Annotated in this window: 101 protein-coding genes, 1 pseudogene and 2 riboswitches (2 of these 104 running past the window's edge); of the genes and pseudogenes, 59 read left to right on the forward strand and 43 right to left on the reverse strand. The window is 65.7% G+C overall.

What is annotated here, in order from left to right:
* From ASC92_RS08080 to ASC92_RS08095, 4 genes are all read right to left on the reverse strand, one after another.
* Nucleotides 1-291 carry the beginning of a phospholipase A gene (locus ASC92_RS08080; protein WP_056513025.1) on the reverse strand. 888 nt of this gene lie to the left of the window's left edge, so only the first 291 of its 1,179 coding nucleotides appear in the window; its start codon is at nt 289-291; its stop codon lies beyond the left edge, outside the window.
* Nucleotides 288-752, reverse strand: coding sequence for a hypothetical protein (locus tag ASC92_RS08085; protein ID WP_056513029.1), 465 nt, complete (start codon nt 750-752; stop codon nt 288-290). Before ASC92_RS08085 ends, ASC92_RS08080 begins: the two co-directional genes overlap by 4 nt.
* Nucleotides 749-2,845: an ATP-dependent helicase gene (locus tag ASC92_RS08090; RefSeq protein ID WP_056513033.1), complete on the reverse strand. Its 2,097-nt coding sequence runs from the start codon at nt 2,843-2,845 to the stop codon at nt 749-751. Before ASC92_RS08090 ends, ASC92_RS08085 begins: the two co-directional genes overlap by 4 nt.
* A gap of 265 nt (nt 2,846-3,110) precedes the next feature.
* The gene (locus tag ASC92_RS08095) at nt 3,111-3,794 is read right to left on the reverse strand and encodes a hypothetical protein (protein WP_082519523.1); all 684 of its coding nucleotides are present in this window, start codon (nt 3,792-3,794) and stop codon (nt 3,111-3,113) included.
* A gap of 236 nt (nt 3,795-4,030) precedes the next feature.
* Between ASC92_RS08095 and ASC92_RS08105 the strand changes: the two genes are divergently transcribed.
* The gene (locus ASC92_RS08105; RefSeq protein WP_056513042.1) at nt 4,031-4,240 is read left to right on the forward strand and encodes a hypothetical protein; all 210 of its coding nucleotides are present in this window, start codon (nt 4,031-4,033) and stop codon (nt 4,238-4,240) included.
* Between the two features lie 33 nt (nt 4,241-4,273).
* Here ASC92_RS08105 and priA read toward each other — a convergent pair whose 3' ends face one another.
* Together priA and hemE are read right to left on the reverse strand one after the other, a co-directional pair.
* Complete coding sequence (gene priA, locus ASC92_RS08110) at nt 4,274-6,385, reverse strand: primosomal protein N' (RefSeq protein ID WP_200935958.1); 2,112 nt, start codon at nt 6,383-6,385, stop codon at nt 4,274-4,276.
* Between the two features lie 452 nt (nt 6,386-6,837).
* Entirely contained in the window at nt 6,838-7,947 is a 1,110-nt protein-coding gene (gene hemE / locus ASC92_RS08115; protein WP_056513045.1) for a uroporphyrinogen decarboxylase, read from the reverse strand.
* A 125-nt stretch (nt 7,948-8,072) separates the two neighbouring features.
* Between hemE and ASC92_RS08120 the strand changes: the two genes are divergently transcribed.
* From ASC92_RS08120 to ASC92_RS08165, 10 genes are all read left to right on the forward strand, one after another.
* A complete protein-coding gene (locus ASC92_RS08120) occupies nt 8,073-9,683 on the forward strand; it encodes a GMC family oxidoreductase N-terminal domain-containing protein (protein WP_082519524.1) in 1,611 nt (536 codons plus the stop codon).
* Between the two features lie 76 nt (nt 9,684-9,759).
* Nucleotides 9,760-10,566, forward strand: coding sequence for an SDR family NAD(P)-dependent oxidoreductase (locus tag ASC92_RS08125; RefSeq protein ID WP_235505729.1), 807 nt, complete (start codon nt 9,760-9,762; stop codon nt 10,564-10,566).
* A 14-nt stretch (nt 10,567-10,580) separates the two neighbouring features.
* Complete coding sequence (locus tag ASC92_RS08130) at nt 10,581-11,381, forward strand: MoaF C-terminal domain-containing protein (RefSeq protein ID WP_056513050.1); 801 nt, start codon at nt 10,581-10,583, stop codon at nt 11,379-11,381.
* A gap of 40 nt (nt 11,382-11,421) precedes the next feature.
* Nucleotides 11,422-11,811 carry a nuclear transport factor 2 family protein gene (locus ASC92_RS08135; RefSeq protein WP_056513054.1) on the forward strand — a complete coding sequence of 130 codons (390 nt, stop codon included), beginning with the start codon at nt 11,422-11,424 and terminating at the stop codon, nt 11,809-11,811.
* Nucleotides 11,812-11,851: 40 nt separating this feature from the next.
* Entirely contained in the window at nt 11,852-13,354 is a 1,503-nt protein-coding gene (locus tag ASC92_RS08140; protein ID WP_056513058.1) for an aldehyde dehydrogenase family protein, read from the forward strand.
* A gap of 38 nt (nt 13,355-13,392) precedes the next feature.
* On the forward strand, nt 13,393-14,658 hold the full coding sequence (locus ASC92_RS08145; RefSeq protein WP_056513060.1) for an ABC transporter substrate-binding protein: 1,266 nt from the start codon (nt 13,393-13,395) through the stop codon (nt 14,656-14,658).
* Between the two features lie 12 nt (nt 14,659-14,670).
* Nucleotides 14,671-15,540: a branched-chain amino acid ABC transporter permease gene (locus tag ASC92_RS08150; protein ID WP_056513062.1), complete on the forward strand. Its 870-nt coding sequence runs from the start codon at nt 14,671-14,673 to the stop codon at nt 15,538-15,540.
* Nucleotides 15,537-16,613: a branched-chain amino acid ABC transporter permease gene (locus ASC92_RS08155; RefSeq protein WP_056513065.1), complete on the forward strand. Its 1,077-nt coding sequence runs from the start codon at nt 15,537-15,539 to the stop codon at nt 16,611-16,613. Before ASC92_RS08150 ends, ASC92_RS08155 begins: the two co-directional genes overlap by 4 nt.
* Nucleotides 16,610-17,317, forward strand: coding sequence for an ABC transporter ATP-binding protein (locus ASC92_RS08160; RefSeq protein ID WP_056513069.1), 708 nt, complete (start codon nt 16,610-16,612; stop codon nt 17,315-17,317). The genes ASC92_RS08155 and ASC92_RS08160 overlap by 4 nt, the downstream gene beginning before the upstream one ends.
* Before the next feature lie 4 nt (nt 17,318-17,321).
* Nucleotides 17,322-18,029, forward strand: a complete 708-nt coding sequence (locus tag ASC92_RS08165; protein ID WP_056513071.1) for an ABC transporter ATP-binding protein — start codon at nt 17,322-17,324, stop codon at nt 18,027-18,029.
* Nucleotides 18,030-18,034: 5 nt separating this feature from the next.
* Here ASC92_RS08165 and ASC92_RS08170 read toward each other — a convergent pair whose 3' ends face one another.
* From ASC92_RS08170 to ASC92_RS08190, 5 genes are all read right to left on the reverse strand, one after another.
* Nucleotides 18,035-19,018 carry a helix-turn-helix domain-containing protein gene (locus ASC92_RS08170; protein ID WP_056513074.1) on the reverse strand — a complete coding sequence of 328 codons (984 nt, stop codon included), beginning with the start codon at nt 19,016-19,018 and terminating at the stop codon, nt 18,035-18,037.
* Nucleotides 19,019-19,175: 157 nt separating this feature from the next.
* A complete protein-coding gene (locus tag ASC92_RS08175; RefSeq protein ID WP_056513316.1) occupies nt 19,176-20,516 on the reverse strand; it encodes an MFS transporter in 1,341 nt (446 codons plus the stop codon).
* A 110-nt stretch (nt 20,517-20,626) separates the two neighbouring features.
* Nucleotides 20,627-21,319, reverse strand: a complete 693-nt coding sequence (locus ASC92_RS08180; protein ID WP_200935955.1) for a thioredoxin family protein — start codon at nt 21,317-21,319, stop codon at nt 20,627-20,629.
* Between the two features lie 94 nt (nt 21,320-21,413).
* Nucleotides 21,414-23,633 (reverse strand): thioredoxin family protein, encoded by a 2,220-nt coding sequence (locus ASC92_RS08185; protein WP_200935956.1) that lies wholly within the window; start codon nt 23,631-23,633, stop codon nt 21,414-21,416.
* A gap of 44 nt (nt 23,634-23,677) precedes the next feature.
* Nucleotides 23,678-24,430 carry an alanyl-tRNA editing protein gene (locus ASC92_RS08190; protein ID WP_056513325.1) on the reverse strand — a complete coding sequence of 251 codons (753 nt, stop codon included), beginning with the start codon at nt 24,428-24,430 and terminating at the stop codon, nt 23,678-23,680.
* Between the two features lie 130 nt (nt 24,431-24,560).
* On the opposite strand from ASC92_RS08190, the gene ASC92_RS08195 reads away from it, so the two are divergent.
* Nucleotides 24,561-25,904, forward strand: a complete 1,344-nt coding sequence (locus ASC92_RS08195; RefSeq protein WP_056513076.1) for a PQQ-dependent sugar dehydrogenase — start codon at nt 24,561-24,563, stop codon at nt 25,902-25,904.
* 6 nt (nt 25,905-25,910) lie between these two features.
* On the opposite strand, the gene ASC92_RS08200 is transcribed toward ASC92_RS08195, so the two are convergent.
* Entirely contained in the window at nt 25,911-26,462 is a 552-nt protein-coding gene (locus tag ASC92_RS08200) for a GNAT family N-acetyltransferase (protein ID WP_056513080.1), read from the reverse strand.
* A gap of 74 nt (nt 26,463-26,536) precedes the next feature.
* Between ASC92_RS08200 and ASC92_RS08205 the strand changes: the two genes are divergently transcribed.
* Nucleotides 26,537-26,962, forward strand: coding sequence for a MarR family winged helix-turn-helix transcriptional regulator (locus ASC92_RS08205; RefSeq protein WP_056513082.1), 426 nt, complete (start codon nt 26,537-26,539; stop codon nt 26,960-26,962).
* Nucleotides 26,959-28,725, forward strand: coding sequence for a chloride channel protein (locus ASC92_RS08210; RefSeq protein WP_056513085.1), 1,767 nt, complete (start codon nt 26,959-26,961; stop codon nt 28,723-28,725). The genes ASC92_RS08205 and ASC92_RS08210 overlap by 4 nt, the downstream gene beginning before the upstream one ends.
* A 1-nt stretch (nt 28,726) precedes the next feature.
* Here the strand turns inward: ASC92_RS08210 and ASC92_RS08215 are convergent, their stop codons facing one another.
* Nucleotides 28,727-29,737 (reverse strand): zinc-binding alcohol dehydrogenase family protein, encoded by a 1,011-nt coding sequence (locus tag ASC92_RS08215; RefSeq protein WP_056513090.1) that lies wholly within the window; start codon nt 29,735-29,737, stop codon nt 28,727-28,729.
* An 86-nt stretch (nt 29,738-29,823) separates the two neighbouring features.
* On the opposite strand from ASC92_RS08215, the gene ASC92_RS08220 reads away from it, so the two are divergent.
* A complete protein-coding gene (locus tag ASC92_RS08220) occupies nt 29,824-30,729 on the forward strand; it encodes a LysR family transcriptional regulator (protein WP_056513093.1) in 906 nt (301 codons plus the stop codon).
* On the opposite strand, the gene ASC92_RS08225 is transcribed toward ASC92_RS08220, so the two are convergent.
* On the reverse strand, nt 30,726-31,523 hold the full coding sequence (locus ASC92_RS08225; RefSeq protein WP_056513096.1) for an SDR family oxidoreductase: 798 nt from the start codon (nt 31,521-31,523) through the stop codon (nt 30,726-30,728). The two genes, ASC92_RS08220 and ASC92_RS08225, sit on opposite strands and share 4 nt — an antisense overlap.
* A gap of 98 nt (nt 31,524-31,621) precedes the next feature.
* On the opposite strand from ASC92_RS08225, the gene ASC92_RS08230 reads away from it, so the two are divergent.
* Nucleotides 31,622-32,458 carry a creatininase family protein gene (locus ASC92_RS08230; RefSeq protein WP_056513099.1) on the forward strand — a complete coding sequence of 279 codons (837 nt, stop codon included), beginning with the start codon at nt 31,622-31,624 and terminating at the stop codon, nt 32,456-32,458.
* Between the two features lie 9 nt (nt 32,459-32,467).
* Here the strand turns inward: ASC92_RS08230 and ASC92_RS08235 are convergent, their stop codons facing one another.
* Genes ASC92_RS08235 through ASC92_RS08275 form a run of 9 tightly spaced genes read right to left on the reverse strand, consistent with a single transcriptional unit; the run spans nt 32,468 to nt 39,927 of the window.
* Entirely contained in the window at nt 32,468-33,439 is a 972-nt protein-coding gene (locus ASC92_RS08235; protein ID WP_056513329.1) for a threonine dehydratase, read from the reverse strand.
* 12 nt (nt 33,440-33,451) lie between these two features.
* A complete protein-coding gene (locus ASC92_RS08240) occupies nt 33,452-34,084 on the reverse strand; it encodes a LysE family translocator (RefSeq protein WP_056513104.1) in 633 nt (210 codons plus the stop codon).
* A gap of 2 nt (nt 34,085-34,086) precedes the next feature.
* Nucleotides 34,087-34,779, reverse strand: coding sequence for a VOC family protein (locus ASC92_RS08245; protein ID WP_056513107.1), 693 nt, complete (start codon nt 34,777-34,779; stop codon nt 34,087-34,089).
* Nucleotides 34,780-34,805: 26 nt separating this feature from the next.
* Nucleotides 34,806-35,729 (reverse strand): PhzF family phenazine biosynthesis protein, encoded by a 924-nt coding sequence (locus tag ASC92_RS08250; protein WP_200935957.1) that lies wholly within the window; start codon nt 35,727-35,729, stop codon nt 34,806-34,808.
* 5 nt (nt 35,730-35,734) lie between these two features.
* Entirely contained in the window at nt 35,735-36,376 is a 642-nt protein-coding gene (locus tag ASC92_RS08255) for a glutathione S-transferase family protein (RefSeq protein ID WP_056513113.1), read from the reverse strand.
* A gap of 14 nt (nt 36,377-36,390) precedes the next feature.
* Nucleotides 36,391-37,038, reverse strand: a complete 648-nt coding sequence (locus ASC92_RS08260; protein ID WP_056513116.1) for a LysE family translocator — start codon at nt 37,036-37,038, stop codon at nt 36,391-36,393.
* 14 nt (nt 37,039-37,052) lie between these two features.
* Nucleotides 37,053-38,255: a PLP-dependent aminotransferase family protein gene (locus tag ASC92_RS08265; protein ID WP_056513117.1), complete on the reverse strand. Its 1,203-nt coding sequence runs from the start codon at nt 38,253-38,255 to the stop codon at nt 37,053-37,055.
* Nucleotides 38,252-39,331, reverse strand: coding sequence for a DMT family transporter (locus ASC92_RS08270; protein WP_235505731.1), 1,080 nt, complete (start codon nt 39,329-39,331; stop codon nt 38,252-38,254). The genes ASC92_RS08265 and ASC92_RS08270 overlap by 4 nt, the downstream gene beginning before the upstream one ends.
* Complete coding sequence (locus tag ASC92_RS08275) at nt 39,328-39,927, reverse strand: LysE family translocator (RefSeq protein WP_056513120.1); 600 nt, start codon at nt 39,925-39,927, stop codon at nt 39,328-39,330. The genes ASC92_RS08270 and ASC92_RS08275 overlap by 4 nt, the downstream gene beginning before the upstream one ends.
* Nucleotides 39,928-40,040: 113 nt before the next feature.
* On the opposite strand from ASC92_RS08275, the gene ASC92_RS08280 reads away from it, so the two are divergent.
* From ASC92_RS08280 to ASC92_RS08290, 3 genes are all read left to right on the forward strand, one after another.
* The gene (locus tag ASC92_RS08280; RefSeq protein WP_056513123.1) at nt 40,041-41,483 is read left to right on the forward strand and encodes a PLP-dependent aminotransferase family protein; all 1,443 of its coding nucleotides are present in this window, start codon (nt 40,041-40,043) and stop codon (nt 41,481-41,483) included.
* 80 nt (nt 41,484-41,563) lie between these two features.
* Nucleotides 41,564-42,328, forward strand: a complete 765-nt coding sequence (locus ASC92_RS08285; protein WP_056513125.1) for a PhaM family polyhydroxyalkanoate granule multifunctional regulatory protein — start codon at nt 41,564-41,566, stop codon at nt 42,326-42,328.
* A gap of 45 nt (nt 42,329-42,373) precedes the next feature.
* Nucleotides 42,374-43,654, forward strand: coding sequence for an FIST C-terminal domain-containing protein (locus ASC92_RS08290; RefSeq protein WP_007838952.1), 1,281 nt, complete (start codon nt 42,374-42,376; stop codon nt 43,652-43,654).
* Between the two features lie 6 nt (nt 43,655-43,660).
* On the opposite strand, the gene ASC92_RS08295 is transcribed toward ASC92_RS08290, so the two are convergent.
* Nucleotides 43,661-44,962 (reverse strand): D-amino acid dehydrogenase, encoded by a 1,302-nt coding sequence (locus tag ASC92_RS08295; protein ID WP_056513128.1) that lies wholly within the window; start codon nt 44,960-44,962, stop codon nt 43,661-43,663.
* A gap of 91 nt (nt 44,963-45,053) precedes the next feature.
* Nucleotides 45,054-45,159: riboswitch (glycine riboswitch) on the reverse strand.
* A gap of 32 nt (nt 45,160-45,191) precedes the next feature.
* Nucleotides 45,192-45,282, reverse strand: a riboswitch (glycine riboswitch).
* Between the two features lie 113 nt (nt 45,283-45,395).
* On the opposite strand from ASC92_RS08295, the gene rfbB reads away from it, so the two are divergent.
* The 7 genes from rfbB (at nt 45,396) to ASC92_RS08340 (ending at nt 54,609) form a co-directional block, all read left to right on the forward strand.
* On the forward strand, nt 45,396-46,466 hold the full coding sequence (gene rfbB / locus ASC92_RS08300) for a dTDP-glucose 4,6-dehydratase (RefSeq protein ID WP_056513131.1): 1,071 nt from the start codon (nt 45,396-45,398) through the stop codon (nt 46,464-46,466).
* Nucleotides 46,463-47,353 (forward strand): dTDP-4-dehydrorhamnose reductase, encoded by an 891-nt coding sequence (rfbD, locus tag ASC92_RS08305; RefSeq protein ID WP_056513134.1) that lies wholly within the window; start codon nt 46,463-46,465, stop codon nt 47,351-47,353. The genes rfbB and rfbD overlap by 4 nt, the downstream gene beginning before the upstream one ends.
* 20 nt (nt 47,354-47,373) lie before the next feature.
* Nucleotides 47,374-48,270: a glucose-1-phosphate thymidylyltransferase RfbA gene (rfbA, locus tag ASC92_RS08310; protein ID WP_056513137.1), complete on the forward strand. Its 897-nt coding sequence runs from the start codon at nt 47,374-47,376 to the stop codon at nt 48,268-48,270.
* Entirely contained in the window at nt 48,267-48,815 is a 549-nt protein-coding gene (rfbC, locus tag ASC92_RS08315; protein ID WP_056513140.1) for a dTDP-4-dehydrorhamnose 3,5-epimerase, read from the forward strand. The genes rfbA and rfbC overlap by 4 nt, the downstream gene beginning before the upstream one ends.
* 130 nt (nt 48,816-48,945) lie before the next feature.
* A complete protein-coding gene (locus ASC92_RS27945; RefSeq protein WP_082519525.1) occupies nt 48,946-51,762 on the forward strand; it encodes a glycosyltransferase in 2,817 nt (938 codons plus the stop codon).
* The gene (locus tag ASC92_RS08335) at nt 51,752-53,725 is read left to right on the forward strand and encodes a glycosyltransferase (protein WP_235505735.1); all 1,974 of its coding nucleotides are present in this window, start codon (nt 51,752-51,754) and stop codon (nt 53,723-53,725) included. Before ASC92_RS27945 ends, ASC92_RS08335 begins: the two co-directional genes overlap by 11 nt.
* Entirely contained in the window at nt 53,722-54,609 is an 888-nt protein-coding gene (locus ASC92_RS08340; protein ID WP_056513157.1) for a hypothetical protein, read from the forward strand. Before ASC92_RS08335 ends, ASC92_RS08340 begins: the two co-directional genes overlap by 4 nt.
* Before the next feature lie 183 nt (nt 54,610-54,792).
* Here ASC92_RS08340 and ASC92_RS27950 read toward each other — a convergent pair whose 3' ends face one another.
* The 7 genes from ASC92_RS27950 to ASC92_RS08370 all read right to left on the reverse strand — a co-directional run bounded on the left by ASC92_RS27950 (nt 54,793) and on the right by ASC92_RS08370 (nt 64,924).
* Complete coding sequence (locus tag ASC92_RS27950) at nt 54,793-58,770, reverse strand: rhamnan synthesis F family protein (RefSeq protein ID WP_082519527.1); 3,978 nt, start codon at nt 58,768-58,770, stop codon at nt 54,793-54,795.
* 367 nt (nt 58,771-59,137) lie between these two features.
* A complete protein-coding gene (locus ASC92_RS28520) occupies nt 59,138-59,341 on the reverse strand; it encodes a hypothetical protein (RefSeq protein WP_157609005.1) in 204 nt (67 codons plus the stop codon).
* A gap of 643 nt (nt 59,342-59,984) precedes the next feature.
* Nucleotides 59,985-60,869, reverse strand: coding sequence for an NAD-dependent epimerase/dehydratase family protein (locus tag ASC92_RS08350; protein WP_056513163.1), 885 nt, complete (start codon nt 60,867-60,869; stop codon nt 59,985-59,987).
* Nucleotides 60,866-61,906 (reverse strand): GDP-mannose 4,6-dehydratase, encoded by a 1,041-nt coding sequence (gene gmd, locus ASC92_RS08355; RefSeq protein WP_056513166.1) that lies wholly within the window; start codon nt 61,904-61,906, stop codon nt 60,866-60,868. Before gmd ends, ASC92_RS08350 begins: the two co-directional genes overlap by 4 nt.
* Before the next feature lie 91 nt (nt 61,907-61,997).
* Nucleotides 61,998-62,702 carry an ABC transporter ATP-binding protein gene (locus ASC92_RS08360; RefSeq protein WP_056513171.1) on the reverse strand — a complete coding sequence of 235 codons (705 nt, stop codon included), beginning with the start codon at nt 62,700-62,702 and terminating at the stop codon, nt 61,998-62,000.
* A 3-nt stretch (nt 62,703-62,705) separates the two neighbouring features.
* On the reverse strand, nt 62,706-63,509 hold the full coding sequence (locus ASC92_RS08365) for an ABC transporter permease (RefSeq protein WP_056513174.1): 804 nt from the start codon (nt 63,507-63,509) through the stop codon (nt 62,706-62,708).
* Entirely contained in the window at nt 63,506-64,924 is a 1,419-nt protein-coding gene (locus tag ASC92_RS08370) for a mannose-1-phosphate guanylyltransferase/mannose-6-phosphate isomerase (protein WP_056513178.1), read from the reverse strand. The genes ASC92_RS08365 and ASC92_RS08370 overlap by 4 nt, the downstream gene beginning before the upstream one ends.
* A 266-nt stretch (nt 64,925-65,190) precedes the next feature.
* Here ASC92_RS08370 and ASC92_RS08375 point away from each other — a divergent pair, with 266 nt between their 5' ends.
* A complete protein-coding gene (locus ASC92_RS08375) occupies nt 65,191-66,993 on the forward strand; it encodes a glycosyltransferase family 2 protein (RefSeq protein ID WP_235505738.1) in 1,803 nt (600 codons plus the stop codon).
* Entirely contained in the window at nt 66,993-67,976 is a 984-nt protein-coding gene (locus tag ASC92_RS08380; RefSeq protein ID WP_056513183.1) for a glycosyltransferase family 2 protein, read from the forward strand. The genes ASC92_RS08375 and ASC92_RS08380 overlap by 1 nt, the downstream gene beginning before the upstream one ends.
* A gap of 1 nt (nt 67,977) precedes the next feature.
* Here ASC92_RS08380 and ASC92_RS08385 read toward each other — a convergent pair whose 3' ends face one another.
* Entirely contained in the window at nt 67,978-68,724 is a 747-nt protein-coding gene (locus ASC92_RS08385; protein ID WP_056513186.1) for a glycosyltransferase family 2 protein, read from the reverse strand.
* 45 nt (nt 68,725-68,769) lie between these two features.
* On the opposite strand from ASC92_RS08385, the gene ASC92_RS08390 reads away from it, so the two are divergent.
* Entirely contained in the window at nt 68,770-69,867 is a 1,098-nt protein-coding gene (locus tag ASC92_RS08390) for a glycosyltransferase family 4 protein (protein ID WP_056513190.1), read from the forward strand.
* 186 nt (nt 69,868-70,053) lie between these two features.
* Complete coding sequence (gene argB / locus ASC92_RS08395) at nt 70,054-70,947, forward strand: acetylglutamate kinase (protein ID WP_056513193.1); 894 nt, start codon at nt 70,054-70,056, stop codon at nt 70,945-70,947.
* Nucleotides 70,948-70,966: 19 nt separating this feature from the next.
* On the opposite strand, the gene galE is transcribed toward argB, so the two are convergent.
* Nucleotides 70,967-71,983, reverse strand: coding sequence for a UDP-glucose 4-epimerase GalE (gene galE / locus ASC92_RS08400; protein WP_056513196.1), 1,017 nt, complete (start codon nt 71,981-71,983; stop codon nt 70,967-70,969).
* Nucleotides 71,984-72,117: 134 nt separating this feature from the next.
* On the opposite strand from galE, the gene slmA reads away from it, so the two are divergent.
* The 4 genes from slmA to ASC92_RS08420 all read left to right on the forward strand — a co-directional run bounded on the left by slmA (nt 72,118) and on the right by ASC92_RS08420 (nt 75,386).
* Complete coding sequence (slmA, locus tag ASC92_RS08405) at nt 72,118-72,768, forward strand: nucleoid occlusion factor SlmA (protein ID WP_056513200.1); 651 nt, start codon at nt 72,118-72,120, stop codon at nt 72,766-72,768.
* 193 nt (nt 72,769-72,961) lie between these two features.
* Nucleotides 72,962-73,564 (forward strand): DUF1326 domain-containing protein, encoded by a 603-nt coding sequence (locus tag ASC92_RS08410; RefSeq protein ID WP_056513203.1) that lies wholly within the window; start codon nt 72,962-72,964, stop codon nt 73,562-73,564.
* Between the two features lie 126 nt (nt 73,565-73,690).
* Nucleotides 73,691-74,506, forward strand: coding sequence for a DUF2182 domain-containing protein (locus ASC92_RS08415; protein WP_056513205.1), 816 nt, complete (start codon nt 73,691-73,693; stop codon nt 74,504-74,506).
* A 4-nt stretch (nt 74,507-74,510) separates the two neighbouring features.
* Nucleotides 74,511-75,386: a DMT family transporter gene (locus tag ASC92_RS08420; protein WP_414820401.1), complete on the forward strand. Its 876-nt coding sequence runs from the start codon at nt 74,511-74,513 to the stop codon at nt 75,384-75,386.
* A 14-nt stretch (nt 75,387-75,400) separates the two neighbouring features.
* Here the strand turns inward: ASC92_RS08420 and ASC92_RS08425 are convergent, their stop codons facing one another.
* From ASC92_RS08425 to ASC92_RS08440, 4 genes are read right to left on the reverse strand one after another with little or no spacing between them, the layout of a single operon-like run.
* A complete protein-coding gene (locus ASC92_RS08425) occupies nt 75,401-76,459 on the reverse strand; it encodes a malate/lactate/ureidoglycolate dehydrogenase (RefSeq protein ID WP_056513213.1) in 1,059 nt (352 codons plus the stop codon).
* A gap of 3 nt (nt 76,460-76,462) precedes the next feature.
* Nucleotides 76,463-77,395 (reverse strand): SMP-30/gluconolactonase/LRE family protein, encoded by a 933-nt coding sequence (locus ASC92_RS08430; RefSeq protein WP_056513215.1) that lies wholly within the window; start codon nt 77,393-77,395, stop codon nt 76,463-76,465.
* A 20-nt stretch (nt 77,396-77,415) separates the two neighbouring features.
* On the reverse strand, nt 77,416-78,942 hold the full coding sequence (locus ASC92_RS08435; protein WP_056513218.1) for a UxaA family hydrolase: 1,527 nt from the start codon (nt 78,940-78,942) through the stop codon (nt 77,416-77,418).
* A gap of 30 nt (nt 78,943-78,972) precedes the next feature.
* Nucleotides 78,973-79,689: a FadR/GntR family transcriptional regulator gene (locus tag ASC92_RS08440; protein ID WP_056513219.1), complete on the reverse strand. Its 717-nt coding sequence runs from the start codon at nt 79,687-79,689 to the stop codon at nt 78,973-78,975.
* Between the two features lie 132 nt (nt 79,690-79,821).
* Here ASC92_RS08440 and ASC92_RS08445 point away from each other — a divergent pair, with 132 nt between their 5' ends.
* The 3 genes from ASC92_RS08445 to ASC92_RS08455 all read left to right on the forward strand — a co-directional run bounded on the left by ASC92_RS08445 (nt 79,822) and on the right by ASC92_RS08455 (nt 82,355).
* Nucleotides 79,822-80,556, forward strand: a complete 735-nt coding sequence (locus tag ASC92_RS08445) for an SDR family oxidoreductase (RefSeq protein ID WP_056513222.1) — start codon at nt 79,822-79,824, stop codon at nt 80,554-80,556.
* 88 nt (nt 80,557-80,644) lie between these two features.
* Nucleotides 80,645-81,493 (forward strand): fumarylacetoacetate hydrolase family protein, encoded by an 849-nt coding sequence (locus ASC92_RS08450; RefSeq protein ID WP_056513225.1) that lies wholly within the window; start codon nt 80,645-80,647, stop codon nt 81,491-81,493.
* A gap of 25 nt (nt 81,494-81,518) precedes the next feature.
* On the forward strand, nt 81,519-82,355 hold the full coding sequence (locus ASC92_RS08455; protein ID WP_056513226.1) for an AraC family transcriptional regulator: 837 nt from the start codon (nt 81,519-81,521) through the stop codon (nt 82,353-82,355).
* 3 nt (nt 82,356-82,358) lie between these two features.
* Here the strand turns inward: ASC92_RS08455 and ASC92_RS08460 are convergent, their stop codons facing one another.
* Nucleotides 82,359-83,246 (reverse strand): LysR family transcriptional regulator, encoded by an 888-nt coding sequence (locus ASC92_RS08460; RefSeq protein WP_056513229.1) that lies wholly within the window; start codon nt 83,244-83,246, stop codon nt 82,359-82,361.
* Between the two features lie 108 nt (nt 83,247-83,354).
* On the opposite strand from ASC92_RS08460, the gene ASC92_RS08465 reads away from it, so the two are divergent.
* From ASC92_RS08465 to ASC92_RS08515, 11 genes are all read left to right on the forward strand, one after another.
* Nucleotides 83,355-84,113, forward strand: a complete 759-nt coding sequence (locus tag ASC92_RS08465) for an SDR family oxidoreductase (RefSeq protein ID WP_056513232.1) — start codon at nt 83,355-83,357, stop codon at nt 84,111-84,113.
* Between the two features lie 136 nt (nt 84,114-84,249).
* On the forward strand, nt 84,250-84,936 hold the full coding sequence (locus ASC92_RS08470) for a TetR/AcrR family transcriptional regulator (RefSeq protein WP_056513235.1): 687 nt from the start codon (nt 84,250-84,252) through the stop codon (nt 84,934-84,936).
* Between the two features lie 74 nt (nt 84,937-85,010).
* Nucleotides 85,011-86,807 (forward strand): acyl-CoA dehydrogenase C-terminal domain-containing protein, encoded by a 1,797-nt coding sequence (locus ASC92_RS08475; RefSeq protein WP_056513238.1) that lies wholly within the window; start codon nt 85,011-85,013, stop codon nt 86,805-86,807.
* A gap of 41 nt (nt 86,808-86,848) precedes the next feature.
* Nucleotides 86,849-87,295 carry a DUF2147 domain-containing protein gene (locus ASC92_RS08480; protein WP_056513240.1) on the forward strand — a complete coding sequence of 149 codons (447 nt, stop codon included), beginning with the start codon at nt 86,849-86,851 and terminating at the stop codon, nt 87,293-87,295.
* Nucleotides 87,296-87,335: 40 nt separating this feature from the next.
* Nucleotides 87,336-89,735, forward strand: a complete 2,400-nt coding sequence (locus ASC92_RS08485; RefSeq protein WP_056513243.1) for a 3-hydroxyacyl-CoA dehydrogenase/enoyl-CoA hydratase family protein — start codon at nt 87,336-87,338, stop codon at nt 89,733-89,735.
* Between the two features lie 14 nt (nt 89,736-89,749).
* Entirely contained in the window at nt 89,750-90,202 is a 453-nt protein-coding gene (locus tag ASC92_RS08490; protein WP_157609006.1) for an endonuclease domain-containing protein, read from the forward strand.
* Nucleotides 90,203-90,231: 29 nt separating this feature from the next.
* Nucleotides 90,232-91,428 (forward strand): acetyl-CoA C-acyltransferase, encoded by a 1,197-nt coding sequence (locus ASC92_RS08495; protein WP_056513247.1) that lies wholly within the window; start codon nt 90,232-90,234, stop codon nt 91,426-91,428.
* A 56-nt stretch (nt 91,429-91,484) separates the two neighbouring features.
* Nucleotides 91,485-92,384: an alpha/beta fold hydrolase gene (locus ASC92_RS08500; RefSeq protein ID WP_056513250.1), complete on the forward strand. Its 900-nt coding sequence runs from the start codon at nt 91,485-91,487 to the stop codon at nt 92,382-92,384.
* Between the two features lie 29 nt (nt 92,385-92,413).
* A complete protein-coding gene (locus tag ASC92_RS08505) occupies nt 92,414-93,250 on the forward strand; it encodes an acyl-CoA thioesterase (protein WP_056513252.1) in 837 nt (278 codons plus the stop codon).
* 270 nt (nt 93,251-93,520) lie between these two features.
* Nucleotides 93,521-94,114: a 2-hydroxychromene-2-carboxylate isomerase gene (locus tag ASC92_RS08510; RefSeq protein WP_056513255.1), complete on the forward strand. Its 594-nt coding sequence runs from the start codon at nt 93,521-93,523 to the stop codon at nt 94,112-94,114.
* A 37-nt stretch (nt 94,115-94,151) separates the two neighbouring features.
* On the forward strand, nt 94,152-94,916 hold the full coding sequence (locus tag ASC92_RS08515; protein WP_056513258.1) for an enoyl-CoA hydratase: 765 nt from the start codon (nt 94,152-94,154) through the stop codon (nt 94,914-94,916).
* Between the two features lie 55 nt (nt 94,917-94,971).
* On the opposite strand, the gene ASC92_RS08520 is transcribed toward ASC92_RS08515, so the two are convergent.
* Nucleotides 94,972-95,391, reverse strand: a complete 420-nt coding sequence (locus tag ASC92_RS08520) for an acyl-CoA thioesterase (protein WP_056513335.1) — start codon at nt 95,389-95,391, stop codon at nt 94,972-94,974.
* Between the two features lie 41 nt (nt 95,392-95,432).
* Between ASC92_RS08520 and ASC92_RS08525 the strand changes: the two genes are divergently transcribed.
* Both ASC92_RS08525 and ASC92_RS08530 read left to right on the forward strand, forming a co-directional pair.
* Nucleotides 95,433-97,316 (forward strand): ABCB family ABC transporter ATP-binding protein/permease, encoded by a 1,884-nt coding sequence (locus ASC92_RS08525; RefSeq protein WP_056513261.1) that lies wholly within the window; start codon nt 95,433-95,435, stop codon nt 97,314-97,316.
* A gap of 44 nt (nt 97,317-97,360) precedes the next feature.
* The gene (locus ASC92_RS08530) at nt 97,361-98,299 is read left to right on the forward strand and encodes a 2-hydroxyacid dehydrogenase (protein ID WP_056513264.1); all 939 of its coding nucleotides are present in this window, start codon (nt 97,361-97,363) and stop codon (nt 98,297-98,299) included.
* Nucleotides 98,300-98,407: 108 nt separating this feature from the next.
* On the opposite strand, the pseudogene ASC92_RS08535 reads toward ASC92_RS08530, so the two are convergent.
* Nucleotides 98,408-99,852: pseudogene (locus tag ASC92_RS08535) on the reverse strand (amidase).
* 60 nt (nt 99,853-99,912) lie between these two features.
* Here ASC92_RS08535 and ASC92_RS08540 point away from each other — a divergent pair.
* The 6 genes from ASC92_RS08540 (at nt 99,913) to ASC92_RS08565 (ending at nt 105,895) form a co-directional block, all read left to right on the forward strand.
* Nucleotides 99,913-100,902 (forward strand): LysR substrate-binding domain-containing protein, encoded by a 990-nt coding sequence (locus ASC92_RS08540; protein ID WP_056513268.1) that lies wholly within the window; start codon nt 99,913-99,915, stop codon nt 100,900-100,902.
* 172 nt (nt 100,903-101,074) lie between these two features.
* Nucleotides 101,075-102,529 (forward strand): aspartate ammonia-lyase, encoded by a 1,455-nt coding sequence (locus ASC92_RS08545; RefSeq protein ID WP_056513271.1) that lies wholly within the window; start codon nt 101,075-101,077, stop codon nt 102,527-102,529.
* 168 nt (nt 102,530-102,697) lie between these two features.
* Nucleotides 102,698-103,597, forward strand: a complete 900-nt coding sequence (locus ASC92_RS08550) for an amino acid ABC transporter substrate-binding protein (RefSeq protein WP_056513273.1) — start codon at nt 102,698-102,700, stop codon at nt 103,595-103,597.
* A gap of 98 nt (nt 103,598-103,695) precedes the next feature.
* Nucleotides 103,696-104,427, forward strand: coding sequence for an amino acid ABC transporter permease (locus ASC92_RS08555; RefSeq protein WP_056513276.1), 732 nt, complete (start codon nt 103,696-103,698; stop codon nt 104,425-104,427).
* 1 nt (nt 104,428) lies between these two features.
* Entirely contained in the window at nt 104,429-105,118 is a 690-nt protein-coding gene (locus ASC92_RS08560; protein WP_007838246.1) for an amino acid ABC transporter permease, read from the forward strand.
* A 39-nt stretch (nt 105,119-105,157) separates the two neighbouring features.
* Entirely contained in the window at nt 105,158-105,895 is a 738-nt protein-coding gene (locus ASC92_RS08565; protein WP_056513337.1) for an amino acid ABC transporter ATP-binding protein, read from the forward strand.
* An 86-nt stretch (nt 105,896-105,981) separates the two neighbouring features.
* Here the strand turns inward: ASC92_RS08565 and ASC92_RS08570 are convergent, their stop codons facing one another.
* The 3 genes from ASC92_RS08570 to ASC92_RS08580 form a co-directional block, all read right to left on the reverse strand.
* Entirely contained in the window at nt 105,982-107,031 is a 1,050-nt protein-coding gene (locus tag ASC92_RS08570; protein ID WP_056513279.1) for an alpha/beta hydrolase family protein, read from the reverse strand.
* A 116-nt stretch (nt 107,032-107,147) separates the two neighbouring features.
* Nucleotides 107,148-108,119 carry a nucleoside hydrolase gene (locus ASC92_RS08575; protein WP_056513281.1) on the reverse strand — a complete coding sequence of 324 codons (972 nt, stop codon included), beginning with the start codon at nt 108,117-108,119 and terminating at the stop codon, nt 107,148-107,150.
* Nucleotides 108,120-108,187: 68 nt separating this feature from the next.
* The gene (locus ASC92_RS08580; RefSeq protein WP_056513285.1) at nt 108,188-109,018 is read right to left on the reverse strand and encodes a dienelactone hydrolase family protein; all 831 of its coding nucleotides are present in this window, start codon (nt 109,016-109,018) and stop codon (nt 108,188-108,190) included.
* A gap of 105 nt (nt 109,019-109,123) precedes the next feature.
* On the opposite strand from ASC92_RS08580, the gene ASC92_RS08585 reads away from it, so the two are divergent.
* The 3 genes from ASC92_RS08585 to ASC92_RS08595 form a co-directional block, all read left to right on the forward strand.
* On the forward strand, nt 109,124-110,089 hold the full coding sequence (locus tag ASC92_RS08585) for a GlxA family transcriptional regulator (protein ID WP_056513287.1): 966 nt from the start codon (nt 109,124-109,126) through the stop codon (nt 110,087-110,089).
* 722 nt (nt 110,090-110,811) lie between these two features.
* Nucleotides 110,812-111,879 (forward strand): PIN domain-containing protein, encoded by a 1,068-nt coding sequence (locus tag ASC92_RS08590; RefSeq protein WP_162245710.1) that lies wholly within the window; start codon nt 110,812-110,814, stop codon nt 111,877-111,879.
* Nucleotides 111,880-111,883: 4 nt separating this feature from the next.
* Nucleotides 111,884-113,907: the 5' portion of a hypothetical protein gene (locus ASC92_RS08595; protein WP_157609007.1), read on the forward strand. 406 nt of this gene lie beyond the right edge of the window; the window shows 2,024 of its 2,430 coding nt (coding positions 1-2,024); the start codon lies at nt 111,884-111,886; its stop codon lies beyond the right edge, outside the window.

Genomic DNA, 113,907 nt, shown 5'->3' on the forward strand with positions numbered 1-113,907 from the left:
CGGGATCGAAGCGTCCACCGGCGGCTGGGTGTTCGCCAGCACGGGCGGCGCGGCGGGCACCGACGCCGAGGGCAGCGTCTGCTGCTGCGACCAGCGGTCGAAGCAGGCCAGGCGTGCCTCGTTGCTGGCGCCGAGTGCGGCGCACTGCTGCCAGGTGAGCTGGGCGTCGGCCAGCGGACTCGCGGGCTTGTCCACGGCCTGGGCGTGCGCCGTGGCGCCGCCGCCGAGGCAGGCGGCCATGGCCGCGAGCGCGGCCAGGTTGAAGTGAGGTTGTCGTCGTGTCGTCGTCATTGCTTTCCTTCCTGCGCGACTGTCTTGCTGAGCACGAACGGGTGCGTGCTCTCGTCCGCGGCGTTGCGCCACGTGCCCCTGAATTCGCGCCCGCACGAGCCGGCCTGCAGCTTGCCCGACCAGACGGCGCTGATGGCGCGGCCGTCCTGCGATTCGTCGATGGAGAGCGCGCCTTCGTCGTCCACGTCGCCCGCGAGCTGCGCGACCGCGGCCTTCGCAGGGTTGGCACCGTTGCGTGTGATGGTTCCGCGCACGCCGTCGTAGTCGGGGTGCTTGCCGAGCTGCACGGCGGCCACGGCCGGCAGGCCGTCGAAGTGCGCATCCCAGCGGCCGTAGAGCGATTGCAGCGGCAGGTCGCGCGCGTCGGCGGGGCAGTCGGCGCTGCCCTGCACGGAGGCGCAGCCCGACAGCACGAGAAGAACGGCGCCGGCCAGCAGCGCGCAAGAAATGTTTGCCTTCATGACGCTGCCGCCGCCTTCGCCGCGCTGTCCTGCGCCTTGCGCGCGAACTCGGCGCGCAACGCCTTGAGCTTTTCGCGCGGGTCTTCCTTGATGGTCGTCTTGTCGAGGCCCATCTCGGCGATGAAACGGCTCGGCACGCAGGGCACCATCTCGCGGCCCTGCTTGCGTTTCTTGGTCCAGCTCACGGCCAGGCTGCGCTGCGCGCGCGTGATGCCCACGTACATCAGGCGGCGCTCTTCCTGCAGGCGCTGCAGCGTGTCCTCGCTCACCACCTTCTGGCGGCCGTTGTCGTCTTCGAGCTTGAAGGGCAGCAGGCCTTCGGTCACGCCGATCAGCATCACGTGCGGCCACTCGAGGCCCTTGGAGGCGTGCAGCGTCGAGAGCGTCACCACATCCTGGTCCTGCTCGCGCTCGCTGATGGTCGACAGCAGCGAGATGGTCTGCGCCACTTCGAGCAGGCTCTTGCGCTCTGTCTCGACGTTGTCGTTGGCGCCCGAGGCATCGTCGAGCGTGCCGCCGGCGCGCTGCGACATCCAGTCGACGAACTCCAGCACGTTGGTCCAGCGCGAAGCGGCCGCGGCTTCGCTGTCCTCACCGTCGTAGAGGTGCTTCTCGTAGTCGATCTCCTTCAGCCAGTCGAGCATGAAGGTGCGCGAGTCCTCGGCGCCCATGGTGCGGCGCGCGCGGTATTCCAGGTCGTTGATGTAGCGGCCGAACTCATGGATGCCTTCGAGCGTGCGCTTGGGCATCACGCTCGGCAGCGAGGGGCTGAACAGCGCCTCGAACAGGCTCAGCTTGTACTGGCTCGCGAAGGTGCCCAGGCTCGCCAGCGTGGTGTGGCCGATGCCGCGCTTGGGCGTGGTGATGGCGCGCAGGAACGCCGGGTCGTCGTCGTTGTTGACCCAGAGGCGGAACCAGCCGCACAGGTCCTTGATCTCGGCGCGGTCGAAGAAGCTCTGGCCGCCCGACACCTTGTACGGGATCTGCGCCTTGCGCAGCGCCTGCTCGAACACGCGCGCCTGGTGGTTGGCGCGGTAGAGGATCGCGAAGTCGCGGAACTCCTTGTACTGCTTGCCCTGCGGGATGACGTCGCCCGCGCGGATGCTGACGATGCGCGCCACCGCGCGCTCGGCCTCGTGAAGCTCGCTGTCGGCATCGACGATGCGCACCGGCTCGCCTTCGCCGAGCTCGGAGAACAGCGTCTTCGGAAACAGCTTGGGGTTGGGGCCGATCACGTTGTTGGCCGCGCGCAGGATGGCGCTGGTGGAGCGGTAGTTCTGCTCCAGCTTGATGACCTTGAGCGTGGGGTAGTCGACCGGCAGCTTGCGCAGGTTGTCGAGCGTGGCGCCGCGCCAGCCGTAGATCGACTGGTCGTCGTCGCCCACCGCGGTGAAGTGGCCGCGCTCGCCGGCAAGGGCCTTGAGCACTTCGTACTGCGTGGCGTTGGTGTCCTGGTATTCGTCCACCAGGATGTGGCCGAGCGCGGCCTGCCACTTGGCGCGCACCTCGGGAAATTCGTAGAGCAGCTTCAGCGGCATGCCGATCAGGTCGTCGAAGTCCACGCTCTGGTAGGCCGCGAGGCGTTCTTCGTAGCGGCCCATGATCTTCGCGGTGATGCGCTCGTTGTCGTCCGCGGCCTGGGCTTCGGCCTGCGCGGCGTTCAGGCCCATGTTCTTCCACTTGCTGATGGTCCACTGCCAGATGCGCGCGGTGGCCGCATCGGTGGTGCCGCCGGCGTCCTTCAGGATCTTGGTGACGTCGTCGCTGTCGAGGATGCTGAAGGCCTTCTTCAGGCCGAGCACCGCGCCGTCCTCGCGCATCATGCGCACGCCCAGCGCGTGGAAGGTGCAGACCACGACCTTGCGCGCGTCCTTGCCGATCAGGTCCTTCGCGCGCTCGCGCATTTCCGCGGCGGCCTTGTTCGTGAAGGTGATGGCCGCGATGCGCTGGGGTTCGATGCCCGACTGGATCAGCCGGCCGATCTTGTGCGTGATCACCCGCGTCTTGCCCGAGCCCGCGCCGGCAAGCACCAGGCAGGGACCATGCATGTAGTTGACCGCTTCTTGTTGCGCGAGATTGAGACCGTGGGACATGGGAGAAAAAGAACCGGAAATGGCGCGAAGAAGGCCGTGGGGAACGGCTGGCGCAAAGCGGGCAATGATACGGGGCCGGCCTTTGCGGGGTTATAGCCCCGACACCCCCCATGCAGCCCTGGAGCGGCCCAGCGACAGCGGACCGGTGCCGCCTGTAGTCCTTGTTACTTTCCCTTTCTTCGCGCTGACCGTGGCCGCATCGCCCGCATCGCCCAGTGGACGACGGGGGATCGCCTTCTTCAGCTTTCCGCTCGCGGGGCGCGTGCTACGGGGTCAGTACGCCGAGCTTGTACGGATCGGCATCGGCGAGGCGCTCGCACTTCGAGAAGTCGCGGCCCTGCGTGCCGTCGCAGTAGTAGGTGTTGTAGACACGCCCGAAGAGCGTGGGACTGGCGGTGAAGAGCACGCCATGGTCGGGCTGCCAGTTGTCCTTGGGCGGCGGGGCGCTCGCTTCCACCGGCTTGGCCGCGGACCCTACGGTCGGCGTGAAGTCGGCCAGCGTCTTGTGGGTTTCGTCGCCGCGCCAGCGCACCGCCAGCTCGGCGGCAGTGGGCCGCGCCGCCACCGGCAGCAGGATGCCGTTGACCTGCGCGCCGTAGCCGAACCGGTGCGTCTTGCCCGCCAGGAAGGCATAGGCACAGGCCGCCATGCACTGGCCGCGAACCTCGGTCTGCACGCCGCTCGCACGGATGGCGTCGGCAAAGGCGCCGGCCGCTTCGGCGGTGCCGCCGAACGAATCCTTGAAGACCACGGTGTGCACCGAGCCGCTGGCCAGCTGCTCGGTGAATTCCTTGATGGCGGTGCCGTCGAGCATGCCCGACACCAACAGCCGGCTGCCCTGCACCTCCAATTCGGCCGCGGTGGCCGAAGGCATGCCCGCGATGCAGGCGATGCAGACGAGGCTCGAAGCGAGCGAGAGAACCCAACCAGATAAAGACGGCGGTTTCACGGCGACCTTTGCCTTTGCGACGAGCGAGCTTGCTTGGAACGCGGTCCCCGCGGGGAGCTGGCGCGGTTACAGCTTGGCTAGCGCCGGGGTATGGCGTCAACTCTTTTTTCACAAATTTTCGGGTAGGCCGAGGCAGGCCGTAAGACATAGCTATCGCTATGACTTCAGGTGAATACTTGAGTTTGCAGGTGAGCTGCTACAGTGCTTGCAAGTCAAAGATGTGAATGGAGCGCGCGATGGCAATTCTTTCTCGCATCCTGCTGTGGTTGGCCTGGCTCTTCGTGGTCGGCTGGTTCTGGCATGCCGACAGGTTCGGCACCGCCACCGCGATCGCGCTCGCCGCGCTGAGCCTCGTGGTGTTCGCCTGGCCCGCGAGCATCGCCCGGCGCAGGCATGGCGAGCTGCGCTATGTCGACATGGGCAAGGAGCCCACCGGCCACCACTGAAACCGCGGCTTCAGGTTCGCCGGCGCTTCGGGGTCAGATGCTGTGCGGATCGACGTCGACCAGCCAGCGGATCACGCCCTTGCCCTCGGGCGTGCGCCGCAGTTCATGCAGCAGCGGCTGCCAGCCCGCCAGCAGGCGCTGCAGCGCGGCCCGCGAGGGGCTTTCGATCAGCATCTGCGCGCGCTCCACATTCGCGACGCGTTGGATCGCCAGCGGCACCGCCGGGTAGCGCGTGACAAGGTCGGCGCCCGGCAGCGCCTCGGCTTGGTCCGCTGCCGTATTCAGGAAGCCCTGCGCCACCGGCTGCTCGCGCGCGTCGGCGCGCAGCAGCGCCTGGAACGCGAAGGGCGGCATGCCGGCGGCCCGGCGCTCGTCGAGCTGCTGCTGCGCGAAGCTGGCGTAGTCGTGCCTGCGCAGCGCCATGAACAGCGGGTGCTGCGCATGGTGCGTCTGGATCCACATCTCGGCCTTGGCGCCCTGCGCCGCGAGGTAGGCGGCGTCGCGGCCCGCGCGGCCGGCCGACTGCATCAGCAGGCTGAACAGCCGCTCGGGCGCGCGGAAGTCGCTGGAGAACAGCGCACCGTCGGGGTTCACCGCGGCCACCAGCGTGATGCGGCGAAAGTCGTGGCCCTTGGCGATCATCTGCGTGCCGACCAGCACGTCGACCTCGCCCGCGTGAACGGCCGCGAGCTGCGATTCGAGCGCGCCCTGTTTCTTTGTGCTGTCGGCGTCGATGCGCGCAATCCTCACAGGTCCAGGCACCGCACTGCCGTCCGGGTGCTTCACGCCTGCGAACAGCTCGGCCAGGTGTTCTTCGAGCCGTTCGGTGCCGCGGCCCACGGGCGCGATGTCGGGATTGCCGCAGGCCGGGCAGGCGCGCGGCACGCGCTCGGTGAAACCGCAGTGGTGACAGCGCAGCGTGCGGTCGATCTTGTGGAACACGCGGTACGCGCTGCAGTGCGGACATTCGCTCTTCCAGCCGCAGTCGCCGCAGGCCAGCACCGGCGCATAGCCGCGCCGGTTCAGGAAGATCATGCTCTGCTCGCCGCGTGCGATGCGCTGGCCGATGGCGTCGAGCAGCGCGGCGGAAATCACCGTCTTCGGCGGCTGCAGGTTCATGTCGACCAGCCGCACGGCGGGCAGTTCACCGGCGCCTATGCGCGAGGGCATCGCCAGCCGCACGTAGCGCCCGCCCGGGTCGTCGCCCTCGGCGGGCCGGCTCTGGTGCCAGCTTTCGAGCGAGGGCGTGGCCGAGCCGAGGATCACCTTGGCCTTCTCGCGCTGGCCGCGCCACACGGCGAGGTCTCGCGCCGAGTAGCGCGCGCCTTCCTGCTGCTTGTAGCTCGGGTCGTGCTCCTCGTCGACCACGATGAGCTTCAGCCCCGGGATCGAAGCGAACACCGCCATGCGCGTGCCCAGCACGATGCGCGCCGCGCCGCTGTGTGCCGCCAGCCAGCTCGCGAGCCGCTGCGGGTTGGTCATGCCGCTGTGCAACGACACCACCGCCTCGTCGCCGAAGCGGGCCTTGAAGCGGGCCTCGAGCTGCGGCGTGAGATTGATCTCGGGCACCATCACCAGCGCCTGCGCCTCGGGGTCGCGCGCGAGCAGGTCGGCCACGCAGCGCAGGTAGACCTCGGTCTTGCCGCTGCCGGTGCTGCCGACCAGCAGGAAGGTGCCGGTCTCGGCCTCGATGCGCACCAGCGCGGCGGCCTGCTCCGCGCTCAGCGCGATCAGGTTCGCGGACTCGGCCGTCTCTGCCACCGGACCGGCCGCCGTCTTGCGCTTGAGCCGGCGCGCCAGCTGCGTCGTCGACAGGTCGCGCAGCTGCGGCGGCAGCGCGGCCAGCGCGATCTCGCCGATCGAGCGCTGGTAGTAGCGCGCGGCAAAGGCCACGAGGTCGCGCCAGGCCTCGCCCAGCGGGGCCAGTGCGTCGAGCGCCGCGCCCACGGGTTTCAGCGCCATGCCCGGCTCGGCGCCCGCCAGCGAAACCGGCTCGTTCCAGACCACGCCCAACACCTCGCGCTTGCCCAGCGGCACGCGCACCAGCGTGCCGGGCGGCACCGGCTCCGCGCTGGCGTAGCTCAGCAGGTCGCCGAGCGCGGCATGCGCGGGCGTCTGCACCGCGATGTCGAGCCGCCACGGCAGGGAACGCAAAGCGCCGTCCGTCGTCTGGTGAGCCCCGTCGAGGGGGAGGCCGGTGGTGGAGATGAGCGATCCTTCTTGGAAAGGTTTCTTAATGCGACTTTGAGCAAAAGCGCTTAAGTCGTTGATTTGTCTGGGCTTTGAAGGCCGTCCAGAGTTTCTGTGGATAACTTTGTTGACAAGCAGGCTCGACTCGCTGCGAGGCCTTGAAAATCAAGGCTCTGGCTGGAATGCCCGGAAAAAAAGCAAAGTTCAAATCCTATATAAATCAACAACTTAGCTTCGCTATTTCTTTAGGAGCAAAGAAAGAGGCCACTCAGATAATCTTGCGCAGTGCAACACATGTTTTGTGCATAAGTCGGTGCCGATTCACCGTTTTGGGCTTGACAAACGGTTGCAGACCAACCTTCGGGGCAGCTCCGGCGCCATCGCCGGACCGCCTCGGAGTGACGATTTCAACCGCGCAGCGCGCGCGACTGGGCGTGCACCGCCTGCACCAGCGCAGCCACATGCTCCGGCGGCGTGAACTGGCTGATGCCGTGGCCCAGGTTGAAGATATGGGTCGGGCCCTTGGCGTTGTGCTCGGCGTGCGGCTTGCCGAAGGCGTTCAGCACCTTCGCCACCTCGGCCTCGATCTGCGCGGGCGGCGCGAACAGCACGTTGGGGTCGATGTTGCCCTGCAGCGCCTTGGCCTTGCCGTCGGTGCCTTCGGCGACCTGGCGGCGCGCAGCGGTCAGGTTCACGGTCCAGTCCACACCCAGCACTTCGCAGTCGAGTTCGCGCATGGCGTCGAGCCACAGCCCGCCGCCCTTGGTGAACACGATGCGCGGCACGGGCTGGCCGTCGGCGCCGTTGCGCTTCAGGCCGGCCAGCACGCGGGCCGTGTAGGCGAGGCTGAATTCCTGGAACGCGCCGTCGGCCAGCACGCCGCCCCAGCTGTCGAACACCATCACGGCCTGCGCGCCGGCGTCGATCTGGGCGTTGAGGTAGGCGGCCACCGAATCGGCATTCACGGCCAGCAGGCGGTGCATGAGGTCGGGGCGGCTGTACAGCATGCTCTTCACGAGGCGGTAGTCGCTGGAGCCCGCGCCTTCCACCATGTAGCAGGCGAGCGTCCAGGGGCTGCCCGAGAAGCCGATCAGCGGCACGCGGCCGTTGAGCGCCTTGCGGATCGAGGCCACGGCGTCGAACACGTAGCGCAGCTTGTCCATGTCGGGCACTTCGAGCGCGGCCACGGCGGCCTCATCGCGCACCGGGTGCGCAAAGCGCGGGCCCTCGCCGGCCTCGAACGACAGGCCCAGGCCCATGGCGTCGGGCACGGTGAGGATGTCGGAGAAAAGAATGGCCGCGTCCAGCGGGTAGCGCGCCAGCGGCTGCAGCGTGACTTCGGTGGCGTAGTCGGTGTTGGTCGCCAGCCCCATGAAGCTGCCGGCCTTGGTGCGGGTGGCGACGTACTCGGGCAAATAGCGGCCGGCCTGGCGCATGAGCCAGACGGGCGTGTGGTCGGTGGCCTGGCGCCAGCAGGCTCGCAGGAACGTGTCGTTTTGCAGGGGGGCGAAAGGCATCCGGCGATTGTCGCAGGGCCTCCCGGCATTGACCGACAGCGCAATTTGAGTTGCACCAACCCGCCCCGGTGATCCACGGGGCACGCCACCCCCGAGCATCCGCCTGCAACGACAACTCAGGACGGATGCGCGACATGGCGGAACAGGTTTTCGATTTCGTGGTGGTTGGTGCCGGCTCGGCCGGCTGCGTGCTAGCGCACCGGCTGGTGCTGGCGGGGCGCAGCGTGCTGCTGCTGGAGGCCGGGCCGCCGGACAACGACCGCTTCATCCACATGCCCGCCACCTTCGTGCGCGTGATCGGCACCGAGCGCACCTGGGCCTACGAGAGCGAGCCGCAGGCCGCGGCGGGCGGGCGCAAGATGTTCGTGCCGCAGGGGCGCACGCTGGGCGGCGGCAGCTCGGTCAACGCCATGGTCTACATCCGCGGCACGCCGGCCGACTACGACGGCTGGCAGGCGCAGGGCTGCGAAGGCTGGGGCTGGAGCGACGTGCTGCCGTGGTTCCGCAAGGCCGAGGCGAATTCGCGCTTTGCCTGCGGGCTGCATGGCACGACCGGCCCGCTGAAGGTGAGCGACACCCGCTACCGGCATCCGCTGAGCCTGGCCTTCCTGCGCGCGGCGCAGCAGAGCGGGCTGGCCTACACCGACGATTTCAACGGCGCGCAGCAGGCGGGCGTGGGCTTCTACCAGACCACCACCTTCGAGGGCCGCCGCGCGAGCACGGCCGCGACCTACCTCGCGGCGGTGCGCGGCAACCCGAAGCTCACGGTGGTGACTGGCGCCCACGTGACGCGCGTGCTGACGCAGGACGGTGCCGCCACCGGCGTGGTCTATCGCACGGGCCAGGGCGGCACCGGCGAAGACATCGTCGCCACCGCGCGGCAGGAAGTGATCCTCTCGGCCGGCGCGCTCGCGTCGCCCAAGCTGCTGATGCTGTCGGGCATCGGCCCGGGTGCGCAACTGCAGTCGCTCGGCATTCCCGTGGCGCGCGACCTGCCCGGTGTGGGCGAGAACTTCCAGGACCACCTGGAGGTGTCGGTCTACGGCCGTACGCGCGAGCCGATCAGCCTGCTGGGCAACGACCGCGGCCTCGCGGCGCTCAAGCACGGCCTGCAATGGACGCTCTTCAACACCGGCTTGCTGAGCTCGAACGTGGTGGAAAGCGGCGGCTTCGTCGACACCACCGGTGAGGGCCGGCCCGACCTGCAGTTCCACGTGCTGCCCGTGCTGGTGGGCGACGTGGACCGCGCGCCGCTGGCCGGCCACGGCCTGTCGATCAACCCCTGCTTCCTGCGCCCCAAATCGCGTGGCCGAGTGCAGTTGCGCAGCGCCGACCCGATGGCGCCGATCCTGTTCGACGGCGGCTACCTGCAGGCGCGGGAAGACGTGGACACGCTGGTGCGCGGCGTGAAGCTCGCGCGCCGCATCCTGCGCGCGCCCGCGCTGCGCGAAGTGGTCTCCGAAGAGCTTGCGCCTTCCGCTGCCGACGAACTGGCGGACGACGCCATCGAAGCTTATGTGCGCCAGCGCGCCAAGACCGTCTACCACCCGAGCGGCACTTGCCGCATGGGCCGCGACGAAATGGCCGTGGTCGATGCGCAGATGCGCGTGCATGGCGTGGCAAGGCTGCGCGTGTGCGACGCCTCGGTGATGCCGTCGCTCGTGAGCGGCAACACCAACGCGCCGACCGTGATGCTGGCCGAGCGCTGCGCTGATTTCGCGCTGTCGGGCAATTGACTCTGCACGTTCGGTCAATCGCGGATGCGCGCACGAACCTAGAGTCGATCCCAACAAGGACAAGGAGACAGATCGAATGAGTTCCACAGCTTCCATGGCCGGCAAGGTCGCATTCATCACCGGTGGCGGCACCGGCATCGGCGCGGCAGTGGCCGAGCAGTTCGTCGCGGCGGGCGGCCGCGTGGTGCTGATGGGGCGCCGCCTCGCGCAGCTCGAAGCGGTCGCCGCCAGGCTCGGCGGCCTGGCCGTGGCAGGCGATGCCGCGAGCAAGGCCGACGTGCAGCGCGCACTCGCCACGGCCCGCGAGAAGTTCGGCCGCGTCGACGTGCTGGTCGCCAACGCGGGCGGACATGGTGTCGGCAATGCGCTCTCCACCGACGATGCCTCGTGGGCGCTCTCGACACGCCTGAACCTCGACACCGCCTTTGTCTGCGCGCGCGAATTGCTGCCCGAGCTGATCGAGCGGCGCGGCAACATCGTCGTGCTGTCGTCGCTCGCCGGCCACTTCGCGGGCCCGGGCGTGATCGGCTACGTGACGATGAAGCACGCGCTCATCGGCCTCGTGCGTTCGCTGGCACGCGACTACGGCAACCAGGGCGTGCGCGTGAACGCGGTGTGTCCCGGCTGGGTGCGCACGGAGATGGCCGACGAGCAGATGCAGGTGCTGGTCGACAAGTACCGCTTGGCCGATGCCGACGCGGCCTACGACCTTGTCACGCGCGACGTGCCCATGGGTCGCGCCGCCAGCCCCGAAGACGTGGCGAATGCCGTGCTGTTCCTCGCCTCGCCGCTGGCCGCGATGGTCACCGGCAGTTCGCTGATGGTCGATGGCGGCGCGTCCGCGGTCGACCTTCCCACCATCGCCTTCGCGCACGACGCCTAAGGAACAAGAACGCCATGAGCACCGACACGACGAAACCCGCCGACTGGAAGACCTACGACCAGTTCGCCCTCGGCATCGCCACCAACCGCCTGCCGGCCACCGACGCGCTCGCGGGCCAGACGCTGACACTGGCCTTGCCCGGCTTCCAGCTCACGCTGCAGCCGCGCTCTCAGCACGCGCTGGACTGGCAGGAGCAGGGCGCGCGCGGCGGGCAGGGCAAGGGCGACTGGTACGAAGCCATCGAGGTCGCACCCCACACCTTCTTCCTCGACATCACGCAGGCCAGCCGCCCCACCGAAGCACTGACCGTCGTGCTCAACACGCGCACGCGCCGCGTGCTCGCCATCCGCTGCCGCATCGTCAGTGCCGAGGAAGCCGCAGGCCAGCCGCGCGTGCCGCAGGACTTCTGGGTCGGCACGCTGAATGGCGACACCGCCACGGGCCTCGTGCCGCACGCCACGCGCGACCTCATCGGCCTGCGCACCTGGCAGACCTACAGCCCCAACCACACCTACGAGCACACCTACCTGAGCGCCGAGCGCTACGCGTGGCAATGCCTGGTCGGCGTGCAGCGCGGCCACGGCGACGTCGACCTCGCGAGCTACTGGAAGTTCGACGACGAGCAATACATCTTCACCTTCCGCGAGTTCCTGATTCCGGTCGCGTCGGTTTTCTTCTTCGACTTCGCGAGCGGCCGCTCGACCGGCAAGTTCCTCGGCGTCACCGGCGCCGGCGAAGTCGCCAACAACCCGGCCGGCGCCTTCATGCGCAAGGCCTCGCAGACCTTCTACCCGCCTGAGTTCGGGCCGGTCTGATCTTTCCCCATTTCGCTGTCACACCCAGGAGCTTCACTTCATGCGCACGCCCCACCAGATCGTTGCCGATCACTACGCCGCGTCCGATCGCCAGGACCTCGAGGCCATGTTCGCCGACATGGCCGACGACGTGCAGTGGACCGAGATGGCCGGCTTCCCCTGCGCCGGCACGCACGTCGGCCCCGCGCAGGTGATCGAGAAGGTCTTCAAGGTGCTCGGCGCCGAGTGGGAAGGCTACCGCTTCGTGCTCGAACGGCTGGTCGACGGCGGCGACACCGTGGTCGGCATCGGCGACTACCACGGCCGCCACCGCGCCACCGGCAAGACCATGCGTGCGCGCGTCACGCATGTGTGGCAGGTGCAGGGCGGCAAGGTGCGGCGCTTCGAGCAGTTCACCGACACGCTGCTCGTGGCGCAGGCCATGCAGTGAGCAGGTTCTTTTCTTCAACGCATTGTCCCGGAGCCCTTTCATGAATCTGCGAGACCTGTCGATCGAGCACCTCGGCCAGGTGGGCCTGTTGGCGCAGCGCCGACGCGGCAATCACATTGACGGCCGCGAGGTGGCGCCCGCCGGCGGCATCTACCTGCCGGTGGTCGATCCGGCCACCGAGATGACCGTGGCCGAAGCACCGGACAGCGACGCGGCCGACGTGAATGCGGCGGTGGCCAGCGCGCGCCGCACCTTCGAGAGCGCCGCATGGAAGTCGCTGCGCCCCGCCGACCGCGAGCGCATGCTCTACACGCTGTCGACACTGATCGAATCGCACGCCGACGAACTCAGTGCGCTCGAAACCCTGCAGAGCGGCAAGCTGCGCGGCATCGCGCGCATGGTCGACGTGGGCGGCGGCGCGGAGTTCGTGCGCTACATGGCGGGCTGGGCCACCAAGCTCGAAGGGCAGACGCTCGACAACTCCATCGGCATTCCGGGCGCGCAGTGGGTGACCTACACGCGGCGCGAACCCGTGGGCGTGGTTGGCGCGATCGTGCCGTGGAACTTCCCGCTCGCCATCGCGCTGTGGAAGGTCGCGCCCGCGCTCGCGGCCGGCTGCACGGTGGTGCTCAAGCCCTCGGAAGAAACGCCGCTCACCGCGCTGCGGCTGGCCGAGCTGGCCATCGAGGCGGGCTTCCCGCCGGGCGCGCTCAACGTGGTGTGCGGGCGCGGTGCCACGGCCGGCGCGGCGCTCGCGCAACACCCGGACATCCGCAAGATCAGCTTCACCGGCTCGACGGCCGTGGGCCAGCGCATCGGCCACGCGGCGGTCGACAACATGGCACGTTTCACACTGGAGCTCGGCGGCAAGTCGCCGCTGATCGTGCTCGACGACGCGGACCCGGCCGCGGCGGCGCAGGGCGCGGCCAACGGCATCTTCTTTCACCAGGGCCAGGTGTGCACGGCGGGCTCGCGCGTCTACGTGCAGCGCGGCATCTTCGACAAGGTGGTGGCGCAACTGGTGCAGGCGGCCGAAGGCCTGCACATCGGCTCGGGCTTCGATCCGCAGGCGCAGTTCGGGCCGCTGGTGTCCAAGCGCCACGTGGAGCGCGTGATGGCGCACATCGACGGCGCGGTGGCCGACGGCGCGACGCTCGTCACCGGCGGCAGCCGCGCCTTCGACGGCGGCTGCTTCGTCAAGCCCACGGTGTTCGTCGACACGCAGCCTTCGATGCGCATCGTGCGCGAAGAGGTGTTTGGCCCGGTCGCGACGGTCGTGCCTTTCGACGACGTCGAAGACGCGATCCGTCTGGCCAACGACAGCGCCTACGGCCTGGCCGCCAGCGTGTGGTCGAACAACCTCTCTGCCGTGCACCGCATCGTGCCGCGCCTGCAGGCCGGCGTGGTCTGGGTCAACGCGCACAACGTGCTCGACAACGCGCTGCCGCTGGGCGGCGTGAAGCAGTCGGGCTACGGGCGCGACCTGGGGCGCGCGGCGGTCGAGAGCTTCACCGAGCTCAAGAGCGTGTGCATGGCGGTGTAGCCGCCACGGTTCCGATCACAAAGAAGGAGACATTCATCATGAAGAGAAACCAGAAGATCGCGCTGTCCGCATTCATGGGCGCCATGGGCCTTGCTGCTGCCGGCGGCGCCTGGGCGCAGACTGGCCCCGACTGCGGCCTGAACACCGGCAAGGCCGCCACGGGCGAGCCCATTCCCATCGGCGCGGTGGTCGGCAAGACCGGCCCCGACGACTTCAGTGCCTCGGGACAGGCGGCGGCCGCGTACTTCAAGTGCGTCAACGCCAACGGCGGCATCAACGGCCGCCCGGTCGACTACATCGTGGCCGACGACCAGTGGAACCCCGAGACCGCCGCGCAGGTCGCCTCCAAGCTCGTGAAGGACCGCAAGGTGGTCGTGCTCGCGGGCAGCACCAGCTTCGTGGAGTGCGGCGCCAACGCCAAGATGTACGCCGACGAAGGCGTGATGGTGATTGCCGGCACCGGCGTGCCGCGCGAATGCTTCAACGCGCGCAACTACGTGCCGGTGAACGCGGGGCCGCGCGTGTCGGCCACCATCGCCGCCATGTACGCCGCGCAGAAGTACAAGGCCAAGAAGATGGTCTGCATCATTCCGAACATCCCGAGCCTGGGCAACTGGGCCTGCGAGGGCCCGAAGGAATGGGGCAAGAAGAACGGCGTGGAGGTCGAGACCATCGCCATCGACCCCGGCTCGGCCGACGCCACCTCGACCATGCTGCAGGCCGCCGCGAAGAAGCCCGACACCATCATCATGAACGTGCCCAAGGGCATCCTGGTGCCGATGCTGGCCGCGGCCGAGCAGCAGAACATCGGCAAGAAGATTCATTTCGTGTCGTCCGCGCCGGCCTACAACGCCGACGTGCCCAAGGCCATCGGACCGTACTGGAAGGGCAACTTCGACGTGAACCTCGAATTCAACCCGCTCGAATCGGCCGGGCCCGACAACAAGAACTGGCTCGCGGTGATGGACAAGTACGGCGCGAAGAGCGACCCGCGCGACACCTTCTCGCAGGCCGGCTACGTGGCGGCGCGCATCGTGACGCAGGCGCTGCTGAAGATGGACCCGAAGAGGGTCGACCGCGCGGGCGTGACCGACGCGCTGCGCAAGGTCAGCGACTTCCGCAGCGACATTCTCTGCAAGCCCTTCTACGTGGGCAACGGCAACCGCCACAACGCCAACAACAGCGGCCCGGTCGCGAGCCCCGACGGCAACGGCTGGCGCTTCGCGCCCGGCGGCTGCCTCACGGCGGAAGACCCGGAACTGGTCGACATTCGTGCCGACGAGCAGAAGATGGGCCTGAAGTAGGCGCGCCGGGCCATGGAGGACTACCTGCCTTTCGTCATCTCCGGCCTGGGCCTGGGCGCGGTCTATGCGCTCTCGGGCGTGGGGCTGGTGGTGCTCTATCGCTCGTCGGGCGTGCTGAACTTCGCCTTCGGCGCCATCGGCGCGATCGGTGCGTACGTGGCCTGGTCGATGCTCGAAGCCGACTGGCCGCAGGGGCTCGCGTGGTGCGCGGCGGTGCTCACGTCGATGCTGCTGTCGCTGGCCTACGGCCGATTGCTGGCGCCGAGGCTGTCGCACCGCGACCCGACGATCCGCAGCATCGCGACACTGGGCTTCGCGCTGGTGGTGGTCGGCTTCACCGAGTGGTACTGGGGCGAGCAGCCGCGACGCCTCGTGTTGCCCACTGATGGCGGCGCTCTCGAATTTCTGCTCGGCGAGGTCGAGGTGCGGCTCACGCACACGCGCGCCTTGGGGCTGGTGCTCGCGGTGCTGATGATGGGCGGTGTCGGCCTGCTGCTGTCGAAGACGCGCGTGGGCCTGAAGATGCGCGCGCTGGCCAACGACCGCGACCTGAGCGCGCTGCTCGGCATCCGCGTGCTCGGCGTCGACACGGTGGCGTGGGTGCTCAGCGGCGCGTTCGCCGGCGTGTGCGGGCTGCTGCTCGCGAACATCGTGCGGCTGCAGGCCACGCTACTGACCTTCCTGGTAATACCAGCTTTTGCCGCCGCGATCATCGGGCGGCTGCATTCGCTGCCGGCCACGGTCGCGGGCGGTATCGCCATCGGTGTGCTCGAAGCATTGGCGATCACCGTGCCGGGCTTCGCGGCCTTTCGCACGGCCACGCCGTTCCTCATCGCGCTGGCGATGATCGTTTTCTTCCGACCGGGGACGCGGCAGGCATGAGCGCTTCTTCGACCATCGGCGGCGCGGTGCCTGTTCAAGCCATCTCGGGGCCGCCGGCCTCGCTGGCAGAAGCATCGCGCCGCGCGCGCATCTCGCTGGCCGCGATGGTGGGCTGCGTGCTGCTCATCGGCCTCGTGGTGCCGTGGCTGGCCAATGCGTACTGGATCAAGACACTCACGTCGTCGCTCGCGCTGTCGATCGCGGCGGCCGGCGTGGCATTGCTCTACGGACAACTGGGGCTGGTGTCGCTGTGCCAGTACGCGCTGCTCGGCGCGGGCGGCTGGATCGCGCTGCGCGCGGGACACGGCCTGGGCTGGCCCTTCGAGCTGTCGGTGCTCGCGGGCGGGCTGCTGTCGTGCGTGGTGGGCATGCTCGCGGGGCTGCCAGCGCTGCGGCTCAAGGGGCTGTACCTGGCGCTCGTCACGATGATGATGGCGGGCGGCTTCCAGGTGGTCATCAACGTCATGGGCTTTCCCGATGGCGGCGCGGGCTGGCTGGGCCGTGTGTTCGGCAGCGAACGGCTGATGATGCCGCGGCCCGCGCTGGCGCTGTCCGATGCGGCGTATTTCCGCTACGTGGCCGTGTGGCTGGCGGCGGTGCTGGCATTGATCGAACTGCACCGGCGCACGCGCGCCGGGCGCTCGTGGGCGTTGATCCGTCGCGGTGAGGCGGCGGCTGTGGCGGCCGGCGTGAACATCCTGCGTTACCAGACCTGGGCCTTCGGCCTCGCGGGTTTCTGCGCGGGCGTGGCGGGCGCGCTGCTCGCGGGCGGCGTGGGCCAGCTCGACGGGCGTGCGTTCACTGCGGGCGATTCGGTGATGCTGTTCGCACTCACCGTGGTGGGCGGCGTGTACCACTGGGCCGGCGCACTGATCGCCGGGTTGCTGCTGCGCGCGGTGCCTGCATTGCTCACGGACTTCGGCGTCAACGGCTACCTGGCGATGATCTTCTTCGGCGTGGCGCTGCTGCATGCGCTCATCACCGCGCCGAGCGGCATCGCGGGCCAGCTGGCGGGCGCGTTCGAGGCAATACGCAAGCGGCTCGGGCGCGGCGGCAAAGAGGCCGCGCCATGATCCGCATCCACGATCTCACCGTCGCCTTCGGCGGTGTCAAGGCCATCGATGCGCTGAGCGCCGAACTCGACGCGCCGGTGTGCGGCCTCATCGGCCCGAACGGCGCGGGCAAGACCACGCTGGTCAACGTGCTCAGCGGCCTCGTGCTGCCGCGCACCGGCAGCGTTGCGGTGGACGGCGCCGACCTGCTGGGCCTGAAGCCCATCGAGCGCGTGCGTTTCGGCCTGCGCCGCTCGTTCCAGACCGAGCAGGTGGTGGAAGACCTCAGCGTGTGGGACAACGTGCGCGCCTTGCTCGACCATGTGCCGCACGCGCGCGGCGACGCGGTGGCGCAGGTCGCGCGCGCGCTGGCGCACACCGGCCTGCTCGACGTGGCGACCGTGCTGGGCCAGCATCTCAACCTGTTCCAGCGCCGCATGCTCGAGATCGCGAAGTCGCTGGTCGGCACGCCCAAGTTGCTGCTGCTCGACGAGCCCGGCGCGGGCCTCACCGAGCAGGAGGCCGGCGCGCTGCGCCGCGTGATCGGCTCGGTGCATGCCTTCTGCGGCGCGCAGGTGCTGCTGATCGACCACGACGTCGACCTGATCGCCGCCACCTGCACGCAGACGCTGGTGCTCGACTTCGGCCGCCGCCTCGCGCTCGGCGCTACGCGCGAGGTGCTCGACGATCCGGCCGTGCGCAAGGCCTACCTGGGAACGGAGTGACTACATGCTGAGCGTCAACGATCTGCGCCTGCAACGCGGCGGCAAGGCCGTGCTGCACGGCATCGACCTGCAGGTGCCGCCGGGCGAGGTGACGGCGCTGCTGGGGGCCAACGGTGCGGGCAAGTCGAGCACGGTGATGGCCATCGGCGGCGTGTTGCCGATCACCGGCGGGCGCATCGAGGTCGAGGGCCACGCGCTGCACGGCCAGCGGCCCGAGCGTGTGCGTGCGCTGGGCGTGGCCGTGGTGCCGGAAGGACATCGCGTGCTCGGCGAGCTGTCGGTGCTCGACAACCTGCGTGCGGCGGCGACGGCATTGCCCGCTGCACGCGTGGTCAATGCGGTCGAGCAGGTGCTGGCGGTGTTCCCTGAACTGCGCGTGAAGCTCGCTCTGCCCGCGCGTTCGCTGTCGGGCGGGCAGAAGCAGATGGTCTGCATTGCGCAGGCGCTGATCGGCAAGCCGCGCTACCTGGCCATCGACGAACTGTCGTTGGGGCTCGCGCCCACGGTGGTCAAGCGGTTGGTCGAGGTGGTGCAGCAGGTCGCGCGCGAGGGCGTCGGCGTGCTGCTGATCGAGCAGTTCACGACGGTGGCGCTCGCGGTGTCGAGCCGCGCCTACGTGCTGGAGCGCGGGCGCATGGCCTTCGCGGGCTCGTCGGAAGAATTGCGCAGCCGGCCCGAGATCCTGCACAGCAGCTATCTGGCTGCAGCCTGAGCTGGCTAGTGCGCCAGCGCTGGCGATGCGGCCTTTTCGGCTTCGCGCCGCTGGAACTCTCTCGGCGACACCCCGTACTGCGCCTTGAACACGCGGCAGAAATGCGCGCTGCTGTTGAAGCCCCAGGCAAACGCAATTTCCGACACCGAGGTGCGGCGGCCTGCCGCATTGCGCAGCGCCTCGCCGCAGCGCTCCAGCCGCATCTGCCAGATGAAGCGGTCGAGCGTCTGGTCTTCGTTCTCGAACACGCGGTGCAGGTAGCGCTTGGAGCAGCGCAGTTGCTGCGCGATGAGGTCGAGCGACAAAGCAGGGTCCGCGAGGTGCGCATGCACGAACTGCTTCACACGCGCCTTGAGCACGCTTGGCACCGGGTGCGCGCCACCGAACTGCTCGTCGGAGTGCGTGGCCAGCGTGGAGGCCAGCAGGCCCAGCACCGTGTCGCTGACCGAGCGGCCGACCGCATGGGGCAGCGAGGGCAACTGGTCGGCCAGCGAGGTGAGGAACGAGCCGAGCACCGCATAGAGCCCCTGCATGGCGGGCGTGTGCGCCTCGCAGGTGTGCAGGTCGGGAATCTTCATGCCCTTGAACTGCTGGCGCGGAATGGTGATGGCCAGCAGGCGCGAGCGTTCTGGGTTGGTGATGGCGTAGGGCACGCGCGGGTCGTACAGGCTCCAGTCGCCCGGGTGCAGATGGAACTCGCGGTCGCGTTGCGAGATGTGGCCGTGGCCCTCGAGCTGCAGCACCAGCTTGTAGTGCTCGTCGAGCACGATCTCGTGGCGCGTGTCGGGCCGCGCCACGCGGTGCGAGGGCGCCTCGATCATGAACATGCCCAGCGGCCCGAGTTCATAGGCGTCCATGCGCGCGTCGAAGGTGCCCGTGTCGAGGCATTGCACGTGCAGCGCGCCGAAATACGACGAGTTGATCTGGCCCCAGCAGGCCTGCCGGTCGGCGGGGTGTTCGAGCAGGGTGCTGAAGTGGTGTGCGTTCATGCCGTGGGGTCTCTGTGAAGGCGCCGCAGGCGCTTCCGCAGGATAGGCATGGGGGGACGCGCCATCATCGGTGTTTCCACCCAGGCAGGGTGGCGGCTACGCCTTGGATCAATGCGCGGTGCGCGCTGGATCAACGCACCGGCTGGCCGCCGAACCGTCAGACCACCGGCACGCGCCCCGCATCGGCGGGGTCCACGTTGCGCCGGTACAGCACCAGCGTCGCAATCAGCCCGCACACCGCGGCTGCCGTCATCCACAGTCCTGGCGCGCCCTTGTCGCCGGTCATCTCGATCAGCCCCGTCGCGATCGCCGGCGTGAAGCCGCCGAACAGCGCCGTCGCCAGGCTGTAGGCCAGCGAGAAGCCGGCGGTGCGTACGTTCACCGGCATCACCTCGGTGAGCGCCACGACCATCGCGCCGTTGTAGCTCGCGTAGAGGAACGACAGCCACAGCTCGACTTCGAGCATGCGTGCAAAACTCGGCGCGCCCACCAGCCACTTGAGCGACGGGTACGCCGTGAGGACGGTCAGCACCGTGAACAGGATCAGCAGCGGCTTGCGGCCCACGCGGTCCGACAGCGAGCCCATGATCGGCAGCCAGATGAAGTTCGAGATGGCCACGCACAGCGTGACGATCAGCGCGTCGGTTGTGCTCAGGTGCAGCACGGCCTTGCCGAAGGTGGGCGTGTAGACGGTGATCAGGTAGAACGACACGGTGGTCATCGACACCAGCATCATCCCGGCGACCACGAGGCCCCAGTTGGCGACCATCGACTGGAAGATCTCGCGCGCGTCGGGCCGGTGCTTGCGCGCCATGAACTCCTCGGTCTCCTGCAGCGAGCGGCGGATGATGAACAGCACCGGCACGATCAGGCAGCCCACGAAGAAGGGAATGCGCCAGTAGAAGTCGCCGATCTCCTGCGAGGTGAAGGTCACGTTGAGCCAGTAGCCGAGCGCAGCCGCCACGACGATGGCCACCTGCTGGCTGGCGGACTGCCAGCTTACGTAGAAGCCCTTGCGGCCCGGCGTGGCCATTTCCGACAGGTACACCGACACGCCGCCCAGCTCCACGCCGGCCGAGAAGCCCTGCAGCAGCCGGCCGACCAGCACCAGCAGCGGCGCGGCGAGGCCGATGGTCGCGTAGGAAGGCACGCAGGCGATCAGCAGCGTGCCGACGGCCATCAGCGCGAGCGTGACGATCAGGCCCTGGCGGCGGCCGACGCGGTCGACGTACGCGCCGAGAAAGATCGCGCCCAGCGGCCGCATCAGGAAGCCCGCACCGAAGGTCATGAACGTGAGCATCAGCGAGGCGAACTCGTTGCCGGCGGGGAAGAACGCCTTCGAGATCTGCGTGGCGTAGAAGCCGAACAGGAAGAAGTCGAACATTTCCATGAAGTTGCCGCCGGTCACGCGCAGGACGGTGGCGAACTTGGAGGAGGAGGCAGTGGAGGAGGCGTGGGCAGCCGTGCCCGGTTGCGCGGCGGTGGGCGCAGGATTCATCTGGTTGTCCCCTTGGGCGGTATTGGCGATGTGCTCGCCCAAGGGTAGGCCGGGCTCCCCGACCGCTGGCTGACTGCGCGAGTCAGGTAGCTGTCACGCGCGAGTTCTACCTATGTCTTGTACTTGATCGAGCAGCCGTAGGGCCGCGTCGCCGCGGTCGATATCGGCTTGCCGCCGAAGGCCTCGCCCAGCGCCTGGCTCACGTAGTTGGTCGCGGTCTTGATGTCGTCCGCACGCGCCGAGGCGATGCTGTCGATGCCGCCTGCGTACACCAGCGTGCCCTTGGGGTCGATGATGAAGATGTGCGGCGTGGTGCGCGCACCGTAGACCTGTCCGATGAGGCCGTCTTCGTCCATCAGCACGGCGGTGGGCGTGGCCTTTTGCGACTTCATCCACGCGTCGAGCGCGTCGGGCTTCAGGTAGTCGGTGGCGGCGCGTTCGGTGGAATTGATGGCCAGCCACACCACGCCCTTGTCGGTCGCGGCCTTCTGCGTGGCGGGCATGTTGCCGCTGCCGTAGTGCTTGCGCACGAAGGGGCAGCCGGGGTTGGTCCATTCGAGCACCACGAACTTGCCCGCGAAATCGGACAGCTTGTGCTTGGCACCGCTGGTGTCGACGGCGACGAAATCGGGCGCCTGCTGGCCCACCGCGGGCGCGGCGGCAGCATTGGTGCCCATCAGGAAAGTGGCGCCGAGCGCCACGGCGGCGGCAACGACCGCGCGGCGGGAGGCCCGGCTCAGGGCGGCGCGAGCATGACGGGCGGCACGACGGGAGCGCGAGTCTGTGGTTGGCGAAAGAGACATGGCCAGCTTGAACTCCAAAACAAAATTCCAAACAACAACTGCAGCTTAGAACGGTTTCTTCAAGTGCGTGTGACAACCCATGTCACGCTGGTGGTCAAAGCGCGGCGAGCGCGGCGCGGACTTCGTCCTTGCCCAATATTTCGGTCAGCACAACCGGCGGCTTGCCCGGCGCCTGCAGCACGTACACCGGCACGCCGCTGCGGCCCAGCGCGGTGAGCGCGGCGGTGATGGCGGGGTCGCGCCGGGTCCAGTCGGCGCGCAGCATGGCGACCTTCTTCGCGTCGAAGTCGGCCAGCAACTCGGCATCGGAGAGCGTGCTCTTCTTGTTGTACTGGCAGGTCACGCACCACGCGGCGGTGAAGTCGATGAACACCGGCTGGCCGGCGCTCGACAGCTCTGACACGCGCTCGGCGGACCAGGGCTGCCAGCGCTGGCCGGCGGTGCCGGACGCCGAGGCCAGCCTCGCCGGTTCCACGACCTGCAGCACATTGCGGCCGATGGCGGCGGTCAGCGCGGCCGTGAAGCCGATCAGCACGGTGGCGATCACGACCCGCGTGCGCCCGCGCAGCGTGAGCGCCCAGACGATGGCGGCCAGGCACACCAGCAGTGCGAGCAGCGTGCCCGCGCCGTCGATGCCGCTTTGCTGACCCAGCACCCAGACCAGCCACGCCACGGTGGCGAACATCGGAAAGGCGAGCAGGCGGCGCAGCGTGCCCATCCACGGGCCGGGCTTTGGCAGCAGGTAGGCAACGGCGGGCACGAAGCCGGCCACGAGGTACGGCAGCGCCAGCCCGAAACCCAGCGCCGCGAACAGCAGCAGCGCCTGGCCGGCCGGCAGGCCGATGGCGAAACCCAGCGACACGCCCATGAACGGCGCGGTGCAGGGCGAGGCGATGACCACGGCGAGCACGCCGGAGAGGAAGTCGTTGGCCAGCGGGTGCTTGGCCTGCGCGCTGCACACCGACGAGGGCGCCGCGCGGCCGAATTCGAACACGCCCACGAGGTTGAGCCCGATCAGCGTGAACAGCGCCGCCAGCACAGCGACCACGCCCGGCGACTGCAGCTGGAAGCCCCAGCCCAGCCCGGCGCCGGCCGCGCGCAGCGCCAGCATGCCGCCGCCCAGCGCGAGGAAGGACAGCATCACGCCGCCCGTGTAGGCCAGCCCGGCCTTGCGGTGGGCGCTGGCGTTGCCCGCCTGCCGCGCGAAGCCCAGCACCTTGATCGCGAGGATCGGGAACACGCAGGGCATGAGGTTGAGCAGCAGGCCGCCGATCAGTGCGCCCAGCAGCGCGGCCATGAAGGTGGTCGAGGAGGGCGCAGGGACATCGCCGGCCGGGGCTGTTGCGTTGGCCGCATTGGCGGTGAGCGCCGCCTGCAGTGCCGGCGACACCTCGGTGCGCGGCGCGGCGCCTGCCGGCCAGGCACCCGTGACCGGCGCTTCGGCGCGCCAGGCCACCGGCTGGCCGGCCTGCCGGTCGGCCTCGGCCAGCGCCACCACCACCGGCATCACCGTGGGGCTCGCGCTGCGCTGGTCGGCCAGCGGCAGCGTCGCCGTCCAGGTGCCGCCCTGCCAGGATTGGGTCCAGTCCTTGCCGGAGACGGCCGCGGTGCGGATCACCTCGGGGGTCTCGGGGAAGAAGCCCAGCGTCTTGCCCTGCACGGCGGCGGGCAGGCCTTCGAGGCGCACTTTCAGGTTGTGGCCATCGACCTCGATGGTGCCGGCCTTGGCCAGCGTCTGCGGCTGGGCCGCCAGTGCGGCGTCGAACTCGGCCTTGTGCAGCGCGGTCGAGCCCTGCAGCGGCAGGGGCAGCGTGAACGTGCCTTCTTCGGGAATGCATTCCTTGCGGCAGACCAGCCAGGAAGCCTTCAGCTGGATGTCCATGGCCGGCGTGCCGCCGCCCAGCGCCATCGGCGGCTTGTAGAGCGTCGACACCTCCAGCGGCACCGGCAGCAGCACGGTGTTCTCGTAGCCGTAGTTGGCGAGGTTGCCGACCGGGATCTTCGTCGGCACCGGCCAGGCGATCTCGCCGGTGGACACGCCGGCCGGCAGCGTCCACGTCATCTCGGTGGGCAGGCCCGAATCGCCGGCGTTCTTCCAGTAGGTGTGCCACTCGGGCTGGTGCGTGATCTGCAGGCCGACCCAGACCGGTGCGCCGGGCGTCACGCCGTCAGGGGCATGGGCGATCAGTTCGGCGCGCACGTGGGGGGTGGTGACCACGGCGCCTGGTTTGGACGCCAATTGCGCGGCAGCCGGCATGCTGGCTGCGGCGGTTGCTATCAGAAGCGTAGCGAAATGGATGCGCGAAAAGATCATGCCGTCAGTCGGAGCATTCAATGGGGGCGAAGTTCCGGGCCGTTTCAGGCCGCGGCAGGGGCCCAGCCCAGCACCACGCGGCGGCTATTGGCGCTCTTCTTCTCGATCTTGGTGACCATCACCGCCCCGATTTCGGAGGTGTTTGCAACATGCGTGCCGCCGCAGGGCTGGAAGTCGATCTGCGCCTCGCCGCCGATGCGGATGGTGCGCACCGTGCCCGTGCCGCGCGGCGGCTGCACGCTCATGCTCTTGACCAGCGCCGGGTTGGCGTCGAGCTCCTCGTCGGTGATGGCGCCCACGGTCAGGGGATGGGCGGCCTCGACCAGCCTCGCGAGCCCGGCGGTCAGTGCTTCCTTGTCCAGCGGATCGGTCATGTGGAAATCGATGCGTGCGTACTCGGGCGTGATCGAGCAGCCGTTCACCGGCACCGGCACGAGGTGGCACAGCAGGTGGGAGGCGGTGTGGAAGCGCATCAGGCGATGGCGGCGCTCCCAGTCGAGGCGGGCGGTCACGGGGTCGCCCGGTTTCAGCGCGGCCAGCAGGTCGGCCTGTCCGGGGGCCGGCACGTGGACGAACTCGTTCGTCGGCTGGCCCTCTTCATTCCTGGCCTTGCGGGTGTCGGCGATGGCGACTTCGCGCCCGTCGGCCAGCACCAGCACGCCGGCGTCGCCGGCCTGTCCGCCGCCCAGCGGATAGAACACCGTGCGGTCCAGCACGATGCCGGTTTCGTCGATGCGCAGGACGCGTGCGTCGCAGGTGCGCAGATAGGCGTCGGCTCGGAACAGGTCGTCGGTCATCCGGCGATGGTAGCGGCGATGCGCAAATGAGGTGCGCCCACGCCAGAAAGCGCCCATGGCCGACAACCCCGGGGCTGCCCGGCTGGGGATCATCCGGTGCATGCGGCACCCGGCCGCGCGAGGAATACGCATGACAGCACCGCAGCAAGCATCCGCACTGGCCCTGGCCGCCGCGCTGCTGCTCGTCGCCGGCTGCGGCGAGACCGCCAAGCTGGCCCCGGAGCTCACGACCGGCCCTCGCCCGCAACTGGCCGAGCCGAACAAGACCCTGATTCCCACCGTCAACGTCGCGACCGCCGTCGGCTGGACCGACACCGCCGCGCCCATCCCCGCCGAAGGCCTGCAGGTGACGGCGCTGGCGCGCGGCCTCGACCACCCGCGCTGGGTCTATACCCTGCCCAACGGCGACATCCTCGTGGCCGAGAGCAACAAGCCGCCCAAGCCGGGCGGCAGCAGCGACGGCGGCGGCGGCGTGGTCGCGAAGGTGCGCAACTGGGTCATGGGCAAGCTCATGGGGCGCGCCGGCGCGGGCGTGCCCAGCGCCAACCGCATCACCCTGCTGCGCGACGCCAACGGCGACGGCCTCGCCGAGGTGAAGCAGGTGTTCATGACCAACCTGATGTCGCCGTTTGGCATGGCGCTGGTCGGCAACGAACTTTTCATCGCCAATGCCGACGCGCTGGTGAAGGTGCCGTACACCGAGGGCCAGACCTCGATCAGCGCCAACCCGACGCTGGTGACGCAGCTGCCCGCCGGCATCAACCACCACTGGACCAAGAACGTCATCGCCAATGAAGACGGCAGCAAGCTCTACGTGACGGTCGGCTCCAACAGCAACATCGGCGAGAACGGCCTCGCGGCCGAAGAGGGCCGCGCCGCCATCTGGGAGGTCGACACGAAGACGGGCGAGAAGCGCCTGTTCGCGAGCGGCCTGCGCAACCCCAACGGCATGGGCTGGGACCCGGACACGAAGGCGCTGTGGACCGTGGTGAACGAACGCGACGAGATCGGCAGCGACCTCGTGCCCGACTACCTCACCTCGGTGAAGGACGGCGCCTTCTACGGCTGGCCCTGGAGCTACTACGGCGGGATCGTCGACGCCCGCGTCACGCCGCAGAACCCCACCATGACGGCCAAGGCCATCGCGCCCGACTACGCGCTCGGCTCGCACGTCGCGCCGCTCGGCATGGCCTTCTCGCGGCCGGGCGGCATGCCCGACCCGTTCGCCAGCGGCGTCTTCATCGGCGAGCACGGTTCGTGGAACCGCAAGCCCAAGTCGGGCTACAAGGTGGTGTTCGTGCCTTTCATCGGTGGCAAGCCCAGCGGGCCGCCGGTCGACGTGCTGACCGGCTTCCTGACCGCCGACGAGAAGGCCCAGGGCCGGCCCGTGGGCGTGGCGCTCGACAAGGGCGGGGCGCTGCTGGTGGCCGACGATGTCGGCAATGCCGTGTGGCGGGTGTCGAGGGCGAAGTAGCTTTCTTCAGCGCGGGCGGGCGATGCGGTAGAGCCTGTGCCGGCGCAGCGCGTGTCCTTCGGGCACCAGCGGATGGTCGAAGGCGCCGGCCGCGTCTTCCTTCATGCCGATGCGTTCCATCACTGCGCTCGAGCGCGTGTTGTTCCATGCGGTGAAGGCGACGATCTCGTGCAGCCCGATCCGCTCGAAGCCGACCTGCAGCGCAGCGCGCGCCGCCTCGCTCGCGAAGCCCTGGCCCCACCAGTTGCGCCCGAAGCGCCAGCCGATCTCGACGCATGGCGAAAACGGCAGCGTGACCGCCGGCGAGTTCAGGCCGGTGAAGCCCATGAACCCGCCGGACGCCTTGTGCTCCACGGCCCAGAAGCCCCAGCCGTTCTCCGCGAAGCGCGCGCGGATGCGATCGACCAGCGCGTCGCTGTCGGCGCGCGTCGGCAGCGGCAGCAGGAACTCCATCACCTGTGGGTCTGAAGCCAGCGCGAAGAAGGGCGCCAGATCGCTCTCGCGCCACTGGCGCAAGCGCAAGTGCGGCGTGTCGAATTCGATGGGGTCGGCAGTCATGCCACCAATTGTGTCGCACGGCATATATGTCACGACGTGATATATTCGCGGCCGTTCCGGCATCTCCCTTCGTCATGGCCTCCACCCCCCGCAAGCTCGCCAAGAAAGACTTCGAGGCGCTTTCCCAGTTCCGCTACCAGATGCGCCGCTTCGAGCGCTTCTCCGAGCGCGCCGCGCAGGGCGAGGGCCTCACGCCGCAGCAGTACCTGGTGCTGCTGCACATCAAGGGCATGCCCGGCCGCGACTGGGCCTCGGTCGGCGAGATCGCCGAGCGGCTGCAGCTGCAGCCGCATGGGGCGGTCGCGCTCGTCACGCGCTGCGAGGCGCTCGAGCTCGTGCAGCGCCGGCCGAGCGAAACCGACCGCCGCCAGGTCGAGGTGCAGTTGCTCGCCAAGGGCGAGAAGCTGCTGCTTCGGCTGGCCGAGCTTCACCGCGCGGAACTGCGCTCGCTCAAGGGCGTGTTCGACGTGCCGCAAATCGATCTTCCGGAAACTCCATGAGCCCCAAAGCCAACTCCCATCCGCCGCGCGGCGACTTCGCGCTCAACACGCGCCTCATGCGTATCACCGTCATGGCAGCCGTCATCGGCGCCATCAGCACCGTCGCCGCGCGCGTGCTGCTCGACCTGATCCGCTTCTTCACCAACCTGTTCTTCTTCCAGACCTTCTCGCTGGCCGACCGCTCGCCGGCCACGCACACGCTGGGCGCCTGGGTCATCGTGGTCCCGGTCATCGGCGGCCTGATCGTCGGCCTGGTCGCGCGCTACGGCTCCGACAAGATCCGCGGCCATGGCATTCCCGAGGCCATCGAGGCGATCCTGTTCGGCAAGAGCAAGATGTCGCCGAAGGTCGCGCTGCTCAAGCCGCTGTCGTCGGGCATCGTCATCGGCAGCGGCGGGCCGTTCGGCGCCGAGGGGCCGATCATCATGACCGGCGGCGCCATCGGCTCGCTGATCGCGCAGCACTTTCACCTGACGGCGGCCGAGCGCAAGGCACTGCTCGTGGCGGGCGCCACGGCCGGCATGACTGCCGTGTTCGGCACGCCCGTGGCGGCGGTGCTGCTGGCCGTGGAGCTGCTGCTGTTCGAGCTGCGCCCGCGCAGCCTGTTGCCGGTGGCCGTGGCCTGCGCGGTCGCGGGCTTCGCACGGCCGCTGCTGATGGACCCGGGTCCGCTGTTCCCGCTGCAGACCGCCGTGCCCGGCCCGCTCGCCATGCTGTCGTGCGTGATCGCCGGCGTGCTGTGCGGCGCGCTGTCGGCGTCGCTGTCGCTGTCTCTGTACAAGGTCGAGGACTGGTTCGGCAAGCTGCCCGTGCACTGGATGTGGTGGCCGGCCATTGGCGGCCTCGCGGTCGGCATCGGCGGCTGGCTGCAGCCGCGCGCGCTGGGCGTGGGCTACGACGTGATCGGCGACCTGCTGCACAACCATCTCGCGCTTGGCGTGGTGATCGCGCTGCTGGCGGTGAAGGCCGTCATCTGGGTCATCTCGCTGGGCTCGGGCACCTCGGGCGGCGTGCTGGCGCCGTTGCTGATGATGGGCGCAGGCCTTGGCGTAGTGCTCTCGCACGTGCTGCCGGGGAACGACCCGATGCTGTGGCCGCTGGTCTGCATGGCGGCCACGCTGGGCGGCGTGATGCGCGCGCCGCTCACCGCCACCATCTTCGCCTTCGGCCTCACGCACGACAGCAATGCGCTGCTGCCGCTCTTGACCACTTCGGCCGTGGCCTATGGCTTCACGGTGCTGACGATGCGCCGCTCGATCCTCACCGAGAAGATCGCGCGCCGCGGCTATCACATCTACCGCGAGTACGGCATCGATCCGTTGGAGCGGCATTCGGTGGAAGAGGTGATGACGCGCGAGGTGCGCAGCATCGACGCGGCCATGCCGGTGGCGCAGGCGCTGTTCGACTACTTCGGCGAAGGGCAGGCGCACCGCGCGTTCCCCGTGCTGCGCAACGGCGCGGTGATCGGCGTGGCCGACCGCGCGATGCTGGCCGCGCACGGCACGCGCGACCCGATCGCGACCGTGGGCGACGCCTGCGCCGATGCGCCGCTGTACTTCGCGCTGCCGGGCGAGAACTGCCGCGCCGTCGCGACCCGGCTCGCGCGCCACCGGCTCGAACGGCTGCCGGTGGTGAAGGACGCGCAATCGCTCGCGCTGGCCGGCATCGTGGCGCGCAGCGACCTCATCAAGCCTTCGCTCGCGCACTTCGACGAGGAAGAAAAGCGCGAACGGATGCGCGGGCTGCCGTGGCAGTCGACCTAGCCTAGAAGCCGGCCAGCACCACCTTGCCCTGCGCCTTGCCGCTCTCGATGAGCGCATGCGCGCGTTGAAGGTTCGCGGCATTGATGGTGCCGAAGCTCGCATTGGCGGTGGTGCGGATGCGGCCCGCGTCGACCAGCGCCGCAACCTCCGCCAGCAGCGCGCCTTGCTCGGCGATGTCCGGCGTCTCGAAGCGCGAGCGCGCGAACATCATTTCCCAGTGCAGCGAGATGCACTTGGTCTTCAGCGGCATCGCATCGAGCATCTTCATGTCGTCGATCACCGCGAGCTGGCCCTGGGGCTTGAGGCTTTCGATGATCTGCGCATAGTGCTGCTCGGTCTGCGTGAGGCTGGCGACCATGTCGACTTCGCCGATGCCGGCCGCCTTGAGCTCGGCCGCGAGCGGCTTCGAGTGGTCGATGACGGTGTGCGCGCCCAGCGCCAGGCACCACTCGCGCGTTTCGGCGCGCGACGCGGTGGCGACGATGCGCAGCTTCGTGAGCTGGCGCGCGAGCTGGATCAGGATCGAGCCCACGCCGCCCGCGCCGCCGGTGATCAGCAGCGTCTGGCCTTCGCCGCCGCCCTTGGGCACCCGCAGGCGGTCGAACAGCAGTTCATACGCGGTGATGGTGGTCAGCGGCAGCGCGGCGGCCTGCGAGTCGTCGAGGCTCTTCGGCGCGATGGCCGCGATGCGCTCGTCCACCGCATGCAGTTCGGCGTTGGCACCTGGGCGGACGATCGAGCCCGCGTAGTACACGCGGTCGCCCACCTTGAAGTTCTTCACGCCGCTGCCGATGGCCTCGACCGTGCCGACGGCATCCCAGCCCAGCACCTTGGCCTGGCCCGCATCGGGCGCGGCGTTCTTGCGGATCTTGGTGTCCACGGGGTTGACCGACACCGCCTTCACGCGCACCAGCAGGTCGCGCGGGCCGGCCACGGGGGCGGGCAGCTCGATGTCCTGCAGCGATTCGGGGTTGTCGATGGGGAGGGGCTGGTAGTAGCCGACGGCTTTCATGGCAAAGAACCTTTCAGTGACGATGCCTGAACTGTAGGATCGCAAGGCTGATTTGATAAGCTGGCTTGAATCAGCAACACTTTCAAATGAAGATTGAAAATCTTTCCGACCTGCGGGTGCTGGTGCAGACAGCGCGCGGCGGCACGCTCACGGCGGCGGCGCATGCGCTGGGCATCACGCCCGCGGCCGCCAGCGCCACGCTCAAGCGGCTGGAGGCCCAGCTCGGCGCGCGCCTGTTCGAGCGCTCCACGCGCGCCATGCGTCTCACGCCGCAGGGGCAGACGCTGCTCGACTACGCGGTGCGCGCCTTCGAGCTGCTGGACGAGGGCGAGTCGCTGGTCACAGCCGACCGCGGCGATCTGGTCGGCACCTTGCGCGTGGCATCGCCCTCGGACCTCACGCGCAGCACGCTGCTGCCGTGGTTCGACGAGTTCCTGGCGCTGCACCCCGGCGTGCAGCTCTCGCTGTCGGTCGGCGACCGCCCGCTGGACGTGATGCGCGACGAGGTCGACGTGGCGTTGCGCTACGGTGCGCTGGCCGATTCGCGGCTGGTGGCGCGGCCCTTCGCGCTGACCAACCCGGTGCTCACGGCTTCACCGGCCTACCTGCGCCGCCATCCCGCGCCGAAGGTGCCGCAAGACCTGGTGCACCACAACTGCCTGGTCTTCAACCGCTCGGGGCGCCGCCACCGCGTCTGGCGTTTCGCGCAGAACGGCCAGTGGACCGAAGTGCGCGTGAACGGCAACCGCAGCGTGGACGACGCCTCGCTCGCGCGCGAGTGGACGGTGGCGGGCTATGGCATGTCGCTCAAGTCTGCGCTCGACGTGCGCAACGACATCCGCGAAGGCCGCCTCGTGCGCCTGCTGCCCGACTGGGAGACGGAGTCGTACCCGCTGCACGCGCTGCTGCCGAGCGGGCGCTTCGTGCCCGCGCGCGTGCGGGCGTTCGTCGATTTCCTGGCGCTGAAGTTCGAGGCGCTGACGGCCGCTTAGATCATCGGCGTCACCGCGCCGTCCATCGCCACGATGGCGCCCGTCACATAGCTCGCCTTCGGCGACGCCAGGTACACCACCGTGTTGGCGATTTCTTCTGGCGTCGCGATGCGCCCCAGCGGCAGGCGTGCCTTGGCGCGCGCCAGCGCCTCATCGGTGCCGATGCCCTGCAGCTTCGCGTCGGCCTTCATGCCTTCCTGCAGCCGTTCGGTCAGCGTGAGCCCCGGGTTCACCGCGTTCACGCGCACGCCCTTGGCGGCATAGGCCGCGGCCATGCCGGCGCTCACCAGCATCAGTGCCGCATTGGCCGCGCCGCCGGCCATGTGCACCGGGCTCGCGACCTTGCCGCCCTGGCCGATCACGTTGACGATGGCGCCGCGGCCGCGCTGGCCCATGCGCTTCACCACCGGGTCGATCATGTGGATGTAGGTGAAGTATTTCGCGTCCATCGCGTCGTGCCACGACGCGGCCGTCAGTTCGTCGGGCGGGGTGCGGCGCGCGGCGCCGGCCGAGTTGACGAGCACGTCGACCGCACCGAACACCTGCTCCGCCGCATCGAGCGCGGCCACGGCGCCGGCCGGGTCCTTGAGGTCGGCCGCATGCACCGAGATCCGGCCTTCGGCCTGCGCGAAGGCATCCACCAGCGTCCTGCGGCCCTGTTCCAGATTGGCGATGTCGCGCGACACGAGGCTCACGCGCGCGCCTTCGCGCAGGAAGCCCAGCGCGCACGCCAGGCCGATGCCCTTGCTGCCGCCGGTGACGAGAACGTGCTGGTCCTGGAGCTGGAGGTCCATGAAAGAGTCCTTGGTGAATGGGATGCCGGCGATTGAATCACCGCTGCGAAACCCCCTGCACGGATGCGGGCGCGCGCGGCCCGGCCTAAGATCGCGTGATGAACGCTCCCCAGGCCCCTTCGCCGTTGCTCCCCCGCTTCTGGTCCCAGCTCACCACGCGCGATTTCGCGGCACTCGATGCGGCGGCCACGGTCGCGGTGCTGCCGCTGGGCGCGACCGAGCAGCACGGGCCGCACCTGCCGCTGGGCGTAGACACGGTGCTGGCCGACGGCATCGTCGCCGCGTCGCTGCCGCTGCTGCCGGCCGAACTGCCGGTGCTGTTCCTGCCGACTCAGCAGATCGGCTTGAGCCCCGAGCACGCGCGCTTCGCGGGCACGCTCACGCTGTCGGCCGAAACCTTGATTCGCGTGTGGAACGAGATCGGCGCCGGCGTGGCGCGCGCCGGCGTGAAGAAGCTGGTGCTGTTCAACGCCCACGGCGGGCACGTCGGCGCGATGGACATCGTGGCGCGCGAGCTGCGCGCGGCGCACGGGCTCATCGTCTACAGCGTGAACTGGTTCAACCTGCCGCTGGGCGACGCGGGCGCGCAGTTCAGTGCAAAGGAGCATCGCTTCGGCGTGCATGCGGGCGAGATCGAAACCTCGATGATGCTGGCGCTCGCGCCGCAACTGGTGCGCATGGGCGAAGCGCGAGACTTCCGCTCGACCTCGGAGCAGCGCGCGGCCGGCTACGCGATCCTGGGCAACGGCAAGAGCGCCAAGCTCGGCTGGGCCATGGAGGACTACAACGCCCACGGCGCCGCCGGCAACGCGGCGGCCGCCACGGCGGAACATGGCCAGGCGGTGATCGATGCGGCTGCGCAGCAACTGGCGCTGCTGCTGGCGGAGGTGTCGCGCCTGCCGCTGGACACGGCCAACACCGGTCCGCTGCCCTGACCCGCCGTACTACGAAGCGCTGCGCCCCAGCACGCCCGCGAACATGCCGGAATCGACATTGCCGCCGCTCACGCTGATGCCCACCGTCTTGCCGCGCCAGCGCTCCTGCTGCTGAAGCGCGCCCGCGAGCGCCGCGGCGCCCGCGCCCTCGGCCACGTTGTGCGTGTCGCTGAAGAGGATGCGCATGGCCTCGGCGATCTCGTCGTCGGTGACGGTGATGACGTCGTCGGCCTCGCGCAGGATCACCTCGACCGATTCGGGCACAGGCGTGCGGCAGGCCATGCCGTCGGCCAGCCGCGTGGTGACGGGCGACTCGACGGGCTTGCCGGCGCGGAAGGAATCGCGGTAGGCCGTGGCATGCGCCGACACCACGCCGATGAGCTTCGTCGACGCGCCGCAATGCGCCCGCGCCGCCGCTGCCGCGGCAAAGCCGGAGCCCAGGCCGATGGGCACGAACAACACGTCGGGCGGCGTGCCCGACAGCGCGTCGAAGAACTCCACATACGCGGTCGACACGCCGCGCACCAGCTCGCGGTGGAACGAGGGCACGCGGTGCAGGCCGTCGCGCTCGGCCAGAACGGCCGCGTGTTCGGAGGCGGCCTGGAAGTCGTCGCCATGCTCGACCAGCGTGACGCCGAGCGCGCGCATCGCGGCGTTCTTCTCGCTCGAGTTGCCGTGCGGCACCACGATGGTCGCGGCCAGCCCGTGGCGCCGCGTGGCGAAGCCGACCGACTGGCCGTGGTTGCCGCGCGTGGCGCTGATGGCGTGGCGCACCCCGGGCTGCTCGCGCGCCAGGGTTTCGAAGTAGGTCAGGCCGCCGCGGATCTTGAAGGCACCGGCCGGCGTGTGGTTCTCGTGCTTGGCCCACACGGTGGCGCCGAGGCGCTGCGAGAGCAGTGGCCAGGCGTATTGCGGCGTGGGCGGCATGGCCGCATGTACGGTGCGCTGTGCGGCTTCGATTTCTTCGCGGGTGAACCTCATCGGATGTTCCATCTACCTGCGTTCGGTGAGCGCGACGCGCACGGCCAGGGCAGCGAGCACGCTGCCCATGATGTAGCGCTGCGCACGCAGCCAGCCGGCGCTTTGGGACAGCACGGCCGTGATGCTCGCGGCGCCGACGATCATCATCGCGTTGACCGCCGCGCTGGCGGTCATCTGCGCAACGCCGAGCTGCATGCTCTGCAGCAGCACCGAACCGCGCTCGGGGTGAATGAACTGCGGAAAGAACGAAAGGTAGAACATCGCCACCTTCGGGTTCAGCAGGTTCGTGAGAAAGCCCATGCGGAATAGCCTGGCTGGCGGATCGGCCGGCAGCACACGCGCCTCGAAAGGTGCATTGCCGCCAGGCCTGACCGCTTGCCACGCGAGCCACAGCAGGTAGGCCGCGCCCGCGATGCGGATCGCGTCGAACGCGAGCGGCACAGCCAGCAGCAGCGCGGTGAGCCCGAGCGCCGCCGCGAACAGGTGCGCCAGGAAGGCCAGCAGCACGCCGCCCAGCGAGATGAGCCCGGCGCGGCGGCCCTGGATCAGCGTGCGCGAGACGCAATAGATCATGTTCGGCCCCGGCGTGAGTGCCAGCAGCAGCGAGGCGAGGGCGAACCAGGCGATTTCGGGGAGGCTCAGCATGCTCAGAGTCCTTGGGATTCGAGGGTGACGGGGCCGCGCGGCGTGTCGAGCACGGCGGCGAGATTGGGCGGACCTGCCTCGATGGCCATGCCGGTCATGCCGATGGCCGACAGGGCGGCTGCCAGCGCGGGCGCACGCGGGTGCACGGCACGCAGCGCGCGCATGGAGAGACCCGACTTCGGCATCGAGTCGGTCGGATGCACCGGCCCCCACTGAATCAGCGTGGGCAGCGCGCCGTAGAACAGCCGCTGGCCGTCGTCGCGCACGGTGATCTGCCATTCGAGCCGGCCGGCGGGCGTGTCGCGCGAGGCTTCGAGCAACTGGCCGCGGTCGATGTGCGCGTGGTCTTCGCGCGCCAGGGCACGCGTTGCCGAAAGCGCATCGGGCACGCGGGCGACGAAATGGATCAGCCGCGGTCCGTGTCGCGCGAGCCCGGCCTGCAGCGCGGCATCGTCGAGGTCGAACCAGCGGTGCGTCTTGGGACGCGAGGGCTGCTTGCCCGGCTCGATCGCGATGATCTCCGCATAGGCCGCAGGAAAGGCATCGCTCGCGATGTTCAGCAGGCGGTTGTGCGTGCCCATCAGCGGATGCGAGCCGCCCGGCCCCGGCGTAACGCCCAGCGTGGCTTCGCACCACGCCACGCCCTCGGCGAGCGAGGCGGCGGCAATCACGAGGTGGTCGAGCTGCGCGTGCATGGTGCTGCGACGTTTCCCGCCGGGGTTCAGAGCGTGACGTGGCCGTCGATGCAGGTCACGGCATCGCCGCCGACCCAGATCTTTCCCTCGGCGTCGCGCTCGATGTGGACGCGGCCCGCGCGGCCGAGGCACTGGCCCTGCGCGGCGAGGTAGCGCTCGGGCATGTGGCCGTCGGCGATCAGCCATTCGGCCAGGCTCGCGTTGAGGCTGCCGGTGACCGGGTCTTCCTGCACGCCGATCGGTTCGGCGAAGGCGCGAACTTCCAGGTCGATCTTCGCGCCGTCGTCGTAAGCGGCCGCCGGGCGGTTGCCGAAGGCGCGCGCCTCGCGGTTCGAACGGCCGATCAGCGGCGAGGTGTCGAGCGCGGCGGGCACGCCGGCCACACCCGCCTTCACGCCCAGCTCCTTGAGCATGCGGTGATCGGGCGTGAGCGCCAGCACGGCGTCGGCATCGTTGACCAGCAGGCCGAACCAGACCGGGCCGTTGTCGAGCACCTGCGCCGCGATGATCTGCTGCGCCTTCAGGCCCAGCGCGCCGGCCACCTTGGCCAGCAGCGCGGGGCTCGGGGCGCTGCGCTTGAGCGGCGGCGCGGCGAAGGCCAGGCGGCTGCCTTCACGGCGCAGCGGCACGAGGCCGGCGCCGCACTGCTGCACCACCAAGCCCGCGGTCTTCGGCTTACCGCCGGCCTGCAGCCACGCATGGCAGCTGCCGATGGTCGGGTGGCCGGCGAACGGCAGCTCGCCGCCGGGCGTGAAGATGCGCACGCGGTAGTCGGCGCCCGGGTCGGTGGGCGGCAGCAGGAAGGTGGTTTCGGACAGGTTGGTCCACTGCGCGAAGCGCTGCATCGCGGCGTCGTCGAGGTCCGTGCCGTCGATGACGACGGCGAGCGGATTGCCACGATAGGCCGTGGCGGTGAAGACGTCGACTTGCTTGAAGGGGCGGGATTTCATCGGGTTCATTCGAGGGGAAGGTCGAGCACGCCGCGCGTGCCCGGTCGGGAGAGCAGCGTTTCATACCAGCGCTCGACGTTGGGCCACGTCGGCCGGCGGTATTCGGCAGCCGGCAGGCCGAACCAGCGGTGCGCCTCGCAGCCGATGGGGATGTCGGCCATGGTGAAGCGCTCGCCGGCCATGTATGGCTGGCGCGCGAGGTGCGCGTCGAGCATCGCGAACAGCGCCTCGCTGGCGCGCACCGAGTCGTCGATGAGTGTCAGCTGGCGCTCCGACGGCGGTGTGCGCACCCATTGCACGAAGGCGTCGCGGCTCGCGCGGTTGAGCGTGGTCTGCTGCCAGTCCATCCAGCGCTCGGCGTCGAAGCGCGCGGGCAGTTCGCTCGGGTAGAGGGTGCCGTGCGAATGCTTCGCGCAAAGGTAGCGCACGATCACGTTCGACTCCCACAGCGTCACGCGCTCGGCGCCTTCGCCGTCGTCGATGGTGGGCACCATCGCATTCGGGTTGAGCGCGAGGTATTCGGGCGTCTGCACCACGCCGAACCTGCCGCCGGCCTCGGTGCGCTGGAAGTCGAGCCCGAGCTCCTGTGCGCACCACACCACCTTGCGGACGTTGATCGAACTGATGCGGCCCCAGATGTTGAGCATGGTCGGGTTTTCTTTCAGCGGGGTGAAGGTCGGTCGAGGAAGAGCAGGCGCACGGCCAGCCCCAGCATCACGGCGGCCAGCAGGCCGCTCTGGAACGGTGCCGCACCGGGGCGGCTGTGCAGCCAGCGGCCGACCTGGCCGCTGCATGCGCCCAGCAGCGTGTTGAAGGCCAGCGCGGCCATCGACAGCACCACGCCGAGCTGCACCAGCTGCAGCGGCACGCTGCCGCGCGCCGGGTCGACGAACTGCGGCAGGAACACCATGAAGAACAGCAGCGCCTTCGGATTGACGAGGTTGTTCAGCAGCGCCATGCGCACGATGCGCCCGAACCCGGCCGGCTGCGCCTGCGCGCCGATGCGAAGGCCGCCGCCGCTACCAAAATGACGAAGAGCCTGCACCGCCAGCCACACCAGGTACAGCGCGCCCGCATAGCGCAGCACGTCGAACGAGGGCGGCCACGCAGCCACCAGCGCGGTGACGCCGGTGGCGGCGAAGAGCGTGTGCACGAGGTCGGCCGCCGAGATGCCGAGGGCCGCCGCAAAGCCGCCGCGCGGGCCGTGGGCCACGCCGTGCGAGAGCACGAAGGCCATGTTCGGGCCGGGCGACAGGAACAGCGCCAGTACCGCGAGCAGGAAGAGCGAGAGCGTTGCGAGGCCGATCAAGGGAGGCTCCTGGCTCAGGCCTGCGCGACCGCGAGCTGTTTGTTGCCGAGCAGCGCCAGCTCTTCGCGCAGCGTCTGCGCCAGCGCGGCAATGGCTACGTCGATTTCCTCCACGCTGGCCGTCACGAACGACAGGCGCAGCGTGCGCGGATCGCCTTCGCCCGCGTAGAACGGCGCGCCGGGCACGAAGGCCACGTTGCGCTCCACCGCCTTGGGCAGCAGCGTGACGGTGTCGACGCCCTCGGGCAGCCGCGCCCACAGGAACATGCCGCCCTTGGGTGCGTTGAACTTCACGTCCAGGCCCTTCATCTCGCGCGTGAGCGCGGCGATCATCGCGTCACGCTGGCGCTTGTAGAGGGCGCGGATGGTGGGCACATGGCGGTCGAGGAATTTGTCCTTCATCACGGCCGAGACCATGCGCTGCGTGAAGATCGGCGTGTGCAGGTCGACAGCCTGCTTGGCCTGCAGCAGCTTCGGGTAGATGGACTTCGGCGCCACCAGGAAGCCCAGGCGCAGGCCGGGCGCCAGCACCTTCGAGAACGAGCCCAGGTAGATCACGCCCTCGGGGTTGCGCGCGGCCAGCGGCAGCGGCGGGGCTTCGTCGAACCAGAGTTCGCCGTAGGGGTTGTCCTCGACGATGGGCAGGCCCGCTGCGCCGGCGGCCGCCGACACGGCGGCACGGCGCTCCTCGGTCATGGTGCGGCCGGTGGGGTTCTGGAAGTTGGGCAGCAGGTAGACAAAACGTGCATCCTTGGCTTTCGCCACGAGGTCTTCGACCACCACGCCGTCGTCGTCGCTGGCCACGCCCACCGGGTGCGGCTCCATCGGGCCGAAGGCCTGCAGCGCGCCGAGGTACGTGGGCGTCTCGACCAGCACCTTGCTGCCCGGATCGATCAGCACCTTGGCCACGAGGTCGAGGCCCTGCTGCGAGCCGGTGGTGATGAGCACCTGCGAGGCATCGACGTCCCAGGGCAGCATGTCGGCTACGGCCTGGCGCAGCGGCGCGTAGCCTTCGCTGGCGGCGTACTGCAGGGCGGCCTGGCCGTCGTTGTGCAGCACTTCGGCGCAGGCGTCGGCGAAGGCCTGGATCGGGAAGGTCTTGGGCGAGGGCAGGCCGCCGGCCAGGCTGATGATGCCGGGGCGCTCGGTGACCTTGAGGATTTCACGCAGCACCGAAGGATTCATCTTGGCGGCGCGGGCGGCGAGTTTCCAGTTCATGGCTTTCTTCTTTCAGGCGGTGGGGTGAGATTCGAATCAGGGGCGCAGGCGGGCCGGAGCTCAGTCCGGCTGGATGTCGCCACGGTACACGACATGGATTTTGTTGCGGTCCGGGTCGCGCTGGTAGGCGCCGTAATAGCCATGGCCATAGCGTGGGCGGGGGGCGGCGCGGCCTGCGGTTGCGAGAGGCGCTTGCCGATGACCACCGTGGCCACCACCGCGATGGCGAAGCCCAGCGTCACCACGTCGAGCGGCTCACCCAGCACCGGGATCGACGCGAGGATCGACAGGAAGGGCTGCAGCAGCTGCGTCTGGCTCACGCGCAGCGCGCCGCCGAGGGCGAGGCCGCGGTACCAGGCGAAGAAGCCGATCCACATCGAGAACATGCCGAGGTAGACGAAACCCACCCAGGCCGACGCCGCGACGGGCTGCCGTGGCCACAGGGCCAGCGCGGCCGGCAGCGTGAAAGGCAGCGCCATCACGCAGACCCAGCAGATCACGCGCTCGGCACCCAGAGAGGGTGTGACCTGCGCGCCGTAGATGTAGCCGAAGGAGGCGGCGATGACCGCGCCCACCAGCAGCAGGTCGGCCCATTCGAAACCGAAGCCATGGCCGGTCTGGCTCGCGCGCAGCACCGAGAACGCCACCACCAGCAGGCTGCCCGCAGCGGCGCAGAGCCAGAAGCCGAGCCGCGCGCGCTGGTGCAGCACCCAGGCCGCGACGGCGGCCGTGACCAGCGGCAGCAGCGCGGTCACCACCGCCGCGTGGCTGGCCGTGACCACGCGCAACGCGTAGGCCAGCAGCAGCGGGTAGCCGATCACGTTGCCCAGCACCGCCATGCCCAGCGGCTTCCATTGGTGCGCGGCGGGCCTTGGCGAGCGCGTTGCCAGCAGGAAGATGGCCGACAGCACGCCGGCCAGCGCCGCACGCCCGAGCGTGACGAACCACGGCGACAGCTGCGGCGCGTCCTGCGAGCCGGTGGCCAGGCGCGTCATGGGCAGCGTGACGGCGAACATCGCGACGCCGACGACGCCGAGCCACATGCCCAGCGTCTCGTCCTTCATGGCGAGCTTCATACGCTCACCATCCACCAGGCGGTGAGCACCAGCACCAGACCCATCGCGCGGTTGAACCACAGCAGCCGCGAACCCTTGGCGAGCCATTCGCGCAGCAGTGCGCCGACCAGCGCATAGGCGAAATTGCTCGTGAAGGCATAGATGAGCATCACCGGCGCGACGATGGCGAAGCGGCCGAGGGCGTCGGGTTGGCCGGCGATCCAGCCTGCCACCAGCGTGAGCGCGAGCAGCCAGGCCTTGATGTTGACGAACTGCAGCATCACGCCCTGCCCGAAGCCGACCGACAGGCTTGCCCCGTCGGCCTTGCCGAGCGTGGCGCTGCCGCTGAGCTTGTACGCGAGCCACAGCAGGTAGCCGATGCCCAGCCCCTTGATGGCCAGGCGCAGCGAAGGCATGGCCACCACCAGGGCGCCGAGGCCGGCGGCGCACAGCGCCAGCAGCAGGGTCCAGCCGACGGGCACTGCGACCACGAAACGCATGGCGCGCGGCAGGCCGCCGTTGGCCGCCAGGGCGGTGGAGAGCGTGGTGTTGGGACCGGGCGAGAAGCTCATCGCCGTGGCCAGCACCAGCAGCGCGGTGAATTCTTGCCAGTTCATGGCACACACTCTAAACTTGCGACCATTACAGTTCCGGTACAGATGATCGAACAATCAGGCAATCTGTATTGGCAACTCCTTCGACACAGAAGCCGGCATGGCCCGGAAAACGCATGCTGACACGCACTTCCACACAGTCGCTGACGGGGCAATTGGCCGACCGCTTGGCCGAGCGCATCCGCACCCGCCTGCTGCCGCCCGGCGCCCGCCTGCCCTCGGTGCGTGAATGCGCGCGGCAGCAGGGCGTGAGCCCGTATACCGTCGTCGCCGCCTATGACCAGTTGCTGGCGCAGGGCCTCGTCGAAGCCCGCCGGCAGCGCGGCTTCTACGTGCGCGATTCGCCACCGGTACAGGACGCCCGCTCGGGCAAAGGCGTGGAAGCCGGTGCGAGCGGCATGCCCGCGGCGATGGCCGTGCAGATGATGGCCTCGCGCATACCGGCCGATGCGAGTTCGCTGATCCGCAGCATGTTCCACCGCCCGAGCGACAAGCCGCAGCCGGGCATGGGCGTGTTCCCGCCGGACTGGATGGCGTCGACCTTCATGCCCACTGCCGTGCGGCGCATGACCAGTACAGCCGCCTTGCAGGAGCTGTCGCTCCAGTACGGCGAGCCGGCCGGCGACATGAGCCTGCGGCGCAGCCTCTCGCAGAAGCTGGTGGGCATCAACGTGCCGGCGTCGCCCGAACAGATCGTGACCACCATCGGCGCCACGCATGCGCTGGACATCGTGAGCCGCACGCTGCTGCGCGCGGGCGATCCGGTGATGGTCGAGGAGCCGGGCTGGGCGCTGGAGTTCGCGCGGCTGGAGGCGCTGGGCATGCGCATCCTGCCGGTGCCGCGGCGCGCCGACGGACCCGACCTGGAGGTGATGGCGCAGTACTGCAAGCTGCACAGCCCCAAGCTGTTCGTCAGCGTGAGCGTGCTGCACAACCCGACCGGCTACAGCCTCACGCCGGGCAGCGCGCACCGCGTGCTCAAGCTGGCGAACGAGCACGACTTCCACATCGTCGAGGACGACACCTACAGCCACCTCGCGCCCGAGCACGCCACGCGGCTCAGCGCGCTCGACGGACTGCAGCGCACCATCTACGTGAGCGGCTTCGCCAAGATCCTGGCGCCCAACTGGCGCATCGGCTTCCTGGCCGCGCCGCCCGCGCTGAAGGAGCGGCTGCTCGAGACCAAGCTGCTGGCCACGCTGACCTCGCCCACACTGTTCGAGCGGGCCTTGTCGTGGTGCATCGACCAGGGGCAGTTGCGCCGGCACTCGGAGCGCGTGCGCATCCGGCTCGACGGCGCACGCGGCCGCGCCGTGAAGCTCGCGATGTCGCATGGCTGCACCTTCGCCTCGGAGCCCGCGGGGCTGTTCGGCTGGGTCGATACGGGCGTGGACACCGACGCGCTCACGCAGCGCATGCTCGACCAGGGCTACCTGCTGGCGCCGGGCTCGCTGTTCCATGCGCGCCGCCCGCCGAGCACGATGATGCGGATCAACTTCGCGACCTCGCAGGACGCGGCCTTCTGGAAGGTCTTCAGCAAGGTTCGAAGCGAACTCTGACGGTGACCAAAAGGCCGAAAAAGGCCGGGGGCTTGGAGTAAGCTGGCAACACAAGAAAACCCACCCAGGAGACCTCCCGCATGAGCAACGCCAGCAAGCCCTTCGACTTCAGCCAGTTCGTCCCCGGATTCGACTTCCTGAAGAACCTCGCCGGCGGCGCCGCGGCGGGCCCTGGTGCCGGTTCGGTGCCGGGAATTCCGAGCCTTGCGAGCTGGGTGGCGCCCACGCTGAGCGTGGAAGAAGTCGACAAGCGCATCCAGGAACTCAAGACCGTGCAGTACTGGCTCGAACAGAACGGCCATGCCCTCAAGGCCACCATCCAGGCGCTCGAAGTGCAGAAGATGACCTTGTCGACGCTGCGCGGCATGAACGTACGGATGGAAGACATCGCCAACGCGTTCACCAAGCAGGCAGCCGCGATGGCGCCAGCCTCCGCCCACGCTTCGGCGGCCCCGGAGCCCGAAACCGAAGAGGTCGAAGATGGGGACGAAGACGGGGACGAAGTGCCCCAGGAGGAAGCTCCCGCGCCGAAGAAGTCGCACAGCAGGCCGGCTTCGGCCAAGGCGAAGACCGCGGCGGCCGATGGCGCCGGCGTGGTCGACCCCATGCAGTGGTGGGGCTCGCTCACCGAGCAGTTCCAGCAGATCGCAAGCTCGGCGCTGCAGGACGCGGCGCAGCTGAAGGTGCCGGCCATGGCCCAGCCTTTGGCCGACGCCGTCGACAAGGTCATGGGCAAGCCGGCCGCGGCTGCCCGCAAGCCCGCAGCGGCCAAGAAGGCCGCAGCACCGGCCGCAAAGAAAAGGACGTCGACCACCGCCCGCAAGCGAACCTCCGGCCGGCGTTGACGTCATACACATTCATTCGTTGAAGAGAACGGGTTGGCACGCACCATGAAGTTGTTTCCCTCCGGCCATGCCACCCATCCGCAATGGCGTATGGCGGCCGGCCTCGTGCTGGCCCAGCTGCGCGCACAGATGGCCTTGCCCGACTACGCGTCTTCGCCGACGCTCGGGCTGCTCTACATCACCGACCACTATGCGAGCGAGGCGCAGGACATCCTCGACCATTTGAGCGCGGAGCTGCCCGAAGTGACCGACTGGTCGGGCACGGTCGGCGTCGGCGTGTCGGCCAACAACGCCGAGTATTTCGACGAGCCCGGGCTGAGCCTGATGCTCTGTGCCCTGCCTAGCGACCAATACCGCGTGTTCTCGGGCGTGGCGCCGCTGGGCAATTCCGAGATGAGCGGCTTCGAGGCGCACACGGCGCTGGTGCATGCCGACCCGGCCACGCCCGACCTTGCCGAGCTGATCGCCGAGATGGCAGGGCGCACGAACACGGGCTATCTGTTCGGCGGCTTGTCTTCGGGGCGTGGCAGCGCGCTGCAGTTCGCGGTCGGCGGCAACGGCAACATCCGCGGGCACGGGGCTGCGGGCGGGGTGTTCTCGGGTGGCCTGTCGGGCGTGGTTTTCGGCGAGGGCGTGCGGCTTGTGTCGCGCGTCACGCAGGGCTGCCAGCCACTGCGATCGGGGGCGGCGCGCGAGCGCGAGATCACCGAGGCCGACGGCAACCTGCTGCTGAAGCTCGACGGCGAGCCGGCGCTCGACGTGCTGCTGGCCGACCTGCAGGTGTCGCTCGAGCGGCCGCAGGAGGCCATCGACGCAGTGCGCAACACGCTGGTCGGCCTGGCCGACGCGGGCAGCGACGGCATCCGCCGCACCGGTGACCTGGGCGCCGACGTGCTGGTGCGCCACATCATCGGACTGGACCCGACGCGCCGCGGCATCGCGATCGCCGATGTGGCAGAGGCCGGCATGCGGCTGAGCTTTTGCCGCCGCAATGCGCAGGCCGCGCGTGCCGACCTGATGCGCATCTGCGCCGAAATCCGCGAGGAACTGGAGCCCGAAGAGCAGACGCTGGCCACCGCGCGCGCCGTGGCGGCGGGCGAGGCCGAGGCGGCGCCGCATCCGGCGCGGCGCATCGCGGGGGCGGTGTACGTCAGCTGTTCCGGGCGCGGCGGCCCGCACTTCGGCGCGCCGGGTGCGGAACTGCAGATCGTGCGGCACGCGCTGGGCGACGTGCCGCTGGTGGGGTTCTTCGCGGCGGGCGAGATCGCTCGCCACCATCTGTATGGCTACACCGGCGTGCTGACGGTGTTCGCCAGCAACGACTGACTGCGATCAGGCCGGCTGCAGCGCGCGCGGCGCGGGCGCGGGCATGCCGGTGAACGCGAAATCGACCTCAGGCGCCAATCCGCTCACGATGCGCGCGATCGACTTGCCCGAGCCGCAGGCATGCGTCCAGCCGAGCGTGCCGTGGCCTGTGTTGAGGAACAGGTTCGGCAACTTGGTCTTGCCGATCAGCGGCACGTTGCTCGGCGTCGCGGGACGCAGGCCGGTCCAGAACTGCGCCTGCGTGGTGTCGCCGGCGCCGGGGAACAGCTCTTCCACGCGGCGCACGATGGCTTCGCAGCGCACGCGGTTCAGGTCCCGGTCGTAGCCGTTGAGCTCGGCCGTGCCGGCGATGCGCAGGCGGTCGCCCGACTCGGACGTGTAGCGCGAGAACACAAGCTTGAATTCGTCGTCCGTCAGCGAGACCTGGTGCGCCTTCGAGGCGTCCTTCACGGGCAGCGTCACCGAGTAGCCCTTGGCGGGATAGATCGGCAGGCGGATGCCCAGCGGCGCGGCGTACAGCGGGCTCAGGGAGCCCATCGCCAGCACGAAGGCGTCGCCGCGGATGCGCTGGAAGCGGCCTTCGCTGTCGGTGGCTTCGACGTGGTCGATGCTGCCGCCGGTCTCGCGCAGCGCGGTCACGGTGTGGCTCATCAGGAACCTGACGCCCGCTGCAGTGGCCAGGCCCACCAGTTCGCGCGCGAAGCGGTTGGCGTCACCGGACTCGTCCTCGGCCGTGTAGGTGGCGCCGGCCAGCTTCGGGCGGATGTGGGCAAGGGCGGGCTCGATCTTCACGGCTTCGTCGGCCGAGATGACCTGGCGCTCGCAGCCCAGGGCGCGCATCTGCTCGGCGGGCGCGAGGGCGCCGTCGAACTCTTTCTGCGTCGTGTAGAAGTGCAGGATGCCCTGCGTGCGCTGGTCGTAGTTCAGGCCGGTGTCGCGGCGCAACTGTTGCAACATCGAGCGGCTGTATGTGCCAAGACGCACGATCTGCTCGATGTTGTGGCGGGTGCGCGCCGGCGTGCATTCGCGCAGGAACTGCAGGCCCCAGAGCCACTGGCGCATGTCGGCGCGGATGCGGAAGAGCAGCGGGGCGTCTTCCTTGCCCAGCCACTGCAGCACCTTGAGCGGCGCGCTGGGATTGGCCCAGGGTTCGGCATGGCTGACCGAGATCTGCCCGCCGTTGGCGAAGCTGGTTTCGGCGGCCGGGGTGGCCTGCCGGTCGATCACGGTCACTTCGTGGCCGAGTTGCTGGAGGTAGTAAGCCGAGGTCACGCCGAGCAGGCCGGCGCCAAGAACGATCACGCGCATTTCAAGTACCTTTGAGGTTGCAGCGCTTGAGCGGTGGGCGTGGTGTGCTATTGAATCAATAGCGAGCAACCGGACGACCGCCGTCCAAGTTGCCGCTCCCCCTGTCCTCGGTACCTGAGAGATTCACCCGCTGCGCCCGCAGCGGGTTTGCTCCTTCGGTGCGCCACATGGCGTGGCGGCTCTCCAGACGGCGTTTCAGTTGGTGCAGTACAGACCCCTTGCCGAAATTTCGAGAACTTCGTTGGGCCGACCTGAGCGTTTATGGGAGTTTGCGCCTTCGGTAGGGCCACCGGGGTGGCCCGCTCTCCTGCAGTTCGGCGATTGTAGGCGGAGCCCGCGTGACTACCAACCTGTGACTTTCGCCCATATGAGCGATGGGATAATCATTCGTTAATCAGCCGTACCGAACTTCTCACAACATTCAGGGGACCCCATGATCCTGGTAACTGGCGGCGCCGGCTTCATCGGCGCCAATTTCGTACTCGACTGGATCGCCAAAAGCGACGAGCCGGTCGTGAACCTCGACAAGCTGACCTACGCAGGCAATCTTGAGACGCTCGCATCGCTCAAGGACAACCCGAAGCACATCTTCGTGCAGGGCGACATCGGCGACAGCGCGTTGCTCGACCGCCTGCTGGCCGAGCACAAGCCGCGTGCCGTGGTCAACTTCGCGGCCGAATCGCATGTGGACCGCTCCATCCACGGCCCTGAAGATTTCGTGCAGACCAATGTGCTCGGCACCTTCCGCCTGCTCGAATCCGTGCGCGGCTTCTGGAGCGCGCTGCCGGCCGAACAGAAAGCCGCCTTCCGCTTCCTGCACGTGTCGACCGACGAGGTCTACGGCTCGCTCTCCAAGACCGATCCGGCCTTCACCGAAGAAAACAAGTACGAACCCAACAGCCCGTACTCGGCCAGCAAGGCCGCCAGCGACCACCTCGTGCGCGCCTGGCACCACACCTACGGCCTGCCGGTGGTCACCACCAACTGCTCGAACAACTATGGCCCGTTCCATTTCCCCGAGAAGCTGATCCCGTTGATGATCGTCAACGCGCTGGCCGGCAAGAGCCTGCCTGTGTACGGCGACGGCATGCAGGTGCGCGACTGGCTCTATGTGAAGGATCACTGCAGCGCCATCCGCCGCGTGCTCGAAGCCGGCAGGCTGGGCGAGACCTACAACGTCGGCGGCTGGAACGAGAAGCCCAACATCGAGATCGTCAACACCGTGTGTGCGCTGCTCGACGAGCTGCGCCCGCGTGCGGACGGCAAGCCGTACAAGGAGCAGATCACCTACGTCACGGACCGTCCGGGCCATGACCGCCGCTACGCCATCGACGCGCGCAAGCTCGAGCGCGAACTCGGCTGGAAGCCTGCCGAAACCTTCGACACCGGCATCCGCAAGACCGTCGAGTGGTATCTCGCCAATGGCGAATGGGTGCGCAACGTGCAAAGCGGCGCCTACCGCGAGTGGGTCGAAAAGCAATACGACGCGAAGGCCGCGGCATGAAGTTGCTGCTGCTGGGCAAGGGTGGACAGGTCGGCTGGGAACTGCAGCGCAGCCTTGCGCCGCTGGGGGAACTGGTCGCGCTCGATTTCGACAGCACCGATTTCAACGCCGACTTCAGCCGCCCCGAGCAACTGGCCGAGACGGTGCTGAAGATTCGCCCCGACGTGATCGTCAATGCCGCGGCGCACACGGCGGTCGACAAGGCCGAGAGCGAGCCCGATTTCGCGCGCAAGCTCAACGCAACCTCGCCCGGCGTGGTGGCCGAGGCCGCCCGGCAGATCGGGGCGTTGATGGTGCACTACTCGACCGACTACGTCTTCGACGGCAGCGGCACCAGGCCCTGGAAAGAAGGCGACGCGACCGGCCCGCTCAGCGTGTACGGACAGACCAAGCTCGAAGGCGAGCAACTGGTGGCGCAGAACTGCCCAAACCATCTGATCTTTCGCACCAGCTGGGTGTACGCGGCGCGCGGCGGCAACTTCGCCAAGACCATGCTGCGGCTGGCCAAGGAGCGCGAGAAGCTGACCGTCATCGACGATCAGTTCGGCGCGCCGACCGGAGCCGAGTTGCTGGCCGACGTGACGGCACATGCCATTCGAGCCACGCTGCAGGATCCGGCGAAGGCCGGTCTCTATCACGCGATTGCCGGTGGCGAGACGACGTGGCACGGCTACGCGCGTTTTGTGCTCGAACTGGCGCAGCAGGCCGGCGTCGAACTCAAGGCCGGGCCACAGGCCGTTGAGGCGGTGCCCACCAGCGCCTTTCCGACTCCGGCGAAGCGCCCGCACAACTCCCGGCTCGACACCTCCAAGCTGCAGACCACTTTCGGCCTGCGCCTGCCGCCTTGGCAGGAAGGCGTTGCGCGCATGCTGCGCGAGATTCTTTGATTTTCACGAGAAAAAAGTACATGACCAAGACGACGCAACGCAAAGGCATCATCCTGGCCGGTGGTTCGGGCACTCGCTTGCACCCGGCCACATTGGCCATGAGCAAACAGCTCCTGCCGGTGTACGACAAGCCGATGATCTATTACCCCCTGAGCACGCTGATGCTCGGCGGTATGCGCGACATCCTGATCATCAGTACGACGCAGGATACGCCGCGGTTCCAGCAGTTGCTGGGGGATGGGAGCCAGTGGGGGATCAATCTGCAGTATGCGGTGCAGCCCAGTCCAGATGGGCTGGCTCAGGCCTTCATCATTGGCGACAAGTTCGTGGGCAATGATCCAAGTGCGCTGGTGCTTGGAGACAACCTCTTCTATGGGCACGACTTTGCGCACCTGCTCGCTGATGCGGATGCGAAGCAGTCGGGCGCCACCGTGTTCGCCTACCACGTGCATGATCCTGAGCGCTACGGCGTGGTCGCGTTCGATGCCGAGGGCAGAGCCAGCAGCATCGAGGAAAAGCCGCTGAAGCCGAAGAGCAGTTATGCAGTAACCGGGTTGTACTTCTATGACAACCAGGTCGTCGAGATCGCCAAGGCTGTGAAACCGAGCGCGCGCGGCGAACTCGAGATCACCGCCGTCAATCAGGCTTATCTCGGCCTCGGTCAACTCAATGTACAAATCATGCAGCGCGGCTATGCATGGTTGGACACTGGTACCCATGACAGTTTGCTCGAGGCTGGGCAGTTCATCGCGACGCTCGAGCACCGCCAAGGGCTGAAGATCGCCTGTCCCGAAGAGATCGCCTGGCGCAATGGTTTCATAACGACCGAGCAGCTTGCGAAGCTTGCCTCTCCTCTCGAGAAGAGCGGGTATGGCAAATATTTGAAGCACCTGTTGAGCGAAGAGGTGCGCTCTTGAAAGCCACACCAACCGAAATTCCCGACGTGCTCGTGATTGAACCCAAGGTGTTTGGTGACGCACGAGGATTTTTCTTCGAGAGCTTCAATCAAAAAGCATTCGATCAGGCCGTCGGCAAACATATTGACTTCGTCCAGGACAATCATTCGCGCTCGGTCAAGGGGGTTCTGAGAGGCCTGCATTACCAGCTTCAACAGCCTCAAGGGAAGCTGGTGCGCGTTGTGAAAGGGGCGGTGTTCGATGTGGCCGTCGACATCCGCAAGTCTTCACCGAGCTTTGGCAAATGGGTCGGTGTCGAATTGAGCGAAAACAACCACAAGCAACTGTGGGTGCCGGCCGGATTCGCGCACGCCTTTCTGGTACTGAGTGAGACGGCCGAGTTTCTTTACAAGACGACGGACTACTACGCACCAGCGCACGAGCGTTGTATTGCTTGGAACGATGCAGCGCTGGGTATCGCCTGGCCCGAAATTGGAATGTCGCCGCAGTTGTCGGCAAAGGATGCCGCGGGGTCTTCGCTGGGCAAGGCGGACCTGTTTCCATGATCCCATTCGGACGTGGAAGCGCACCGAGCCGCACGGACTTATCTAGGAAAGTTGTTGATCGAAGGCAACTGTCGAAACGGATTCCGGTGGTTCTTTCCGATGGACAAAAAAGTGCAAGGCGCAGCATTCAATGGCAAATGTATTAGGTAGCGGTATGGCGGCCGCCGAAAGCAACTCCACGCACAAGGTGAGCGGGCTGGTCATTTCGTACAACCGGGTTAACTTAATAGGAACTTGCCTTAAAGCGCTCTCATTCGTGGATGAGTTGATTGTTGTCGACAAATCTTCCACAGATGGAACGGCAGAGATCGCGGCGGAAATTGCGGATCGAGTCATCATTGTCCCTTGGTCCCCCGTTGTCGAGCAGACAAGGGCTTTTGCAATCACCCACTGTACGCATCCATGGATCGTGTGCATGGATGACGATGAGTGTCTGAGCGTTGAAGCAACCCGATTTATCCGGCGGGAATTGCTCGCTCCGCGTGCCGGCGTCTATCTGCTTCCTCAGCGACACTACATCCTCGGAGTGCATGATGAGCGCGCCTACTACTGGCCTGAGTATCAACCGAGATTCTTCAATCGGGACAAGATCTCCTTCACCCAAACAGTGCATGGCGGTGCGCAGTTCGAAGAGAAGGACGCATTTGTCGTTCCTTTTGAAGATGGCGCGTGCATTCACCATCTCTCGCACACGGATGTTGCACAGTGGATTGAGAAGGCTAACCGCTACACGTCCAATCCTGATCGTGTCCGCGCTGCGCATGCAGGAGATGATCTCGCTGCATTTGCGCATGAGCAAATTGACCTGTACCTGTCCGCAACCAAGTCTCGGGAGGCGAGTGGTTATCCAGTGGCCGTAGCAATCCTGCGGGCGGTCTATAACATCATTGATCGGCTCAAGACTTGGGAAGAAGAAGAGGGACTTGACGGAGAAGAAGCTTTCCGACTGGTATGTGCCCGCCTGGAGAGTGAGTACCGCGAAGAGTTTGCGCTGCAATCAATGGCTTCTCGAGGCTCGGGCCTTGGCTCGGCGAGCACGACGCACATCGCGTTTCATGCTGAGTCGCCCGCTCCATTGAAACCGTCCGCCGATGATCAGGGGAATGCCTTGGCTTTGTTAAGGCTCACTCTTCGAGACGTACGCGCAGCGGCCGAGCAAATCCGGCACGAAGCGCTGGAGCGAGATCGAGAGGCGCTGGAGCGAATTCGAGAAGCACAGGAACGCGAGCGGGATGCTAGGGCTCGGCTCGATGCCGCCGCCGAAGCACAAGAACTGCTTGGTAAGGAGAATCAAAAAAATGCGAGCGCTCTCCGGTTCGCCCAGCAACGTGAAATGGATTTGACCAACCGATTGGAGAAAGCGGAGCAGGCTTACATCGCTCTTGATGGGCGTCTTCAGGCAACCTTGTCATCAATGAGCTGGCGACTCACCGGCCCTTTGCGGCGAGTTGCAACGCGTTACCCGGGCGTGATCCGAAATCTCAAGGCATTCTTCGTCAGGCATCCGCGATTGAAAAAGGGCGTGATGCGCGTTGCCAGGTTCGATTGGCGCGTAGCTACGGACGAACCGCTATCGCGGTCTTCACTCGGTGAGGAGGCCTCGAGAGTCGACGCGCCCAAAAAAATTATTCCTACCAAGCCGGTACGCTCGTTCAAATTGCGGACCATCGAGGCTGTCACGTCGAGTTCTGCTTTTCAGCTGAGGCAAACGGGCCAAGATGTGACCAGGCGATTGATGTGCGTCAGCCACGTTCTGCCGTTTCCGCCGCGTGCGGGCAACGAATATCGCATTCACCAGATGCTCACGTGGCTGGGGTCCCAAGGATGGGAGATCTTCCTGGTTGTGTGCCCGCTGCCCGGGGAACCGCTCTCCACGGCGCAAATCTCCGCGGCTGCGGCGGCGTACCCCCAACTTATGGTGTGCGATCGCGATGGCGTGATTCATCACAATCTTGCGAAGGACGCGCCTGCCCTCAAAGGCCTGAGCGGTTATTCGCCTAGGAATCTTGATTCGCTGTTGACTGGTCGGGAGACCAGCTTCGGGCGCACGGAACTCGTTGAGACCTTGCGTGTTTTTTCTCCGGATTTCCTGATCGAACTCATGCGCAAACTCGACGAGAGCTGCCACTTCGATCTGTTGCTGGCTGAATACGTGTTCATGACGAGAGGCTTTTCGTTGCTTCGGGACGATCTGACCAAGGCTGTAGATACACACGATGTTTTTTCAACCAAAGCCAGCAAGGTTGCGCAGTTCGGTATCAGAGACGTCTTTCTACTGTCAGAAGAGGAGGAAGCAGAACTGGTAAACCGGGCCAATATCGTCATAGGCATCCAACCGGAAGAGACCCGTCAACTTTCCAGCATGGCGCCTGATCGGTCTGTAATCAACGTGGGTGTAGATTTCCCGGTCAAAACACAAGTCGAAGAACTGCCATCGGAATCCATCGTCCTACTTGTCGCATCGAACAATCCGATGAACAACAAAGGTTTGAAGGATTTCTTGCGATTTTCCTGGCCCATCATTCGCAAGCAGCAGCCCACAGCTGAACTGCACGTGGTCGGCGACGTGGGCCGCGCGGTGGCAGTTGTACCTGACGGGGTAAAGATTCTCGGCCGTCTGGGCGATCTGGATGCGGCCTATGCTCAAGCGGCCGTGGTGATCAATCCCACGGTGGCAGGAACCGGGCTCAAGATCAAGACGGTTGAAGCGCTTTGCCAGCTTCGACCTGTTGTCACTTTTCCCGCGGGGGTTGATGGATTGGGGGACGCAGCGAAGCCTCTGCTGCATGTGGCAACCGACTGGTTTGACTTTGCACAGCAGGTTTCGTGCGTGCTGAACGAACGGCCGAGCGCTGAGGCGTTGACGCAGCTCGGTGTTGCACTTGCTCGTGATTTCTCTCCCCAAGCTATTTATGCGCAATTCGCCAGAGCCCTCAATGACAACTAAGTCTTCGTCGCCTCAGATCGAGCATGTCGATCGCTTGTCGTTCGGTTCGTACGACTTGTTCGTGGACCTGTCCGATGCATTGTCGATGGATCAGGCGAAGGTCATGCAGCATGCCCGGCGATTGCTCCAGTACTGCGGCTTCGGCAACGTCGATAGACGAATAAATATCGTACTCCCGAAGGGAGTGGAATCGCCAACTGGCACTGATTGGGGGCAGAGCCTCACGGCTGGTAATCAGGGCGCGCTCACCTTCGATCGCGCGGTCGAGGAAGCAGCCATGAGGAAGCGAGGACTGCTTGTCATTACGGGCTTGCTCCTGCCCGCCAATGAGGTTCTGCTGCCCCTATGGGAGGCGCTTTGCAAGGACCCGCTCTTTGGCAGCGCGCAGCCGCGCTTCGCCAATGCATTGACGGACGAGATCTGCCCCTTTCCTTCATTGCATTCTTTGGGGGAGCCGGCGTTTACCTCACGGCAAGCGTTGTCCTTGCTTCCGGAAATTGTGATCACCGCCGAACTGCTGTCGTCATGTACCTTGTTGCGGCGCGAAGTCGTAGCGGCAATGGGGGCATCTCACCCGTTCGGCAGTGTTCGCGGCGCGTTGGCACTTGGCTTGTGCGTGGCGAGGCGCCGCGGCTTCCGCAACGTGGTGTCGAATCGCGCGGTGGTCTCGTTGCCTGCCGACGTGTCGGCCTCGCGTTCGACAAGCGTTCAAAGAGATCAGGCGGCGGCCTATCTTGCTCTGGCTCCTGCTGAAATGACTCGATTACTGGAAATGTACCCAGACCATGCCAGAGCCAACATGGAGAACAGCCGCCGTCTGCCATCCAGGCTTGAGTGGTTGCTGACTGCGGCTCATCCGGGCGGAAGCAAACCACGTCGGTTGCTGCTCGATTGCCGTGGCATGGCGCCTGTCTACAACGGCACCTCGCAGGCCATGGTGGGCTTGCTTGACGGATTGGCGTCCCTGAAGGATGTGCAGCAATGGCACATCGACGTTCAGAGCGGGGCAGCGGCGGCAAAGTTTCATGGACTTGCACAGCGCTACCCCATGTTCACACATGTGCATGGCGAAATTTTGGGCCCCTATGCCGCTGTGCTGATGCCCAATCAACCCTGGTCAGTTGAAACCGTTGCCGAACTGCACCGGAGCGCACTGGTCGTCATCTTCAATATTTTGGACACCATCGCGTGGGACATTCTTTACCCGGCAGATGACCGAGTGGAATCGACTTGGCAGTTTGTTGCCGCGCATGCTGATGGGCTGGCCTACATTTCCTCTTTCACCCAGGATCGCTTCCGGCGAAGATTTCCGGTGAAAGGTACCGTGCAAGAGCGGGTGATTCATCTCAGTCTGGACGCGGAGGATCATACGATTCCCGAGTATCGCGGCCTCCCTCCCGGCGATTTCGTGCTGCTGTTCGGCAACGCCTACGAGCATAAAGATCTCGCACCAACCCTGCAAAATCTATCGGACGCATTTCCATTACAGCAGTTCGTTGTGCTGGGAGCTGTGGCAAGCGAGATGCCGCGTGTCAAAGCCATCGCAAGTGGGCAGACATCCGACGAAGAAATCCATCGATTGATTGCAACAGCAAAGGCGATTGTTTTTCCGTCCTACTATGAAGGCTTCGGCTTGCCGGTGGTGGAGAGCCTTGCCTATGGGCGACCGGTGCTGGTCAGAAAATCCGTCTTGTGGGATGAAATCAGTGCGCACTCCCGCTTGTCCGGTCGAATGATCGAATTCGACGACACGGTGTCCTTGGTCGAAGGTCTGGGTAGGGTGCTGGCCGACCTACCTGTCGCTGTGCTACCCGCCTCGACGGCCCTGGTGGATGCCCAGGATTCGCCAAGCTGGCGCACGTGCGCCGCCTCTTCGATAGCCTTCGTTGATCATTGCGTGGAGCGATCCGACATCTCGGACTGGCTAGACCGTGAAGAGGTACTGAAACTGGCCAAGTTATGAATAAGAAAAAACTGAAAATCGTCACCTTGCTCGTTCGGCACGGGACCAGCAAGTACCCGAATGCTCTGGAAGATATCGAGGCACTCTTCGCGCGCCAACTGCCGGATGTGGTGCACGATTGCGTCATCGTCGACAACACGTTGTCGCCAGGGCACGAAGAAACGCTTCAGCCTGGAGTGACCTTGATCGGCGGCTCGAATTCGGCATGGGAGTTTTCGGCGTGGGATAGTGGCGTGGCTTATTTGGGATCGCGACTGCACGCCTATGATTTCGTTCACTTGGCGACGTCTGCCTTCAAGCAACTCTATATCGCTTATCTTGAACGCTTCGACGGGCGCATGCTGGACTTGTTGGCCGGGCGCGGCGTGGCCATAGGCCACATCGACTATTACAACGAACCTGTCGAACTTCTTGGAGTCGGATGTCAGTCGTGGCTGAGGACTTCTTTTGTCTTTCTCTCACCCACGGAAGTCAAACTTCTCGGCTCGTTCGTGAGCGTGACGAGCGGGGTCGATTTTTTCTCCGGGGATCCTCAAAGTCCTTTCCAAGAGAACGCTCCAATCTCAAGTGAATACCGGCGCAATATCCTGGGATGGCTCACTGGCGACGGGACCGAGCAAGGCGTTGAATGGCATTCTCGCTTCAAGCTCGACATCGACACGCTTCCCTTTTTCGAAAGCAAGACCCTGGCAATCTTCAACGAACAGATGCTGAGCAATCGCTTGCGAGCCCAAGGCTGCAGACTCGTCGACGCCACCTGGGCTGCGACACGCACGGGACGGATGAACAAGGGAGACGAGGAGTTTTTCGGGGCCATTCCGCATTGGCAAGTCCAAGTCACCTCGCGCGACAGAGATGCCGGGCCGGATAGCTTGCTGGTATAGCCCGAGCTAATTGAATAGTTGACTACATAAAACTCAGTTGCTGAGGACGATGCGCTTGGCCTGAGTCATCAATTTGTGCCGAATTGATTTGCGGCACCAAGCCGCCTGCATCGCGGCCCGCGGGCTTCCGATTTGCATCGCAAGATTACCCATTCGTGCGAATGCTTTCGCGCTCGCTCCGAATCAATCAGTTGCGACTTCGGCTGCGGGAGCTTCAATAATCTGTTCGATGAACTCAGATAGACTTTGTGTGGATTTCCCTGAGTACAGGCCCTCATTGAAGGATGGATGACCTTTTGGCATTCCCAGGGCCCGCTCAATTAAATCAGTTAAATTGTGGCGAACAGGGTCATACGGGAGAAAATTATTCGAAATTCTTCTTAAAACTTCAGAATCTCTGTTTTCAAATGTATTGGTAATCGTTGGAATACCCGAGGCGGCCGTTTGAAATGCAATGACTCCTGGGTGTGCCGAATAGATCATGGAAATTACTACGTCGCAAGAAGCAATCAGCTCAGTGTACTCATTCGGCGGCAACTTGCTTAGAATGTAAACATCATTTTCGCCAAGCCTGAACGAAAAACGTGTATCAACCGTGCCCGCCAAATAGATTTCAAAGTTATTATTTTTAGCACAGAATTCTTTGACGCAGTCCATCAGAATTTCCGAAAGATTCCGCTCGTTAAAGTGTTCGGGTCTGAAGTAGAAGAACAGGCGTCGCGTTTTCTCCGAGGAGACAGGCAGGGGCGTAATCTTGGGGCTGGTCACAAAAATTCGCTGCGATGGACCAATCAATCCTTTGTTGGAAAGAAACTTCTTTAGCAAGGTTGTTGATACGATCAAATTAGGTGCATTGGCAATTGCGCTTTCTGCCTGAATGTACCGACTTCCATAGGGAAAGAAACCGGCTTCAAAGTCTTGGCAATAATAAAGGACGCGCAACTCACCCCTGCTTGCCTGAATCGCTTGGCTGGTCAATGCAGAATTGAAGCCGACGATCAAATCAGGGCGTTCTACATAATTCTGGATTTCACCGAAATTAATAACGCCAATGTGATCGCCGTACTGGCGCACTAGTTCGGGATTGAATGTTTCGCTTTCGACCGCAATCCAGACTTTGGAGAATAGGCCAAAAACGGATCTAAAATCGCGAAAGAATTCGCTGTATCCGGCAAAAAACAGATTGTCCTGTAAATGGGAAACCAATATGAGCAAGGAGGAATCTGAGCCCTCGTGCAAAAGGCTCAGATTGGGTAGTGATTGCCGAAGTGGATGTAAATAGATCGGCGCAAACATGTCGGTCGGATAATTGGCGCGCAATGCGAATTTTTCTTCCAGCCGCCAGGAACTCGAAACTCTTTTCTCGGCATGTCCCACGAGGCAGTAGTGAAAATATCCGCACGAAATTTGACCTTTGGATTTGGCTTCAGCAACGTCCGGGTGAGCTCTTTCATAAAATTCCTCATCGAAATCGATAAGACTTTTTTTGCCATTGAGGTGTAAAATCAATTCTCGACGGAAATCCTCGAAATTCAGGTGGAGATAGCCTGACTTTTCGTGAATAAGTCGGTGAAAGTTCCGCTCCTCATTAAAAATACGGCCTTGCCGTCGGGCTGAATTTCCGCTTTCGTATGGAACTGGACGTCCCTCAAGGGACGACAGGGTGAATTGACTTTTTGTGATGAATTCGAAAAGTTCGTCTTCACTGTCGGCATAGCAAATTCGCTGTAAATTCGCCATGTCTAATGCAGGTCGAACTATCTTGAGCCATCTGAAGCCGGCGCGCTCACATGCAAAAAAATAGAGCCGTTCGATGACATGCCCGAGCGTCCCATCTGTCTGTGCTCCTTCGATCGGAAATTCATCTATTGATATGTCTCGGTCAAGCAATGGTTTCAGCGCAGCCGATCGCCCCCAGAACATGGAGCCCGAAGGAAAATCGACACGCCCGTTCAAGTCGATCTGAATACCGATGCTCTGTGCGAAGGTGCGAGCACTCTTAAAATTCGAACCCCAGCCGACAAAGTGACTGACCTGCGACAAGTGCTGAGGCGCGACCATGCCCAGCTTGGGGTCGGCCTTGAATGCCTCAAAAATACTTCTCACGACGTCTTTGGAGCCGAGAAGATTTTCTAGCAAATAAGTACGCCAGCCGTTCAAAATACGGGAATGCAGGGATTTTTTGGTGTGAATATGAAGAAAGAATTCATATTTCTCATATACATCCCGGCAATTTATAAGCTTCGGGGCGATATCTCGACCGCGGTTCTCCGCAATACGAATATCGACTCCTCCAAGCGCCCAGTTCTCGAATTTGCTTTCGATTTCCGATTTCTTTTTTTCCGAATCCGTTGTAATGAAAAGATCGAATGCAAAAGGTATGTTTTTCAGATAGCGTTGAAAGTCGTGCGCCAGATCCGGGTAAAACATGTGGCAGATAACGGCAATACTTGGTGCTGTTTGCCATTTCGCCAATTCATATGTCAGCGGCAACGCAAGGACATAGTCCGTTTGCGGTGGTGCAAAATGGGGGGCTGTACCTGCTTCAACGGGCGATATGGCCGCCGATTTCTCCATGGAACTCGATGGAGGAGGCTGTAGTAGTCCGTCGGATACCGCTACTACACTCTGTTCACCTGTCGCGTGCACAGCAACGTACGCTGCCGCCGCTTCGGTAGTCCGCAGGATCCTGCCGGCGCTATCCGCACGTCGCGTGCGCAGTTTTTTTCCCAGTTGAAGCGTAGAGATCCACCAAGCCAACTTCGCAACTCGCCGTATAGCCTTTCGCGTGCCGTGGAAGTTAAGCAACAAGCGGCGCGCGGGCTCGGTTGTTTTCCAGGACGTGCTGTTTCGAATCTCCATCAGTTGGGCGTTCAACCCAGCAGCTTGGCGTTCCAAGGCGGAAAATTCCTCGTTTCGTCGAGAAATTTTTTCACTCATGACAAGAATCTTAGCTTCCCTGTCGACGGCTGACTGTCTGGCGCGGGCGTCAGCGTTATCCCGCTCATCAATGGTTTTTTGTAAAACAGAAATGCGTTCTTCTTGTTCGTTCACCCCTTGGCGGATGGAAGAAATTCGGCTATCGCGTTTTGCGATGGCCTGTTGCATTTCAGCAATATGATGGTCTTTCTCATCGAGCGCATGGCTCAAGCCGTTGATCTGTGTGTCGCGTTCGTCGATTGCCTGCCGCATGCCGGCAATGTGTCCCTCTTTTTCGTTGAGGACATGGGTCAGACTGGCGACCTGCGCCTCACGTCCGGAGAGCATCTGCTGCATACCAGCAATATGACTCTCTTTTTCATTGAGAACATGGCTTAGATTTGCCGCTTGCCCAGCCTCCGTATGGATGGTCTGTTGGAGGGTCGCGATCTGCTGGGCATAGCGATCGAGTGTCCCTCGGCGCTCGACGGAAGTCCCCAATCTTTGGAACAATGTAGCGGCGAGGCGCCAACGCTCATTCGGCACGCTTGATTCGACGAGAGCCATCAATTCCGGCGAACGATCCCTTCCGACCAGCAGCACGCCGAGGCCGTGGCTGTGCTTGAAATTGAAGCCGGGATACTCTTGAGCTAACTCGGCCCACAGGCGATGGACGCCAAAATCCCGTTCATAGACATTTGTGTCGTGAAAAAGAACAACACCACGAGTCGAAATTTTAGGAAGCCAGCTTTCGAAATCGTGCTTTACTGCCTCGTAGGTGTGCAGTCCGTCGATGTGAAGCAAGTCAATCGAGTTTTCACGAAAACGCTCAGCGGCTTCATCGAACGTCATGCGAAGCAATTGAGAAAAACTGCCATACAGCGGGTCGTGGTACAGCTTGAGATCCAAAAAGACGTTTTCTGTGTAGCTCCCGGCGTGCTTGTCCCCTTGCCACGTATCAACGGCGTAGGCTCGTGTCTCTAAGCCATTCTCCTTCACGGCTTGGCAGAATGCGCAATAGGAATTTCCTGAGTGAGTACCCAACTCAACCAAAGTGCGGGGTCTGATCAGCGCCACAATCCATGATGCAAATGGAATATGTCCTACCCATCCATTTGGAAACTCGAGTCGAGAAGGATCAATAAGTGCTGAGTGGTTGATGATCGACGGATGGTTGCTCTTTGGCGTATCGGTTAAATCCATCATTGGAATCTCAAGGAGGGGAGTGTAAGAATTCGACATTTAATTGGCCTTGAGCAATCAAGGCTTTGATCGATGATGATGCGAGAAGCGCCAAGAGGTCGTCATATTCAAGGCGATGAGCTACAAATACCACGCTGGGAAAAAAAGACCACTCCCGCTCTCACGAAGGAAGACAGTCTCAAAACTCGATCAGCTGAAAAAAGCAAAACCGTTCATTACGACCCGAAGGTCGGATGTGGTGAGTGAGGCAATTGCACGATGGCCGAGACAGATCTCTCGGGCGACGTGTTTTGGCGAGCTGCAGTACTTGCTCGACGAAAAAACCCCCGCCGCGGCGAGTAATTTTCAAATGCTTTGAGAAATGTCCGGAAGGTGCTTGCTGCTGAGATCGCAGTGGCCGGAGATTTTATCTGCTTGACAATTCGTGAGCTTCGCTGCTACCGATTATTCTATCTAAGCGATTGGCGGCTGCTTGCAATTGTCCGCTTTTGAGATACGCCGTAATACCTTGAATATTGGCTTCAAGTTCAGCGACCAAGGCCTCTGCCCTTTGCAACTTCAGCTCCAATGCATCGCTTAGCCCAGCCGGTTCTGTGATGGCATGTATCATGACTAACTCCCTTGAACTTCGGTCTTGGCCGTTAGATTACGCGAAATTTCGACTCAAATTTGTCAACCTTGTGATCATAATGTCACAGATTGGTGCGCTGCGTAGTTCGATTAATTCAAAAGTTCTCGGTGTCAATTCTCAACCTGATACACGAGCGCATGGCGACAGCGGGTAGTCTGCTAACCGCTAACGCAATTTGGTCCGATGGATGGTCGGAACGCCGGACAGTGCTCCAGGGGTCTTGGCTTGGCCAGCGCGCAACAACTCGGCCTGCCCGCGCAATCGTGTCGATCGTCTAAATGTGCTCGCCCGCTCGCTGCAGGGCACGCGGTAGTGGAGGAGTGTGCACGGCGGCACTGCAGTAGGCCATTCAGGACCGGCACTTCGACGGAGCCGCCGCGGCCCTTGCGTGCGCTACCCAGCATCAAAACCGTCAGCGCCGTTGCCCAAATGCTGAGCCGGTGCACACAGATCAACGAGGTCTGCCTGACGGTGGCACGAGAGTCGGTCGGATTCCGTCCGGGGCATGAACCATGCAGGCCGCGGCCGACTTTGCAGTCCGATCGCTCGCCGCAGCGACGGATTCACGCCCCCTGACGAGAGGCCATATGAATGGTCGGATGCGAAGGGGGAGTCTTGACGTTTAATGCGATGCGCGCACTCGGTCTCGCGCAGCAGTCAGCATGCGAGCCAGCGTATCCTCCAACGTGGGCATCTCCATTTGAAGCCCGTGCTTGGCTAGGAGCATCTGAAGTTTGGCTGGGTTCCCGCACAACCGGTGTACCTCGTTTGTCCGCACGAAGGCAGGATTGATCTGGATCTCCGGCGCGTGCGAGGTCATCCGGACCAAAGTATCAATGACGAACTGCAGCGAATACGGGTGCCCGGAGCAGATGTTGTATGTCTCGCCCGGCTCGCCGTGTGCGAGCAGAAGCAGATACGCATCGCAGACCATCTGGACGTCGTTGAACTCACGCTCCACGTTCAGGTTCCCCAGTTCGATGCCCGGTGAGCACTCTGCAAAATGCATGATGAGCTTGGGTATCACGAAATGGCTGTCTTGTCCCGGGCCGGTGTAGTTGAAAGGACGCGTGATAACAAGGTTCAGTCGATCGGAATAAGTACGAGCCATGTACTCCATGGCCAGCTTGCTCATGCCATAGTGATTAACGGGCGCAGGCGCCCAAGTCTCGTCGATGGGGGAGTGTGCGGTATTGCCGTAGATGTTGGCGCTGCTCGCGAGCAAGACGCGCGTGGGGTGCGTCGGCAAACGGACCAACGCATTCAACAGATTGGTCGTGCCTACCACGTTGACGGTGTAGAACGCATCATCCCGCGCGTGGCCGACGAAGCTGATGGCGGCCAGATGAATGACCGCGTCAGGAACCGTTGCCATGACTTCCTGCTGCAGCGCATGGGTGTCGGTTAGATCCGCTTGGAGCGCGATGACCTCGTGGCCTTGAGAAATTGCGCGTGCGACAAGCGCGCGACCAGTGAATCCGTCGGCACCTGTAAGCAATATTTTCAAAACGAGAAACCTTGCGTGTTGCGGCGGATGTCTGCGTCTAGCATCATTTGACAGAGTTGTTCCAACGTCGTTGTGGGCGCCCAGCCCAGTTCTGACTTGGCTTTCGCAGGATCTCCGATCAGAAGTTCGACTTCGGCAGGGCGATAGAACTTAGAGTTGACTCGCATCACCGTTTTTCCATTGGCGGTGTCAACCGCGAACTCCGATTCTGCCGTTCCCCTGAACTCGACCTCGATACCAGCGCTCTTGAACGCCAATCGGACAAAATCGCGCACAGTTTCCGTGCGATTGGTCGCTAGGATATAGGTGTCGGGTTTATTGGCCTGCAGCATGCGCCACATGCCTTCGACATACTCTTTGGCAAAGCCCCAGTCGCGCTTGGCGTCCAGGTTCCCCAATTCCAGGACATCAAGTTTCCCGAGCTTGATTTTGGCTACGCCATCGGTGATCTTGCGCGTCACGAATTCCCGGCCGCGCAGCGGGCTCTCGTGATTGAATAAAATGCCGCTGCAGCCGAAGATGTCGTAGCTCTCGCGGTAGTTGATCGTCATCCAGTGTGCGAAGAGCTTAGCAACGCCGTACGGGCTGCGAGGATAGAACGGCGTGTCTTCGACTTGAGGGATGGCCTGTACCTTGCCGAACATTTCGGAGGTGGATGCCTGATAAAAGCGGATCTTTGGATTGATGAGGCGGATAGCCTCTAGCAGATGTAATGTGCCTATTCCGGTGATCTGCGACGTCGTCTCCGGCTGATTGAAACTGACGCCCACGAAGCTTTGCGCCGCGAGGTTATAGATTTCTTCGGGCTCGGCCTCCTTGAGCAGCGTGATAGTGCTGCCAAGGTCTGTAAGGTCGTATTCGACAAGATGCAGATCAGGGTGGTCCTGGATTCCGAGTTCTTCGATGCGCCAGAAATTGACCGAGCTGGTCCGGCGGTAGGTGCCGTAGACTACGTACCCTTTGCTCAGCAGCAACTCGCTCAGGTAGGCGCCATCTTGCCCCGTAATACCCGTGACCAACGCGCGTTTTTTATTCATGGTTTTACTTTTTCTTTCTGGCTATGCCACTGTGTTCCAGCGGAGGTCAATCGTTGGTCCGCTGCGGCTGCAAATCTGTTCCTGATTGTTCTCAGGACATTTGGACGATCCGGCCGTGCTCCATGTGAATCACGCGATTGCACTCCTTGGCGATCAAGTCCGGCGAGTGCGAAGCAAGTACCAGAATGCCTGACTTGGCCACCACATCCCGCATGCGTTTTTCGGCTTTTTCGGTGAAGTCGGCATCACCTACCGACAGCCATTCGTCCATGAGCAGGATGTCGGCCTGAACACTCGTCGAGATCGAAAACGCGAGACGCATCATCATGCCAGTGGAGTAGGTGCGTACAGGCATATTGACGTACTCGCCCAGTCCACTGAATTCGCAGATTTCGGGCGTAAGCCGATCGAGCTCCTTCTTGCTCATGCCCATCACGAGGCCTCGTAGCATGATGTTTTCGATACCGGTGGCATCCATTTCGATGCCTAAGGAAGGGTCGATCAAGCTCGCGATCGTGCCTTCGCGGCGAAACTCCCCGGACGAGGGTTCGTAGACGCTGGCGAGCGTACGCAGCAGTGTCGATTTACCGGCCCCGTTGTGGCCCACGAGTCCGAGCCGGTCCCCGCTCTTGAGTTCGAGATGGATGCCGCTCAGCGCCTGTACTACGGTCACGCCGGTTTCCTTGCCGAACCGCCCGCCAGTGACTGATGCTGCCAGTGTTTTTTTAAGCGACGAGGCACCCGCGCCGTAGATTGGAAAGTTGACGGCGACGTTCTTGAGAGAAATGAAAGCCATGGTTTAGAGCCAGTAGACGACGCGTCGACGGTATTTTTTGAATAGCAGGCACGACCCGATGAGGCTTAGCGCCGTCCATCCAAGAATGCCGAACCAACTGTATGGGTTTGCAATGCCACCCATCAGGGGTGTTCGCAACAGGTCCAGCATTTGAGCAAAGGGGTTCCACAAAATGTACTTGGCACGGCTGGGAAGATTTTCGGGCAGCCATAGCACGGGCGTCAGGAACATCAGCATCTGCATCAAGCTGGTCACGATCTGGGTTACATCGCGGTAGCGGGTGCAAATCAGGCCCAGGAGTAGGCCTAGGGCATGAGCGTTGATGATCGCGATGGCGAAGGCTGGAAATACCAGCAACGCATGCCAGCCTACTGAAATGCCGGCCCAGATCGCGACGGGGACGTAGAGCACAATTTGGTGCGCAAACTGAATCAGATTGCGCGCAATGCTTCGCCACACGAAGAGACTGATCGGGAAATACCCCTGCTTGAGGTAATTGGCCGAGGAGACAAATGCATTACACGCGTCCGCAACCATGCTCGAGAAAAATCCCCAGAAGATGATGCCGAGCGCAAGATGGGGGAAAAACTTCGACAGTTCGGTGCCGAACAGCGAACTGTACAGCGGGCCCATGCCACCGATCATGGCGCCCATGCTGAGGGTCAACCACAGGGGGCCGAGCATGGAGCGCCGATAGCGCAGCACGATATCGAACCAGGCGAGGGTCCACCAGATGTCGGTGCGTCGGGTGCCTTCCCACCAGTCGGACCAAGCGCTTCTTTGCAGGTTGGAGTGAACTTGGCTCATGCGCGACCGTAGGTGTCTGCTAGGCGGACGATGTCGTCCTCGCCCAGATAGGCGCCACACTGCACTTCGATGAGGACTAGTTCTTCATTGCCGATATTGGTCAAGCGGTGTTTCTCTTTCATTGGGATGTAGCGGTATTGTCCAGGAAAGGTTTCATGTTCCACGTCGCCGATCTGCACGATGCCACGTCCCTTTACCACCACCCAGTGCTCGGCACGCTGGTGGTGGTATTGCAATGAAAGGGCTTCGCCGGGCTTGACGGTGATTCGTTTTACTTTATAGCCGTCCTCCTCTTTCAAGGAGGCGTAGGTTCCCCAAGGGCGATGAACCACGGACGGCAGATTTGCCACTTCATGCTTGCGGGCCTTCAGCACGTCGACGACCTGTTTCACTTTCTGTGCGCTGTTCTTGTGCAGCACCAGCAGGGCGTCCGGGGTATCGACGATCACGAGGTCGTGCACGCCGATGGTGGCGACAACCTTCGAGCCATGGCTATCGACCTGGACGTGTGTGCCAGTGGTATCCAGCGCCACTACATCATCTGGCAACGTATTGCCGCTGGCATCCGGGGTCTGGGCGTTGGCGACCGCAGGCCACGAGCCTACATCGCTCCAGCCGAATTTGGCTGGTACTACGTGCACATTGGAGGCGTGCTCCATGACCGCGTAGTCTACGCTGATGTCCGGCTGCAGCCCGAATGCATGGAGATCGAAGTTGATGGCGCTGCCCGACGCCTTGGCGGTGGTCAGTGCATGCCGTGCAGCCCTGATGACGTCGGGCGCGTGCCGCTCAAATGCTCCAATGATGGCGTCAGCCGTGAAGCTGAACATGCCGCTGTTCCAGTAGTAGCGGCCGGTCGCCAAATATTGCTGCGCGGTTTCGAGGTCCGGCTTTTCTACGAAGCGCCTGACGCTCTGGCTCGCGCGAGACACGTGTTCCACTTCGATATAGCCGAATCCTGTGTCGGGACTGGTGGGGCTCACGCCGAAAACCACAAGGTTGCCTTCTTGCGCGAGACGAAACGCCTCGCTCGCGCTTGCCACGAAGGCGGGTACATCCGGCACCAGATGGTCCGCCGAGAGTACGAGCATCACCGTGTCGCTGCCAAACTGGCTCGCGCATTGCAATGCGGCAAGAGCAATGGCCGGCCCGGTATTGCGGCCCTTCGGTTCCAGGAGGTATGTCGTTGCTGGCGGATCGCTCATCTGAGCCAGTACATCCTTCGTGAGAAACAAGTGATCCTTATTGGTCACGATGAGCAATTCGCCGGTGCCGCAGGCTTGACCACGCTCGATAGCCTGCTGAAGCAGCGTGGAGTCGCCGATCTTCATGAACGGCTTGGGAAAGGCTTGGCGCGACGCAGGCCAGAGTCTGGAACCAGCGCCTCCCGAGAGCACCACTGAAAGCAGCCTCATTGTTTTCCTTTTGCTTGTTGACTCGGGCAATTTTACGGGCAGCCCCTTCCCGGGCCGGCGCGGCACCCGGAGCGAAGAGCCGCCCCAGGCTCGCCAGAGGCGGTTGCGCAGATAATCGCCCCGCGGCGTCGGCTTCCGGCAACGCCGCCGCCCGTTCCTGCTCCCACCCCCAAGTTTCGTTCGACCCGTCCTCGGGTCCGCAATCTATGCATGCTGTCTATCGTTTTTTGCTCGCCTTGGCTGCATTTGGCCGAGGTCCTGGACTGATGGGACGCATTCAGCGGGCATGGCGCATGTTCAAGAAGTCGGGGTGGCCGGGCATTCGCTGGGAGATGGGGCGCCGTATCGGCGGCTACAACAACTATTCGACCTGGGTGCGCCGCTATGACACGCTGACGCCCGAGTTGCGCGACCGCATCGCCCAGCGTGTGGCCGCCATGAAAGACCGGCCCCTGATCTCGGTCGTCATGCCCACCTACAACCCGAACCCCGGCTGGCTGCGCGAGGCCATCGAATCGGTGCGGGCGCAGATCTACCCGAACTGGGAACTCTGCATCGCCGACGACGCCTCTCCCTCGGCGGAGGTGCGCCAGATCCTCAAGACGTACAGCGAGAGCGATCCTCGAATCAAGGTCTTCTTCCGCCCCGAGAACGGCCACATTTCGGCCGCATCCAACAGTGCGCTGGAACTGGTCTCGGGCCCCTGGGTCGCGCTGATGGACCACGACGACCTGCTGCCTGCCGACGCGCTTTTCTGGGTGGCTGATTGCATCGCGGCCCATCCCGGCGTGAAGCTGATCTATTCCGACGAGGACAAGGTCGACGAGGGCGGCCACCGGTTCGGCCCCTACTTCAAGTGCGACTGGAACGTGGACCTGTTCCGGTCCCAGAACATGTTCAGCCACCTCGGCGTGCTTTCGACCGAGCTCATGCGTTCGGTCGGCGGTTTCCGCGTCGGCATGGAAGGCTCACAGGATTGGGACCTCGTGCTGCGCTGCATGGAACGCGTCGAGCCCGGGCAGATCCGCCACATTCCGCGGGTGCTGTACCACTGGCGCGTGCACAGCGAGAGCACGGCCCGTTCGATGAGCGCCAAGCCCTATGCGGCTATCGCGGGCGAGCGCGCGCTGAACGAGCACTTCGTGCGCACCGGTGTGCGCGCCACTGCCGAACACCTCGACTTCGGCTATCGGGTGCATTACGCCTTGCCCGATGTCTTACCCTTGGTTTCGGTGATCATCCCCACGCGCAACGCCCTGAAACTGACGCGCCAGTGCGTGGAGTCGATCCTCGCGAAGACCAGCTATTCGAACTACGAAATCATCATCGTCGACAACGGCTCCGACGATCCGGACACGCTGGCCTGGTTCAAGCGCATTGCTTCGGAAAAACCGAATGTCCGCGTGCTGCGCGACGACCGCGACTTCAACTATTCGGCGCTCAACAACGGTGCGATCCCCGCAGCGAACGGCGAGATCCTCGCGCTGGTGAACAACGACATCGAGGTCATCACGCCCGACTGGCTGAGCGAGATGGTTTGCCTGGCCGTTCAGCCGGGTGTGGGGGCGGTGGGGGCCCGGCTCTGGTATCCGAACAGGACACTGCAGCACGCAGGCGTGATCCTCGGCATCGGCGGCATTGCCGCGCATGCGCATCGAGGCATGCCGGTCGGGCGTGAAGGTTATGGCGGCCGCGCCGCACTGATTCAATCGTTCTCCGCTGTCACGGCGGCCTGCCTCGTGATTCAGAAACGGCACTACCTCGCCGTGGGCGGCCTCGATGAAGTGCATCTGAAGGAGTCCTTCAACGACATCGACTTCTGCCTGCGCCTGCGCGAAGCGGGCCTGCGCAATGTCTGGACGCCGTATGCGGAACTCTTCCATTACGAGTCCGCGACCCGTTCGAAGAACATGTCCCCGAAGAGGGAGGCCCAGTTCCAGGAAGAGTCCGCCTACATGCTCCAGCGCTGGGGCGATCTCATCCAGAACGACCCCGCCTACAGCCCCAACCTCATGCTGGCCCGCGAAGATTTCAGCTACGCCTGGCCGCCCCGCCTGCCCCCGGTCTGATGGCACTCGACGTTTCCGTCGCGCTGTGCACCCGCAATGGCGCGCGCTATCTCCCCGAGCAGATCCGCAGCATCTGCACGCAGACGCCGTTGCCGCGGGAGATCGTGCTGTCCGACGACGGCTCGACCGACGACACCCTGGCCGTCGTACGCGACACCCTTGCGCAGTGCGGCGTGGCCGATCGGATCGAATTGCGCGTATTCAGCAACGTGCCGCCGCTGGGTGTCACGCGCAATTTCGAGCAGGCCGTGCGCGCCTGCAGCCATGACCTCATCGCCCTGTGCGACCAGGACGATGTCTGGCACACCGGCCGCCTCGCGCGCATGGTGGCGCAATTCGAGTCCCGTCCCGACCTGCTGCTGCTGCACACCGACGCGCGTCTCGTCGATGCTGAGCTGAAACCCCTGGGCTCCACGCTCTTCCACGCGCTGGAAGTGCAGCCCGTAGAACTGGAGGCCATCGCGCATGGCGAGGCCTTCGGTGTCCTGCTGCGGCGCAATCTCGTGACCGGCGCCACCACGATGTTCCGCAAGACCTTGCTCGAGGTCGCGCTGCCGTTCGCGCCCGAATGGGTGCACGACGAGTGGCTGGCTGCCGTGGCCGCGGCCATCGGCCGCATGGACGTGTTGCCCGAGCCGACCATCGACTACCGCCAGCACGCCAGCAACCAGATCGGCGCGCGGCGACTCACCTTGTCCGAGAAGATCGCCAAGGCATTTGCCGAGCGTGGCGACAAGCACGTGGCGCGTCTGCGCCGGGCCGAGGCGCTGCTGCAGCGCCTGCAGCAGCTCGGCACCGGGGTGCCGGCCCGTTACCTGGAGGCACAGCGTGACAAGGTTGCGCACCAGCGGTTCCGGGCCAAGCTTCCGCCAGCGCGTCCGCTGCGCCTTTTGCCGATCCTGATCGAGGCGGCGCGCGGCCGCTATGCGCGCTTTGGCCGCGGTGGGCACGCCATCGTGCAGGACTTGCTCGAACGCGGCTGACTCAACTGCGAAGCCGCCAGTACCGCCAGAACGCCCCCGACAGCCACACCTTCAGCAGGCTGGTCAGGTGCCAGTACAGGTACTTCTTGCTCCGGTGGCTTTCGCGTTGTGCGTCGTGTCGCGCCACCAGGTCTTCACCCACCTGCAGCTTCCAGCCGGCCAGCCGGGTGCGTGCGCAGATGTCGAAATCTTCTCCGTACATGAAGAAGCGCTCGTCGAAGCCACCGAGCTGCCGGTACGCCTCGCTGCGAAACAGCATGAAAAGCCCGGGAATCCACGCCGGCACGCTGGGCCGTACGTAGCCGGGCTTCTTGCGCCCGACGATCTCGAAGGGGGTGAGCAAGGCCCGGTGCGGCTCCGGCGTGTTCTTTCCCGGCTCCAGGATGCGCGGCGTCAGCAATCCGGCGTCGGCCGCGGCTTGCGCCAGCAGCGGCGTCAGTACGTCGCTGTCGAAGCGGATGTCCGGGTTCAGCACCAGGAACCACGGTGTGCCACAGCGCTCGAAGGCCTGGTTGTGATTGGCGCCGAAGCCCTTGGGACTCGCGTTCCCGATCCGCTCCACCTCGAAGCCCCAGTCGCGGCCAGCGAGCACGTCGGGCTCGGGAATGTTCAATGTGAGCACGACCTTGGCAATGACGGCTCGGCTGTGCCGGTCCAACTGCTCGAGCAGCGGCAGCACCAGCGAGAGCTGGCCATGGCTCACGATTGAAATGGTGATCGGGGGGCGGGGGGAGGGAGGCGTGGGCATGGTCTAATTTCGCTCGGGAATTCTAGGGTTCCCCAACCCCCACACATGATTGCTCTGATCGTCATCAGTTTCTTCGTCGCCGCTTTCGCGGTCCAGCTGTTCATGCGCCGCGCGCGCAGGCACGCCCGCCTCTATGGCGCCGACATGCCTCAGCGCTTCCACAAAGGCCATGTGCCGCGCCTGGGCGGTGCGGGCATCCTGCTGGGCATGGGCGTGGCATGGCTGGCGGCCGGCATCACCGGCACCGACCCGTTCAACGTGTCGTGGCCCGTCAAGACCTCGATGCTCACGTTGCTGTGCATCGCGCCGGCGGTGCTGGGCGGCATCGTCGAAGACGTCACCCAGAACGTCAAGGTGCGCTATCGGCTGGGGCTCACCATCGGCTCGGCGCTGCTCGTGTGCTGGCTGCTGGGGCTGGGCGTGGCACGCACCGGCTCCGAAACGGTCGACGGCTGGCTGGCGATGATTCCCTTCGCCACCGTGCTGTTCGCGGCCCTGGCCATCGGCGGCCTGCCGCATGCCTTCAACATCATCGACGGCTACAACGGGCTCGCGGGCACTGTCGCCGTGCTGGTGTGCCTGGCGATTTCCCACGTGGCGCTTCAGGTCGGCGACCGGCAGCTGGCGGCCATGGTGATCTGCCTGGTCGGCGCCACCTTCGGCTTCCTGGTCTGGAACTACCCGCGCGGCAAGATCTTCGCCGGCGACGGCGGCGCCTACGTCTGGGGCATGGTGATCGCCGTGGCCTGCGTGACGCTGGTGCAGCGCCACCGCGTGGTGTCGCCTTGGTTCCCGATGCTGCTGCTGATCTACCCGGTGTGGGAGACGCTGTTCTCCATCTACCGCAAGCTGGCGCGCGGCCAGTCGCCGGGCACGGCCGATGCGCTGCATTTCCACCAGCTGATCTTCCGCCGCATCGTGCGCGTGGCGTTCGCGGACGACGAGGCCCGGCAGCTGCTCGCACGCAACAACCGCACTTCGCCGTACCTCTGGATGTTTGCCGCGCTGTCGGTGGTGCCGGCCGTGCTGTTCTGGAACAACACCATCGTGCTGATGTTCTTCTGCCTGCTGTTCGTCACGACCTATGTGGGCGCGTACCTGATGATCGTGCGTTTCAAGGTGCCGCGCTGGCTGCGTCCGTGAACCGGCACACCCCCAGGCTTCGCGCACTTCGTGTCGCTGCGCCAACCCCCTTGCAGGGGGCAACACCGGTAGCCCGGCAAAGCCGGTTCCACGGTGTTCCCGCGCAGTCAGTCGGCTGTCACCGCGATTGCGCGAGAATTTGAGCCTCACCTGATCGTCCACTGTTGCTTTGGAGCCTGACCGCCCATGACCGACCCCGTCCTCAACATCCCCCCCCGCGACAAGGCCGAGATCCTGGCCCAGGCGCTGCCGTACATCCGCAAGTTCCACGGCAAGACCATCGTCATCAAGTACGGCGGCAACGCCATGACCGATCCGGCGCTGCAGGCCGACTTCGCGGAAGACGTGGTGCTGCTCAAGTTGGTCGGCATGAACCCGGTGGTGGTGCACGGCGGTGGCCCGCAGATCGAGGCGGCGCTCAACAAGCTCGGCAAGAAGGGCAGCTTCATCCAGGGCATGCGCGTCACCGACGCCGAGACCATGGAGGTCGTCGAATGGGTGCTGGCCGGCGAGGTGCAGCAGGACATCGTGGGCCTGATCAACCAGGCCGGCGGCAAGGCCGTGGGCCTCACCGGGCGCGACGGCGGCCTGATCCGCGCGCAGAAGCTCAAGCTGGCCGATCGCACCGATCCGAACCTGCACCATGACGTGGGGCAGGTCGGCGACATCGTCTCCATCGACCCCAGCGTGGTCAAGGCCCTCCAGGACGACGCGTTTATCCCCGTGGTCAGCCCGATCGGCTTCGGCGAGGAGAACGAGAGCTACAACATCAACGCCGACGTCGTCGCCGGCAAGCTCGCCACCGTGCTCAAGGCCGAGAAGCTCATGCTGCTGACCAACACGCCCGGCGTGCTCGACAAGAACGGCAAGCTGCTCACCAACCTGAGCGCGCGAGAAATCGACGACTTGTTCGCCGACGGCACGATCTCGGGCGGCATGCTGCCCAAGATCGAAGGCGCGCTCGACGCGGCCAAGAGCGGCGTGAACGCGGTGCACATCATCGACGGCCGGGTGCCGCACGCGATGCTGCTGGAGATCCTGACCGACCAGGCTTATGGGACGATGATTCGGGCGCGCTGAAAGTCAATTGCGAGACGTGCTAACGGTACCCTTCCGGGTTGCGCTGCTGCCAGCGCCAGCTGTCGGCGCACATCTGATCGAGACTGCGGCGGGCGCGCCAGCCCAGCGTCGCCTGGGCAAGTGATGGATCGCCCCAGTAGGCAGGGACGTCGCCCGGACGGCGCGGACCGATCTCGAAGGGCAGGGGGCGTCCACTTGCGCGTTCGAAGGCCCGCACTACTTCCAGCACCGAGGCTCCCTGCCCGGTTCCCAGGTTGAGGGTAACGAGGCTCGATTGGATCTCCGCGTGCTTCAAGGCCGCGACGTGGCCCTCCGCCAAGTCCATCACATGGACATAGTCACGCACTCCGGTGCCGTCCGGTGTCGGATAGTCGCCGCCGTGTATCTGCAATTTGTCGCGTTGCCCCACGGCGACCTGGCAGACGAAGGGCATCAGATTGTTCGGCTTGCCGTGAGGGTGTTCGCCAATCAATCCGCTTTCATGCGCGCCGACCGGATTGAAGTAGCGAAGCAGCGCGATGCGCCAGCCGGGCTGCGAGCGATAAAGGTCGACGAGCGCTTGTTCCACCATGAGCTTGGAGCGACCATAGGGGCTTGCCGGCCGCAGGGCGGCGTCTTCCGGGATCGGCGAGTGCTCCGGTTCACCGTAGACCGTGGCCGACGAGGAAAAGATCAGTGTGTTCACGCCGGCATCCCGCATCGCAGAAGCAAGCATCAGACTACCGCCCACGTTGGTGTCGTAGTACGCCAGCGGGTCGGACACCGAGTCGCCCACTGCCTTGAGGCCTGCGAAATGGATCGCGGCCGCGAACGGCGTTTCGGCGAACACACGGGCAAGCAGCGCGGCGTCGCGCACGTCGCCTTGTATGAACTGGAGCGTGCTGCCGGTGATCTGGTGCAGCCGCTCCAGGACGCGCACGTCGCTGTTGCAGAGGTTGTCGAGAATCACGGGCACATAGCCGGCTGCAGCCAGCGCCACGCAGGTGTGGCTGCCGATGAAGCCGGCGCCGCCGGTGACCAGGATACGTTGGCTCATGAAGTTCTATCGATTGCCAGGGAAAGTAGATTTTGAACGAGCTTTCGCGGGGCTGCCGGCGCGCTCAGACGGAGAAGGCGCGTGCTCACTGCCCTGTGCGAGAATCAATTGATTACATCTTTGCACGCGCTCCCATGCAGAACGAAGAGACGACCAGTGCTTCCGGCGTAGAGACCTCCGCGGACGCGCTCACCCCCCCGACGCGCAAGCGCCCCAAGCCGGGTGAGCGGCGCGTGCAGATCCTGCAGGCGCTCGCCGCCATGCTCGAGCAGCCCGGCGCCGAGCGGGTCACCACCGCTGCGCTGGCCGCGCGGCTCGAAGTGAGCGAGGCGGCGCTTTACCGCCACTTCGCCAGCAAGGCCCAGATGTTCGAGGGCCTGATCGATTTCATCGAGCAGAGCGTCTTCACGCTGGTCAACCAGATCCTCGAGCGCGAGGGCGCCACGGGAGCCCAGCAGGCCGCAAAAATCCTCACGCTGCTCGTTCAGTTCGCCGAGCGCAACCCCGGCATGACGCGCGTCATGGTGGGCGACGCGCTGGTCTACGAGAACGAGCGCCTGCAGCAGCGCATGAACCAGTTCTTCGACAAGATCGAAGCCACGCTGCGCCAGGTGCTGCGCGGCGCCGCCGCGGCCGATGGTTCAGCCACGCCCAGCGTCGATGCGCAGGTGCGCGCCGCGGCACTCACGGCCTTCGTGGTCGGGCAGCTGCAGCGCTTTGCGCGCTCGGGCTTCCGCCGCGCGCCGTCCGAGCACCTCGAAGCCACGATCGCATTGATCGTTTGATTCGTCCCTGTCGGGGCGATGGCTCATCGAACTGCGAGCCCGACAGTTTTGTGCCAGGGTACCCAGGTGACGGCGCGGCGCCGGGCATCGCGCTCGACTTGCTTTGTTGCGAAGCGTAGGATCAGTGCCCCCCCTTGCCGCCACGTCGCGGCGACAAGTCCGTGTTCGTGTGGCTTCTTGAACGGAGGTTCGTATGAGCTATCACCTGGAAGGTCGCCTGCTCGAGGTATGCAACTGCAACGTCCTTTGTCCCTGCTGGATCGGCGAGGATCCTGACAACGGCACCTGCGACACGATCGTCGCATGGCGCATCGACAAGGGAACGATCGACGGCATCGACGTCGGCGGCAACACCATCGCGGCCGTGGCGCATGTGCCCGGAAACATCCTGGAAGGTAACTGGACGGCGGCGATCTTCGTCGACGAAAGCGCCTCCAAGGAGCAGGAAGAGGCGCTGCTCAAGGTCTACACCGGGCAGGCCGGCGGACCGGTCGCCGACCTGGCCAAGCTCATCGGCCAGGTGGTGTCGGTCGAGCGGGCGCCGATTCGCTTCACCGTGAACGAAGGCAAGGGCGAACTGGAGATCGGCAAGGACTACTACGCGGAACTCGAGCCCTACCGCGGCGCAACCGGCGGCCAGACCACGCTTTCCGACACCGTGTTCTCGACGGTTCCGGGCGCGCCGGTGTTCGTCGGCAAGGCCCCGACCTATCGCTCGAAGAATGCCGCGCTGGGCATCGACCTCGACATCAAGAACCACAACGCCCTGCAGAGCATCTTCGTCTTCGACGCATGAGCGCCGCGCCGGGCCGCCCCAAGCAAGCTCGCACCGCAGTGCGAAGCACGAAGGTTGTCCAATGAGCGCCGCGCCGGGCCGCCCCAAGCAAGCTCGCACCGCAGTGCGAAGCACGAAGGTTGCCCAATGAACCCGACGGTCGGCTCACCGCCGCGCAACGTCTCCCGCCACCGTCGCGTGTTCCTGCCGGTTCTTGCCGCGTTGATCACGCTCGCGTGGACGGCGTTGTGGGCCTGGGCGCGCAGTCCTTATGGACGCTATCTCGAACACGGCGACTGGACCGCATCGGGGCCAGCCGCGTTCCTGTGCCAGGTCGTTCCCGCCGGCGACGTGGTCGTGCCCATGGTGCTCTACGCCGCTTCGTGGATTCTCATGACGGCGGCCATGATGCTGCCGACCACGCTGCCGTTGTTCAACGCCTTCGACCGGTTGACCGAGGGGCGCCCGGACCATGGGCGCCTTCTCGTGCTGCTGGGGCTGGGCTACATGGCGGTGTGGGGCGCCTTCGGGCTGCTGGCGCACGCACTCCACAGTGCGGTGCTGGCTCTGCTCGCCAACGCGCCGACCCTGGCCTGGCATGGCTGGGTGATCGGCGCCGCGACCATCGCGCTGGCTGGAGCCTTCCAGTTCAGCCGTCTCAAGCACCGGTGCCTGGAGAAGTGCCGCACGCCGCTGAGCTTCGTCGTCGAGCACTGGCGGGGGCAGGCGCAGGCCAGGCAGGCGTTCGCGCTGGGCATGCACCACGGCCTGTTCTGCGTCGGCTGCTGCTGGGCGCTGATGTTGTTGATGTTCGCGCTCGGCACCGGCAGTCTCGGCTGGATGCTTCTGCTTGCGGCCGTCATGGCGCTGGAAAAGAACGTTCCCTGGGGCCATCGCCTGAGCGCGCCGCTCGGGTTCGCGTTGCTGGGATGGGCCGTCTTCATGGTGGCGATGCATGTCTGAAGCCATGTCCGAAGGGCGCCGTGGCCCGTCCCCCCTGCAGACCATTGCCCTTACCGCTGTGGCCATGGTCGCGTTCGCGGCCAATTCGCTGTTGTGCAGGCTCGCGTTGCAGCAACGGGGCATCGACCCGGCCAGCTTCGGCAGCATCAGGCTGGTTTCCGGGGCGATCACGCTCGCGCTCGTCGTGCGGTTCAGGGCGCGGCCGTCTTCGGCCGGGCGGGCCGACTGGCTTGCCGCTGCCATGCTGTTCACCTATGTCGCGTTCTTCTCTTTCGCCTACCTCAGCCTGTCCGCGGGAACGGGTGCGCTGATCCTGTTCGGTGCGGTTCAGCTCACGATGCTTGGTGCGGGTCTGGGCTCGGGCGAGCGCTTCGGGCCTGTTGCATGGTTCGGTTTCGCCCTGGCGGTGGTCGGACTCGTGTACCTGGTGTCCCCGGGGATTGCCGCGCCGCCGCTCTTTGGTGCCGTGCTGATGGCGGTGGCGGGCGTGGCGTGGGGCGTGTATTCATTGCGCGGCCGCGGCGTGGCCGACCCGCTGGCCGCCACTGCGCGCAACTTCACGCGGGCGGTGCCGCTCGCGCTCGCGCTGAGCCTGGCCTTCGTGGCCAGCGCTCATGCGGACGCGAGCGGCGTCGCCCTGGCCGTGGCTTCCGGCGCGCTGACGTCGGGCCTCGGTTATGTCGTCTGGTATGCGGTGCTGGGCCGCCTTCCGGCCATGCGGGCAGCCACCGTGCAGCTGTCGGTGCCGCTGCTGGCTGCATTTGGCGGCGTGCTGTTCCTGTCGGAGGCGATCACGCCGAGGCTGGCGGCTGCCTCCGTGGCGATCCTGGGAGGCATCGCGCTCGTGCTGAGCCAGAAGTCGCAAAGCGTGCGCCGGTAGCCGGCGTCATGCCCCTACGCGACGGCCACGCCCATCTTGGCGCCCGCCGCGACGATCTCCCCCCACGTCGCGTCGTCGACCCAGATCCCGTCTCGCCGCCGCGCCGCGCGCGCCTTGCGCTCCGGTTCGCCGGCAATCTGCACTTCGTCGAAGCCCTGTCCCGGCGGGCTCTGCCGCAGCCATTCGACGAACTCCCGCGCCTCCTGGTCGAACGATGTCTGCGTGCCCAGGCGCGCCGGGTCGATCAGCACCGTCAGCATGCCGTTGAGTACCGTGCGGGTCGTGTCGGCCGGCCGGTGCCATGTGCCACCGCCCGTGAGTGCGCCGCCCAGCAGCTCGCACGCCACGGCCATGCCGTAGCCCTTGTGTTCGCCGAAGGTCATGAGCGCGCCGAACAGGCCGTTGCCCTGCGGTACGACGACTACGCCCGGGTCGTTGGTCGGTGCGCCGTTTTCGTCGATCAGGTAGCCGTCCGGCACTTGCTCGCCCTTGTTGTGCGCCACGCGCATCTTTCCCTGCGCGACGCGGCTGGTCGCGTAGTCGAGCACGAAGGGCTCCGCCCCCGCGAGCGGAATGCCGATGCAGCACGGGTTGGTGCCGAAGCGCCCGTCGCCGCCGCCCCAGGGTGCGACCACCGGACGCGAGAGCACGTTGACGAAGTGCATCGACACCAGCCCCTGCGCCGTCGCCATCTCCGCGAAATGTCCGATGCGCCCCAGGTGGTGCGCATGCGAGAGCGTGAAGACGCAACTGCCGTGCTGCTTCGCCCGCGCAATGCCGAGTTCCATCGCCTGCACGCCGACGATCTGCCCGTAGCCGTGCTGGCCGTCGAGCCCCATCAGCGTGCCGATGTCGAGGTTGACGCGCACGGCGGAATTCGGCTTCAGCCCGCCCTCGGCCACCGCGTCGACGTACCGCGGCAGCATGCCCACGCCATGCGAGTCGTGGCCGCTGAGGTTCGCCAGCACGAGGTTGGCGGCCACCTGCTGTGCTTCGGCTGGCATGCTGCCTGCGGCTTCGAGGATGCGGGCAACGGTGGCTTGCAGGCCATCGGCCTCCAGTGTTCTGGACATGGATCAGACTCCCTTCGCGTTCAGCGTGATGGCATAGAGCGACGTGGTCGCACAGATGAAAAGGCGGTTGCGCTTCGGTCCGCCAAAGCAGACATTGGCCACGCGCTCGGGCAGCAGGATCTTGCCGAGCAGCGTGCCGTCGGGATGCAAGGCGTGCACGCCGTCGAGCGCGCTGGTCCAGATGCGGCCTTCGGTGTCGAGGCGGAAGCCGTCGAACAGGCCGCTGGTGCATTCGGCAAACACCTCGCCGCCGCTCAGGCTGCGGCCGTCGGCGCCCACCTTGAAACGGCGGATGTGCCGCGGCCCGTCCGCCGCATGGCTCGCGCCGGTGTCGGCGATGTACAGCAGCGATTCGTCGGGCGAGAACGCCAGCCCGTTGGGCTTCACGAAATCGTCGGCCATGCGCTCGACATCGCCGCTCGCGGGGTCGATGCGGTAGACGTGGCAGGCGCCGATCTCGCTGTCCGCCTTCAGGCCTTCGTAGTCGGAGAGGATGCCGTAGCTCGGGTCGGTGAACCACACGCCGCCGTCCGAATGCACGACCACGTCGTTCGGTGAATTGAGCCGCTTGCCCTGCCAGTGCGAAGCCAGCACGGTGATCGATCCGTCGTGCTCCGTGCGCGTCACGCGCCGCGTCAGGTGCTCGCAGCTCACGAGCCGGCCTGCGCGGTCGACCGTGTGGCCGTTGGCGTTGTTCGACGGCTCGCGGAAGATGCCGACCGTGCCGTTGGCCTCGTCGTAGCGCAGCATGCGGTTGTTCGGAATGTCCGACCACACCAGCGTGCGGTGCGCGCCGAACCAGGCGGGGCCTTCGCACCAGCGCGCGCCGGTCCACAGGCGTTGCACGCGCTCGGGGCCGGGAATGCAGGTCTTGAAGCGCGGGTCCAGGTGTTCGAAGCCGGTACCGTCGAGGAAGCCGAAGGGGAGGGTGGCCATGGGGTTCCTTGTCGATGGATTCACATCACCGCGCCGACCTGCCAGGGAACGAACTCGTTCTGCCCGTAGCCGTGCTGCTCGCTTTTCGATTGCGCACCCGAGGCGGTCGCGAGCACCAGCTCGAAGATGCGCTGGCCCATCTCCTGGATCGATGCCGTGCCGTCCACGATCTCGCCGCAGTTGATGTCCATGTCTTCTTCCTGCCGCTGCCACAGCGCCGAGTTGGTCGCGAGCTTGAGCGAGGGAGAGGGCGCGCAGCCGTAGGCCGAGCCGCGCCCGGTCGTGAAGCAGATCAGGTTCGCGCCGCCGGCCACCTGGCCCGTGGCGCTCACCGGGTCGTAGCCCGGCGTGTCCATGTAGACGAAGCCGTGCGCGGCGACGGGCTCCGCGTACTCGTACACCGCCTCGAGGTTGCTCGTGCCGCCCTTGGCGACCGCACCCAGCGACTTCTCGAGGATGGTGGTGAGCCCGCCCGCCTTGTTGCCCGGCGAGGGGTTGTTGTTCATCTCGCCTTCGTTGATGGCGGTGTAGTGCTCCCACCACTTGATGCGGTCCACCAGCTTCTGGCCGACTTCGCGCTTCACCGCACGGCGCGTGAGCAGGTGCTCGGCGCCGTACACCTCGGGCGTTTCGCTGAGGATGGCGGTGCCGCCGTGCGCCACCAGCAGGTCGACCGCCGCGCCCAGCGCCGGGTTGGCGCTGATGCCCGAGTAGCCATCGGAGCCGCCGCACTGCAGCCCGATGGTGATGTGCGCCGCGCTGCACGGCTCGCGCTTCACCGCGTTGGCGCGCGGCAGCATCTCGTGGATGAGCGCCACGCCTTTTTCGACCGTCTTGCGCGTGCCGCCCGTGTCCTGGATGTTGAAGGTGCGGAAGTTCTCGCCCTCGGCCAGGTGGCCGGTCGCGAGCCAGGCGTTGATCTGGTTGGCCTCGCAGCCGAGCCCGACGACCAGCACGCCCGCGAAGTTCGGATGCGTGGCGTAGCCCGTGAGCGTGCGCTCCAGGATCTGCATGCCCATGCCTTCGGTGTCCATGCCGCAGCCGGTGCCGTGCGTGAGCGCGATCACGCCATCGACATTCGGGAACGCCGCGAGTGCCTGCGGATTGGTCTTGCGCGAGAAGTGGTCGGCAATGGCGCGCGCGGCCGTGGCCGAGCAGTTCACGCTGGTCAGCACGCCGATGTAGTTGCGCGTGGCGACGCGGCCGTCAGGGCGCTTGATGCCCATGAAGGTGGCTTCGCGCTTCGGGGGCGCGGGCTTCACGTCGGCGCCGAAGGCGTAGTCGCGTTCGAAATCTCCCTTGTCCGGTCCCATGTCCAGGTTCTGCGTGTGCACGTGCTCGCCGGCGGCGATGGGCTTGCTCGCGAAACCGATGATCTGGTTGTAGCGGCGCACAGGCTCTCCCTGCGCGATGGCGCGCATCGCGATCTTGTGGCCCGGCGGAATCAGGCCGCGCACGGCCACGTTCTCGACGACGGTGCCGCCGAGCAGTTGCGAGCGCGCGATGACGACGTCATCGGCGGGGTGGAGTCGGATGTAGGGAGTCATCGTGAGTGTCTGCCGGCGCTTGTTTGTTTGTCAGGAGGCCTTGGTGCGGCGCCAGCTCGCGCTGAACCGCTGGTGGAACTTGTCCATGTGATGGTGCATTGCGTCGCGCGCCGCGGCCGGGTCGTGCGCCGCAATGGCGTCGAGGATGGCTTCGTGCTCGCCGATGGCGGCCTGCCACGAGTCCATGGTCTCGAAGTAATCGATCATCCGGGCGAAGATCGGCCCATGCCGCGACTCCCAGAAGCCTTGCACCGTCTCGGTCAGCACCACGTTGTCGCAGGCGTTGACGATGGCCAGGTGAAAGGCGCGGTCGCCCTCGTGCGGCACTTCGTTGCGTGCGGCCAGCTCGCGCATCATGCGGATCGCGCGGCGCATGGCGTCCACGTCCTTGCGCTTGCCGTACTGGGCGGCGGTGGCGGCGGTCTCGCCTTCCACCAGGCGGCGCGCGCGGATGATTTCGAGCGGGCCCCATTCGACACCGGCCGCGCCGTTGGCCGGCGGGGCCGTTCGGTGCGATCTGTCGAGCACGTACACGCCCGAGCCGGTGCGGATCTCGACCCAGCCTTCGACCTCCAGCGCAATCAGCGCCTCGCGCACCGAGGGCCGGCTCACGCCCAGCTGCGCGGCCAGGTCGCGCTCGGCGGGAATGCGAGCGCCCACCGCGAACTCGCCCTTGCCGATGAGTACGCGCAGCTGCTCGGCAATCTGGCGGTAGAGGCGCTGGGGTTCGAGGGTCTGGATCGGCACGGGAACGAAAGGGGAAATCGAACGGGTTAAGGGTTGTCCTGAATTGGACAAGTGGTAAGGCCAATTCAGAATACGATACACCGCCCGGATCACCATCGGGCCTAACCCCAAGATATAGCCGAGGAGACACCCATGAGATTGAAGGGAAAGACCGCGCTGGTCACCGCCGCAGGCCAGGGCATCGGCCATGCCAGCGTGCTCGCCATGGCCGCCGAAGGCGCGCAGGTGTGGGCCACCGACGTCAACGAAAAGCTGCTCGAACGCTACGCCGGCATGCCCAACGTCACGGCGCTCAAGCTCGACGTGCTCGACAAGGCCGCCATCGGCGCGCTGGTGGCGAAGCTGCCCGCGCTCGACGTTCTCTTCAACTGCGCGGGCGTGGTGCACAACGGCACCATCGAGCAGGCCACCGACGACGACCTGCTGTTCGCCTTCAGCCTCAACGTGCGCGCCCAGATGTGGACCATCCAGGCCGTGCTGCCCGGCATGCTGGCGGCCGGGCGCGGCAGCATCATCAACATGGCCAGCGTGTGCTCCAGCATGAAGGGACTGCCCAATCGCTTCGTCTACGGCACCACCAAGGCGGCGGTGCTGGGCCTTACCAAGAGCGTGGCGGCCGACTACGTGGCGCGCGGCATCCGCTGCAATGCGGTGTGCCCGGGCACGGTGGACACGCCCTCGCTGGGCGACCGCATCAACGCCAATGTCGATCCGGACGCGGCGCGCAAGGCCTTCATCGCACGCCAGCCCATGGGCCGGCTCGCGCAGGCCGAAGAGATCGCGCCGGTGGTGGTGTTCCTTGCCAGCGACGAATCGATCTTCGCCACCGGCCAGGCCTTCACCGTCGATGGCGGCATCACCATATGAACCAGCCCGACTTCGCGGGCCACCGGCGCGGTCTTCGACCTCTCCAGTGGCCGCTCCACGTATTGATTCAATGCACTGAAAGGAAAGCATGAAACTCGTCCGCTATGGCAACCCCGGCAAGGAAAAGCCCGGCCTCATCGACGACAAGGGCCAACTGCGCGACCTGAGCGCGGTCATCAAGGACATCGGTCCCGACCAGCTCGGCGATGCCGCCATTGCCAAGCTGCGCAAGCAGAAGATCGACAAGCTGCCGCTCGTGCGCGGCAAGCCGCGCTTCGGCAGCCCCGTGGCCAACGTCGGCAAGTTCATCGCCATCGGCCTCAACTACGCGGACCACGCGGCCGAGTCGGGCCTGCCGGTGCCCAAGGAACCCGTGGTGTTCACCAAGGCCACGAGCTGCATCCAGGGCCCCAACGACCCGGTGATGCTGCCCAAGGGCTCCGTCAAGACCGACTGGGAAGTCGAGCTCGGCGTGGTCATCGGCACGCGCGCACGTTATGTGTCGCAGAAGAGCGCGCTCGACTATGTGGCCGGCTACTGCACCATCAACGACGTCAGCGAGCGCGAATACCAGATCGAGCGCGGCGGCACCTGGGACAAGGGCAAGGGCTGCGACACCTTCGGCCCGCTCGGCCCCTGGCTCGTGACGCGCGACGAAATCGAGAACCCGCAGAAGCTCTCGATGTGGCTCGACCTGAACGGCCAACGCGTGCAGACAGGCAGCACCAGGACCATGATCTTCAGCGTCGCCAAGATCGTGAGCTACGTGAGCCAGTTCATGACCCTGATGCCCGGCGACGTCATCACCACCGGCACGCCGCCCGGCGTGGGCATGGGCATGAAGCCGCCGCTGTTCCTGAAGAAGGGCGACGTGATGACGCTGGGCATCGAAGGCCTGGGCGAACAACGCCAGGAAGTGATCCCCTTCAAGCTCTGATCGAAGCTCTGCGATCATCCGACGGATGAAGACGCCGCCGGACCATCGATCGCAGGTGTTCGGCACGCCCTGGGAGGGCGTGCACGGCACCGCGATCGACAGTGCCCGCCACTACGGCCGGCACTGGCATTCGACCTACGGCATCGGCCTGCTCGACCATGGCGCGCAAAGCTCGGCCAGCGGCCGCGGCAGGGTCGATGCCTATGCGGGCGACCTGATCACCACCAACCCCGGCGAAGTGCACGACGGCCGGCCGCTCGGCGGCCCGTCGCGGCGTTGGCGCATGGTGTATTTCGATGCGGCTGTGATGGCGGGCATGCGGGGCGGCGTTGCGACCGGCAGCGTCGAATTCACGCGGCCCGTGCTCAAGGATGAGCGGCTGGTCCGCACGCTGCGCCGCCTGTTCGCCCGCCTCGATGAATGGCACCGCGCCGCGGGCAATCGCGCGGGCGCCGAGGCCCTCGCTTGCGAGGAGTCCCTGGCCGAAGCCTGCGCCCTGCTGCTCGACGGCCATTCCACCGCCGTGCCGCAGCCCGAGATCGGCGGTGACGTGCGGCTGGTGCGCGAGCGCCTCGCCGACGACCTGCTCGCCGCGCCCACGCTCGATGAACTCGCCGCGATGACCGGCCTCGGCAAGTACCAGGTGCTGCGCCGCTTCGAGAAGGCCTATGGCGTGCCGCCCCACGCGTGGCTGCTGCTGCAGCGCGCCGAACGCGCACGCGGCCTGATCCGCCGCGGCACGGGCCTCGCGGACGCCGCTGCTGCAAGCGGCTTCGCGGACCAGAGCCACATGACGCGCATCTTCGCGCGCCAGTTCGGCTTCACGCCCGGCGCGTGGCAGAGGACGTGCGGCCTGCCGTAGCGTTCAGCGCAGCACGCGGATCAGTTCGTCGTACACCAGCCGTACGCGCGCCGGCACCGGCGCGCGCTGCGAGCGGTAGACATGGATCGGCCAGGGCTCGGGCGCCTCGGCCTCGAGCACCGCCACCAACTCGCCCGATTGCAGCAGCGGCTCGGCCAGCGGGCCCACGAGCTGGCCGAAGCCCAGGCCTGCGCGCACCGCGGCGCACTCGGCATCGACGTCGTCGGTGACGAAGGACGGCGCGGCGACCGGCACCTGCCGCCCCTTGCTGAAGAACCACGACCACGGGCGGCCCGAGCTGCGGTCCATCAGCGCGGTGAGCGGAAAGCCGGGCAACTCGTCGAGGCTCTTCGGAATGCCAGTGCGCTCGATCAGCGCCGGCGCGGCGACCACATAGAGGCGCATCTTGCCGACGGTGCGCGCGACGAAGCGCGCATCGCGGATGGGGCCTGCCCGCACCCCGATGTCGATCTGCTCGTCGACCACGTCGGCATGGGTTTCCGACAGCCTCAGGTCGAGCACCAGGCCGGGATGCTCGGCCAGCATCGGTGCCAGCACCTGCGGGATCAGCCGGCGGCCGAACACGTTGGGCGCGGTGACGCGCACCGTGCCCGCGTGCTGCGACAGCGCGCGCCGGTCGGTGCGGTGGAACAGTGCGTCGACGCCGCCCACCGCGACACGCGCGCGCTGCGCGAGTTGCCGCCCGAAATCGGTGAGCTGCACGCCGCGTGTGCTGCGGTGAAAAAGCGGCTCGCCCAGTTCTTCTTCCAGCTCGCGCACCGCACGCGTCACCACCTGCGGCGACACGGACAGGCGCACCGCAGCTTCGCGGAAGTTGGCGGCATCGGCAGCGGTGAAAAAGACGCGCAGGGCTTCGAGGCGGTTGGACATGGGGTGTTCCTTTTTGAGGAATTCTGAAGTCGCCAGAGTTTCATTTACTGGAACGCCTGGATTTTCCACACTGCATGCACTTCTTCAACACACCCGAAAGGAATTTCCATGACATCCGTTCAAGACAACATCAAGGGCAAGGTCGCCATCGTCACCGGCGCGAGCAGCGGGCTCGGCGAATCGACGGCGCGCCACCTGGCCGCGCGCGGCGCGAAGGTGGTGCTCGCGGCGCGCCGCACCGACCGGCTCGACAAGCTCGTCGCCGAGATCCGCGAAGCCGGCGGCGAGGCCATCGCCGTGGCCACCGACGTGGCGAAGCGTGCCGACCTCGAGAAGCTCGCCGAAGCGACCGTCGAAGCCTTCGGCCGCATCGACGTGCTGGTCAACAACGCGGGCGTGATGCCGCTGTCGCCGCTCGAGAAACTCAAGGTCGACGAGTGGGACCGCACCATCGACGTCAACATCAAGGGCGTGCTCTACGGCATTGCAGCTGTGCTGCCGCGCATGCAGGCGCAGGGCAGCGGGCACATCGTCAACGTCGCTTCCATTGCGGGGTTGAAGGTGTTCACGCCCATCGGCACGGTGTACAGCGCCACCAAGCATGCGGTGCGCGCCATCTCCGAGGGCTTGCGTGTCGAGGTGGGCAACAGCGGCGTGCGCGTGACCATCGTGTCGCCCGGGGCGGTCGATTCGGAGCTGAAGTTCGGCAGCAGCGATGCCGAGAGCGCGGCTGGCGTGAAGGCGTTCTACGACGCCAACCAGATCCCCGCGGATTCGGTGGCGCGCGCCGTCGTCTACGCGGTGGAGCAGCCGGCGAACGTGGACATCAACGAAGTCGTGCTGCGGCCGGTGTCGCAGGAGTTCTGAAAGGAAGTGACAGGGACGGGGCCGGTGGCGGCCCCGTCCCGCGTCAATTAACCTTCAAACGCCGAAGGTCTCTTGTGGCCGAAAGTGCAAAGCCCTGCAAAATAGAACGACCGTTCGTTTTTCAGGGAATTCCACGATGACCGCCACTGCCGTTTCCGCCAAGCCCGTGCGTGCCGCCCAGAAGGGCCAGCAGACCAAGGCCATCATCGTCGACGCCGCGCTGGCGCTGGCCGCGCAGATCGGGCTGGAGGGCCTGTCGATCGGCGCCGTGGCGGAAATCACCAAGATGAGCAAGTCGGGCGTGTTCGCCCACTTCGGCTCGCGCGAGGAACTGCAGATCTCGGTGGTGCGCGAATACCACGCGCGCTTCGAGCAGGAAGTGTTCTTTCCCGCCCTCGAGGCGCCGCGCGGCCTGCCGCGCCTGCGCGCCATGTTCGCCAACTGGATGAAGCGCACCTCGACCGAGATCGACTCGGGCTGCATCTACATCAGCGGCGCCTCCGAATTCGACGACCGCCCGGGTCCGGTGCGCGACGCGCTGGTCGAGTCGGTCAGCATCTGGCAGGCCGCTGTGCTGCGCGCCATCGTGCAGGCACAGAGCGAAGGCCACCTGCGCGCCGACGCCGACGAGCGCCAGGTGGCGTTCGAGATCCACGGCCTGATCCTCGCGCTGCACTACGAGGCGCGTTTTCTTCAGGTGCCCGGCTCCATCGGCCGCGCCAAGGTCGGCTTCGACAACATCCTCGCGCGCAGCGCCACGCCCGACGCGCCGAAGGCCGGGGCCGCTGCGCCGGCGGGCCGCCGCCTCAAGACCGTGCGCTGAGGCGCGTGGCCTGTCCCCGTTTTCTGTTTTCCCCTTTTTCTTTTTCTATCTAGCTTCGACCAGGAGAGTTCCGGATGCCCACCTACAACCCACCCGTACGCGACATGCAGTTCGTGCTGCACGAAGTGCTCAACGTTGCCGAGGAACTCAAGGCGCTGCCGGCCCACGCCGAAACCGACGCCGACACCATCAACGCGGTGATCGAAGAGGCCGGCAAGTTCGCTGCCGAGGTGGCTTTCCCGCTGAACATCAGCGGCGACGAAGAGGGCTGCACGCTCGACAAGACCACGCACGAAGTGAAGACGCCCAAGGGCTTCAAGGACGCCTACGCCAAGTACGTCGAAGGCGGCTGGCCCGCGCTGTCGTGCGACCCGGCCTTCGGCGGCCAGGGCCTGCCCTTCGTGGTGAACCAGTGCCTGTTCGAGATGCTCAACAGCGCCAACCAGGCCTGGACCATGTATCCCGGCCTTTCGCACGGCGCGTACGAAGCGCTCGTGGCGCACGGCACCGACGAACAGAAGAAGACCTACCTGCCCAAGCTCACGAGCGGCGAGTGGACCGGCACCATGTGCCTGACCGAACCCCATTGCGGCACCGACCTCGGCCTGCTGCGCACCAAGGCCGAGCCGCAGCCCGACGGCACCTACCGCATCACCGGCAGCAAGATCTTCATCTCGGCCGGCGAGCACGACATGACGAGCAACATCATTCACCTGGTGCTTGCCCGCCTGCCCGATGCGCCCAGGGGCAGCAAGGGCATCAGCCTGTTCGTGGTGCCGAAGTTCAAGGTCAAGGCCGACGGCTCGCTCGGCGAGCGCAACCCGATCTTCTGCGCCGGCCTGGAGCACAAGATGGGCATCCACGGCAACGCCACCGCGCAGATCGTGATCGAAGGCGCCACCGGCACGCTGGTGGGCGAGCCCAACAAGGGCCTGGCCGCGATGTTCGTGATGATGAACGCCGCGCGCCTGGGCGTGGGCAATCAGTCGCTGGGCCTGACCGAAGTGGCCTACCAGAATGCGCTGGCCTACGCCAAGGACCGCGTGCAGATGCGCTCGCTCTCGGGCGTGAAGGCCAAGGACAAGGAAGCCGACCCGATCATCGTGCACCCCGACGTGCGCAAGATGCTGCTCACGGCCAAGGCGTATGCCGAAGGCGGCCGCGCGCTGCAGATCTTCTGCACGCTGCTGCTCGACAAGGAACACAACCACCCCGACGAGAAGGTGCGCAAGGACTCGGGCGAGCTCGTCGCGCTGCTGACACCCATCGTCAAGGCCTTCATCACCGACAACGGCCACACCGCGACCAACGCCTGCATGCAGGTGTTCGGCGGCCACGGCTTCATCAAGGAATGGGGCATGGAGCAGTTCGTGCGCGACAACCGCATCAACATGATCTATGAAGGCACCAACACCATCCAGTCGCTCGACCTGCTGGGCCGCAAGGTGCTGGGCAACAACGGCGCGTCGCTGAAGAAGTTCGGCAAGCTCGTCGCGAAGCTGGTGGAAGAAGAGGGCGTGAACGAGAAGATGGCCGAGTTCATCAACCCGATCGCGATGCTCGGCGACCAGCTCACCAAGTTCACGACCGAGATCGGCTTCAAGGGCTTCCAGAACCCCGACGAAGTGGGCGCCGCCGCGGTCGACTACCTGCGCGTGGCCGGCCACTTCGTGTTCGGCTACCTGTTCGCACGCATGGCGCAGGTGGCGCTGCGCGAAATTGCCGCCGGCAATACCGACCCGTTCTACGTCGCCAAGCTGCAGACCGCACGCTTCTACTTCGCCAAGCTGTTCCCCGAGACCGCGACGCTGATGCGTACCGCGCGCGCCGGCAGCAAGGTGCTGATGGACACCGACGCAGCGCTGGCCTGAAGCCCACAGGTCTTTCTTCAACACTCCAACGGAAGCCGCTCATGAAAGCAACGCTTGCAGCAGTCCTGTTCACCGTCACCGCTGCGTCGTCGGCCATGGCCCAGGGCACCGCTGTCACGCCGGTGGGCTTGTGGCGCAACGTCGACGACAAGACCGGCGAGGTCAAGGCCGAGATCCGCATCGCCGAGGCCAACGGCGCGCTGCTCGGCCGCATCGAGAAGTCGTTGAAGAAGGACGCCAAGCCCGACGCGGTCTGCGATGAATGCAGCGACGACCGCAAGGGCAAGCCCATCGCGGGCCTGGAGATCATCCGCGGCGGCAAGAAGGCCGAGGCCAAGGACGTCTGGGAAGGCGGCAAGATCCTCGACCCCGAGAACGGCAAGGAATACCGCGCGAGCTTCACGCCCATCGAGGGCGGCAAGAAGCTCGAAGTGCGCGGCTACCTCGGCCCCTTCTGGCGCACCCAAACCTGGAACCGCGCGCAGTGAACAAGCTTGCGCGCAACCTATCCAAGAAATACCAAGCAACATGTCCCGATTTCAAGTGAAGAAGGTCGCCGTGCTCGGCGCCGGCGTGATGGGCGCGCAGATTGCGGCCCATCTCGTCAACGTGCGCGTGCCCGTCGTGCTGTTCGACCTGGCCGCGAAGGAAGGCCCGAAGAACGGCATCGTCACGCGCGCCATCGACAACCTCAAGAAGCTCAAGCCCGCGCCGCTCGGCGACGTGGCCGATGCCGTGTTGATCGAGCAGGCCAACTACGAAGACGACCTCGCCAAGCTCGGCGAGTGCGATCTCATCATCGAGGCCATTGCCGAGCGCATGGATTGGAAGCTCGATCTGTACAAGAAGATCGCGCCCCACGTGGCCAAGCATTCGATCCTGGCCTCGAACACCTCGGGCCTGTCGATCACCAAGCTGAGCGAGGCGCTGCCCGAAGCGCTGAAGCCGCGCTTCTGCGGCATTCACTTCTTCAACCCGCCGCGCTACATGTTCCTCGTGGAGCTGATCAACACGCCCACCACGCAACCGCAGGTGCTCGACGACCTCGAGGCCTTCGTCACCAGCACGCTGGGCAAGGGCGTGGTGCGCGCGCACGACACGCCCAACTTCATCGCCAACCGCGTCGGCATCGCCGGCATGCTGGCCACGCTGAAGGAAGTCGAGAAGTTCGGCCTCACGCCCGACGTGGTGGACGACCTCACGGGCAAGAAGCTGGGCCGCGCCAGCTCGGGCACCTTCCGCACCGCCGACGTGGTGGGCCTGGACACCATGGCCCACGTCGTGAAGACGCTGCAGGACAACCTCAACGCCGAGAGCGATCCGTTCTACGCCAACTTCGCGACGCCGCCGGTGCTCGCCAAGCTGCTCGAACTCGGCAACCTGGGCCAGAAGACCAAGGCCGGCTTCTTCAAGAAGGCCGGCCGCGACATCCTGCGCTTCGACCTGAAGAGCGGCGAGTACGTGCCTGCCGGCGCCAAGGCCGACGAGGTGTACGGCCGCATGCTCAAGAAGCCCGCGGGCGAGCGCCTGAAGCTGCTGCGCGAGAGCGAAGGGCCGCAGGGGCAGTTCCTCTGGGCGATCCTGCGCGACGGCTTCCACTATGCCGCCGTGCACCTGGCCGACATCGCCGAGAGCGCGCGCGACATCGACTTCGCGATGCGATGGGGCTTCGGCATGAAGCAGGGCCCGTTCGAACTCTGGCAGGAAGCAGGATGGGCGCAGGTCGCCAAGTGGGTGCAGGAAGACATCGATGCCGGCAAGGCGCTGAGCAGCGCTGCGCTGCCGAAGTGGGTGTTCGAAGGCCCGGTGGCCGAGGCTGGCGGCGTTCACACGCCCGAAGGCTCGTGGAGCGCGTCGCAGAACGAGTTCGTGCCGCAGCGCAAGCTGCCCGTGCATGACCGCCAGTTGTTTCCGGAAAGCGTGCTCGGTGCGAATGCGGCCGACGCCAACACCGCGGGCACCACGATCAGCGACGAAGGGGATGTGCGCGTGTGGACGCTGGATGGTGAAGTGCTCATCGCGAGCATCCATTCGAAGATGCACGCCATCAGCCCCGACGTGGCCGAGGCGCTGGGCGCCGCAGTCGACCTGGCCGAAGCCGAATACAAGGGCCTCGTGATCTGGTCGCCCGATGAGATGTTCTCGGTCGGCGCCGACCTGCAGTCGATGCTGCCGGCCTTCGTGGTCGCGGGCATCGGCGCGGTGGAGGGCGCCGAGCAGGAGCTGCAGAACGTGATGCTCAAGATCCGCTACGCCAGCGTGCCGGTGATCTCCGCGGTGCGCGGCATGGCGCTGGGCGGCGGCTGCGAGCTGGCCATTCACTCGGCCAAGCGGGTCGCGGCAATGGAAAGCTACATCGGCCTGGTCGAAGTCGGCGTGGGGCTGATTCCCGGCGCGGGCGGCCTGACCTACATCGCGCGCCGCGCGGCCGAGAACGCCTCGGCTTCGACGGGCACCGACCTGCTGCCGTTCCTCACCGAAGGCTTCACCGCCGCCGCAATGGCCAAGGTGGGCACCGGCGCGCTCGACTCGAAGAAGCTCGGGTATTTGCTCGACAGCGACGTGATCGTGCCGAACAAGGACGAGCTGCTGTACGTGGCGCTGCAGCAGGCCAAGGCCATGGCCGACGCCGGCTACCGCCCACCGCTGCGCCGCAGCTTCCGCGTGGCGGGCCGCAGCGGCGCCGCGACGATCAAGGGCCAGCTCGTGAACATGCGCGACGGCGGCTTCATCAGCGCGCACGACTTCCACATTGCGAGCCTGATCGCGAACGTGGTGACCGGCGGTGATGTGGATGCGGGATCGCTCGTGACCGAGGAGTACCTGATGACGCTGGAACGCAAGGCGTTCTGCTCGCTGATCGTGCATCCGAAGACGCAGGAGCGGATCATGGGGATGTTGAGCACGGGGAAGCCGGTGCGTAACTGACGCCTGCAAAGACCATGAGCGAAGACCAAGGCGCGTCCGATCCCCTCTCCCGCTTGCGGGAGAGGGCTAGGGTGAGGGCACGCAGCCTTCGAGAAACCCCGACCGACGCTGAGTCCCTGCTCTGGCACCACCTGCGGGATCGCCGCCTCGCCGACTACAAGTTTCGTCGCCAGCGTCCGATAGGTCCGTATTTCGCGGACTTCGCTTGCCTCGAAGCCAAGCTGATCGTCGAACTGGATGGCGGTCAGCATGTGGAAGCCGCCGCGTACGACGAGAGTCGCACACGCTTCATCGAGGCCCAGGGCTATCGCGTACTTCGCTTCTGGAACCACGAAGTGCTGACGCAGACGGACGCGGTGCGGGAACGCATCCTGCAAGCGCTGCAGGAAGACAGCCCTCACCCCAACCCTCTCCCGCAAGCGGGAGAGGGAGCAAGACAGCCAACTGCCGTCCCATCGGACGAGTGAGCAAGACAAGACACAAGGACTGAAAAGCCATGAAACAGATTCAAGACGCCTACATCGTCTCCGCCACCCGCACCCCCATCGGCAAGTCGCACCGCGGCTACTTCCGCAACTACCGTCCCGACGACCTGCTCGTGACCACGCTGCGCGCCGCGCTCGCCGCCGTGCCCAGCCTCGACCCGAGGGCCATCGAAGACATCATCTGCGGCTGCGCGATTCCCGAATCGCAGCAGGGCCTGAACGTCGCGCGCATCGGCGCGGTGCTGGCGGGCCTTCCGACCAGCATCGGCGGCATCACCGTCAACCGCTTCTGTGCCTCGGGCCTGTCGGCCGTGCAGATGGCCGCCGATCGCATCCGCGTCGGAGAGGCCGACGTGATGATTGCGGCCGGTGTCGAGAGCATGAGCATGGTGCCGATGATGGGCAACTCGCCGTCGCTCTCGCCCTCGATCTTCGAGCGCGAAGGAGACGTGGGCATCGCCTACGGCATGGGCCTCACGGCCGAGAAGGTCGCGCAGCAGTGGAAAGTGAGCCGCGAGGTGCAGGACGCGTTCGCGCTCGCCTCCCACCAGAAGGCGCTGGCCGCGCAGAAGGCCGGCAAATTCGCCGACGAGATCACGCCCATCGAAGTGACCGACCGCACGCCGAACCTCGAGACCGGCGAGTCGATCGCCAAGACCCGCACGGTGAACCTCGACGAAGGCGCGCGCCCCGACACCAGCCTCGAAGGCCTCGCCAAGCTGCGCACCGTGTTCGCCGCGCGCGGCACGGTCACGGCCGGCAACAGCTCGCAGACCTCGGACGGCGCCGGCGCGCTGATCCTCGCGAGCGAGAAGGCTGTGAAGCAATACGGCCTCACGCCGCTCGCGCGCTTCGTGAGCTTTGCCAGCAAGGGCGTGCCGCCGCACATCATGGGCATCGGCCCGATCGAGGCGATTCCGGCCGCGCTGCGCTACGCCGGCCTGAAGCACGAGGACATCGACTGGTTCGAGCTCAACGAAGCCTTCGCCGCGCAATCGCTCGCGGTGATCAACACGCTGGGCCTCGACCCGTCGAAGGTCAACCCGATGGGCGGCGCGATTGCGCTGGGCCATCCGCTCGGCGCCACCGGCGCGATCCGCGCGGCGACCGTGGTGCACGCGCTGCGCCGCGAGAACCTCAAGTACGGCATGGTCACGATGTGCGTGGGCATGGGCCAAGGCGCCGCGGGAATCTTCGAGCGCGTCTGATCAGGCAACGCGCAAGACACCGGGACGAGCGTCGAGGCAACGAAGGAAACAACGTCATGCAGATGCATCAGCTTGCAATCGATGGTGGTAGTACGCAACTGGCCGTGCGAACGTACGAGCCCGTCGGTGCGCCGCGCGCCAGCATCGTGATCGGCGGCGCGATGGGCGTGCGCCAGTCGTTCTACGAGCCCTTCGCGCGATGGCTCGCGCAGCAGGGCCTGCGCGTCTGGACCTTCGACTACCGGGGCTCGGGCGACTCGCGCGGCAACGCGCCACTGCGCGGCTTCAAGGCCGACCTGCTCGACTGGGCGCGCGACTACGAAGCGGTGATCGACGCGGCCAAGGCCGCGCTGCCCGGCCAGCCACTCTACCTGCTGGGCCACAGCCTCGGCGCGCAGCTGCCGGGTTTCCTGCGACGTCCAGAGCAGGTCGACGGCCTCGTCAGCATCGCCGCGGGCAGCGGCTACTGGCGCGAGAACGCGCCCAAGCTCAAGCGCAGCATCCTCTACTTCTGGTTCGTGCTCGTGCCGCTGGTCACGCGGCTGTGCGGCTACTTCCCGGGCCGCCGGCTGAAGAAGGTCGGCGACCTGCCGCGCGGCGTGATCCTGCAATGGCGGCGCTGGTGCCTGAACCCGCGCTACAGCGTCGGCGCGGAAGGCGAGGCGGCACTGCGCAGCTACGGCCGCGTGCGCTTCCCGGTGCTCGCGCTGTCGATGACCGACGACGAACTCATGACGCTCGCCGGCACCGAAAGCCTCGTGAGCTTCTATGCCGGCGCGCCGAGCGCGGTGGAGCGCATCGCGCCGGCCGACGTGCAGGCCCGGCGCATCGGCCACTTCGGCTTCTTCCGCGAGCAGTTCAGCCAGAGCCTCTGGCCGAGCACGCTCGACAAGCTGCATCGGCTGGCCTCGCTTACTGCGCTGCAGCACGCCAACGTCCCGCACACGACTGCGTGACGCCATCCACCGGAGGCACACTGCCGATCATGACGACGAGCACGCACCCCTTCGACAAGGCCCTGGCGATCCACCACAGCGACATCCGCGTGGGGCACTTCACGGGCATGACCAGTCCCGACTACTGGAACATGGTCGGCCCTTTCGGCGGCACCACCGCGGCGCTGGCGCTGCAGGCGGTGCTGAAGCATCCCGACCTGCTCGGCGTGCCGATTGCGCTCACGGTGAACTACGCGGCGGCGCTCGAAGCCGGTGCGTTCGACATCCAGGCCACCGCCGTGCGCACCAACCGCTCGACGCAGCACTGGACGGTGCAGATCACGCAGGCCGGCCCCGGCGGCGCGCCGAGCATGACGACCACCGCCACCGTGGTGACCGCCGTGCGCCGCGAGACCTGGAGCGGGAACGACCTGCCCATGCCCGAGGTGCCAAGGCCCGAGATGGTCGAGCGCATGAGCATCGGCCCTTCGGGCGTGGCGTGGATCGGCCAGTACGAGATGCGGCCGATCAGCGGCAGCATTCCTGCGAAATGGGACGGCAGCGGCGATCACAGCGAGAGCCGGATCTGGGTGCGCGATGCGCAGCAACGCGCGCTCGACTTCGCCTCCCTCGCGGCCATGAGCGACCTGTTCTTCCCGCGCGTGTGGCTGCGCCGCGCCACGCGGGTGCCGGTGGGCACGGTGTCGATCACCACGTATTTCCATGCCAACGCGGCGCAGCTGGCCGAGGTCGGCACGGGCTACCTGCTCGGCAGCGCGACGGGGCAGCAGTTCAGCAACGGCTTCTTCGACCAGGCTGCGCAGCTCTGGAGCGAAAACGGTGCGTTGCTTGCTACTTCCAATCAGATCGTCTATTTCAAGGAATGACTGGCATGGTGCTGGGGCGCGATCCCGCCGACGGGGTACTCTGCTCCGCGAATGTCCCCCGCCCTTCGGGCTCCTCCTTTATTTCGCTGCGCAGAGCACCCCGCCAGCGTGATCGATCAGAGCGGTCGTTGATCGGCTCGCACAAGCGCGGCGTCCACTGTGCACAGGGCACCGGGTGCTCCCCGCAGCGAAATAAAGGAGGAGCGAAGCGGGGGACATTCGCGCAGGGGAGTACCCGGTGGCCTGGGCACGCGCCCTAAGGAAACACCCATGACCAAATCCGTCGACTTCTATTTCGACTTCGGCAGCCCCGCCGCCTACCTGGCCGCGACGCAGCTGCCGCACGTCTGCGCCGACACCGGCGCTGAGCTCGTGTGGAAGCCCATGCTGCTCGGCGGTGTGTTCCAGGCCACAGGCAACCATTCGCCTGCCGAGATCAAGCCCAAGGGTTCGTACATGACGACCGATCTGCAACGGTTCGCGAAGCGCTACGGCGTGCCCTTCGTGCACAACCCGCATTTCCCGATCAACACGCTGCTGCTGATGCGCGGCGCCACCGGGGTGCAGATGAAGGAGTCGGCGCGCTTCGGTGCGTATGTCGACGCGGTCTTCCACGCGATGTGGGTCGAACCGAAGAATCTCAACGACCCGGCAATCGTCGGTGCTGTCTTGCAGAATGCGGGCTTCGATGCCGCCGGTCTGCTCGCGCTGGCCGGGGCACAGGAAACCAAGGACCGCCTCAAGGCCGTCACGCAGGAAGCCGTGGAGCGCGGCGTGTTCGGCGCTCCCACCATGTTCGTCGGCGACCAGATGTTCTGGGGCCAGGACCGCCTGGATTTCGTACGCGAAGCCCTCGACGCCTGACCGCGTCGCCACCCGTTTTTACCCAAGGACCATTCCCATGAGCGACATCCTCGTCCACACCGAAGCCGGTGTGATGACCATCACCTTCAACCGCGTCGACAAGAAGAACTCGATCACCAGCGGCATGTACGCCGAACTGGCCGATGCGCTGGCCACGGCCGAGAGCGAAGCGGCCGTGCGCTGCGTGCTGATCCAGGGCGACCCGACGATCTTCAGCGCGGGCAACGACATCGGCGACTTCCTCAACGGCCCGCCGTCGACGCAGGACTCGCCGGTGTTCCGCTTCCTGCGCGGCATCGCGACCTTTCCCAAGCCCATCGTCGCGGCCGTGTGCGGCCCGGCCGTGGGCATCGGCACCACGATGCTGTTCCACTGCGACCTCGTCTACGCGGGCGACAACGCGGCTTTCTCGATGCCGTTCGTCAACCTGGGCCTGTGCCCCGAGGCGGCATCGAGCCTGCTGGTGCCGCAGATGCTGGGCTACCACCGTGCGGCCGAAGCACTGCTGCTGGGCGAGCCCTTCATGGCCGAGGCCGCGCTCGAAGTGGGCCTGGTCAACCGCGTGGTGCCGCCGACCGAGGCCAACGCCATCGCGCAAACGCAGGCCCGCAAGCTCGCCGCCAAGCCACTGAGCGCGCTGGTGGAGACCAAGCGCCTGCTGAAGAAGGCGCAGATGCCCGCCGTGCTGGAGCGCATGGGCGAGGAAGGCGCGAGCTTCGGTCGCATGCTGCGCGAGCCGGCGGCGCGCGAGGCCTTCGGCGCGTTCATGGAGAAGCGCAAGCCGGATTTCTCCAAGGTCTGACGCGCTTCCCGGGCCGTTGGTGTTGCCCCTGGCAAGGGGGGCGAAGCCTGGGGGACTACGTTTCGATCGGCCGCGGACGGCCGTTGTCGTCGATGGCCACGTAGGTGAACGTGGCCTGCGTCACCTTGATGTACTCGCCCTGCGCCCTGAAGCGCTCGGCGAACACCTCGACCGTGACGGTGACCGAGGTGCGCCCGATGCGCACCAGCTTCGAATAGAACGAAAGAATGTCGCCCAGCCGCACCGGCTGCTTGAAGATGAATTCGTTGACCGCCACCGTGGCCTGCCGGCCCTTGGCGTAGCGCGCCGGAATCACCGAGCCGGCCAGGTCGCACTGCGCCATGACCCAGCCGCCGAAGATGTCGCCGTTGGCGTTGCAGTCCGCCGGCATCGGAATGACCTTGAGCACCAGCTCCATGTCGGTGGGCAGGCTCTTGAGGGTGGCAGCGGCGGCGGCACTGGAAGTATCTGACATGGGCACAATCTGGAACAAACAAGCAACCACGATTGTCCCCTATGCGCCGCAGCGGCGAAGCCCTTCCTTCCCCCCACACCGCCGGAGGCCATCCGCCTGCAACCGGCGACCGTTCCGACTGGGCGACGCTTCGCCGCCTGTTCCCCTATCTTTGGCAGTACAAGTGGCGGGTGGCCGCCGCGCTGGGCTTCATGGTGGGCGCCAAGGTCGCCAACGTGGGCGTGCCGGTGCTGCTGAAGAACCTGGTCGACACGATGACGCCCAAGACCGGTGCGCCGGACCTGGCGCAGGCGCTGCTCATCGTGCCCATCGGCCTGCTGCTGGCCTACGGGCTGCTGCGCTTCTCGACCTCGCTGTTTGGCGAACTGCGCGAGCTGATCTTCGCCAAGGCCACCGAGGGCACGGCGCGGCAGATCGCGCTGGAGGTGTTCCGCCACCTGCACGCGCTGAGCCTGCGCTTCCACCTGGAGCGCCAGACCGGCGGCATGACGCGCGACATCGAGCGCGGCACGCGCGGCGTGCACTCGCTGATCTCGATGTCGCTCTACAGCATCGTGCCGACCATCATCGAACTGGTGCTGGTGCTCACCATCCTGGGCGTGAAGTTCGACTCGCTGTTCGTCTGGATCACGGCAGCCGCGCTGGTGCTGTACATCGGCTTCACCGTCACCGTGACCGAGTGGCGCACGCAGTTCCGCAAGACCATGAACGAGCTCGATTCGGTGGCGCAGAGCCGCGCGGTCGATTCGTTGCTGAACTACGAAACCGTCAAGTACTTCAACAACGAAGACTTCGAGGCCGGGCGCTACGACGCCAGCCTCGACCGCTACCGCAAGGCCGCCATCAAGAGCCAGCGCACGCTGAGCATGCTCAACACCGGCCAGCAGGCGCTGATCGCCATCAGCCTGGTGCTGATGCTGTGGCGCGCCACCTCGGGCGTGGTCGACGGGCGCATGACGCTGGGCGACCTGGTGATGGTCAACGCCTTCATGATCCAGCTCTACATTCCGCTGAACTTCCTCGGTGTGATCTACCGCGAGATCAAGCAGAGCCTGACCGACCTCGACAAGATGTTCGTGCTGATGGAGAAGGAGCGCGAGGTGCGCGACGCGCCCGGTGCGCAGCCCTTGTCCTTGCTCCCTCTCCCTCCGGGAGAGGGCTGGGGTGAGGGTGGCGGCATCAACTCCACCGTCCGATTCGAAGACGTCAGCTTCGCCTACGAGCCCGCACGCCCGATCCTCAAGCACGTGAGCTTCGAGATTCCGGCCGGCAAGACGGTGGCCGTGGTTGGCCCTTCCGGCTCGGGCAAGTCGACGCTCGCGCGGCTGCTGTACCGCTTCTACGACGTGCAGCAGGGCCGCATCACCATCGGCGGCGAAGACATCCGCGCAGTCACGCAGTCGAGCGTGCGGCGCGCCATCGGCATCGTGCCGCAGGACACGGTGCTGTTCAACGACACGGTCGAATACAACATCGCCTACGGCCGTCCGGGCGCCACGCGCGAGGAGGTGGAGGCCGCCGCCCGGGCCGCGCGCATCCACGACTTCATCTCGGCCACGCCCAAGGGCTACGACACCACCGTGGGCGAGCGCGGGCTCAAGCTCTCGGGCGGCGAGAAGCAGCGCGTGGCCATCGCGCGCACGCTGCTGAAGAACCCGCCGATCGTGATCTTCGACGAGGCCACCTCGGCGCTCGACTCGGCCAACGAGCGCGCCATCCAGTCGGAGCTGAAGAGCGCCGCGCAGGACAAGACCACGCTGGTCATCGCACACCGCCTGTCGACGGTGGTCGACGCGCACGAGATCCTGGTGCTGGAAGCCGGCGTGATCGTCGAGCGCGGCACGCACGCCGAGCTGCTCGCGAAGCAGGGCCGCTACGCCCAGATGTGGGCTTTGCAGAAGAGCGAAGCGGCACCGCTGATGTAGCGCGATCATCCATTTTCCTTTCCATCGAATCCAGGAGTTCAGACGTGCCGACCAAGATTCCCCTGCTGGTGCTCAACAGCCTTTCGAGCGCCCACCAGGCCCAGATTGCCGAGGTCTACGACATGACCTATGCCTTCGGCGACGCGCAGCGCGCGGCTGCCATCGCCGAGCACGGCAAGAAGTTCCGCGCGGTGCTGACCATCGGCGTCATCGGCATCACGCCCGAGGAGATCGCGGCCATGCCGGCGGTGGAACTGATCTGCTGCATGGGCGCGGGCTACGAGGGCGTGCCGCTCGAAGCCACGCGTGCGCGCGGCATTGTCACGGCCAACGGCGCGGGCACCAACGACGACTGCGTGGCCGATCACGCCTTCGGCCTGCTGATCGGCATCGTGCGCGAGTTCCGCAAGCTCGACCGGCTGTGCCGCGAAGGCGTGTGGCGCGAAGCGATTCCGCAGCCGCCGAACGTGTCGGGCAAGAAGCTGGGCATCCTGGGGCTCGGCACCATCGGGCAGAAGATCGCGAAGCGGGCGGTGGCGTTCGACATGGAGGTCGGCTATCACAACCGCAAGCCGCGCGAAGGCGCCACGCACCGCTACTTCGACGACCTGAAGTCGATGGCAGGCTGGGCCGACTTCCTGGTGCTGGCCGCGCCGGGCGGGCCCGCGACGAAGCACCTGGTCAATGCCGAAGTACTCGACGCGCTGGGGCCGAAGGGCTATCTGGTGAGCATCGGGCGCGGCAGCGTGGTCGATACCGAGGCTTTGGCGGCGGCGCTGCGCGAGAACCGCATCGCCGGAGCCGGCCTCGACGTGTACGAGAGCGAGCCGAAGCGGCCCGAGCCGCTGATCGGCCTCGACAACGTGCTGCTGACGCCGCACATGGCCGGCTGGTCGCCCGAGGCGACGCAGAAATCGGTGGACCATTTCCTTGCGAATGCCGAAGGGCACTTCGCGGGGCGCGGCGTTCTCACTCCCATCTGATGTCTTGCTCCTTCCCCCGCTGGGGGAAGGTTGGGATGGGGGCAGGCAGGGCGCCCGATGGATACGCCGCGTGCCCCCACCCCAGCCCTCCCCCGGAAGGGGAGGGAGTCACACCAATACCGGGGGGCGATGAGAGGCCCAGCCGCACGCCTCGTCGTACGCATGCCCGAGCCGCAGCACATCGAGGTCCGCATGGATCGGCCCCGCCAGCTGCAGCCCCATCGGAAGACCGCCTTCGCCGAAGCCGGCGCGCACGTTCAGCGTCGGCAGCCCCGCCAGCGTGAACGGCGTGACGATCTCCATCCAGCGGTGGTAGGTGTCGCTCTTCACGCCGGCCACTTCCTTCGGCCAGTGCAACTCCGCATCGAACGGGAACACCTGCGCGGTAGGCGCCAGCACGAAGTCGAAGCGCTCGAACAGCCTGAGGAAGGCGCGGTACACGTTCGAGCGGTACACCGAGGCTTGGTACAGCGAGGCCGCATCCAGGTGCCGGCTCTGCTCGATCTCCCATTGCGCTTCGGGCTTGAGCTGCGCGAACAGCTTCGGGTCGTTCAGGTACGCGCCCAGCTTGCCGCCCACCAGCAGCTGCCTCAACCGCAGCCATGCGCTCCAGTTGTGCTCGCGCGGCACGTCGAGCGTGCAGGGCTCGACCTCGCAGCCGATGGTGCGGAAGGTGCCGAGCGCCTTCTCGCCCAGTTCGCGGATGCCGGGCGCCAGCGGCAGATCGGGCCAGATGCTGCCGAGCCAGCCGATGCGCAGTCCCTGCCGTCGCCGTCGAGCTGCAGTGCATCGGGCGAGGGCAGGGCGTGGGGCGACGACAGCGGCACGCGCGGGTCGAAGCCGGCCTGCACCGCCAGCAGCCGCGCCGCGTCTTCCACGGTGCGCGCCATCGGGCCTTCGCAGCCCAGCTGCTGGAAGAAGAGTTCCTCGTCCGGGTTGCCCGGCACGCGTCCGCGCGAGGGTCGCATGCCGATCACGTTGTTGAAGGCCGCGGGGTTGCGCAGCGAGCCCATCATGTCGCTGCCGTCCGCCACGGGCAGCATGCCCAGGGCCAGCGCCACGGCGGCGCCACCGCTGCTGCCGCCCGCGCTGCGATCGGGCGCGTAAGCGTTGCGCGTGATGCCGAACACCGTGTTGTAGGTGTGCGAGCCGAGCCCGAATTCAGGCGTGTTGGTCTTGCCGATCACGATGGCGCCGGCTGCCCTGGCGCGCGCCACGTGCAGGCTGTCGGTGCGTGCCGGCGAGCGCGGCGACAGCGGCGAACCCATCGAGGTCGGCAGGCCGGCGGCGTGGCTCAGGTCCTTCACCGCCAGCGGAAAGCCGTGCATCCAGCCGCGCCGTTCGCCGCGTGCGAGTTCGGCGTCGCGCTCGCCGGCCTCGGCCAGCAGTTGCGCCGGATCGCGCAGCGACACGATGGCGTTGAAGCGCGGGTTCAGCGCCTCGATGCGGGCCAGCGAGGCCTGCATCGTTTCGCGGCAGGACACGTCGCGCGCGGCGATGCGGCGGGAGAGTTCGGTGGCGCTGAGGGCGAGCAGGTCGTCGGCTGAAGGCATGGCGAGTGCGGGAAAAGGAGGGGCGCCCAGTATGGCGCGGCGCTCGCATAATTGCCGCGTATGGAAACCAAGTGGCTCGAAGACTTCATCAGTTTGGCGGAAACCCGCAGCTTCAGCCGCTCGGCCCAGTTGAGGCATGTGACGCAGCCGGCGTTCTCGCGCCGCATCCAGGCGCTCGAGGGCTGGGCCGGCACCGACCTGGTCGATCGCAGCTCGTACCCCACGCGCCTCACGCCCGCGGGCCAGACGCTCTACAGTCAGGCCATCGAGATGCTGCAGTCGCTGCAGAGCACCCGCGCCATGCTGCGCGGCCACTCCGCCGCCGGGCAGGACGTGATCGAGATCGCGGTGCCGCACACGCTGGCCTTCACCTTCTTCCCCTCGTGGGTGACCAGCCTGCGCGAGCATTTCGGGCCGATCAAGAGCCGCCTCATCGCGCTCAACGTGCACGACGCGGTGCTGCGGCTGGTCGAGGGCAGCTGCGACCTGCTGATCGCCTATCACCACCCCTCGCAGCCGCTGCAGCTGGACGCCAACAAGTACGAGATGGTCAGCCTGGGCGAGGAAACCGTGGCCCCCTGGGTCAAGGCCGACGCCGAGGGCGCGCCGCGCTACCGGCTGCCGGGGCGCCCCGGTCAGCCGCTGCCCTACCTGGGCTATGCGCCGGGCGCCTACCTGGGCCGCGTGGTCGACCAGCTGCTGAAGGAGTCGGGCACCGCAATCCACCTCGACCGGGTCTACGAGACCGACATGGCCGAAGGCCTGAAGGTCATGGCGCTCGAAGGCCATGGCATCGCCTTCCTGCCGCAGAGCGCGGTCCGCAAGGAGATCAAGGCCCGCAAGCTAGTGAGCGCGCTGCCGCCCGAGATCGACAGCCTGGAGGCGACGATGGAAATCCGCGCCTACCGCGAGCGGCCCGGCATGGCGGCCCCGCTCAAGACCGGTGGCGGCCGCGCTGCGAAGGCCTCGGCCTCCGAGGGCCTGCAGCCCAAACGCACGGCCGATGCGCTATGGTCTTACCTGGTCGGCACCCAGCCCCAGCGTCAATGACCGGATTTTGTGCAACGCACAATCTATAAATGCCGCGCATAGGACCCCCCGCAAACGGCATTGGCGCCCTTGAGCCGGCGCCACTACAGTCGCGGCAGTTTTTTCGCCGTTGCAAGCAGCACAACCCCGGCACGCGCCTCACGCGTGCTTTTTTTTAAGCCGAGGAACCTGCATGAGCTCCAATTTCAGGACTGAACACGACTTCCTCGGCGACAAGCAGATCCCCGCCGCCGCCTACTGGGGCGTGCACACGGCGCGCGCGGTCGAGAACTTCCCCATCTCCGGCACGCGCATCTCGGCCATGCCCGACCTGGTGCGCGCGCTGGCCTATGTGAAGAAGGCCGCCACCCGCGCCAACGCCGACCTGGGCGCCATCGACCGCGACCGCGCGGCGGCCATCATCCTGGCCTGCGAGGACATCATCGACGGCAAGCTGCTCGACGAGTTCGTGGTCGACGTCATCCAGGGCGGCGCGGGCACCTCGACCAACATGAACGCCAACGAGGTCATCTGCAACCTCGCGCTCGAAAAGCTGGGCCACGAGAAGGCGCGCTACGACGTGCTGCATCCCAACGACCACGTCAACGCCTCGCAGAGCACCAACGACGTGTACCCCACGGCCGTGCGCCTGGCGCTGTGGTTCGCCATCGACCGGCTGCTCGAATCGATGGCGTCGCTGCGCCGCAGCTTCGAGGCCAAGGCGCTCGAGTTCAAGGACATCCTCAAGATCGGCCGCACGCAGCTGCAAGATGCCGTGCCGATGACGCTGGGCCAGGAGTTCCTGACCTACGCGATCATGATTGGGGAAGACGAGGCCCGGCTGGGCGAGGCGCGCGCGCTCATCGAGGAAATCAACCTCGGCGCCACCGCCATCGGCACCGGCATCAACGCGCCGCACGGCTACGCGAACCTGGCCTGCCAGTACCTTGCCGAGCAGACCGGCGTGCCGCTCAAGCAGGCCGCCAACCTCATCGAGGCCACGCAGGACACGGGGGCCTTCGTGCAGCTGTCGGGCGTGCTGAAGCGCGTGGCGACCAAGCTCAGCAAGACCTGCAACGACCTGCGCCTGCTGTCCAGCGGCCCGCAGGCCGGCTTCGGCGAAATCCGCCTGCCGGCGCGGCAGGCGGGCTCGTCGATCATGCCGGGCAAGGTCAACCCCGTGATTCCCGAGGTGATGAACCAGGTGGCCTTCGAGGTCATCGGCAACGACATCACCGTGACGCTGGCGTCCGAGGCCGGGCAGCTGCAGCTCAACGCCTTCGAGCCGATCATGGGCTGGAGCCTGTTCAAGAGCATCCAGCACCTGAGCCGGGCCTGCAACACGCTGGAGAAGAACTGCGTCGTCGGCATCGAGGCCAACCGCGAGTTCCTTGCCAAGCGGGTGCGCGAATCGGTCACGCTGGTCACGGCGCTCAACCCGCTCATCGGCTACGAGAAGGCCGCGCTCATTGCCAAGACCGCGCTCGCCACGGGCGGGCCGATCGACGTGGTGGCCGAGTCGCTGGGCATCATGACGCGCGCCGAGATGGACGCGCTGCTCGTGCCCGAGAACCTGACGCAGCCGGTGCGCCTGTCGGTGGCGCCGGTTCCGCCGGCTGCCGAGCCTTCGGGCACAAAGGCTGCTTAGTGAAAGTCGGACAATGCCAGGAGGCAGGATCGCACCAGGCTGGCGCTGCAATGCGCATGGCCGGTGCAGCGTGGGTGTGAATGCACCGGGTTGGTCCGGGTATCACGCAAAATGTGAATGTCTAGAATTTAGTTGTATCTGTTTCAGTCACCCTCAGGAGTTTTCTGTATGAAAAAACAAGCAATGGCATTGGCAATCGCGGCGCTCGCCACCAGCAGCGTCTTCGCTCAGGCCAATGACACCCTGGCCAAGATCAAGGCTTCGGGCACCATCACCGAAGGCGTGCGTGAATCCTCGGGCCTGTCGTACACGCTGGGCAATGGCCAGTACACCGGCTTCCACTACGACGTCTGCGCCAACATCATCAAGGACCTCGAGAAGGCCACCGGCAAGAAGCTCGAAGTCAAGTACCAGCCCGTGACCTCGCAAAACCGCATTCCCCTGGTGCAGAACGGCACCGTGGACATCGAGTGCGGCTCGACCACCAACAACGCCACGCGCCAGAAGGACGTGGCCTTCGGCGTGACCACCTACGTCGAGGAAACCAAGATCGTCGTCAAGGCCAACTCGGGCATCAACTCGCTGGCCGACCTGAAGGACAAGACGGTCGCCACCACCACCGGCACCACCCCGCTGCAGACCGTGCGCAAGCAAAAGCGCGCCGAGAACCTGAGCTTCAAGGAGGTCTACGGCAAGGACCACTCCGACAGCTTCCTGCTGCTCGAAACCGGCCGTGCCGACGCCTTCGTGATGGACGGCTCGATCCTGGCCGCGCTGGCCGCCAAGTCGAAGTCGCCGAAGGACTACAAGATCCTGCCGGACGTGCTGGCCGTCGAACCCATCGGCATCATGATCCGCAAGGACGACCCGGCCTTCAAGAAGGCCGTGGACGACAGCATCAAGGCACAGGCCAAGTCGGGCGAGCTGGCCAAGCTCTATGACAAGTGGTTCCTGAAGCCGATCCCGCCGGCTGGCGTGACCATCGGCCTGCCGCTGGGCGAAGCCACCAAGAACGCCTGGGCCAACCCGAACGACAAGCCGGCCGAAGACTACGTCACCAAGGAATAAGCGGCGCGTCGCTGCGTGATGACGCCCACCTTTCGCGGTGGGCGTTTCTTTTCAAGGGACTGGTTTTCGAAGAGACGGTGAAGAAGGAGTAAATACAAATGGGCAACTGGGATTGGCAGGTGTTCCTGCAAGACCCCGGGGGGGACTATCCGACCTACCTGCAATGGATGCTGTCGGCCTGGGGCTGGACGGTGTCGGTCGCGCTGCTGGCGCTCATTGTGGCGCTGGTGCTGGGCTCGCTGATCGGCATCATCCGCACGCTGCCCGACAGTCCGTGGCTGGTGCGGCTGGGCAATGCGTGGGTGGAGCTGTTCCGCAACATTCCGCTGCTGGTGCAGATCTTCCTTTGGTACCACGTCATCCCCGCGCTGATCCCGGTGATGAAGGGCGTGCCGAGCTTCATCCTCGTGGTGCTGGCGCTGGGCTTCTTCACGTCGGCGCGTATCGCCGAGCAGGTGCGCTCGGGCATCCAGGCGCTGCCCAAGGGCCAGCGCTACGCGGGCATGGCGGTGGGCTTCACCACCGCGCAGTACTACCGCTACGTGATCCTGCCGATGGCCTACCGCATCATCATCCCGCCGCTCACGAGCGAGACGATGAACATCTTCAAGAACTCGTCCGTCGCCTTCGCCGTGTCGGTCGCCGAGCTCACCATGTTCGCCATGCAGGCGCAGGAAGAAACCTCGCGCGGCATCGAGGTCTACCTCGCGGTGACGGCGTGCTACGTGGTGTCGGCCCTGGCCATCAACCGGCTCATGGCATTCATCGAGAAGAAGACCCGCGTGCCGGGCTTCATCGTCTCGGCCAGCAGCGGCGGCGGAGGACATTGACATGATGAATCTCGACCTGTCGTTCTACAACTGGGACGTCATCAGCAACTTCGTCGTCAAGGGCTTCTACTTCAGCATCATGCTGACGATAGTGGCCACCATCGGCGGCGTGATCTTCGGCACCCTGCTGGCGCTCATGCGCCTGTCGGGCAAGAAGTGGCTCGATGCGCCCGCGGCGCTGTACGTCAACGGCATGCGAAGCATCCCGCTGGTGATGGTGATCCTGTGGTTCTTCCTGCTGGTGCCGGCATCGTTCTATTCGCTGTTCGGTTCGGTCGGTTCCAACTACCGCTCCGAAATCTCGGCCGTGATCACCTTCGTCGCGTTCGAGGCAGCGTACTTCAGCGAGATCATGCGCGCGGGCATCCAGTCGATCCCGCGCGGCCAGGTGAACGCGGGGCAGGCGGTGGGCATGACCTACGGCCAGAACATGCGCCTGGTGGTGCTGCCGCAGGCCTTCCGCAACATGCTGCCGGTGCTGCTCACGCAGACCATCATCCTGTTCCAGGACACCTCGCTGGTCTATGCCATCGGCGCCTACGACATGCTCAAGGGCTTCGAGACCGCGGGCAAGAACTTCGGCCGTCCGATCGAGGCGTACCTGCTCGCGGCCGTCGTGTACTTCGTCATGTGCTATGCCCTGTCTTGGCTGGTGAAACGCCTGCACAAGAAGATCGCCATCATTCGCTGACCGAGTGGCTGAACCGGAGAGAAAGAAATGTCCGAAAAAATGATTGAAATCAAGAACGTATCGAAGTGGTATGGCCCGGTGCAGGTGCTCAACGACTGCAACGTGAACATCTCCAAGGGCGACGTGGTGGTGGTGTGCGGGCCCTCGGGCTCGGGCAAGTCCACCCTCATCAAGACCGTGAACGCGCTCGAGCCCTTCCAGAAGGGCGAGATCACCGTCAACGGCATCCCGCTGCACGACCCCAAGACCAACCTGCCCAAGCTGCGCTCCAAGGTCGGCATGGTGTTCCAGCACTTCGAGCTGTTCCCGCACCTGTCGGTGACCGAGAACCTCACGATCGCGCAGATCAAGGTGCTGGGCCGCACGCCCGACGAAGCCAAGACCCGCGGCCTGAAGATGCTCGACCGCGTGGGCCTGATGGCGCACAAGGACAAGTTCCCGGGCCAGCTGTCGGGCGGCCAGCAGCAGCGTGTGGCGATTGCCCGTGCGCTGTCGATGGACCCGATCGTGATGCTGTTCGACGAACCCACCTCGGCGCTCGACCCCGAGATGGTCGGCGAAGTGCTCGACGTGATGGTGAGCCTGGCCAAGGAAGGCATGACCATGATGGTGGTCACGCACGAAATGGCCTTCGCCCGCAAGGTCGCGAGCCGCGTGATCTTCATCGACGTGGGCGGCAGGATCCTGGAAGACTGCCCGAAGGACGAGTTCTTCAACCACCCGGAGAACCGCCAGCCGCGCACCAAGGACTTCCTCAACAAGATCCTGCAGCACTGACAAGCCGCTGCCGGGTTCAGGCAAAAGGGGCCGCGCTTCAAGAGCGCGGCCCCTTTTTCATTGGCGGTGGGCCCTGTGCACGCGATCTATTTCGTGCCAGGGCTCGCCGCAAACACCTTGTCGAAGAACGCCGGAATCTCGCTGCCCAGCCGCTCCAGCAGCGCCTTGCGGTCGAAGCCTGGCGGATCGGCCCGAACGTCCCCGTCGTCCGTCGGGATCGCGCTCGAGGGGGTGTCCATGAAGGCGAAGTGCCAGGCGTCGGGAATCCGCTGGAGTTCGGCGCCCGGCATGTTCTGCGCGACCCATTCGGCATGGAAGCGCGGAACGAGGAAGCGATCCTGCTGCGCCTCGTAGATCCGCGTGGGCACGCGGATGTCCGCGAGCGAAGCGGCCGTGAAGGGAACGCCGGCCGGAGCCATCGCCACGACCGCGCGTACCCGAGGGTCGCGTAGTGAAGGCAGCAGCGGCGATGCCGGGGCCGCCACTGTGCCGGTCGGCGCTCCAGCGTTACGGCCGACGCCGCAAAAAATCGGGTCGGCGGTGCGCTCGCTCGCGCAGTGGCTGGCGATGCGCGACAGGTCGGCCTGCCCGCCCGCGAGCGCCAGCACCGTGTAGCCGCCGGCCGAATGACCCAGTGCGCCGATGCGGGGGCCTTGCGCGTCGACAGCGATCCGGTCCTTCCACATCGGGTCTTGCAACAGCACGTCGATCACGTGGGAGATCTGCTGCGGCCGTTGCGTGAAGTAGGCCGCCGCGCCTTGATGCAGCAGTGCGCCGTCCTGCCAGTTGTCGCCCGGATGGCGCAGCGCCGCGACCAGGTAGCCGTCCCGCGCGAGCGCTTCGGCCAGGCTGGTGTGGCCCAGTTCGGTGCCGCCGACACCATGGCTCAACACGATCAGGCCCTTGAAGCGCCCCTCGGGTGGCGCCTGGATGGCCACGCGGACCGTGAACGGCCCCATGGGAATGGCGCGGGCGGCGGCCTGTGTCGGGTAGTAGAGCGCGACCACGACGGGCGCGGCGTCCGGCGCCGCGCCCGGAAGGCTCAATTGGCGCCAGCCGGCTTCGGCGGCCATGAGCTGGAACGACAGCAGCAAGCCCGAGGCAAGCAGCAGGACCTGGCGGAAAACGGTGCGCATCGTGGATCTCCTGGACGGTGTCGATGGAGTCCGCATGGTGGCCGCGCCGCTGCGCGGCTGCCACTGGATTGCGATGAAGAGCGGGAAAGGCGGCGCGAAATGCGACACCAGAAGGCTCAGGGCAGCCGTGCGATGTGCTCCGTCAGCAGGTCGAAGAAGCCCTGCGCATCGCCATCGACGATCCAGTTCACGTTGGGCGTGCGGTGCAGGCTGCCGTACCAGTCGGCCACCGTTTGCCCGAAGCCCATGCCTTCGCGGCTGTCGACCTCTACGTGGATGCGCCTGCCCTTGAAGAGCGAGGGCCGAAGCAGGTAGGCCGTGACCGTGGCGTCGTGCACCGGGCCGCCCGGCATGTCGTAGTGCTTCATCTCCTGGGGTGCGTAGGCGTCGAGGATGTCCGCGACGATTGCGCCCGCCCGGTTGCCGAGGCCGCGCAGTCGCGCGATGCGTTCGTCGCTCGTGAGGATCTTGTGCGTCACGTCCAGCGGCAGCATGGTGATGGGCACGCCGCTCTTCAGCAGCACCGCCTCGGCCGCATGCGGATCGGCGAACACGTTGAACTCGGCCACCGGCGTGATGTTGCCGCCGTTGAAATGCGCGCCGGCCATGAGCACCAGCTCGCGCAGGCCGCGCACGATGTCGGGGGCTTGCTCGAGCGCCAGCGCAAGGTTGGTCTGCGGGCCGAGCATCGCGAGCGTCACGCTCTTCTCGGGCGCGGCGCGCAGCGTGCGCACCAGGTAGTCGACCGCATGGCCATCGGCCAGCGGCACGGCGGGCTCGTACACATCGACGCCCGTGAGGCCTTCCTTGCCGTGGATGTTGGCCGCGTAGATCGGCGTGCGCTGCAGGGGCCGCTCGGCGCCCGCGTACACCGGGATCTCCGGCCGCCCGGCCCATTCGCATGCCAGCCGTGCGTTGCGCGAGGTCTTGGCCAGCGGCACGTTGCCGGCCACCGTCGTCAGCGCCTCGATGCGCAGCCGCTCGGGCGCCGCCATCGCGAACAGCAGCGCGATCACGTCATCGGCGCCAGGGTCGGTGTCGATGATGAGCGTGTGCACCGTGGCGTCGGTGGATGGCGTGGTTTGCATGACAAGGTTCCTCGGCGAGCGCGAACGGTGCGCCCTGCCGGGCAAGTCTGCCAGAGCGCGAGCGCCGGTCAGCGTGGGTCGTCGAGCAACCGCTGCGCAAAGAACGCCAGGATCTCGTCGCGCGCCGCCAGCGTCGGCTGGCCGGCTTCGTCGATCAGGTGCGCGGTCACCACGCTGTGCGGGCTGGCCACCACCTGCGCGAAGAAGGGCGGCGTGTCGGGGTTGGCGGCGCTGTCGGGCAGCACGCGTGCAACGAAGCGTTCGCCCAGTGCCTGCGAGAACGCCGCGAAGCGCTCGGCCTTGCAGAACCGGTCACCGTCGAAGCGATAGGCCATCACGGTCAGGTCTTCGCGTTCCAGGCGCTCGCGCACGGCCGCCAGTTCGTCGGCCGCCACGTTCATGCCGGCCGGCTCGTCCATCGGCAGCGAAGGCTGGCACACCACCGGTGCGAGCATGGCGGGCTCCATCATCATCGAGAGCGCGAAGTTGCCGGTGAAGCACATGCCGATCGCGCCCACGCCGGGCCCGCCGCATTCCTCGTGCGCCAGCCGCGCGAGCGCGCGCAGCCACTGCGTCACCGGGCTCGAAGCGTTCGATGCGAAGGCCCGGAACTCGGCGCTGACGCAGGCCCGCTTGAACACCGCAACGCCTTCCTCGGCCCCGGGCACCGCGCCGTCTCGGCCGAACAGCGAGGGCATGTAGACGGTGAAGCCCGCGCCGCGCACCCAGCGTGCGAAGCGCGCGACGTGCGGGCTGATGCCGGGCATCTCGGTCATCACGATCACGGCGGGGCCCCGGCCCATGACGTAGACCTTCTTTTCGATGCCATCGAGGGCGATCTGGCGTGGGGTGAAGTCGTCGAGCGGGTCGTCGACGTGCGTGGAGCGGATCGGAGTCATGGGCGTGCGGCAAAGCGGATGAGGCTTGTATTGGGCTGTCTGCATCGCCAGAATGACCAGTGTCCTTTTTGACTGTTTTCGGGCTTTATCAGACAGGCTTGCGGCATGCACGACTTCACGATCCTGGTGCTGCCAGGAGCTTTTCCCTCCAGCGTCGCGGCCACGCTGGACATCCTCGGCGCCGCGCGGGCCGTGGCGGGCCGCGCTGGCGTCGCGCCGCCGCGTTGGCGGCTGTGTTCGGTGCGTGGCGGCCCCGTCCGGCTGCAGGCCGGCATGACCCTGGACACCATGCGCCTGCCGCTGCGGCCGCGCGACGACCGCTCGACGTGGGTGGTACCGGGGCTCGGTCTCAACACGCCCGGCGAGATTCGCCAGTGCCTGCGGAGCGCCGATGCCGCCAAGGCCATTGCAGGCCTCGAGCGCCACGCCAAGGCCGGCGGGCAGGCCGCGGCTTCATGCTCGGCCGTGTTCCTGCTGAATGCCGCGGGCCTGCTTCAGGGGCGCCGCGCGACGACCTCATGGTGGTACGCGGCGCTGCTCAAGCAGATGGCGCCGGGCTGCACTGTCGATGTCGACCGCATGGTGTGTTCCGACGGGCCGGTGGTCACGGCTGGCGCCGCGTTCGCGCAGACCGACCTGATGCTGCACCTGTTGCGCGAGCGTTGCGGCAGCGCGCTCACCGATCTGGTCTCGCGCATGCTGCTCATCGATGGCCGCCAGGCACAGTCGCCGTTCATCGTGACGGAGATGCTGGCCAACGGCAACGAGCTGGTGACGCGGCTCACCGCACGGGTCGAGTCGGCGCTGCCCGACGCACCCTCCGTGAGCGAGCTGGCGCGCGAGTTCTGCATGTCGCAGCGCACGCTGTCGCGTCACATCGAGAAAGCCACCGGCAAGAGCACGCAGGCGCTGGTACAAGGCGTGCGGCTGCGGCGCGCCCGCGCGCTGCTCGAATCCAGCCGCATGACGGTCGAGCAGGTGGCCGGCGCCGTGGGTTACCAGGACGCCACGGCGCTGCGGCGGTTGATGAAGAAAATGGCGGGCGCTAACCCGAGCCGCTACCGCGGCTGATGCGCCCGCAGCAAACTGCGGTGCCTGCTTCTTGCGCGCGGCAATTGCCTTCACTGCATTCGCCACCAGCAGCAGCCAGATGCGGACTGGCTTGTGGGGCGCCTTCGGGGCGTGTGCGCAGGGCACCGGGTACTCCCCTCCGCGAATGTCCCCCGGCCTGCGGCCTCCTCCTTTATTTCGCTGCGGGGAGCACCCGATGCCCTGCGCACGATGAGTGCGGCTGTGAGGTTGGCGGTTCGACCGCTGTGGCGGATTGCAGATGGACGTGGGGGGGGGCGTACCACTGAGCTTGCGTGAGAGACGGGCGCTGGAGAAGCAGAACTCCGAAGGGCCGGTGTCGGCTGCGGTCGACTTTGGTATATGACTGCGTTCGATGTTCGCTTCAGACTGATCTGGGTTATACGCGTGCCGAGGCATGAGCGTTAGCATCGACGGGCACCGGTCATTGAGCACCGCTGGCTCCGGCCGGCAGCTTCACCTGATCAAACGGTCGCTCAGCCACGGCGCAACCGTCGCGCTGACGCGAACGTCCGCACTTGCCAACGCGACAGTCGCATCGCCCTTCGGCGCGGCGGATCAAGGCGCTGTCCATGCGCCGGTCGAATAGCCGCGACGCCAATGATCCAGCCGACGTGACCCATGGACGAGTACGGCCGATGGTTGGCCATCACCCCAGCTGAATGGGGCTGCCACCTTAGAATCTGGGTGCAATTTCCAGCTGGATGGCTATGGCAGACGACGGGCAACTTTTTGTCTTGTGCGACACCAATGTGGGCGCGCGTGATGCCCACCTTTTTCGCAAGAAAGGTGGGCCGCTTCTCATTGACATGCTCCGCGCCAAGAAGGCAAAGCTCTTGGTGCCCGAGATCCTGCGTATCGAGTACATCAAGCAATTCACCATCGCTGGCGACGAGGCCTTGCAGAAGATGGTGAAAGAGGTCGATAGGTTGAAAACGCTTTGCGGGTTCGACCTATTCGGGTTGCTGCCAAAAACGCAGTTTGGAGACGCTCAGGCCCGTGAGATCTTGGATCAGCTTGAGGACGTCATCCATGTCGTGCCCACGACGGATGCGCTCAAACTTGCCGCGTCCGACCGCTCCATGGAGGGCCGGCGGCCGACGTCGAAGTCCGACCACGGTTACAAGGATTGCCTCATTTGGGAAAGCGTGCTGACGCTGCCCCCGGGTTCCGAAGTGATGTTTGTGACTCGCGATGAGGTTGGTTTTTTCGAAAATGGTGTGCTCGCCCCCAACCTTGCCAAGGAAGCCGTGGCCAAGGAGCTGAATCTGACTGCATTCAGAACTACCGAGGCGAATGGCGTGTCGCCGGTTGTCGATGCCCTAAAGGCTCGATTTGCGGACCTCGCTTCGATGCGCACTACTGACGTGCTGATGGGAGACCATCCCATAGTCCAGGCGTACATGAGAATTGAGCGCGCCGCGCCAGTTCTGCCGGTGCCGGCTGCAGAGGTGTTGCCGCAGCCAGAAGTCCAGCCCGGCGAGCTGGAGGCTTTGCTGACAGCTCGTACAAGGCACCTGAGCCTTCTGGACATCAAGGCCCTTGGGTTCGTCGGATTTTTGGAGCGGGCAGGTAAGCAGCAGGCCATCGACCTGCTCGTGCAGTCCGGCGCCACCGCAGACGCGGCGCGCAACGCGCTGGAACGTTTGGCGTTGGCTGGCCTGACACGAGACACCGGTCACAACTACCTGGCCGTCAAGGGTGAGCTGCTTGAAAAGGCTGTGCAGCAGGCTGAGGCTGAAATGATTGAACTCACGGGCTTCGGAGGCTGAAGTGGTGGAGTCCTCTACCCGCATCAAAGTCCTTGAGCGCTTGGCTCAATCAACCACGCCGGCCGCTGATGAGGCGATCAAACGCGCATGCGAGCAGGCAATCGCCAGCCTCGCAGACGGCGTCGACTACGAAGCCCTTGAGTTCAGTCTCGATGTGCTGCTCACAGTGGGATTTCGGCGCAGCAATGAGGTAGTAGCCGCCGCGGACGCCTTTCTTCGCACGGTTGAAACCCGCTTGTTGGTCTATTCAGACGAGCACGGGGAGCAGCTAGCGGCGCTGTCCAAATATCGCAACGCTCACAGGTTGATGGCCAAAGCCATCGACCTAATCAACGCATTGCGGTACCTGGAGACACCAGCTGTTGTCGACAGTCTGCTGTGGGCATCGACGCACGAAGAAGAGTCGGTGCGCAAAGCGGCTTTTTCAGATTTGGGCGCCGTGGCCAAGTACAGCATCTCGGTGTACTTCGGCGACGGAGCAGCCAAAGGCATCGGCTCAGCGCCCCAGATCCTGGTCATTGAGACCCTGGAAACTAAGGGTGACGAGTACTTGAAGCAACACCTGCGTGGCGTGCTGACCCTTGTAGAGGGCCTTCTGTCGACATCCATGGAATCGACGAAGTGGTCGTCTACCGGTGTGACGTTGTCCCAAGCAGTAGCCCCTGCTCACAAGGGTGTTGTAGCCGTCCGCACGCGATGCATCGCGTTGGTGAAGAAGCTATATCGGCTGGTCGAGACGAAGTCGCAGAAGCTGTCTGTCATCAGGGCGATGAACACGGCAGCTCGTGGTGATGGCAGGGGCGCTGTCGACAAAGATTTTGCGGAGATGATTTCTGCGAACGCTCAGGAGGTCCTGCGATTCTTTGGCGACGTCGCTAATGAGGAGGACGACCTGCAGATCATTCAGAAGATCGAGCATGACAGCTACTGGATTCATTTCCACACTTCATCGGCGGAGGTGAAGGCGGTTGCGCTTGAGGTTAAGGCGATCATTGACGCCAACGCAGAGTACGGTGTCTACAAGACTCTCGTTGGCTTCGAAGGGATATTCGGCGATTGGACGAAGGACCGCAAAGACGAGTCCTTCACGCTCGGTGCGCAGGATTCCAGGGTGAAGCAGTCAAAGGTCTTGGCGGCACAGGTTCCAGCCGATGGCTTCGAGGTGTGGCGCGCTCGAATCTTGAGGTTCGCTCAGACCGAGTCCAACGACCTGGCCACGTTTCCTGTCTTCTATGAGTTCCTTGCCGAGATTGCGGCGTCGTACCCCGACTTCGGCCTTGAGTTGCTCACCAAGCATGCCGATCCACTGTCTCGGTTCCTTATACCTTTGCTTCGGGGTGTCTGGGACGGAGACAGGAAGCCGCAGCTCCTCCCTCTGATGACAAGGTGGATAGATGAGGCTTCAGAGAAGGAGACGTCGTTCCTGAGCGCCTGCGCAAAGGTCTTCCTGTCGACTAAGGATGTTGACTTTGACATCCTCGAGAAGATTCTCGAAAAGGCGACCCGCCTTCACGACGTTTTCGTTATCCGCCAAGTTGCAACGGTGGCCGTCGGTAGGCCCGATTCGGGAGCCTGGAAGGCAGACCTGAAGACGCTCTTCCTGCGTGCCTTGCCGCGCTTGACCGAGCTTGGGGATGCGGGCTGGGTTCGAGAGATTTGGTACAGGAAAGAGGCGACGGAGATGGTTGGCGAGTTCTCTCCTGATGAGCGCCGTGAGGTGCTGAAGAACCTGCGTCTTTTGCCACAGATTGACTACCAGGCCGAGGACGTACTGGCAGCTATTGCCGAGCGAGAGCCTAGTTTGGTTGTTGAGTATCTATGCGACCGACTCTATGACCCCAACGCAGCTGTCGCCGCAGTTGCTGAAAAGGCGGGCTACGACTACGAAGAGCTGCCGTACCAGTTCCACACACTACAGGACAGCCTTTCCAAGGACCCGAAGGCGGTTGTCGCAGAGGTCCTGGACCGCTACTTGACTGATGAGTCGCTCTTTGAGTTCAGGGGGGCAAAGCTGCTGCAGGCCATCTT

Origin of the sequence: Variovorax sp. Root411, from assembly GCF_001425205.1 — a bacterium.
Lineage (GTDB): Bacteria > Pseudomonadota > Gammaproteobacteria > Burkholderiales > Burkholderiaceae_C > Variovorax.

Coding starts and splice junctions, on each gene's coding strand:
- ASC92_RS08340 (WP_056513157.1), top strand. CDS start 53,722: ATGAATAAGAAAAAACTGAAAATCGTCACCTTGCTCGTTCGGCACGGG.
- ASC92_RS08415 (WP_056513205.1), top strand. CDS start 73,691: ATGAACCCGACGGTCGGCTCACCGCCGCGCAACGTCTCCCGCCACCGT.
- ASC92_RS08555 (WP_056513276.1), top strand. CDS start 103,696: ATGGGCAACTGGGATTGGCAGGTGTTCCTGCAAGACCCCGGGGGGGAC.
- galE (WP_056513196.1), bottom strand. CDS start 71,983: ATGAGCCAACGTATCCTGGTCACCGGCGGCGCCGGCTTCATCGGCAGC.
- ASC92_RS08390 (WP_056513190.1), top strand. CDS start 68,770: ATGATTGCTCTGATCGTCATCAGTTTCTTCGTCGCCGCTTTCGCGGTC.
- ASC92_RS08180 (WP_200935955.1), bottom strand. CDS start 21,319: ATGTCTCTTTCGCCAACCACAGACTCGCGCTCCCGTCGTGCCGCCCGT.
- ASC92_RS08580 (WP_056513285.1), bottom strand. CDS start 109,018: ATGACTCCGATCCGCTCCACGCACGTCGACGACCCGCTCGACGACTTC.
- ASC92_RS08370 (WP_056513178.1), bottom strand. CDS start 64,924: ATGAGGCTGCTTTCAGTGGTGCTCTCGGGAGGCGCTGGTTCCAGACTC.
- ASC92_RS08525 (WP_056513261.1), top strand. CDS start 95,433: ATGCGCCGCAGCGGCGAAGCCCTTCCTTCCCCCCACACCGCCGGAGGC.
- ASC92_RS08585 (WP_056513287.1), top strand. CDS start 109,124: ATGCACGACTTCACGATCCTGGTGCTGCCAGGAGCTTTTCCCTCCAGC.
- ASC92_RS08265 (WP_056513117.1), bottom strand. CDS start 38,255: ATGAACTGGAAACTCGCCGCCCGCGCCGCCAAGATGAATCCTTCGGTG.
- ASC92_RS08185 (WP_200935956.1), bottom strand. CDS start 23,633: ATGATCTTTTCGCGCATCCATTTCGCTACGCTTCTGATAGCAACCGCC.
- ASC92_RS08490 (WP_157609006.1), top strand. CDS start 89,750: ATGAGCGAAGACCAAGGCGCGTCCGATCCCCTCTCCCGCTTGCGGGAG.
- ASC92_RS08445 (WP_056513222.1), top strand. CDS start 79,822: ATGAGATTGAAGGGAAAGACCGCGCTGGTCACCGCCGCAGGCCAGGGC.
- ASC92_RS08520 (WP_056513335.1), bottom strand. CDS start 95,391: ATGTCAGATACTTCCAGTGCCGCCGCCGCTGCCACCCTCAAGAGCCTG.
- ASC92_RS08190 (WP_056513325.1), bottom strand. CDS start 24,430: ATGACCGACGACCTGTTCCGAGCCGACGCCTATCTGCGCACCTGCGAC.
- ASC92_RS08220 (WP_056513093.1), top strand. CDS start 29,824: ATGAAGATTGAAAATCTTTCCGACCTGCGGGTGCTGGTGCAGACAGCG.
- ASC92_RS08155 (WP_056513065.1), top strand. CDS start 15,537: ATGAGCGCTTCTTCGACCATCGGCGGCGCGGTGCCTGTTCAAGCCATC.
- ASC92_RS08435 (WP_056513218.1), bottom strand. CDS start 78,942: ATGACTCCCTACATCCGACTCCACCCCGCCGATGACGTCGTCATCGCG.
- ASC92_RS08215 (WP_056513090.1), bottom strand. CDS start 29,737: ATGAAAGCCGTCGGCTACTACCAGCCCCTCCCCATCGACAACCCCGAA.
- ASC92_RS08565 (WP_056513337.1), top strand. CDS start 105,158: ATGATTGAAATCAAGAACGTATCGAAGTGGTATGGCCCGGTGCAGGTG.
- ASC92_RS08130 (WP_056513050.1), top strand. CDS start 10,581: ATGAGCACCGACACGACGAAACCCGCCGACTGGAAGACCTACGACCAG.
- ASC92_RS08560 (WP_007838246.1), top strand. CDS start 104,429: ATGATGAATCTCGACCTGTCGTTCTACAACTGGGACGTCATCAGCAAC.
- rfbB (WP_056513131.1), top strand. CDS start 45,396: ATGATCCTGGTAACTGGCGGCGCCGGCTTCATCGGCGCCAATTTCGTA.
- ASC92_RS08515 (WP_056513258.1), top strand. CDS start 94,152: ATGAGCGACATCCTCGTCCACACCGAAGCCGGTGTGATGACCATCACC.
- ASC92_RS08545 (WP_056513271.1), top strand. CDS start 101,075: ATGAGCTCCAATTTCAGGACTGAACACGACTTCCTCGGCGACAAGCAG.
- ASC92_RS08495 (WP_056513247.1), top strand. CDS start 90,232: ATGAAACAGATTCAAGACGCCTACATCGTCTCCGCCACCCGCACCCCC.
- ASC92_RS08575 (WP_056513281.1), bottom strand. CDS start 108,119: ATGCAAACCACGCCATCCACCGACGCCACGGTGCACACGCTCATCATC.
- gmd (WP_056513166.1), bottom strand. CDS start 61,906: ATGAATAAAAAACGCGCGTTGGTCACGGGTATTACGGGGCAAGATGGC.
- ASC92_RS08205 (WP_056513082.1), top strand. CDS start 26,537: ATGGCCTCCACCCCCCGCAAGCTCGCCAAGAAAGACTTCGAGGCGCTT.
- ASC92_RS08505 (WP_056513252.1), top strand. CDS start 92,414: ATGACGACGAGCACGCACCCCTTCGACAAGGCCCTGGCGATCCACCAC.
- ASC92_RS08410 (WP_056513203.1), top strand. CDS start 72,962: ATGAGCTATCACCTGGAAGGTCGCCTGCTCGAGGTATGCAACTGCAAC.
- ASC92_RS28520 (WP_157609005.1), bottom strand. CDS start 59,341: ATGATACATGCCATCACAGAACCGGCTGGGCTAAGCGATGCATTGGAG.
- ASC92_RS08140 (WP_056513058.1), top strand. CDS start 11,852: ATGAATCTGCGAGACCTGTCGATCGAGCACCTCGGCCAGGTGGGCCTG.
- ASC92_RS08465 (WP_056513232.1), top strand. CDS start 83,355: ATGACATCCGTTCAAGACAACATCAAGGGCAAGGTCGCCATCGTCACC.
- ASC92_RS08120 (WP_082519524.1), top strand. CDS start 8,073: ATGCGCGACATGGCGGAACAGGTTTTCGATTTCGTGGTGGTTGGTGCC.
- ASC92_RS08450 (WP_056513225.1), top strand. CDS start 80,645: ATGAAACTCGTCCGCTATGGCAACCCCGGCAAGGAAAAGCCCGGCCTC.
- ASC92_RS08500 (WP_056513250.1), top strand. CDS start 91,485: ATGCAGATGCATCAGCTTGCAATCGATGGTGGTAGTACGCAACTGGCC.
- ASC92_RS08200 (WP_056513080.1), bottom strand. CDS start 26,462: ATGACTGCCGACCCCATCGAATTCGACACGCCGCACTTGCGCTTGCGC.
- ASC92_RS08160 (WP_056513069.1), top strand. CDS start 16,610: ATGATCCGCATCCACGATCTCACCGTCGCCTTCGGCGGTGTCAAGGCC.
- hemE (WP_056513045.1), bottom strand. CDS start 7,947: ATGCCTTTCGCCCCCCTGCAAAACGACACGTTCCTGCGAGCCTGCTGG.
- ASC92_RS08295 (WP_056513128.1), bottom strand. CDS start 44,962: ATGCGCGTGATCGTTCTTGGCGCCGGCCTGCTCGGCGTGACCTCGGCT.
- ASC92_RS08385 (WP_056513186.1), bottom strand. CDS start 68,724: ATGCCCACGCCTCCCTCCCCCCGCCCCCCGATCACCATTTCAATCGTG.
- ASC92_RS08250 (WP_200935957.1), bottom strand. CDS start 35,729: ATGAAATCCCGCCCCTTCAAGCAAGTCGACGTCTTCACCGCCACGGCC.
- ASC92_RS08455 (WP_056513226.1), top strand. CDS start 81,519: ATGAAGACGCCGCCGGACCATCGATCGCAGGTGTTCGGCACGCCCTGG.
- ASC92_RS08470 (WP_056513235.1), top strand. CDS start 84,250: ATGACCGCCACTGCCGTTTCCGCCAAGCCCGTGCGTGCCGCCCAGAAG.
- ASC92_RS08540 (WP_056513268.1), top strand. CDS start 99,913: ATGGAAACCAAGTGGCTCGAAGACTTCATCAGTTTGGCGGAAACCCGC.
- ASC92_RS08380 (WP_056513183.1), top strand. CDS start 66,993: ATGGCACTCGACGTTTCCGTCGCGCTGTGCACCCGCAATGGCGCGCGC.
- ASC92_RS08570 (WP_056513279.1), bottom strand. CDS start 107,031: ATGCGCACCGTTTTCCGCCAGGTCCTGCTGCTTGCCTCGGGCTTGCTG.
- ASC92_RS08225 (WP_056513096.1), bottom strand. CDS start 31,523: ATGGACCTCCAGCTCCAGGACCAGCACGTTCTCGTCACCGGCGGCAGC.
- ASC92_RS27945 (WP_082519525.1), top strand. CDS start 48,946: ATGGCAAATGTATTAGGTAGCGGTATGGCGGCCGCCGAAAGCAACTCC.
- ASC92_RS08365 (WP_056513174.1), bottom strand. CDS start 63,509: ATGAGCCAAGTTCACTCCAACCTGCAAAGAAGCGCTTGGTCCGACTGG.
- ASC92_RS08150 (WP_056513062.1), top strand. CDS start 14,671: ATGGAGGACTACCTGCCTTTCGTCATCTCCGGCCTGGGCCTGGGCGCG.
- ASC92_RS08285 (WP_056513125.1), top strand. CDS start 41,564: ATGAGCAACGCCAGCAAGCCCTTCGACTTCAGCCAGTTCGTCCCCGGA.
- ASC92_RS08135 (WP_056513054.1), top strand. CDS start 11,422: ATGCGCACGCCCCACCAGATCGTTGCCGATCACTACGCCGCGTCCGAT.
- ASC92_RS08125 (WP_235505729.1), top strand. CDS start 9,760: ATGAGTTCCACAGCTTCCATGGCCGGCAAGGTCGCATTCATCACCGGT.
- ASC92_RS08235 (WP_056513329.1), bottom strand. CDS start 33,439: ATGAGGTTCACCCGCGAAGAAATCGAAGCCGCACAGCGCACCGTACAT.
- ASC92_RS08175 (WP_056513316.1), bottom strand. CDS start 20,516: ATGAATCCTGCGCCCACCGCCGCGCAACCGGGCACGGCTGCCCACGCC.
- ASC92_RS08090 (WP_056513033.1), bottom strand. CDS start 2,845: ATGTCCCACGGTCTCAATCTCGCGCAACAAGAAGCGGTCAACTACATG.
- ASC92_RS08475 (WP_056513238.1), top strand. CDS start 85,011: ATGCCCACCTACAACCCACCCGTACGCGACATGCAGTTCGTGCTGCAC.
- ASC92_RS08255 (WP_056513113.1), bottom strand. CDS start 36,376: ATGCTCAACATCTGGGGCCGCATCAGTTCGATCAACGTCCGCAAGGTG.
- ASC92_RS08460 (WP_056513229.1), bottom strand. CDS start 83,246: ATGTCCAACCGCCTCGAAGCCCTGCGCGTCTTTTTCACCGCTGCCGAT.
- ASC92_RS08195 (WP_056513076.1), top strand. CDS start 24,561: ATGACAGCACCGCAGCAAGCATCCGCACTGGCCCTGGCCGCCGCGCTG.
- ASC92_RS08550 (WP_056513273.1), top strand. CDS start 102,698: ATGAAAAAACAAGCAATGGCATTGGCAATCGCGGCGCTCGCCACCAGC.
- ASC92_RS27950 (WP_082519527.1), bottom strand. CDS start 58,770: ATGTCGAATTCTTACACTCCCCTCCTTGAGATTCCAATGATGGATTTA.
- rfbD (WP_056513134.1), top strand. CDS start 46,463: ATGAAGTTGCTGCTGCTGGGCAAGGGTGGACAGGTCGGCTGGGAACTG.
- ASC92_RS08145 (WP_056513060.1), top strand. CDS start 13,393: ATGAAGAGAAACCAGAAGATCGCGCTGTCCGCATTCATGGGCGCCATG.
- ASC92_RS08230 (WP_056513099.1), top strand. CDS start 31,622: ATGAACGCTCCCCAGGCCCCTTCGCCGTTGCTCCCCCGCTTCTGGTCC.
- ASC92_RS08085 (WP_056513029.1), bottom strand. CDS start 752: ATGAAGGCAAACATTTCTTGCGCGCTGCTGGCCGGCGCCGTTCTTCTC.
- ASC92_RS08105 (WP_056513042.1), top strand. CDS start 4,031: ATGGCAATTCTTTCTCGCATCCTGCTGTGGTTGGCCTGGCTCTTCGTG.
- ASC92_RS08590 (WP_162245710.1), top strand. CDS start 110,812: ATGGCTATGGCAGACGACGGGCAACTTTTTGTCTTGTGCGACACCAAT.
- ASC92_RS08425 (WP_056513213.1), bottom strand. CDS start 76,459: ATGTCCAGAACACTGGAGGCCGATGGCCTGCAAGCCACCGTTGCCCGC.
- ASC92_RS08335 (WP_235505735.1), top strand. CDS start 51,752: ATGACAACTAAGTCTTCGTCGCCTCAGATCGAGCATGTCGATCGCTTG.
- ASC92_RS08270 (WP_235505731.1), bottom strand. CDS start 39,331: ATGAAGCTCGCCATGAAGGACGAGACGCTGGGCATGTGGCTCGGCGTC.
- ASC92_RS08240 (WP_056513104.1), bottom strand. CDS start 34,084: ATGCTGAGCCTCCCCGAAATCGCCTGGTTCGCCCTCGCCTCGCTGCTG.
- ASC92_RS08510 (WP_056513255.1), top strand. CDS start 93,521: ATGACCAAATCCGTCGACTTCTATTTCGACTTCGGCAGCCCCGCCGCC.
- ASC92_RS08290 (WP_007838952.1), top strand. CDS start 42,374: ATGAAGTTGTTTCCCTCCGGCCATGCCACCCATCCGCAATGGCGTATG.
- ASC92_RS08375 (WP_235505738.1), top strand. CDS start 65,191: ATGGGACGCATTCAGCGGGCATGGCGCATGTTCAAGAAGTCGGGGTGG.
- rfbA (WP_056513137.1), top strand. CDS start 47,374: ATGACCAAGACGACGCAACGCAAAGGCATCATCCTGGCCGGTGGTTCG.
- ASC92_RS08360 (WP_056513171.1), bottom strand. CDS start 62,702: ATGGCTTTCATTTCTCTCAAGAACGTCGCCGTCAACTTTCCAATCTAC.
- ASC92_RS08165 (WP_056513071.1), top strand. CDS start 17,322: ATGCTGAGCGTCAACGATCTGCGCCTGCAACGCGGCGGCAAGGCCGTG.
- ASC92_RS08420 (WP_414820401.1), top strand. CDS start 74,511: ATGTCCGAAGGGCGCCGTGGCCCGTCCCCCCTGCAGACCATTGCCCTT.
- ASC92_RS08430 (WP_056513215.1), bottom strand. CDS start 77,395: ATGGCCACCCTCCCCTTCGGCTTCCTCGACGGTACCGGCTTCGAACAC.
- ASC92_RS08275 (WP_056513120.1), bottom strand. CDS start 39,927: ATGAACTGGCAAGAATTCACCGCGCTGCTGGTGCTGGCCACGGCGATG.
- ASC92_RS08245 (WP_056513107.1), bottom strand. CDS start 34,779: ATGCACGCGCAGCTCGACCACCTCGTGATTGCCGCCGCCTCGCTCGCC.
- slmA (WP_056513200.1), top strand. CDS start 72,118: ATGCAGAACGAAGAGACGACCAGTGCTTCCGGCGTAGAGACCTCCGCG.
- ASC92_RS08480 (WP_056513240.1), top strand. CDS start 86,849: ATGAAAGCAACGCTTGCAGCAGTCCTGTTCACCGTCACCGCTGCGTCG.
- ASC92_RS08280 (WP_056513123.1), top strand. CDS start 40,041: ATGCTGACACGCACTTCCACACAGTCGCTGACGGGGCAATTGGCCGAC.
- argB (WP_056513193.1), top strand. CDS start 70,054: ATGACCGACCCCGTCCTCAACATCCCCCCCCGCGACAAGGCCGAGATC.
- ASC92_RS08210 (WP_056513085.1), top strand. CDS start 26,959: ATGAGCCCCAAAGCCAACTCCCATCCGCCGCGCGGCGACTTCGCGCTC.
- ASC92_RS08485 (WP_056513243.1), top strand. CDS start 87,336: ATGTCCCGATTTCAAGTGAAGAAGGTCGCCGTGCTCGGCGCCGGCGTG.
- ASC92_RS08170 (WP_056513074.1), bottom strand. CDS start 19,018: ATGAACGCACACCACTTCAGCACCCTGCTCGAACACCCCGCCGACCGG.